Source organism: Streptomyces sp. NPDC055400 (assembly GCF_053644375.1).
In genome coordinates, this window is sequence record NZ_JBSHLM010000003.1 from 1 (window position 1) to 112,212 (window position 112,212).

Sequence of the window (112,212 nt, forward strand, 5' to 3'; positions counted from 1 at the left end):
CTCTCAGGCTTTCCTCCGGGCAGTTTCCCTTCGGTCTTGCGTTTCCGACTCTATCAGACTCTTTCGCGTCCGATTTCCTCGGCGCCTTTCAGGTTCCCACTCCGGCCTTTCGGCCTTTCGCGTTTCCCTTTCCGGCGGTTCCGACTCTATCAGATCCTTTCGGGCCTGATTCCCAGTCAGCGGGGCTTGTCTTCGCGGCTGTTGGGCCGTTCCGACGAGTGAGACTTTAGCGGAGTCCTGCCCCCCGAGCTAATCGGGGGCGTCCTTTCGAACGCGGATTCCTCATTTCGCAAAGGCGCATGAAAACGAAACGTGGCGCATCTCAGAGAGACGCGACATCGATCGTTGAATGGTTCTTGCGGAATGGCCACCCGGGGACCGGTCAGGGACCGGAGCTCACGTCGGGCAACTCGGAGAACACTACGTACGGGGCCCAGGTGTGTCAACTTCACGCCTGTGACGGCTACTCTTGGGCTCGTGACTACGCATGCGCACACCCAGGAGTGGTGGGCCGCCTGACGGCGGCCGGCACAAGCATGTACCCAACGGCCGCCGCCTCGGCGGCCGTTCTTGTATCTCCCTCCTGGAGACCACGGAGCCCGGCAGCCGGGCAGCGGCGGTCCCGACCAGGAGGTGGAGTGATGACGCGAATCTTCAGCGGGGTCAAGCCGACCGGGCATCTGACCCTGGGGAACTATCTGGGCGCCGTACGTCAGTGGGCGGAAGTCGATCAGCACAGAGCTGACGCGCTGTTCAGCGTCGTCGATCTGCACGCGCTGACCGTGGACCACGATCCCGCGCGGGTGCACCGGCTCAGTAAGCAGGCGGCGACGCTGCTTCTTGCCTCGGGGCTCGATCCCGAGGTGTGCACCGTGTTCGTACAGAGTCATGTGGACGAGCACGCCCGGCTGTCGTATCTCCTCGAGTGCGTCGCCACGGACGGCGAGATGCGGCGGATGATCCAGTACAAGGAGAAGTCCGCGCGCGAGCGGGAGCGGGGCGGGAGTGTTCGGCTCTCGCTGCTGACGTACCCCGTGCTGATGGCGGCGGACATCCTCGCCTATCGGGCCGACGAGGTTCCTGTGGGTGATGACCAGACGCAGCACGTCGAGCTCACCCGGGATCTCGCGGTGCGGTTCAACCAGCGGTACGGGCACACGTTCGCGGTGCCGCGGGCCACGCCGCCCGCGGTCGCGGCACGGGTCATGGACCTCCAGGACCCGACTTCCAAGATGGGGAAGTCGCACGACAACGGCGCCGGGATCGTCTATCTCCTCGACGAGCCTGACGTCGTGCGGAAGAAGATCCTGCGGGCGGTGACAGACAGCGGCGCGGAGGTCGAGTACGACCGCGAGGCCAAGCCCGGGGTGTCGAATCTGCTGGAGATTCTGGCCGCTTGTGAGGGTGGGAACCCGGAGAGCCTGAGCGGTGTATATGAGTCGTATGGCGCGCTGAAGAAGGCGACCGCGGAGGCCGTGGTGGAGCTTCTGGTGCCCCTGCAGAAGAGGCACAAGGAACTGGTCGCGGATACCGCGTATGTAGAGGAGGTGTTGCGGCGGGGTGCTGAGCGGGCGAGGGAGATGGCGAAGCCAACCGTGGACGCCGCCTATAGGGCGATCGGACTGCTTCCCGCTGCCTGAGCGTCCCTATATAGGGGCGTCCTAAGGAGGGCCGTTCTTAGGAGGACCGTTCTCAGGAGAAGGTGACGGGCCGCTGGGCGAATGAGGCCCGGTAGGAGCGTGGGCTGGTGGCGAGGCGCGATGCGAAGTGCTGGCGCATCGTGACCTCGCTACCGAAGCCCGCGCGGCGTGCGACTTCGGGCATAGGGAGGTCGGTGCGTTCGAGCAGCTTCTGCGCTGCCGCCATGCGCTGGTCCAGGAGCCAGCGCAGCGGGGTGGTGCCGGTCGCTGCGGTGAAGTGACGGGCGAAGGAGCGCGAGGACATGCCGGCGCGGGCGGCGAGGCCGGCGACGGTGAGCGGTTCGTGGAGGTGCTGGAGTGCGTATGCGCGTACGGAGGTGAGCGCATCGGCGTCGCGGTCGGCCCGTGGCGTGGGGTGCTCGATGAACTGGGCCTGCGTTCCTGTGCGGAAGGGGGCCGTGACCATCGATCGGGCGATGGTGGCGGCGGTCTCCGCGCCGTGGGTCCTGCGGACGAGGTGCAGGCAGAGATCGATGCCGGCGGCTGTGCCTGCGGCGGTCCAGATGTTGTCGTCCTCGATGAAGAGGGCGTCGGGTTCGACGGTGACCAGGGGGTGATGGGCGCGGAGCAGGTCGACGAGGTTCCAGTGGGTGATCGCGCGGCGGCCGTCCAGTAGGCCGGCTTGGGCGAGTGTGAAGGCGCCGCCGCAGAGGGCGGCGATGGTGACGCCGCGGGCGTGGGCGCGGCGCAGGGACTCGAGGACCGGTTCGGGCGCGGGGGTGAGGTGGTCGTCGAGGCCGGGGACGACGAGCAGATCGGTGGCGGGCGCGAGGCGTGTCAGCCAGGTAAGGGTGCGATCGGGGGTGAGGGTGAGTCCGCCTCGCATGGGGACGGGCGTGCGGTCTTCGGCGACGCGGCGCAGGTCGAAGGGAGGGACGCCGCGGTCGGTGCGGTCGGTGCCCCAGACCTCGGTGATGACGGAGACATCGAAGGCCCGGATGCCGGGGAAGGCGAGGAGGGCGATGCGCTGGGTGGGGTGCGGGGGTGAGTGCGGGTCTGCGTGCGACACGGTGGCAGTAAACCATCGATCGCTGTCTTTTGTACCTCTGGGGCGGGCGCGCTCCGGGCGGGAGCATCGTGGGCATGGAGATCGCAGAGAACGCAGCGCTGATCGTGGTGGACGTACAGAAGGGGTTCGAGGAAGAGGAGTTCTGGGGACCGCGGAACAACCGTGGGGCTGACGAGAACATCGCGTCGCTGATCGACACGTGGCAGTCGACAGGGCGGCCGGTCGTCTTCGTGCGGCACGACTCACCGAAGCCGCAGTCACCGTTGCGGCCGGGGCACGCTGGGAACGGCTTCAAGGAGTACGTGGAAGAGCGGCGCGGAAAGGGGGACGGGGCGGAGCTCCTGGTGACGAAGTCCGTGAACTCGGCGTTCTACGGGACGCCGGACCTGGACGCGTGGCTCAGGGCGGCCGGTATCAGGCAGTTCGTGGTGGCCGGGATCCAGACCAACATGTGCGCGGAGACAACGGCGCGGATGGGCGGGAATCTGGGTTACGAGGTGCTGTTCGCGCTGGACGCGACGTACACCTTCGACCTGGAGGGCCCGTTCGGCTGGCACCGCACAGCGGAGGAGCTGGCACAGGCCTCGGCGGTCACACTCCACGGGGGCGGCTTCGCCCGGGTGGTCACGACGACGGAGGTCGTGGCTTGGGCGGGGGCGCTTCGCGTGTGACGGCCGGGCGCGGGCGCCTCGGGCGCCTCGGGCGAGGCGGCAGGCGCCCGCGCCTCGGACGTGACGCGGCAGACGTCGGCTCCTCGGACGTGACCGGGCAGACGCCAGCACCTCGGACGTGACGCCGGCCGGCAGGCGCGGGTGGGGATGTGTTCCGGTGAGGATCGGTGCCGGGTGGCGTGGTGCCGGCGGGGAGCGCCGTCGTATCGGTGCAGGGCGTTGCCGTGACGGTGTGGACCGTCGCCGTGCCCGTGTTATTCGCAGAGCCAGTGGTTCGCCGGGGCGAGGAGAACCGGGCTGGTGCTGCGGGTATCTCCACTGGGGTTGCACCGCTGCCACTTCGTCAGACGGCACCCCAGCGAAGACCGGTCAGCAGTCATGAGTCTCCACCGGGAACCAGATCCCCGGCTTCGAGCTCAGCCGGCGGGTTCTGCCCGCACGCGCGCTCCACACGTCCTCCGGCATCGGCCTCGATCCCGCCGCCGCCCGCACCATTCTCCCGGAGGCGGTCGGCTCACCCGGTGTCCGCGTGCTCCACGCGACGCCCGCACTGTCGCTGCGCGACACGGCGCGGCGCTGCGCGGCGCGACACGGTCGCGTACATGGAGCGGTGTCCGCACGCGGGGACATCCCGTCGGCACGGGAGTCCTCGCCGCCGCGACCGGGGTGCGGACCCTGTGCACACCGCTCGGCGTCGACCCGCCCGTCACCGCGCCGCCTGCTGCGCCTGCCTGCATGCCCACAGCACATGCCCGCAGCACCTGCCCGCCTGCCCGCCTGCCCGCCTGCCCGCCTGCCCGCCTGCCCGCCTGCTGCGCCAGCCTCCCCGCACCTGCCCGCCCGCTGCGCCAGCCCGCTCCTCCGGATTCGGTGAGGTCCATGCCGGCGGGGCCGGAGTTCGAGGTGGGCGAGGTCCGTCCGGTACGACTTCTGGCCGCCGCGCCGAACGTCGTCGACCTGTTCGCCGCGCGGCCGATGACGGGGCACCGACCGGTCCGGCCAGTGCAACTCCGGCGAAACGAAAGCCTCGGCGGCCTCGGCCACCTTGCGGCGCTTCCTAAGGAGCGTTCGAGAACGGAAGCTCGCCAGTTGCCTGCGCAGTGCCGGCGTTCGAGAACGGTCGGCAATCACCTCTGAAGCGCACCTGCCCGAGAACCGTCGGCAATCACCCGCGAAGCGCCCGCGCCCGAGAACCGTCGGCAATCACCCGTGAAGCGCCCGCGTTCGAGAACGGTGGGTAGTTGCCTGTGTAGTGCACTGGGTGAATGGCGTCTTTGAGCCACGCCGTCGGGATGCGCTCGCTCCCGGTCCACGGGGGCGAGCGTCGGGTATCTGGCATGGGGCCAGCCCCTGTGCACGGCTGTCTCGCAGTCCGCTGTCCTGCTGGGCGCCACGGCCGGACGTCTCGTGGCGCAGGAGTGGATGAGGGCAGTCGTTGCCTTCTGGGCTGCATCGTTGCCGCCCCGACAGCCGCGGAGTGTGCGACAGCGAGCCACGCGGGCGGGGCCGCTCGACGAGTTCGTTCAACTACCTGGCACACAGGTCTTTTTAACGATGTAAGTCCTGTGCTGTGATGAGCGCCATCGCTGAGGCCGTCCCAGGAGACAACGATGTCAACTCTGTCTGAAGAGCGCCCCCGCCCCGAGTACCCTCGCCCCGGCTTCGTCCGGGACGACTGGCTCACCCTCAACGGCACCTGGCAGTTCGCCTTCGACCCGGGAGACAGCGGACTCGAGCGCGGCCTGGTCCACGCGGAGCTGTCCGGGCGGATCACTGTCCCCTTCTGCCCGGAGTCGGAGCTGTCGGGCATCGGGGACACCGACTTCCACCGGGCCGTCTGGTACCGCCGCACGGTCCGGATCCCCGAGGACTGGCGGGGCCGGCGTCCCGTCCTGCACTTCGGGGCCGTCGACCACGACGCCACCGTGTGGGTCAACGGGCGTGAAGTGGCTCGCCACAGCGGCGGGTTCACCTCCTTCAGCGCCGACCTCGGCGGGGTCGTGAGCGCGGGCGACGAGGCGGTCGTCGTCGTGCGCGCCAGGGACTCCCGGCAGGGCCCGCAGGCCCGTGGCAAGCAGTCCGACCAGTACGCCAACTACAGCTGCCTCTACACGCGCACGACCGGGATCTGGCAGTCGGTGTGGCTGGAGCCGGTGGCCGACACTCATCTGGGGCGGCCCCGCATCACGCCGGACCTCGCCGCCGGCTGCTTCCACCTCGAACTTCCCCTGTCCGGCAGCCGCGCGGGCCATCGCATCCGGGCGCGGCTCACCGACGAGCAGGGCACCGTGGTCGAGGCTTCGGTCGCGGCCCACCTCGATCTCGCGCCGCGCCTCGTGCTGCCCCTCCCGGAGGATCGGCGCAGGACCTGGTCGCCCGAGGACCCGCACCTGTACGAGATCCACCTCGACGTGGTGAACGGCTCCGGCACCGTGGTCGACAGTGCCCGCTGCACCGCGGGGCTGCGCTCGGTCACCATCGAGGGCAAGCGTGTCCTGCTCAACGGCAAGCCGGTCTTCCAGCGCCTCGTCCTCGACCAGGGCTGGTACCCGGACGGTCTGATGACGGCGCCCGACGACGCCGCGCTGGTCCGTGACATCGAGCTGTCGCTCGCCGCCGGGTTCAACGGGGCCCGCCTGCACCAGAAGGTCTTCGAGGAGCGCTTCCTCCACCACGCGGACCGCCTGGGCTACCTGGTGTGGGGCGAGTTCGGCGACTGGGGCGCGAGCAGCGGCCCGCTGAGCGGCGACAACCAGCAGCAGACCGCAGGCTTCGCCGCCCAGTGGCTGGAGGCCGTCGAGCGGGACTACTCGCACCCCTCGATCATCGGCTGGTGCCCGCTCAACGAGACCCGTCAGCAGCTCCACGACCGGCACACCGCGCTCGACGACGCGACCCGTGCGATGTTCCTCGCCACCAAGGCTGCCGACACCTCGCGCCCGGTGCTCGACGCCTCCGGCTACTCCCACCGCGTGGCCGAGACGGACGTCTACGACTCGCACTGCTACGAGCAGGACCCCGAAGCCTTCCGGGAACTGATGGCGGGGCTCGACAAGAACGCGCCGTTCGTCAATCCGCAGGACGAGCCGGGCGAGACCGCATGGTCGGTGCCGTACCGCGGACAGCCGTATTTCTGCAGCGAGTTCGGCGGGATCTGGTGGAACCCGGAGGAGGCCGCGGCGGCAGGCGGTGAGGACCGGGACGCCTCGTGGGGATACGGGCAGCGGCCCCGGGACGAGGAGGAGTTCCAGCAGCGCTTCGCCGGTCTGACCGGGGTGCTCCTCGACGACCCGGACATGTTCGGCTACTGCTACACCCAGCTCACCGACGTGTTCCAGGAGCAGAACGGCATCTACCGCTTCGACCGCTCCGTCAAGCTCGACGTCGAGCGGGTGCGTGCCGCCCAGCTGCGCCCGGCCTCCGTCGAGTCGGACACCGAGGGGGCGGCGTGATGGCCGTCTCCCGCAGAAACGTGCTGCGCGGCGCCCTGTTCGGATCCGCCGCGGCCGCGACGGCACCGGCGCTGAGCGCGTGCGGCTCGATCGCCACCGCGAGCACCAGCGCCATCCAGTACTGGAACCCGTTCACCGGCGGTGACGGCGGCCTGATGAAGGACATGGTGGCCCGGGTCGAGCGGCGGGTGCCGGGGCTGAAGACCACCACCACGGTCCTCGACTGGGGCGCCTCGTACTACACCAAGCTGGCCATGGCCTCGGCCGGCGGCCGTGCACCGGACGTGGCGATCCTGCACGCGTCGCGGTTCGCGGGTTACGCGCCCGGCGGGCTGCTCGACCCGTGGGACATGGACCTCTTCGAGGAGCTCGGCGTCACACCGCGGACGCTCAACCCGAAGACGTACAGGCGCGGCACGTACCAGGGCGATCAGTACGCGCTGCCGCTCGACACCCACCCCTTCGTCGTCTTCTACGACAAGGAGGTGATGGCCAAGGCCGAACTGGTCGACAGTGACGGGAAGTTGCTGTCCTTCGACGGGCCCGAGGGTTATCTGGACGCGGCCAAGCGGCTGCGGTCCGTCAACAAGGGCGGGCTCGGTCCGGTGTACGGGCACGTCAACGACACCGCCCAGAACTGGCGGATGTTCTGGTCGCTGTTCACACAGACAGGCGGCGAGTTCGACCTGTCCGGCAAGAAGGCCGCCATCGACCGGGACGCCGCCGTGAAGGTCATCACCTTCATGCAGCAGCTGACCGCGCCCCAGTGCCGGACCATGGACCCGGCCACCTCCGTGGGCTCCTTCGCCGGCCGCAAGGCCCCCTTCATCTTCACCGGCGAGTGGGACTCGGCCGCGTTCAGCCAGATCAAGGGGATGGAGCTGGGGGCCGCGCCCTTCCCGCAGATCTACGACAGGCCCGCGTCGTGGGCCGACAGCCACATGTTCGTCCTGCCGCACCAGAAGAACCCCGACCCCGAGCGGCGGCGCACGACGCACCGCCTTGTCGCCGAGCTGTTCAAGGCGAGTTTCACCTGGGCCAAGGCCGGCCACATCCCCGGCTATCTGCCGGTCGTCGAGTCGCGGAAGTACCAGCACCTGGAACCGCAGATCGACTACGCGCCCGCGGCGAATTCGCCGGCCCTCGACCCGCCGGCCTGGTTCATGGGCGCCGGCGCCGATGCCCAGGTGCAGCTGTGCCAGGCCATGCAGACCGCGCTGGTGGGCGCCAACTCCGCAGCGACCGCCGTCGACAAGATGATCACGGCCCTCGACATCTACCTCGGCAAGCCGAATCCCGCCTGACACGCCACGAGAGGACAGCAATGTCATGAGTACATGGCCAACCCGCGGCGCCGGTCCGGCTCGCCGCTCAGTGCTGGGCCGCACGTCCGGGCCCCTGTTCGTCGCCCCGTTCGTGGTGGTCTTCGGGCTCTTCCTCGTGGTGCCGCTCGTCTGGGGCCTGTGGATGAGCTTCACCAACTCCAGCCTCACCGGCCGGGGGGACTCCACGTTCGCCGGGTTCGGCAACTACACCGAGGCCCTCACCGACTCGAAGATGTGGGAGACGATCGGCCACACCGTGCTCTTCACGGTTATGTCCACCGTCCCGCTCGTCGTCTTCGCCCTGGTCATGGCACTTCTCGTGCACGCCGGGCTGCCCGGCCAGTGGCTGTGGCGGCTCTCCTTCTTCGCGCCGTACCTCCTCACCAGTGCCGTGATCTGGCAGGTCGGGCTCCTGCTGTTCCAGACGGACTCCGGCATGCTCAACACCTTCCTCGACGCGATCGGCCTGGACGGCGTCGGCTGGCTGGTGGAGGAGCGCTACGCCATGTGGTCGGTGGTCCTGATCACCGTCTGGTGGACCGTCGGCTTCAACTTCCTGCTGTATCTGGCCGCCCTGCAGTCCGTGCCCGACCAGCTCTACGAAGCCGCCGCGATCGACGGCGCCGGTGCCTGGCGCCGCCTCTGGTCCATCACCATCCCCCAGCTCCACCGGACGACCGCGCTGATCACGGTGTTGCAGGTGCTGGCCTCGCTCAAGGTGTTCGACCAGATCTTCCTGCTCACCAAGGGCGGTCCGGACGGCTCCACCCGGCCGGTCCTCGAGTACATCTTCGACACCGGGTTCACCGGCTACCGGCTCGGCTACGCCGCCGCCATGTCGTACATCTTCTTCGCCCTGCTGCTGATCCTCTCCATCGGGCAGCTCAGGTTCTTCTCGCGCAAGGAGGCGTGACGATGACTGCCGACACCCTGATCCGCCCGGAGGCCCGGCCGGCGCGCGGGGCCGAGAGCCGCGCGCGGGTCCGGCGCAGCACCCGGCCGCAGCAGGTACTGGGCTCGGGGACCGGCGCCAAGGCGGGCGCCTGGGCCGCGCTCGGGCTGATGGCCGTGATGTGGCTGGCGCCCATCGCCTGGGCGCTGGTGACCTCGCTCAAGACGGAACCCGACGCGGCCTCCGTCGGGGACGGCTGGATACCGGAGCACGGCTTCACGGCCGCCGCCTACGGCAAGATATTCAGCCACGGCAAGATCCCCGTGTGGGCGCTGAACAGCTTCTTCGTGGCGGCGATGGTCACGGTGCTGACCGTCGCGGTGTCCGCGCTCGCGGCGTACGGGTTCTCGCGCACGCTCTTCCGGGGCCGGCGGCTGCTGTTCGCCGCGACGATCGCGTCGATCATGGTGCCGCCGCAGATCCTGATCGTGCCGCTGTTCCGCGAGATGCTCTCGCTGAACCTCGTGGACACCTACGCCGGCATGATCCTGCCGCAGGTCGTGGCGCCGCCGATGGTGTACATCCTGAAGAGGTTCTTCGACGCCATCCCGCGTGAGCTGGAGGAGGCGGCCCGGCTCGACGGTGCGAGCAACGCCCGGGTGTTCCTCAGCGTCGTCCTGCCGCTGTCCCGTCCGATCCTGTCCGCCGTGGCGGTCTTCGTCTTCATCGGCGCGTGGAACAACTTCCTGTGGCCGTTCATCAGCACCAGCGACCAGTCCCTGATGACGCTGCCGGTCGGCCTGGCGACGGTCAAGGACTCCTACGGACTGCAGTACGCGCAGCTGGCCGCCTCCGGACTGCTCGCTTCCGTGCCACTCATCCTGGTCTTCATGATCTTCCAGCGCCAGATGGTGAAGTCCGTGGCCACGACGGGGCTCGGCGGTCAGTAGGTGCCGCGACACCCGAACCGCCCGGTGGGACCGGCAGCCTTGCCGGTCCCACCGGGCGGTTCCATGTCCCTGGCCAGGCCCTCAGCCGATCGCCCGGCGCAGCCTGTCCGCGACGTCCGCGCTCTCCTGTGCGGTGGGTGCGAGCACCCCGTTCTCCGTCATGAGGGCGTGATACTGCTGCCGCTCGTAGGGCACGCCCGGCGGCAGTCCGGCTATGTGCCAGTGCAGGTGACTGTTGCCCTGCCCGCTGCCCAGCGACAGCAGGTACGTCCGCTCCGGCGCGAACACCGCCTCCACCGCCAGCGCCACCCTGCGCACCACGAGCATCAGCCTGCTGTACGCCGCCTCGTCCAGGTCCCGGACGACGTGCTCGATGTGCGCCTTCGGCGCGACCAGTACCTTGCCCGGCAGCGTCGGGTATCTGTCCAGGTAGGCCACATGCGCGTCATCCTCGTAGACGGTCTCGTGCCGGTAGTCCGGGTCCCCCGCGAGGTAAGCGCAGATGTAGCAGGGCCCGGTGCGCGTCCGGGCGGCGTACGCGTCGAGGTCCATGGCCTCCCGGTCCATCCGGCTCACCCTTCCTCGGGAAGCCGCGCGGTGATGGCCTGCTCCAGGTCCGTCATCGTGCGGCCGAAGGCGGCCCGAAGGTCCACGTCGTAACGGTGCGCCAGAATCAGCACGGACCACAGGCAGTCGGCCAGTTCGTGTTCGAGTGCCTGCCGCCCGCCGGGCATCTCCCGGGCGCCCTCCTCGGCCATCACCAGCTTGGCGAGGTCGCCGACGTCGCCCATGAAGCCGAGCACGAACTCCTCCCGGGTCCACACCCGCCCTCGTTCGCGCAGGTTCAGCTCGTCGTACAGGTCGTGGATCCGTCGTGCTCGCTGCAGCAGGTCGTCGAGTTCGGCCACAGAGACAGCTCCTGTCCATCGGGGGCTAGTGACGATGCGTGGCGTCCGTGTGGTGGGGGTCCGCGGGGTGTTCGTACCCGGGCATCAGGGTCACCGACTCTGCGTGGCGGCGTTCCAGCCACAGTGTGAAGTGGCGGTCGGCGGCCACTTGGTGGAGTTCGCGCTCGATGGCGGGGCGCTCCGCTTCGTACGGGCCGGGGTGCACGTCACCGTTGCGAACGTAGTAGTCGCGGACGGCGGGCTCCGGTACGGCGATGTCGGCCGTGACCCGGGCGCGTACCGCGGGGGCCACCGGCAGCGACGTCAGGACCGCCGCCGTCACGCCACCCATCCGCAGGGCGTCGGCCAGGCTCAACCCGGCTTTGGCCTGCGGTGGCTGCGGTGGCAGGTTCAGCGCCGCCGCTTCCTCTTCGACGACCGCCTCGTACGTCATGACCTGGACCACCCAGCGGCGCAGGTTGCGCGCGTCCGCGGTGCCGGGGCGGGGCAGGCGGGGCGCCAGGGGGCCGCTTCGGAGTGCGGCCACCCGGGCCTCCACCTCGGCCTCGGTGAAGGTCCGGTCACCGACCCGGGCGGCGATGTGGGGGTGTGTCACGGGACGACCTCGATCTCGACCGCCTCGGTGTAGTGCAGATGGCCCGCGGCGGCCAGTTTGACGACGGCCCACCAGCGGCCGGGCCGGGTGCCGGCGGGGACGGCCACCGGGAAGCTCAGCGTGCGCTCACCCCGCGCCGGGATCTCCGCGCCCGTGTTCCAGTGCGGGAACAGCTCGAAGGTCTGCCAGGGACTGATGAGCTGGGCCTGCACGTGGACGGGAGTACGGGCGTCCGACGTGACGTGTACGTCGAGCGTTCCCGCCTCCCCCCGTGCCAGTCGCAGCGCCGTCGTCCGGAGGGTCGCCGCGGGCTCGGCCGCCGGAGCCTCGCCGATCAGGACGCGGGTCACGTCCTCGAAGGTCTGCCCTTCGTACGTCGTGCGCGCCCGCAGCCAGTACGTTCCCGGTTCCGCCGACGGGGGTGGCGCAACGCGCATCTCGCGGGCGAGGTGACCGCCCGGTTCGAGGTCGTACGGCACCGCTGCCGTGTCCGCCGACCAGCCCTCCGGGAGCAGCAGCTGGACCTCTCCGGCGGTGGACGCTTCCGTGAGGCCGGACGCCACGGTGAGCGTGACCTCGCCCGCGCCGCGCAGCACCGGCGGGTGCAGGTGGACGGCCACCGGCAGGTTCCCGGTCGGGGCCGGGCCGGTGTTGTGCAGCCAGTAGCGGGTGAACACCGGCTGGTCCGGCTCGCGGCCGGGCTCCACCCCTCCGCGCGCCTGCGGGAGCCGGGCGACGACCGTGGCGATGTCCATGCCGCCGAGGTCGACGGTGAGCCCGGCGAGGGGAGCCTGCGGGCGCTCAAGCAGGGTGGCGCGGTGTGCGTCGGTGAGGGGGAGGTCCGTGGCCAGACGGGCCTGGACCGGCCGGCCGGTCGCCTCGTAAAGGCGCATCGTCAACCCCGATACGGGGCCCGGCAGTTCACCCTCCGACAGGGGGTTCCCCGTCGGCTTGAGCGCGCTGAGGACGACCTGGCCCGCCGGTTCCACCGCGAGGAAGGACCGCTTCTCCGGCTGGCCCGCGCGCTCGCCGCGTACCGCGCGCAGCGGGTGGTTGACGTCGTGGGCGCGCGGGACCACGTTCTGCGCGCGCCAGTCGCCCGGTCCGGCCATGAGCGTGTAGTCGAAGGAGTGGGTCCAGTGCTGCTGCTGGAACGTGGAGCCGTCCGGGTGCGTGCGCCGCGGCGGGTCGATCCACACGCCGGACGGCCAGCCGGTGCAGGAGCGCATCAGCGACAGGTGCAGGGCGCCGCCGGAGTCCACCGCGAAGCCGGGAACTCCCTGGTTGACGAGGGCGACCGTGTAGTCGTCGAGCGGCGGTTCGGTGAGCGGGCCGCCGTCCGCGACCTCGATCGTCGCGTCGTCCAGGTCGGCGACCAGGTCGTCCACCGCGCCCTCACCGGCCACGACGAGCACCGGCAGCGCGTGCGCGGCGCGCAGGTCGGCGCCCGGCACCCACACCTTCTCCAGCGGGCTGTCGGCCGGGACCCACAGGCGGGCCCGGCCGGTCGCCGCCAGCTGCGCGGCGAACGCGGCGGCGTACTCCCCCGTCAGCACTTCGGCGGTGAACGGGTTTTCGTCCGGGCCACCGATCGCGATGCGTACGTCGGGGAGGTTGGAGTCCACGGCGAGGTCGCCGTAGCGGGCGCCGGGCGCGGCCGAGCAGGTGCTGGTCACGCCCGCCTGCACCAGGGCGACGGCGAGGTCCTTGGCACCGGCGCCGTCGGGCGTGACGATCTCGGCGATGCCGAGGGCGCGGTCCCCGTCGGGGAGCCGGACGCGTGCGGTGGACGACAGGGCGAACCAGTTGTTCGCCGGGTTGTCGAGGGTCCAGGGATGCTCCGCCGAGTCGACGTCGATCAGGCCGAACCCGCGCCCGATGACGGCGTTCGCGACCTCGCTGACGGGCAGCGCGCCGGGCACGCGCACCGGCCAGCGCAGCCGCAGCAGCCGGTCGGCGCCGTCGAACGCGTCGATGTGCGTGACGCCGTCGAGACGGTCGACGCCGTGCCAGAGGGTGAGGGTCTGCGTGTACCGCACCGGGCCGACCGTGCCGGTCACCGTGATCCGCTCGCCGAGGGCGCTCGTCTCGGTCCGCACGGACGCGGCGGGCGCGGACGCCGAGCCGGTCACGGCCCCGTTCGGCACGAGGTGCCAGGGGCCCTCGTGATAGCGGGGGTGCGCCGGGTACTCCTCGTAGACCAGGAGTTCGTTGCCGACGCGGCCGGTCCGGAGCAGTTCGCGGCCCCCGACGGTCAGCCGGGAGACGCAGCCGCCGCGTCGCGGGTCCACTTCGAGGGCGTGCGTGGAGTTCGCGATGCGGGTCGTGCCGTCGGGCGACGGCGCCCAGTGCGATGCCGTACGGGAGGGGCGGGGGCGGAAGGTGCGGTAGCCGAGCGCCGGGACATCGGCGGCGAGGAAGACCACGTCGGCCTCGGCGCGCGAGCCGTCCCCGTGGTGGCGCGCATGCTCCAGGACGAGCGGCGTGCCGTCCGCCAGCTCCCAGCCGTCAAAGCCGGGTTCGGGGTGGGCGAGGCGGATGCGGACGAGGTCGGTGCGCGGCCACGCCGACGGGTTGAAGACGGTCACCGTGTCCTCGGCGGCGGGGCCGAGCCGGCGCAGCGAGACGTCCAGGACGTCGCGCCCCGTGTCGTACGCCTCCCGCCAGCTGGTGAGCAGGTCGAGGTAGACCTGGTCGGACTCGGAGCCGGTGATCGCGTCGTGGTGCGCGCCGTACGCGAGCTGCCGCCACGCCTTGTCGATGCGGGCGTGCGGGTAGTCCGCGCCCGTCTCGACGGAAGCCAGGGTGGCGAACGTCTCGGCCTCCGTGAGCAGCGACTCGGCGGCGCGCTGCGCCTGCTTGGTGTCGATGAACGACACGTCCTTGCCGGTGTAGACCGGGTTCATGTCCCGGGTCTGCGGCGAGGGTTCGGTCAGCTCGCCGCGTACGGCCGCGAAGAACTCGCTCGGCAGGGCGCACTTCAGGCGCGGCCAGGTGTAGCGGGCGGCGAAGTCCCGGTGGATCTCGGTGACCCAGCGGTTGGGCGGGGTGTAGTCGGTGCCGACGGGGAGGAGCAGGTTGCGGGTCGCGGCGACGTTCTTCATCAGCCGGTACAGCTCCAGGACCGCTTCCTGCGCCTCGGCGAGACTGGTGGCGGAGTCCATCCACCATCCGGCGCTGTAGTGGGCCGGCATGTAGTGGGTGAGGACGCCGCGGCCGCTGGGCGAGAGCCACTCGAACTCGGCGGGGAACTGCATCGCCGACGGGTCGCCCCAGCCGTCCTGCTCCCGGTCGCGGTCGGTGAGCATCGGGCCCCACTGGTGGTGCGGGCCGCGTGCCCACGACGACGAGGTGAGCCCGGCGTCGGCGGCGAGCCCGGGGAACTGCGGATCGTGCCCGAAAACGTCCAGCTGCCAGGCTGTCCGCGGGTCGCCGCCCATGACGCCGCGCTGGAAACCGATGCCGTACACGAGGTTGCGGACGGTCGACTCGGCGGAGGTGAGGTTCGTGTTGGGTTCGTTGTAGGTGCCGCCCATCAGCTCGACGCGGCCCTCGCGCAGGAGGCGGCGCAGATAGGCGCGGTCGCCGGGGTGCGCGTCCCAGTACGGCTTGAGGTAGTCGACCTCGGCCAGCACGAACCGGTAGTCGGGGTCACGGCGCGCGGTCTGCAGGTGCAGCCGCATCAGCTCGAAGCCGGTGTACTGCCAGTCGATACGGAACCGCTGCGCCGTGTCGCCCGCGTCGTCCCAGGTGGTGGTGTACGCGGCCTGCGTGTTCCACCACACCGGGTCGTAGTGGAAGTGCGGCACCATCCACACCGTCCAGCCCGGCTCCGCCACGGTCAGTTCGCCGTGCGCCACCTGATCGCCTGCGGTCACCGTGAGGGGGACGACGGCGCCGGGCGCGGCTTCGCAGCGCACCCCGATCTCCACGGGCTCGCCCGGCTCTCCCGCGGTGGTCTCGCCGTATGCGCCGGGGCCGGTGACGACGACCGGGGCGGGCTCGCTGAGTGCGACGCGGACGACTTGCAGGGGGTTGTCCGCGGGACCGACGAACAGGTCGGTCGGCTCGACACCGATGATGCGCACCGTGCTATCCCTTCACCGATCCGGCCATGTTGAAGGAACCGGAGAGGTACTTGTTGACGAGGACGTAGAGCAGGACGGCCGGCGTGGTGTAGATGACGGAGAACGCCGCCAGCTGCCCGTACGCCACCTGGCCGTACTGAGAGAAGAACGAGTAGATGGTGACCGCGGCCGGCTGCTTCTCCGGGGTGTCGAGCAGCACGAACGGGACGAAGAAGTTGCCCCACTGACCGACGAACACGAAGATCGCGACGACGGCGACGCCCGGCGCCATCAGGGGTGCCACCACGCGGCGCAGTGACTGGACCCAGCCCGCGCCGTCCACCCAGGCGGCCTCCTCCAGGCTGACCGGCACGCCGTCCATGAAGTTCTTCATCATCCAGATGGCGAACGGCAGCGCGCCGGCCGTCAGGAACAGCACCATCGCCGGGACGGAGCCGTACAGCTGGAAGCGGAAGAACATCGCGTAGACCGGCACCATGATCGCTGTCAGCGGCAGGCCCGTCGAGAACAGCAGCGTGAGCATGAAGTGCCGTTTGTAGCGCAGCCGGTAGCGCGAGAGGGGGTAGGCGGCCAGGCCGGAGACGACGACCGTGAGCAGGGCCGTGGACCCGGAGATGATCACGGAGTTGAGCAGCGGCCCGTACACCGTGTCCCAGTTCAGGACGGCCCGGAAGTTGGTGAGCGAGAAGGAGAAGGACGGCTCGGCCGCGGGCGAGGAGCCGGGCTGCACGGAGGAGAGCAGCACCCACACGAACGGGCCGAGGAAGCAGAGCGTGATCAGCGCGATCACGGCGTGCGACGCGGTGCGCGCGCCCCAGCGGGTCATCGGTCCTCCACCTTGATCAGCCGCAGGTACACCAGCGACAGCAGTGCGCCGGACAGAAGCATCACCAGGGCGATGGCGCTGCCGTAGCCGACCTCGAAGTACTTGAACGCCTGCTCGTACATGTACAGCGGAGTGGTCTGGCTCTCCTCGCCGGGGCCGCCGCCGGTCAGCGCGTAGATCAGGCCGAAGCTCGCGAGGGTCTGCAGGGTGGTCAGCATCAGGTTGGAGAGCACGGAGCGCTGGATCAGCGGCAGGGTGACGCTGAAGAAGGTGCGGCCGGTGGACGCGCCGTCGATCTTCGCGGCCTCCATCACGTCACGGGGCACCTCGGACAGGGCCGCCGAGTAGACGAGCATGGAGAACGCGGTGCCCCGCCAGGTGTTGGCGAGGATCACGGCGAGCATCGGCGCGGAGACCAGCCACTCCTGGTGTACGCCGAGCACCGAGTTGAGCGTGCCCTTCTCGTCGAGGAAGGAGAACCAGCAGGCGGCGGCGACGACTTCGGGGACGACCCAGGCAGCGATGACGACGCCGTTCACCACGCCTCTGACGGCCCGGTTCTTGCCGCGGAGCACCAGGGCGATGAGCAGGCCGAGCACGTTCTGGCCGAGCACGGCCGAGAACAGGACGAAGACGAGGGTGCGCATCAGGGAGCCGGTGAACGCGTCGTCGCCGAAGAGCCGGGTGAAGTTGTCCAGGCCGACGAAGTGCGAGTTCACGGAGGCCGACCCGGTGAGGGTCTCGTTGGTGAAGGCGATCCAGACGCTCCACAGGACCGGCCCCACCAGGAAGACCGCGATCAGGACCAGGGCCGGCGCGAGCGGCAGGAGCCACCGCAGCGAGCGGCGGCCCGGCGACGGCGTCTTCGCAGGGGCGCGCGTCGCCGGGGCGGAGGCGGTCAGCGTCATGAGGTCGAGACAACGTTGTCCGCACCGACGATCCGGCTCACTTCCTGGGCGTACCGCTTCGCCGCGTCCGCCGGGGACCTGCTTCCGGTGGTGACCGCCTCCATCGCCTCCTGGATCTGCGCGGAGACCTTCGGGTACTGCTCGTAGGCGGGCCGGTAGTGGGTCACCTTCGCGAGGTCCGTCCAGAACGCGATCGAGGGGTCGCTCTTGAGGTACGCCGGGTCGGACGCCACGTCCTTGCGGACGGCGAGGTCGCCGGAGCCCTCGGAGTACATGGCGGCGTTCTTCTTGTTCAGGGCGACGGTGATGAAGTCGAAGCCCTTCTGCTTGAGCTTGCTGTACGAGCTGACCGCCATGACCCAGCCGCCCGACATGCTCACGGCGCCCGGCGCCTCGCCGCCCTGCGTGGGCATCGGGACCCAGCCCATCGTCCTGGTCCACTCCGGCCACGGGTGCGGTCCGGCCGGCTTCCAGGAGCCGGAGATCCAGCCGCCGTCCAGGCTGATGCCGAGCTTGCCCTCGGGGAACCACTCGAACAGCGCCTTGTCGGCGAGCTTGGCGTTGAGGGCGTCGGCCTTCCTGGGTCCGAGGTCCTCGCGTTGGATCGTGTCGATGAACTTCAGGGAGTCGGTGATGCCCTTGCTCCGCGCCACCCACTTGCCGTGGTCGAAGAGGGTGCCGCCGGGAGTGCCGTACAGGAGCATCTCGAAGCCCTGCATGGTGGCGCCCTCGCCGTGGATCTTCGCGGAGTACATGCAGAACGGGGTGACGCCGCGCACCTTGCGCTTGATGGTGCGGGCCGCGTCGAGGATGTCGTCCCAGGTCTTGGGGGCCCAGTTCTCGGGCAGCCCCGCGGACCTGAAGACGTCCTTGCTGTACCAGAGGCCGCGGTTGTCGGTGGAGACCGGAACGCCGTACGTCTTGCCGTCCAGGCCCCGGGCCGCCTGGCGCAGCGACTTCGGGAACTGCTTCTCCCAGTCGGGCCACTTGGCGAGGTAGGAGTCCAGCGGGGCCAGCTTCTTGGCCGCGACGTCGGCGTTGACCTGGAAGGTGTCGTGGAAGTAGACGTCGGGGGCGGAGCCGGGCGAGCGGTTCAGGAGGGCGAGCTTGGTGTAGTAGTCCTCGCTGCTGCCCTGGACCGGTGTCAGCTTGACGGTGACGCCCTTGTGCGCGGCCTCGTACTCCTTCTTGGCCTCCTTCAGCATCTTCTCCAGGTGCGGCCAGGTCTTCTCCACGCGGTAGAGGACCTCGAGCTCACCCGGCTTGCGGCCGGACCCGCTGCCGCAGCCCGAGACGGCGGCGGTGGCAGCGGCGGCGAGGGAGGCGGCAAGGAGGGTACGTCTGTTCAACTCATGCTCCCGGTGACCGAGTTACAACGATGGAAACCCAAGTGCGGCGCAACGTAGATCAGTTGACGCAAGGCCGTCAACACCTGGGACGTCATTGCCCGGCAGTCGCCGCAAACTTGGTCCACCCCGGCAGAAATCTGCGCGTACCCCATGGACAAGCGGCCTCGACCGGCTTACTTTCGCCGACTGTTTACAACGATGTCAGGCTTTCGAGGAGCAGTGATCGTCGATGGTGTCACGAAGAAATCTCCTGCAGGCGGGCGGCGCGGTCCTGGCAGCCGGAAGTCTCGGGATCTGTCTGCCGCAACAGGCAGGGGCCGCCGAGCGCGGCGCCGCGGCCCGCCTCCTGCCGTCCTTCGGCCGCGCCACCCGGCTCGACGTCGCCGACGTCAGCAAGCTGAACGGCAACGACCAATTGCTGCTGACGACCCTTCAGGGCATCGTCAACCGGCGCGATCCACGGCTCTACTTCACCTTCGACAGCGGCGAGACCGACCTGCGCTGGCTCGCCGGCACCGGCGCGAAGACCACCCACCACGCCGACGCCCTCGACCTGGTCGGCCGCTACCGCGACGAGGTGCGCGGCGCCGTCCTCGTCGACCCCGAGGTGCCCGACTCGGTGAACGTCGCCACCACGCTCGCCGGGCTCCACGGCGCCGTCGCCGCCACCGCCGAACAGGCGAAGACCCACGGCCTGAAGACCGTCACCGACCTGCGCGGCCGCTTCGACGCCGGCGACGTCCTGGCCACCTACCGCTGGCAGCTCGACCACCTCTTCCCGCACTGCAGCCACGCCCTGCTGGCCGGCCTGCCGCCGAGCCGGACCGTCAGCGTGGACGGGGTGAAGTGGCGCGAGGTCGCACGGGAGACCGAGCGGATCCGCGACGTCTCCAACCGCAAGGTCCGCACGCTCGACCTCAGCCCGGAGCTCGGCGGCGACAACGATGTCTACCTCCGGTTCCAGGACTCCTTCGGGGACGACGGCTGGGGCGCCTCGGTCGCCTCGGTCACCGTGAAGGCGGACGGCAGGGACATCGCCTCGTTCACGCCGGGCACCGACGCCGAGAAGCCGTACCTGTTCGACGGCCTCAACTCCTCCGTCGGGGACAGGTCGAACCGGTTCAGCGACGGCGGCGGCTACTTCGTCTACCGCTTCACCGCGCCCGCCGGCGCCAAGGTACTCACGGTCGACGTCGACATGTGGAACCAGTACCTGGTCACCGCCACCACGACCGCGCCCACCCGTGTCGAGCCCTTCCCGTACTTCCGGGACTACGTGGTGGCGAGCCGGGGCATGGTGCTGTGGCTGCCGCCGTCGGGCGACACCGGCAAGCTGCTGGACGAGACGTTCGCCAGGCTCGAGCCGACCACCCCGTACACCGGCTGGTTCTCCAACGACGTGGCCGGCGAGTGGGGCGGCGTCGACCGCGCCTCGCAGCACGGCATCCCGGTCGTGCCCGCCGACTTCTACATGAACGGCACCGTGCACGCCGGCACCCCGGCGAAGATCTCCGACCGGGTACGGCCCAGCCCGAAGGCCGAGCTCCGCAACCGCGTGTACGTGACGCTGACGGTCGGCGAGGGCGACAACATCCAGTACTGCCAGCGCCGGATGCGGGACATCTGGGACGACCCGAAGCGCGGCACCGTCCCCGTCAACTGGACGGTGAGCCCGCTGCTCGCCGACATCGGACCGGCGCTGCTCGCGTACTACCAGAAGACCGCGACCGCCAACGACCTGCTCATCTCCGGCCCGTCCGGGGCCGGTTACACCTACCCCGGGTCCTGGCCCGAGGAGGCTCTGGACGCGTACACGGCGCTCAGCGGCCGCTTCCTGCGCCGCACCGGCATGGATCTGGCCTACGCCTACAATCCCCGCAACACCGCGGGCGACGGCTGGGTCCCGTTCGGCGAGCGGGTCATGGCGTCCTACCGCAAGAACACGCCGGTGCGCGGCGTCATCCAGTCCTGGGAGACGGGCGATCTGCAGGTGAGGCCGGCCGGGATCCCGGTGATCGGCAACTTCTACCCGCAGGGGAAGGGCAAGGAGTTCCGCGACGCGCTGCTCCGGCACATCGAGGGGCGGGACCCGTCGAAGCCGATGTTCATCGCCGCCGCGATCAACGCCTGGGACTGGACCCCGAGCGATATCGCGGACCTCGCCGCACTGCTGGAGGACCCCTTCGAGGTCGTCCGCGGTGACACGTTCTTCTCACTGATGGACCGCGGCGCCGAGTGAGGGCCGCTCTCGCATCGCCGTCCTTCCCACGTCGCCGCCCGCGCAGCACTCGGGCGCGGGCGGCGGTGGAGGGCGCAGGGCAGTGGGTCAGCTGTTGCCGGAGGCCAGTTCTCGGCTGCGGTCCCGGGCGGCTTCCAGGGCGGCGATCATGGCCGCGCGGACTCCGTGGTTCTCGAGTTCGCGGATGGCGTTGATCGTCGTGCCGGCGGGGGAGGTGACGTTTTCGCGGAGCTTGACGGGGTGCTCGCCGCTGTCACGGAGCATCGTCGCGGCGCCGATCGCGGACTGGACGATCAGGTCGTGGGCCTTGTCGCGGGGCAGGCCCAGCAGGATGCCCGCGTCGGTCATGGCCTCGACCAGGTAGAAGAAGTACGCCGGGCCCGAGCCGGACAGGGCCGTGCAGGCGTCCTGCTGGGACTCGGGCACGCGGAGCGTCTTGCCCACGCCACCGAAGATCTCCTCGGCGTGGGCGAGGTGGGCTGCCGTGGCGTGGGAGCCGGCGGAGATGACGGACATGGCCTCGTCGACGAGGGCGGGCGTGTTCGTCATGACGCGCACGACGGGGGTGCCTTCGGGCAGGCGCTCCTCGAAGAAGGTGGTGGGGATGCCCGCCGCGCCGCTGATGACCAGGCGGTCGGCGGGGAGGTGCGGGGCGAGTTCCGTGAGGAGCGTGCCCATGTCCTGGGGCTTGACCGTGAGGATCAGGGTGTCGGCCTGCTTGGCGGCCTCCGCGTTGGTGACGGGGGTGACGCCGTAGCGGGTGCGGAGCTCCTCGGCGCGTTCCGGGCGGCGGGCCGTGACCAGGAGGTTGGCCGGGGCCCAGCCCGCTCGGATCATTCCGCTGAGCAGGGCCTCGCCGATCTTTCCGGTGCCGAGGACTGCGACGTGCTGCTGGGGCATGGAGGCCACCCTTCGGGGCGCGGGGTTCGGTGCGGTTGCGTCCGTCGGGGTCATCCTCGCATCGGCGGCGGTCAGGCCGTACGGCGGCGGAGCGTCGCGGCGCCGAGGGCCAGGACGAGAACGGCACAGCCGGCGACGACGGCCGCGTCGAGGATGAAGCCGGCGGTGAGGTCGGTGTGGCGGAGGACTTCGTTCATGCCGTCGACGGCGTACGACATGGGGAGGACGTTGGAGATCCCTTCGAGGACGGGCTGCATCTTGTCGCGCGAGATGAACAGGCCGCACAGGAGCAGCTGGGGGAAGATCACCGCCGGCATGAACTGGACGGCCTGGAACTCGGAGGCCGCGAAGGCGGAGACGAAGAGGCCGAGGGCGGTGCCGAGCAGGGCGTCGAGGAGGGCGACCAGGAGCAGGAGCCAGGCGGAACCGGTGACGTCGAGACCGAGGCCCCACAGGGCGAGGGCCGTCGCCAGGAGGGACTGGACGACCGCGAGGGCGCCGAAGGCGAGGGCGTAGCCGGCGATGAGGTCGCCCTTGCCCAGGGGCATCGCGAGGAGGCGTTCGAGGGTGCCCGAGGTGCGTTCGCGCAGGGTGGCGATGGACGTGACCAGGAACATCGTGATGAGCGGGAAGATGCCGAGGAGGGAGGCGCCGATGGAGTCGAAGGTGCCGGGGCTGCCGTCGAAGACGTAGCGGAGCAGGAAGAGCATCACGCACGGGACGAGCAGCATCAGGGCGATGGAGCGCGGGTCGTGGCGGAGCTGGCGCAGGACTCGGGCTGCGGTGGCGAGCGTGCGGGCTGCGTTCATCGGGGGCTCCGCTGGAGGGTGTCGGCCTGGTCGACGAGGTGGAGGAAGGCGTCTTCGACGGTGTCGGCGCCGGTGGCGGTCCGCAGGGCGTCGGGGCTGTCGTCGGCGAGGATCTCGCCCTCGCGCATGAGGAGGAGGCGGTGGCAGCGCTCGGCCTCGTCCATCACGTGGGAGGAGACGAGGAGCGTGGCACCGCGCTCGGCGGCGATGGAGTGGAAGAGGTTCCACAGGTCGCGGCGCAGGACGGGGTCGAGGCCGACGGTCGGTTCGTCGAGGACGAGGAGTTCGGGGGTGCCGAGGAGGGCGACGGCGAGGGAGACGCGGCTGAGCTGGCCGCCCGAGAGGTTGCCCGCCAGGGCGTCGGCGTGGGAGGTCAGGTCCACTTCGGCGATGACGCGGGCGACGTCGTCGCGGCGGTGGGAGGCGGCGGCGCGGCCGGGCTGGAGTACTGCCGAGAAGTAGTCCAGGTTCTGGCGGACCGTCAGGTCGGCGTATACGGAGGGGGCTTGGGTGACGTATCCGATGCGGGAGCGGAGTTCCGCGGAGCCCGCCGGGTGGCCGAGGACGGTGAGCGTGCCGGTGACCTTGGCCTGGGTTCCGACGATCGCGCGCATGAGCGTGGACTTGCCGCAGCCCGAGGGGCCGAGGAGACCGGTGATCTGGCCTCGGGGCACGGCGAAGTCCAGGGCGTGCAGGACGGGGCGGGGGCCTCGGACGACGGTGAGGCCGGTGGCGTGTACGGCGGCGTGTGCGGCGGCCGCCGGGGGTTCCGGCGAAGCGGAGGGAGAAGGGGATGGCTCCGGGGAGGATGACCCCTCGGGGATATTCATCATGCGATGAATATCCCTCCGACGAGGCCGGGCCGTCAAGCGTTCTGGGGCGCATTGGCGGCGCCGGCGCTCGGGGGGTCGACCGGAACCGGGACGTCCGCGGACGGGTGACTCCGCGCTTCAGGGGACATCAGGACGTAACCCGGGCCGGGGACGTCGGCACGGTCCTCGCGTTCGCGCTGATCGCGTCCGCGGAGTCCCTGTTCAGCGCGGCGGCCGTGGACCGGCTGCACCGCGGGCCGCGGACGGACTACGACAAGGAGCCGATCGCCCAGGGCGCCGGGAACACGGTGTGCGGGGTGCTCGGTGCGCTGCCCATGACCGCCGTGATCGTGCGGAGCGCTGCCGATGTGCGGGCCGGGGCGCGGACCAAGGCGTCGCGGATCCTGCACGGGGTGTGGCTGCTGCTGTTCGCGGCCGTGCTGCCCGCCGCGCTGGGGCTGATCCCGGTGGCGGCGCTCGCGAGGCTCCTGGTGCACGCGGGCTGCAAGCTGGTGCCGGTACGGGAGTTGGTGCCGCTGTGGCGTGAGCATCGCGGCGAGGCGGTGGTGCTCGCGGTGACGGCGGCGGCCGGTGTCGCGAGGAGTGTGGATCAGGTGCGGACGGCCACCAGGAGTTCGACCACGTAGGTCTCCTCCACCGTGCCGTCCGGGAAGAGATCGCCGAGGCGGGTGCGCTCCTCGGTGAGGAAGGCCTGCGCGTCGCCCTCCTCCAGGACGAGGAACGCCGAGTGGCTGCCGATGTTGGCGAGGTGCGTGTCCAGCGGGACGTTCCGGCTCCACCGCACATGGCGCAGCGTGACCTCGCCCAGGCCCGGCAGGCCCGCAAGGCCCGACAGTTCGATGGCGCGGGCCTCGTCGGGGCGCTGCCTGGCGCCCGTCTCCACGCCCACGTGGCGCGCGATGCGCTCGTGCTGCGCGGCGATCCACGGGACGTCGAGAGCAACGGTGTTCCACCACAGCGCGAGCACGCCGCCCCGGCGCAGGACCCGCGTCGCCTCGGGGGCCGAGCGGGCCGGCTCGGTCCAGTGCCACGACTGGGCGTAGGTGAGGAGGTCGAGGCAGGCGTCGGCGAGCGGGAGGGCGTTGCCGTCGCCCCGCACGATCGGCACGCCGGGCAGCGCCCGGCGGAACTCGGCCGCCATGCCCTCGCCCGGTTCGACGGCGACCACGCGCGCGCCGCGCGCGTGCAGGAGGGCGGTCGAGATGCCGGTGCCCGCGCCTACGTCGGCCACGCGGGCGCCGGCGAGGGGCCGTCCGGCGGCTTCCTCGACGGCGTCGAGGAGGGCGGGCGGGTAGGACGGGCGGTTCGCGGCGTACTGGGCGGCGGCGGTGTTGAACGAGTGGGCGCGCGAGACGGTGGTCATGCCGCCATCCTGTCCTGCGCGGGGGACTCTCGTCAGTACGCGGTGAGCGGCTCGGGCGGTGCCTCGTCGCCCGTCCGTGCGTGGGGGGCTGTGTTCGCGCCTGGGGGGTGTGTCAGCCCTTGCGCTTCTTCCTCGACGGGTTGCCGGTGCGGCGCGTGCTGCGGCGTTCGAACTGTTCGCGGGCGGTCGCGTACTCCTGCCTGCGGAGTTTCTCGCCCGGGGCCTCGGAGAAGCAGCGCAGGCAGTACGCGAGCAGTACGCCGACGAAGCCGATCGACATGAAGCCGCGCAGGGACGCCTGCGCCTCGGGGTCCGGGCGCTTGGAGAAGCCCTCCCACGTGCGGCGGAAGGCGAGGGCGCTGCAGATCGCGAACATCAGGACGACGAGTACGTTCACGAAGGAGCCGACGTCGGCGATGGCCAGGCCCTCGTACGCGAAGCGCAGCACGAAACAGCCGGCCGCCGCGCCGGCGAGCGCGCCCGCGCCGACGGCGGCGCGACGCCAGGCGTAGCCGCCGTCGTGCTCCACCCAGGTCCTGCCGAAGAAACGGATCTCCTCGGGCTGGGGGCCTGCGGGGATGCCGCCGGCTGCTTCCGGGGTCTCGGGGGCGGGGGTGCCGGATTCGTCGCTCACAAGTCGATTATGGCGGGCTCCCTCGGCGGCTTCGGGTTCGGAGGCCTGGCTCGGGTGGGGCCTGAGTGGGGCTTGGGTGGCGCCGGGCGGGTCCTGTGGATTGTCAGACCCCTCCCCTACATTGCCCGCATGACGGATTACGTACTGGTCGCAGGGGCGTGGCTCGGAGCGTGGGCGTGGGACGAGGTGGTGCCGGACCTGCGCGCGGCGGGGCACGGCGCGCACGCCGTGACGCTCACCGGGGTCGCCGACAAGCAGGGCGTTCCGGCGGGGCAGAAGACCCATGTCCAGGACATCGTCGACGAGGTGGAGCGCCTCGGACTGCGCGATGTCGTGCTGGTCGGGCACAGCTACGCGGGCATTCCGGTCGGTCAGGCCGCCGAGCGGATCGGTGACCGGCTGAGGCGCGTGGTGTTCGTCGACTCGAATGTTCCGGCGGACGGGGAGTCCTTCGTGTCCGCGTGGTGGCAGGGGCCGGCGGCTCTGGAGGCCGTACTCGCCGCGAACGGTGGTGACTGGCCGCCGCTGACTGCGCCCGAGTGCGCGGAGCAGGGGCTCGACGACGCGCAGATCGCGCGGTTCGTGAGCGGGGCCACGCCGCACCCGGGGGCGTCCCTGTCGGAGCCGGCCGTGCTGTCCCGCTCGCTGGGCGAGCTGCCGGCGACGTACATCAAGTGCCTGCTCGACGGGCCCGAGCCGAGTGATGACGTGGCCGTGCTTCTGCGCGGCGAGGGCTGGCGGCTGCGGGAGATGGACACGGGGCACTGGCCGATGTTCTCCCGGCCGCGGGAGCTGGCGCGGATCCTTCTTGAGGAAGCGGGGGGTGGGCAGCGGTAGCCACGCCGGTTGAGGGGCGGGAGCCGAAGGCCCCCGCCCGCCATCCGCTACGCGCAGCGCGGGGCCACGTAACCGTCGCTGCCGGTCTTCACATACGCGTCCGACACGTACTGACCATTGGCGATGTTGTCCCAGAGGTTCGTCGTGCCGTATGTGCCGCTGATGCTCTCGCCCGGCTTCTGGCAGTTGATCGGCACGCGGGCGCCGAGCGGCAGGACCTTGACCAGCTGGTAGTGGGTGCCGGGTCCGCTGCGTACCTTCAGGCGGACTCCGGGGGCGACCGGGTAGCGGATGGCGAGCGCGTCGGCGCTCAGCTCCTGTGCCGTGCCCCCGGCCTCCTCCGCCGCGATGCCCTCAACCGTTCCCGCGCCGTCCTCAACAGCCATGCCGCTCTCCCCCGTTGATCACTCTGACGTCTCTGACATCTCTGACATCTCTGAACACGCGTACGTGTCGCGCGACCCGCGCAGGCTAGCAAGCCCTTCCGACATCGCACGCACCATCGACTAGGCTCCGTGCGTCGCGCTTGCGGACACAGACACGGGGGTGGGCGATGTCGCCGCTGCGCAGCACCGGGCCGGGCCCGGAAGCGGAACATCCTGAGTACGCCGGGCAGTACCGTCTTGAGTCATGCCTCGGCGCGGGCGGCATGGGTGTGGTGCACCTGGCGACGTCCGCTTCGGGGCTGCGTCTCGCCATCAAGGTCGTACATGCCGAGTACGCGGCGGATCCCGAGTTCAGGGCTCGTTTCCGGCAAGAGGTGAACGCCGCGCGAAGGGTCAGCGGCGCCTTCACCGCGCCGGTGGTCGACGCCGACCCGAATGCCGGACTGCCGTGGATGGCCACGCTGTTCATCCCCGGCGACACACTCGCCGAGCGGGTGAAGCGGAACGGCGCTCTGGCGTCCGGCGACCTGCGCAGGCTGGGTGCGGGGCTCGCCGAGGCGCTGCGCGACATCCATCGTGCCGGCGTCGTGCACCGCGACCTCAAGCCGAGCAACGTCCTCCTCGCCGCCGACGGTCCGAAAGTCATCGACTTCGGCATCTCCCGCCCGACGGACAGTGATCTGCGGACCGAGACGGGCAAGTTGATCGGCTCGCCGCCGTTCATGGCGCCCGAGCAGTTCCAGCGGCCGCGTGAAGTGGGGCCCGCCGCGGATGTGTTCGCCATGGGCGCCGTGCTGGCCCACGCGGCGACGGGGCGTGGGCCCTTCGACTCGAACAGCCCGTACATCGTCGCCTACCAAGTCGTCCACAACGAGCCGGACCTGGCGGGGGTGCCCGAGGACCTCGCGCCGCTGATCAGGCGTTGCCTCGCGAAGGAACCCGGTCAACGGCCTCTGCCCGCAGAGATCATGGAGGCGCTGCGGCAGCCTTCCCCGGCCGTGACGGGAACCGGGACCGGTGCCGGGGCCGGTGCCGGGGCAGCGGGTTCCGGGGGGGGTGCGTTCATACCCGCCCAGCGGCCCCCGAGCGGGCTGCGGGACGCGGACAGGCAGCCGGACGCGGACGGCGGACGCGAGCGGAACGCCCAGTGGACCCGTCGGATCCGCCGCCAGACCCGGCCCGCGCCCACCTCCACACCCACCGCCCAGGACTCCCCCGCGTCCCGGGCTGACCAGCCCACCCACCCTCGGCCGAGCGAAAGAGCCACGCCGACGTCACCGCGGCACCGTCGCCGCTGGGCGCTGACGGCAGGAGCCGTGCTCGCGCTGGCAGCGGTCGGCGCAGGCATCGCGCTGTACACGGCGGAAGGCGGTGGCGGGACCGACTCCGGCGGAACGGCCGTGCGGCAAGCCGGATCCTTCAAGCCCTGGCACAAGAACCTCGGTGGAGCGGACACCGCCCCGGCGTGCGCCTCCGGGCCGGGCGCCCTCTACTGCGTCAGCGGCGGCGGCAGAACAACGCGGCTCGACCCGCGGAACGGCCACGTCGTGTGGGCCTCCGCCGCGCCCCGCGAGCGGCACCCCTCCGGCACGACCCCGCAGCGGTCCGCTCCGGCCGCGCCCACGCTGTCCGGAGGACTCCTGCACCTGGTCGACGACGGCCGGGTCAGGGCACTGGATCCCCGTACGGGCGAGGAGCGCTGGGACGTCGACGCGTCCGCGTACGAGACCGTGGAGCACGGCGTGGACACGACGCTGCTGATCGGATCGGGCGGTACCGTGCGCGCCCTGAACAGCGCGACCGGCGAGCCGCGGTGGACGAAGCGCGTCGGAGGCCTCGGCACCCGGTGGATCGCCGGACCGCGCGGCGACGGCGACTTCTTCGCCGTGACGGCGTCCGCCGACGGAGGCACCACGTCGGTCAGCGCGATCAGCGCCCGCGGGGGCGCCGTGCGGTGGACCGTCCGGGCAGCCGGCAGCCTCAGCCCCTTCGGCGCATCGGACGGAGCCGTGTATCTGCTGTCCACCGACACGGATCTCCTGGTGGACGCCGTCGTACGGCTCGACACCGGCGACCGGACCACACATCGCTTCCCTCTGACGACGCCCGCGGACCAGGCCGAGGCCACGGAGAGCGGCGGCATCGCCTACGTATACGGAGCCGGCGGCTCACTCGTCGCCGTCGACACCACGGCGACGAGGCCGCGGGACGCGGTCAGCTGGCGCCTGGAGACCTCGGTCAGCCGCCCCTCGCGGCCCGTCGTATCGGACCGGTCGCTCTACCTCACCGCCCCCGACGGCCGCCTCCTCGCCACCGACGCCCGTACCGGCAGGCCCCTGGGCCAGACGCGCCCCCGGCTCGGGAGTGAACCCGGGCGCGTGGTCGGGGAGTTGCCCGCGCCCGTCGTGGGTGAGGGAGGGCGCGTCTACGGGAGCGCGCCGGACGGGAGTGTGTTCGCGTTGGACGGGCGGGAGCCCGGGCGCTGGTGACGTGGGCCGGCACCACTCAGGTCAGGCACGGTCGGTGTACAGGCATGTCGCCGTACAGGCACAAGGACAGCCGCCGTACAGACATGAACCCGCCCGGCAGCGAAATCGCCGCCGGGCGGGCAGACGCACTCACGCCACCGCCTCGTCCGGCGGCAGCCGGTCCTCAGCCCAGCTTCGAGACGTCCCGCACCGCGCCCTTGTCCGCGCTCGTGGCCATCGCGGCGTAGGCGCGCAGCGCCGCCGAGACCTTGCGTTCCCGGGCGACCGGGGCGTAGACGCCGTTCAGGGCCTCGCGGCGGGCGGCCAGCTCCGCATCGGGGACGAGGAGTTCGATCGAGCGGTTCGGGATGTCGATGCGGATGCGGTCGCCGTCCTGGACGAGGGCGATCGTGCCGCCGGACGCCGCCTCGGGCGAGGCGTGACCGATGGACAGGCCCGACGTGCCGCCGGAGAAGCGGCCGTCCGTGACCAGGGCACAGGTCTTGCCGAGGCCGCGGCCCTTGAGGAACGACGTCGGGTAGAGCATCTCCTGCATGCCGGGGCCGCCCTTGGGGCCCTCGTAGCGGATGACCACGACGTCGCCGTGCGTGATCTCCTTCTTGAGGATCTTGTCGACGGCTTCCTCCTGCGACTCGCAGACGACCGCCGGACCCTCGAACGTCCAGATCGACTCGTCGACGCCCGCCGTCTTCACGACGCAGCCGTCGACCGCCAGGTTGCCCCTGAGGACCGCGAGTCCGCCGTCCTTCGAGTACGCGTGCTCGGCGGACCGGATGCAGCCGTTCTCGGCGTCCACGTCGAGCGCCTCCCAGCGCTCCGACTGGGAGAACGCCTCCGCCGAGCGGACGCAGCCGGGGGCCGCGTGCCACATCTCGACGGCCTCAGCGGACGGGGAGCCCGCGCGCACGTCCCACGTCTTCAGCCAGTCGGAGAGCGACGGACTGTGGACGGAGTGCACGTCCTCGTTCAGGAGGCCGGCCCGGTACAGCTCGCCGAGGAGGGCGGGGATGCCGCCGGCGCGGTGCACGTCCTCCATGTAGTACGTGCGGTCCTTCGCCACGTTCGGCGCGACCTTGGCGAGGCACGGCACGCGGCGCGAGACCTCGTTGATGTCGTCCAGGCCGAAGGCGACGCCCGCCTCCTGCGCGGCGGCCAGCAGGTGCAGGATCGTGTTGGTGGAGCCGCCCATGGCGATGTCGAGGGCCATGGCGTTCTGGAAGGCGGCGAAGGTGGCGACGTTACGCGGCAGGACCGACTCGTCGTCCTCCTCGTAGTAGCGGCGCGTGATGTCCATGACGGTGCGGGCCGCGTTCTCGTACAGCGCCTTGCGGGCCGTGTGCGTCGCGAGGACCGAGCCGTTGCCGGGGAGGGAGAGGCCGATGACCTCGGTCAGGCAGTTCATCGAGTTGGCCGTGAACATGCCGGAACAGGAGCCGCAGGTCGGACAGGCGTTCTCCTCGATACGGAGGATGTCCTCGTCCGAGATCTTGTCGTTCACGGCGTCGGAGATCGCGTCGACCAGGTCGAGCGTGCGGACGGTGCCGTCGACCAGGGTGGCGCGGCCGGACTCCATCGGGCCGCCGGAGACGAAGACCGTCGGGATGTTCAGGCGCAGGGCCGCCATCAGCATGCCGGGCGTGATCTTGTCGCAGTTCGAGATGCAGATCAGGGCGTCGGCGCAGTGCGCCTCGACCATGTACTCGACGCTGTCCGCGATCAGGTCGCGGGAGGGGAGCGAGTAGAGCATGCCGCCGTGGCCCATCGCGATGCCGTCGTCGACGGCGATCGTGTTGAACTCGCGTGCGATGCCGCCCGCCGCCGTGATCGCGTCGGAGACGATGCGGCCGACCGGCTGCAGGTGGGTGTGGCCGGGCACGAACTCGGTGAACGAGTTGGCCACGGCGATGATCGGCTTCCGGCCGATGTCCGCACCGGGTACCCCGGAGGCGCGCATAAGGGCGCGCGCGCCCGCCATGTTGCGTCCATGGGTGACTGTGCGGGACCTCAGCTCGGGCATCGTCGCTCGCTCCTTCAAGGGCCCGCATACGGGCCCGTGCGGCAGATATGGCTGCTATCGAGCCTACGCCGCCGATCCAGGATCCGGACGGGGCGTCCGGAATGCGGGACGGGCGTCTCGCTGTATGTCCCGTCCAGCCGGCCGGAGGCCTCGTCACTCCCCCGTCAGATGCCCCTGCACCACCGGTGCCACCCGCTCGATGATCCGCTCCGTGCCGGCCGACGCCAGCGGTTCCATCTTGATCACGTACCGCAGCATCGCGACCCCCACGAGCTGCGCAGCCGCCAGCTCCGCCCTGAGCTCGGCCTCCTCGGGCGGCAGGTCCAGCTGCCGGGCGATCTTCCGCATCAGCTGTACGGCGACCAGGCGCCGGAAGACGGCCGCCGCGGTCTCGTTGTTCACGGCCGAGCGGACGATCGCGAGGAGCGGGGCGCGGGTCGCCGGGTTCTCCCACACGGAGAAGATGAAGCGGGTGAGACGCTCGCCCACCCCGTCCATCGGGCCGTCCTCGATGGCGGACGGCGCGTTCAGCGCGGGAGCGAAGGCCACCTCGACGGACGCCTCGAAGACCTGCTCCTTCGTACCGAAGTAGTGGTGCACGAGCGCCGCGTCCACGCCCGCCGCCTTGGCGATGCCGCGTACCGACGTCTTCTCGTAGCCGCGCTCGGAGAACTCCGCGCGGGCCGCCTCCAGGATGCGGTCGCGGGTCGCGGGGCCGGCCGCCTCCGTCTGCGTGCGGGAGGGCCGCCCTCTGCGGCGTGCGGGAGGGACGTCCGGGTCCGTCATGAGCGGGGGACCCGGACCGACGACGCGAGGTGGAGCCGGGTGAAGGCGAGGGCCTCGGCGAGGTCGGCCTCACGTTCGGCGCTGGACATGGCGCGACGGGTGTTGACCTCGATGACGACGTGCCCGTCGAAGCCGGTCAGGGCGAGGCGCTCCAGGAGCTCGGCACAGGGCTGCGTGCCGCGGCCGGGGACCAGGTGCTCGTCCTTGCTGGAGCCGCCGCCGTCGGCGAGGTGGACGTGGCCGAGGCGGTCGCCCATGCGGTCGATCATCGACATCGCGTCGGTGCGGGCCGTCGCGGTGTGGCTGAGGTCGATCGTGAAGTGCCGGTAGTCGTCCTTGGTGACGTCCCAGTCCGGGGCGTACGCGAGCATCTCGCGGTCACGGTAGCGCCAGGGGTACATGTTCTCGACAGCGAAGCGGACGTCCGTCTCGTCGGCCATGCGCCAGATGCCGTCGACGAAGTCGCGTGCGTACTGGCGCTGCCAGCGGAAGGGCGGGTGGACGACGACCGTGGACGCGCCGAGCTTCTCGGCCGCCGACTTCGCGCGCTGGAGCTTTGTCCACGGGTCGGTGGACCAGACGCGCTGTGTGATCAGCAGACAGGGCGCGTGCACGGCGAGGATCGGGACCTGGTGGTAGTCGGAGAGCCGGCGCAGGGCCTCGATGTCCTGGCTGACGGGGTCGGTCCAGACCATGACCTCGACACCGTCGTAGCCCAGGCGTGCCGCGATCTCGAAGGCCGTCGCCGTCGACTCCGGATAGACCGAGGCCGTCGACAGGGCGACCTTCGCATCCGGGATGCGCACCACTGGTTCTGCCACGGAGACAGAGTACGGGCCCCGGCTGAGCCCCGGGGAGGCGATCGGCGGGCGGACGCTGTGGGGTGCGCCTCAATCCGGCGGCCCCGGCGGGCGGCCCCGGCGGGCGGCCCCGGGCGGTGGCGGGAGCCACCGCGGCCCGGGTGCCCGTGACCGGGCCGCGGCCCGCGGTACGTCCTGTCAGTCCCCCGGCATGTGGTCGAGCCGCCTGAGGATCACGCCCTCCCGGAGCGCCCAGGGGCAGACCTCCAGGGTCTCGACCCCGAACAGGTCCATGGCCCCCTCGGCCACCAGCGCGCCCGCGAGCAGCTGGCCCGCCCGGCCCTCCGACACGCCGGGGAGCTCGGCGCGCTCCGCCTCCGTCATCGCGGCGAGGCGCGGCACCCAGTCCTCCAGGGACTTGCGCTTCAGATCCCGCTGGACGTACAGCCCCTCGGTGGAGCGCGCCGCTCCGGCCAGACGCGCGAGCTGCTTGAACGTCTTGGACGTGGCGACGACGTGATCGGGTTTGCCGAAGCGCGTGAACTCCCCGACCGAGCGCGCGATCTGCGCCCGCACGTGCCGGCGCAGCGCCTTGATGTCCGCGGGGTCCGGCGGGTCGCCCGGCAGCCAGCCCGCCGTCAGGCGCCCCGCCCCGAGCGGCAGCGACACCGCGGCGTCGGGCTCCTCGTCGATGCCGTACGCGATCTCGAGGGAGCCGCCGCCGATGTCCAGGACAAGCAGCTTCCCGGCCGACCAGCCGAACCAGCGGCGGGCCGCGAGGAAGGTGAGCCGGGCCTCCTCCTCGCCGGTGAGGACGCGCAGCTCGACGCCGGTGTCCTTCTTGACCCGGGCGAGGACCTCGTCCGCGTTGCTCGCCTCGCGTACGGCGGAGGTGGCGAAGGGGACGATGTCCTCGACGCCTTTGTCCTCGGCCGCCTCCAGGGCGTCCCGCACGGTGGCGGTCAGCCGGGCCACGCCGTCGGGGCTGATGGCGCCGCGGTCGTCGAGGAGCTGCGCGAGCCGCAGCTCCGCCTTGTGCGAGTGCGCGGGCAGCGGTCGCGCGCCCGGGTGCGCGTCCACCACAAGCAAGTGCACCGTGTTCGAACCCACGTCGAGGACACCGAGTCTCATAAACGGAACGCTACTGCGCCTGGGGCGGACGTCAGTCCCCGAGGGCACCACAGCGCGCTTACCCTGGAACCGTGCCAAAGACGAAAAAGGTCAACGCCGACAAGAGCGACAAGCGCGTCAAGAGCGACAAGGAAGCCAAGTCGGCCACCAAGCCGTCGAAGGCGCCGAAGTCGAAGGAATCAGGAACCAAAGAATCAGGAACTAAGGGGTCACCGCTGAACGAGTCATCGGCGAAGACGGCAACTTCGAAGGGCTCAAAGGGGTCGTCCGCGAAGGGCTCCCCTTCAAAGGGATCGTCTCCTAAGGGCTCGTCTTCCCAGGGCTCGTCGTCCAAGGGCTCGGCGAAAGGTTCCGTCCCGGACGAGAAGGGCCTGGACTTCGCCCGCGCCTGGGTCGAGTTCCCCGACCCCGCGGACGACGAGCAGATCTTCCGCTGCGATCTGACGTGGCTGACCTCGCGCTGGAGCTGCATCTTCGGGAGCGGCTGCCAGGGCATCCAGGCAGGCCGCGCGGACGACGGCTGCTGCACGCTCGGCGCCCACTTCTCCGACGAGGACGACGAGAAGCGCGTGGCCGGCTTCGTGGCGCGGCTCACACCCGACATCTGGCAGCACCACGAGGTCGGTACGCAGACGGGCTGGGTCTCCAAGGACGAGGACGGCGAGCGCCAGACCCGCCCGTACAACGGCTCGTGCATCTTCCAGAACCGTCCCGGTTTCAAGGGCGGCGCGGGCTGCTCGCTGCACATCCTGGCGATCAAGGAGGGCCGCGAGCCCCTGGAGACCAAGCCGGACGTGTGCTGGCAGCTCCCGATCCGCCGGACCTACGAGTGGATCGACCGGCCCGACGACACCCGCGTGCTCCAGGTGTCCATCGGTGAGTACGACCGCCGCGGCTGGGGCCCGGGCGGCCACGACCTGCACTGGTGGTGCACCTCGGCGACGTCGGCCCACGGCGCGGGCGACCCGGTGTACGTCTCCTACCGCCCCGAGCTGACCGAGCTCATGGGCAAGGAGGGCTACGACCGCCTCGCCGAGCTGTGCGAGGAGCGCCTGGCCTCCCAGCTGCCGCTGCTCGCACCGCATCCGGCGGATCCGGCCACCGCTTCCTAGGGCCTGTCCCCTCCGCCCTAGCCGCCGCTCGGGCTCGCGCCGCCGCCGCTCGGCGGCGGTGACGAGTCCGTGGGGGCCGACGGGCTCGGTGACGGCTCGGACGGCGTGGGGCTCTGGTCGGACGGAGTGGGGTCCGGGTCGGACGGGCCGGGGTCCGACGGCGTGGGGTCGGACGGCGTGGGGTCCGAAGGGCCGGGGCCCGGGTTGCCCGTGTGCGACGGGTCGGGGCCCGGGTCCGAGGTGCCGGGCTGCGAGGGGCCCGAACGCCCGTGTCCCTCTATGGAGATGACGGCCCCGGAGGGGTCGATGCCGATGCGCGCCCACCAGTGACCGGCGGGCTCCCGGTCGTGATCGACGTACACCCGGATCGTGAACGACTCGCCGGGCCGCAGCGTTCCCGACGTGCTCGTCAGATAGAGCCAGCCCGCTCCGGTGTGCGCGGACCAGTGGACCGGTGAACTCCCGGACGCCGTCAGCGTGATGAGGGTCGCGGAGCCGCTCGGCTGCGCCTCCACGGTGAGCCGGCCCGGGCCCGAGCGCGAGGGCCCGCCGGGGCTGATGACCTCCACGGAGACGTCCGGGGAGCGGCTGCCCGCGGTGAAACGGGGGTCGGGGGTCGTGCGCGCGTTGCCCGCGTTCTCGTACGCGCCGTCCGCGCGGTTGCCGTCGAGCCCGCCCGGGTCGCCGGCCTCGCTCGCGCTGATCGAGCGCCCGTCCTGTCCCTCGCCCGTCTGCGGCGCTCCCCGGTACGCCGCCCACAGCGCCAGCACCGGAGCGGCCACGACGGTGGCGACGACCGTCGTCGTGACGGCACGCGCGCGTAGCCGGTCGCGGCGGGCGGCGTGGTCCTTGGGGTCCATCGGGAAGCCGCGCCGGTCGAAGCGGGGTGCCGCGCCGCGCTGGGAGCGGTTGCCATGGGCCATCGCCCGGTGCAGGGCCGCGCGGGGGGCCGTCGCCAGGGGCAGGGCGGCCGGGGTGACCGTGGTGCCGGGCCAGGCGCCGGGAGTGGCACGCTCGGCGGTGCGGCGGCAGCGGGGGCAGTCGTCGACGTGCCGGACCAGCTCGCGGCGCAGGGCGGAGCTCAGCAGCAGCTGGTTGTCCCCGGTGAGGCGGGCGACGCTCGGGCAGGTGCCCGTCTCCACTACGGCCAGCGCGGCGCGGGTGCGTTCCACCTCACAGGCGGCGGAGGCGAGCAGCTCGCGGGTGAGCGCCGGGTCCGTGCCCAGCGCGGCGGCGACCTCTCGGGGCGACAGCTGGTGACGTACGGCCAGCTCCAGCGCCTCGCGCTGCTCGGGCGTCGTGCCGGCCGCCTCCGGCCAGGCCAGGAGCGCCAGCTCTCGACGGCGCTGCGCCTGGATCTCTTCGGAGGGGGTCTCTTTGGCGGGCGGGGGTTCGGGGCGGGGCCTGCCCGATGCGTGCGTCCCCTGTCTGCGGCGCTTCGCCTCCGCGAGCGCCCGCAGGCACGACCAGCGCGCGAGCGCGTACAGCCACGCCTTGCGGTCGCTCTCGGATTCGGGGCCGCGGGAGCCGCGGCGTTCGGCGAGCGCGAGGGCGTCGCCCAGCGCCGCGAGGGCGTCGTCGTGATCGCACAGGACGGACAGGCAGTACGTGAACAGGCCGTCCAGATAAGGCTCGTAGCGCGATGTCGGGCGCTGGGGTACGGTCCGCGGCGCAGGTCGCCCGCGCCCGTCGCGGTGCGCCCGGTGTGCGCCGGTGGTCTGCGTGGGGGTTTCCGGCCTGCTGGTCATCACCCGTGCGACCGTAGGCGGATGGTGCCGCACCCTTCCTCCCCCTTGGGGACATTTAATCCGTACGGGTGAAACGATCCCTCAAAAGGGGACGGGAATACCAAATTCCGTACGTGGGAACATGTGCTCGGCGCATTTATGTGCGCCGGGGCGCACGGGCGCACACCCGGCGCGGGGCCTCCCGCGAGGGGGCGGATGGTGATCGGCGGTGGCCGGCGCCGGGCTGTCAGTGGTCTCGGTTACGGTTCGGTGCATGGCTGCCCGTACGAAATCCGGCAAGGACCGGCCGTCCTACCGCTGCACCGAGTGCGGCTGGCAGACGGCGAAATGGCTGGGTCGCTGCGGCGAGTGCCAGGCGTGGGGGACGGTCGAGGAGTACGGCGCGCCCGCCGTGCGGACGACCGCGCCCGGCCGGGTCACGACGTCCGCCGTCCCGATCGGCCAGGTCGACGGGCGGCAGGCCACCGCCCGCTCCACCGGCGTGCCCGAGCTCGACCGGGTCCTCGGCGGAGGCCTCGTCCCCGGCGCCGTCGTGCTGCTCGCCGGTGAGCCCGGCGTCGGCAAGTCCACCCTCCTGCTCGACGTCGCCGCCAAGGCCGCCAGCGACGAGCACCGCACGCTGTACGTCACCGGCGAGGAGTCGGCCAGCCAGGTCCGGATGCGCGCCGACCGCATCAAGGCGATCGACGACCATCTGTATCTCGCCGCCGAGACAGACCTGTCCGCGGTCCTCGGCCACTTGGACGTCGTCAAGCCCAGCCTCCTGATCATGGACTCCGTGCAGACCGTCGCCTCCCCCGAGATCGACGGCGCCCCCGGCGGCATGGCCCAGGTCCGCGAGGTCGCCGGCGCCCTGATCCGCGCCTCCAAGGAGCGCGGCATGGCCACCCTCCTCGTGGGCCACGTCACCAAGGACGGCGCCATCGCCGGACCCCGCCTCCTGGAACACCTCGTGGACGTCGTCCTCTCCTTCGAAGGCGACCGGCACGCGCGCCTTCGCCTCGTCCGCGGCGTGAAGAACCGGTACGGGACGACCGACGAGGTCGGCTGCTTCGAGCTCCACGACGAGGGCATCACGGGACTCGCCGACCCCAGCGGGCTGTTCCTCACCCGCCGCGACGAGCCCGTTCCCGGGACGTGTCTCACCGTCACCCTGGAGGGGCGGCGGCCTCTCGTCGCCGAGGTCCAGGCCCTCACCGTCGACTCCCAGATCCCGTCCCCCCGGCGTACGACGTCCGGCTTGGAGACCTCCCGCGTCTCGATGATGCTCGCCGTGCTCGAGCAGCGCGGGCGGATCAGCGCCCTGGGAAAGCGGGACATCTACTCCGCGACCGTCGGCGGCGTGAAGCTCTCCGAGCCCGCCGCGGACCTCGCCATCGCGCTCGCCCTCGCCAGCGCCGCCAGCGACACCCCGCTCCCCAAGAACCTCGTCGCGATCGGTGAAGTGGGCCTCGCGGGCGAGGTCAGACGGGTGACCGGCGTGCAGCGCCGGCTCGCCGAGGCGCACCGGCTCGGCTTCACCCACGCCCTCGTGCCGAGCGATCCCGGCAAGGTCCCTGCCGGTATGAAGGTCACCGAAGTCGCCGACATGGGGGACGCTCTGCGCGTGCTGCCCAGGAGCCGTCGCCGAGAGGCCCCACGGGAGACGGAGGAGCGCCGGTAGACTTTGCCCTGGTCTCGCCCGTGCGTACGAACCCTGGGCATTCAAGATCTGCAAGTTCCGCAGGATCTGCGACATCTGTGACATCTGCGATGTCTGCGACAGATGTCTGCAATATCTGTGACATCTGCGACCGGAGGAGTGCAGTGGCAGCCAACGACCGGGCAGCAGCTCCCGGCAAGTCCGGCGGGAGCTCCGGTGCCGATGGGCTGATGCGCGCCTCACTGAGCGCCGTCGCGCCCGGTACGGCGCTGCGTGACGGCCTCGAGCGAATCCTCCGCGGCAACACCGGCGGACTCATCGTTCTCGGCTGGGACAAGACCGTCGAGTCGATGTGTACCGGCGGGTTCATCCTGGACGTCGAGTTCACCGCGACGCGCCTGCGCGAGCTGTGCAAGCTCGACGGCGGCATCGTCATCGACAAGGACATCACCAAGATCCTGCGGGCGGGCGTCCAGCTGGTGCCCGACCCCACGATCCCCACGGAGGAGACGGGTACGCGGCACCGCACGGCGGACCGCGTGAGCAAGCAGGTCAGTTTCCCTGTGGTCTCCGTGTCGCAGTCGATGCGGCTCATCGCCCTTTACGTGGACGGGCAGCGGCGCGTCCTCGAGGACTCGGCGGCGATTCTCTCCCGGGCGAATCAGGCGCTGGCGACTCTCGAGCGGTACAAGCTCCGCTTGGACGAGGTGGCCGGGACGCTCTCCGCGCTCGAGATCGAGGATCTCGTCACCGTGCGCGATGTGACCGCGGTGGCGCAGCGGCTGGAGATGGTGCGGCGCATCGCCACCGAGATCGCCGAGTACGTGGTGGAGCTCGGGACGGACGGGCGACTGCTCGCCCTTCAGCTCGACGAGCTGATCGCCGGCGTCGAGCCCGAGCGGGAGCTCGTCATTCGGGACTATGTGCCGGAGCCCACTGCCAAGCGGTCCCGGACCGTTGATGAGGCGCTGTTCGAGCTCGATGCGCTGTCGCATGCCGAGCTTCTTGAACTGTCCACTGTGGCACGCGCGTTGGGGTACACCGGGTCCCCGGAGACCCTCGACTCGGCCATTTCGCCTCGCGGGTTCCGGCTGCTGGCGAAGGTGCCCCGGCTGCCTGGGGCGATCATTGACCGGCTTGTCGAGCACTTCGGCGGGTTGCAGAAGCTGCTCGCCGCCAGCGTCGATGATCTGCAGACTGTGGACGGCGTCGGGGAGGCTCGCGCCCGGAGCGTGCGGGAAGGGCTCTCGCGGTTGGCTGAGTCTTCGATCCTGGAGCGGTACGTCTAGGCTGCCGCCGGGTTGGGGTGTGGGGTCCTCGCCGTGTTCTTCGGGTGGGGGGCCTGTCGCCGTCTTCAGGTGCGGGTGCGGGGCCTGTCGCCGTCTTCAGGTGGGGGCGCATCGCCGTCTTCAGGTGGGGGCGCATCGCCGTCTTCAGGTGGGGGCGCATCGCCGTCTTCAGGTGGGGGCGCATCGCCGTCTTCGGGTGCGGGGCCGCGCCGGGATGTACGTGCTCGCTGTTCTACGGGGCCTCGTCACCCAGCTGATTACCTGCGCGTGGTGCTGGTGGCTCCGCGCGCACATCCCGCCACGGCCCCTCCCGTTTCGTACGCGGCCGCCCGCCGGTGGGCCGTTCGTCGGTCCTGCCGTTTCGTACAGGGCTGATCGCCGGTGGGCCGTTCGTCGGCCCCTCTGTCTCGTACGCGGCCGCCCGCCGGTGGGCCGTTCGTCGGCCCCTCTGTCTCGTACAGGGCTGATCGCCGGTGGGGCGTTCGTCGGTCCTGCCGTTTCTTACGCGGCTGATCGCCGGTGGGGCGTTCGTTTCCTTCTGACTCGTCCGCGGCCGATCGGTGGTGGGGCCCGTCAGGCGGATTTGTCTGTTAGTCCTTGGCCAGTACGAAAGATGCCTGGGCCCTGGGGAGTTGGGCTGCCTTTGCCTCTACCAGGTAGGTTCCCGGCGTTGCCGGGCCTGCGGTCGGGGTTGCGCACTGGGGGGCGCTTGCCTTGCGGTCCCATTCGATCGTGTGCGTGATGTGGGCGCCTGCCGGTACGCGTAGCAGGAGGCTGCCGGAGCCCTGGGGGCAGTCGCCGGAGGACCAGATCTCGTCGTCGCTGGATGCCTGAGTGATCGTCAGGATCGCGTTCTTCGGGCCGAGATCGATCTTGCAGTCCTTCGCCGTCGTGTTCTTGGCCGTCAGCTCGAACCTCGGCTTGTCTCCGGGCGCGTACGAGTTGTGGACGCTGCGCAGCGTCAGGGTCACGCCGCCTGTCGTGCAGTCGGGGAGGCTCGAGCCCGCGGGGAGTCGGTCGCCCGCGCCTGTGCCGCCCTTCGCGTCGTCATCGGATCCCGCCCCTGAGCCGGCCGTGTCCGAGCCTGAGCCGTCACCGTTGTCGCCGTCCGAGGAACCGCCGTCACCACCACCGCCGCCGCCCGACTCGTCGCGGCCGCCCGGGTGTTCGCTGATCGCGGGTCCGGACCCGGAGGGGCCGGGCGTGATGGAAGAGGGCGCGGCGCTCTTGCCGTTCGAACCACCGGCGCTGTTCCTGCCGCCTCCGCCACCGGAGTTGACGGCCCACACGATCAGCAGCGCGAGCAGCGCCACCATGGACAGCAGAACGGCCCTCCGTCGCCAGTAGATGGTGGAGGGAAGCGGCCCGATCGGATTGCGCAGAGATCCCACGGCGCAAACTGTACGAGAGATCCGTCCGTTCTCCCGCCCCCACCCGCCGCCTCGGCCCGCGAGTTTTGCGGATCATAGTCCCGGGCGGCCGTTCCGGCGCGGGGACAACCCCTGTCTTTCGTCAGGTACAGGACGAGACCATCGCCGGATGTGACCCTTCCCTACCGTCCGTGACATGGGAATCTTCGACTCCGGCCTCCATCGCGACATCACCGGCTTCGCCCACGGCACCGCGTCGTGGTACCGGCACCCGATCAGCCAGGGGAAGACCACGCCGAACGCGGCGCGCCCATGAGGACCAGCCACTCCGCCGCCGGCCGCTCGTTCGGGCCGAGGCGCTCCGTGGTGACTACGGGGACGGCCAGGGCCGCCCTGGAGAGGGCCTGTACTGCGGGCTGGTGGTCTCACGTCTTCCGCAGGTACAAGCGGTGGGCGTCAAGCGCGCGAGGGTGAGCCAACCCGTTTGCGTCGCAGGGTGTCCGCGCCGTCCCCGCTCCCCGTGGCAGGATCGTCCTGCCATGACTGCGCCCACGAACACCAGCACCGAGTCCCTGCACGCCCCCGTCATCGACTGGTTCGCGAAGAATGCCCGCGACCTGCCGTGGCGCCGCCCCGACGCGGGTCCCTGGGGTGTGATGGTCAGCGAGTTCATGCTCCAGCAGACGCCGGTGAGCCGCGTCCTTCCCGTGTACGAGCAGTGGCTCGCGCGGTGGCCGCGCCCCGCCGATCTGGCCAAGGAGGCGCCCGGCGAGGCCGTGCGCGCCTGGGGCAGACTCGGCTATCCCCGCCGCGCCCTGCGGCTGCACGGCGCGGCCGTCGCCATAACGGAGCGGCACAACGGCGACGTACCCACCGCTCACGCCCAGCTCCTCGCGCTGCCGGGCATCGGTGAGTACACGGCCGCCGCCGTGGCCTCCTTCGCGTACGGGCAGCGGCACGCCGTCCTGGACACGAACGTGCGGCGTGTGTTCGCGCGCGCCGTGAGCGGTGTGCAGTACCCGCCGAACGCCACGACCGCGGCCGAACGCAAGCTCGCCCGCGCCCTGTTGCCCGAGCAGGAGTCGACGGCCTCGCGCTGGGCCGCGGCCTCCATGGAGCTCGGCGCCCTCATCTGCACGGCGAAGAACGAGAGTTGCCACCGCTGTCCCATCGCCGCCCAGTGCGCCTGGCGGCTCGCCGGCAAGCCCGACCACGTCGGTCCGCCCCGGCGCGGGCAGACGTACGCGGGCACGGACCGGCAGGTGCGCGGGAAGCTGCTCGCCGTGCTGCGGGAGGCCGTCTCGCCCGTTCCCCAGGCGGCGTTGGACCGCGTGTGGGACGAGCCGGTGCAGCGGGCGCGCGCCCTCGACGGGCTCGTGGCGGACGGGCTCGTGGAGCCGATGCCGGACGGGCTGTACCGGCTGCCGCTGAGCTGACGGGCGTACGGGTTTACCCACGCCTTACGTCTGTTACACAACCGACGGACAGCCGTGCGCCCGCCGCATGCTGAAGCGGACAACCCCGTGACAACGCCTCCGTAGCTTCTCCCGTGTACCGATCACCTACAGGTGACGGACAGGGAAAGCGCGAACGGTTCGCGAACGGGAGGCGGTTGGCATGGCGCACGGCGAGGTGCTCGAGTTCGAGGAGTACGTCCGCACTCGGCAGGACGCCCTGCTGCGCAGCGCCCGGCGCCTCGTGCCGGACCCCGTCGACGCCCAGGACCTGCTGCAGACCGCGCTGGTGCGGACGTTCGGCCGCTGGGACGGCATAGCCGACAAGCGTCTCGCCGACGCCTATCTGCGCCGCGTCATGATCAATACGCGTACGGAGTGGTGGCGCGCCCGCAAGCTCGAAGAGGTGCCCACCGAGCAGCTGCCCGACGCGAGCATCGACGACTCGACCGAGCAGCACGCCGACCGCGCGCTCCTCATGGACATCATGAAGGTGCTGGCTCCCAAGCAGCGCAGTGTCGTGGTGCTGCGACACTGGGAGCAGATGTCCACAGAGGAGACGGCCGCCGCACTCGGCATGTCGGCCGGAACCGTGAAGAGCACGCTGCACCGGGCGCTGGCCCGGCTCCGCGAGGAGCTGGAGAGCCGGGACCGCCACGAGTCCGGCCACCGCGCGCTCGAACGGGAGGAGACGGAGCGTTGCGCGGCCTAGGCATACGTGCCGCCCGGGTCCTGAAGGCGGGGAGTACGGCGGTGGCCGCGCTCGCCGCCGTCGGCCTTTTCCTCGGCGCCCTCACGGCCTGCTCGGCCGGCGGCACCGGCGCCCGTGACGAGGGGCCCGCCCGCTCGGACCCGGGGGCCTCCGCCGCCCCGAAGGCCGCGTCGTCCTCCCCGGCCTCCCCCGCGCCCAAGCAGGTGAACGCGGTCCGGCTCGTCAAGGACGACCCCTCGGTGAGCACGGAGGTCAAGCGCGACCTCAAGCCCTGCGTGGGGCACGAGTACCCGGTCGACGTGTCGTACGGGAACCTGACGGGGAACACGTCGAACGACGTCGTGGTCAACGTCATGACCTGCTCGGACGCCGTCAGCATCGGCAGCTACGTGTACCGGGACACCGGCGGGAAGTACGAGAACGTCTTCAAGGCCGAGGAACCTCCGGTGTACGCGGAGATAGACCGGGGCGACCTCGTCGTCACCAAGCAGGTGTACGAGAAGGGCGACTCGGTGGCGTATCCCTCGGGTGAGGACGTCCTGACGTACCGCTGGACCACCGGCCGGTTCGTCGAGCAGGCCAGGACGCACAACGACTACAGCAACGCGGTGAACGGGGACACGCCGGAGCCGTCCGCCGACTGAGCGGCCGGACCGGGCCGCCCCGGCCCTTCGGATGACGGACACTTTCATCATGCGGACGACGTAACAGGAGCAGCGGATTCGGATGGCAGAGCACACCCACGTCCTCTTCGTCGAGGACGACGACGTCATCCGCGAGGCCACCCAGCTCGCCCTGGAGCGGGACGGCTTCGTGGTCACGGCCATGCCCGACGGCCTCGCGGGCCTCGAGGCGTTCCGCGCCGACCGGCCCGACATCGCACTGCTCGACGTGATGGTGCCGGGCCTGGACGGCGTGAGCCTGTGCCGCCGCATCCGTGACGAGTCCACCGTCCCCGTGATCATGCTGTCGGCGCGGGCCGACTCGATCGACGTGGTGCTCGGCCTGGAGGCGGGTGCGGACGACTACGTGACCAAGCCGTTCGACGGGGCCGTCCTCGTGGCGCGGATCCGGGCCGTCCTGCGGCGCTTCGGGCATGCGAGCGGGTCGGCGTCCGGTGCGGCGCCGGCCGTCCCCGACGCCTCCGGCGGGAACGGCGGAGTGCTGCAGTTCGGCGATCTGGAGATCGACACCGAGGGCATGGAGGTCCGCAAGGACGGGGCCACGGTCGCGCTGACGCCGACGGAGATGCGGCTGCTCCTGGAGTTCTCGTCCGCGCCCGGCACGGTCCTCTCCCGCGACAAGCTACTGGAGCGCGTGTGGGACTACGGCTGGGGCGGGGACACCCGCGTCGTCGACGTCCATGTGCAGCGGCTGCGCACGAAGATCGGCCAGGACCGGATCGAGACGGTCCGCGGCTTCGGCTACAAGCTCAAGGCCTGACGGGCCGTGCCGGGGCGGGGTGTCGGGAGAACCGTCGACTCGGCCGGGTCCATGGGCCGGCCGGGTCATTCACGGTCTGACGAGGAACGGGATCGGGATGTGAGGGGGGCCGCCGCGACCGTGCGCGCCCGGCTCGGGCGGCCGCTGCGGCTGCCGCTGAGACGGCTGCGCCCGGCGCTGCACACCGGGGTGCGCTGGAAGATCAGCGTCGCCATCGCCCTGGTGGGAGCGCTCGTCGCCCTCGCCCTGAGCCTGGTCGTGCACAACGCGGCCCGCGTCTCGATGCTGGACAACGCGCGCGACGTGCAGGACGAACGCATCCAGTTCGTGGCGCGCCAGTACGAGGCCACCGGGCGCGGCCTCCCCGTCGGCTTCAAGGTCGACGACCCGGGCATACCCCCTGACCTGCGGAAGAGGGCGATGGCCGGCCGGCGCGCCACCTTCGTCTCCGAACAGGCCGGCGGCGTACCGGACATCTGGGCCGCGGTCCCGCTGGGCGACGGACGCCTGCTGTCCGTGCACACCCGCTTCACCGACCGCAGCGCCACCGTCATGAAGGACCTCGACCAGGCCCTGGTCATCGGCTCGATCTCGGTGGTCTTCGGCGGCTGCGCCCTCGGAGTGCTGATCGGCGGACAGGTGTCACGGCGCCTGCGCAAGGCGGCGCTCGCGGCCCGGGAGGTCGCACTGGGGCGGACCGACGTACGGGTCGGGGACGCCATCGGCGGCGTCGTACGCGACGAGACCGACGATCTCGCACAGGCCGTCGACGCGATGGCCGACGCCCTGAAGCAGCGTCTCGAGGCCGAGCGCCGGGTCACCGCGGACATCGCGCACGAGCTGCGTACGCCGGTGACCGGGCTGCTCACCGCAGCCGAGCTGCTGCCGCCCGGACGCCCGAGCGAGCTGGTCAAGGACCGGGCCCAGGCGATGCGCACGCTCGTCGAGGACGTGCTCGAAGTGGCGCGTCTGGACAGCGCGGCCGAGCGGGCCGAGCTCCAGGACCTGCTGCTGGGCGAGTTCGTGACGCGGCGGGTCGGCGCGCGCCACGCGGACGTACGGGTGAGCGTGGTGCACGAGTCGGAGGTCACCACCGACCCGCGCCGCCTCGAACGCATCCTCTTCAACCTCCTCGCCAACGCCGCGAAGCACGGCAAGCCGCCGGTCGAGGTCAGCGTCGAGGGCCGGGTGGTGCGCGTGCGCGATCACGGACCCGGGTTCCCGGAGGAGCTGCTCGACGAGGGGCCGAGCCGCTTCCGTACGGGCGCGGCGGACCGCGCGGGCCACGGGCACGGTCTCGGCCTGACGATCGCAGCGGGCCAGGCGCGCGTGCTCGGCGCCCGCCTCACGTTCCGCAACGTGCGCCCGCCGGGCGCTCCGTCAAAGACTCCGGCCGAGGGCGCGGTCGCCGTGCTGTGGCTGCCGGAGCACGCGCCGACGAACACGGGAAGCTTCCCGATGCTGCGGCTGCCGGACTGAGGGCGGCTCCGAACGGGAGGCCCCGGCCGTGACCGCCGGACGCCCCCTAGCTGGTGGCCCACTCCTTGTCGAGGTCGAGCCCTTCGTTCCGCTGCGTGAACGAGAACCAGTTGCCGGAGTCGTCGCGGAAGATCGCCTCGGTCCCGTACGGGCGCTCCTGCGGCTCCTGGAGGAACTGGACCCCGCGCTCCTTGAGCTTCGCGTAGTCCCCGTGGATGTCGTCCGTGACCAGGACGCCGGCCCCGAGGATGCCCTTGGAGACCAGCTTCTTCACGGCCTCGGCCGACTCGGGGTCCATCGCGGGCGCCCCGGGCACCATCAGCGTCAGCTCGACGTCCGGCTGGTCCTTGGCGCCCACGGTCAGCCAGCGCATACCGCCCTCGCCCATGGTCATGTCCGTACGCACCTCGAGCCCCAGCTTCTCGGTGTAGAACTCCTTGGCCCGGTCCTGGTCGAGAACCCAGACGGTGGAAATGGCGAGTCCCTTGATCATGATGCGCTCCGCGTTGTTCGGGCCACGTGCCGGGGAGTCCGGCCGTGCCCTGTCACCGTAGGCAGTCGCCCCCCGCCCCCGCTTCTCCAGAATTGCGCTCCTCGCCGGCCCCCGGACCCGTACCACCGGAAGGTCCCCGGCCGGGGAAGCCGCCGGCCCACAACATCGCGTAACACCCGGGGATGAGCGCCGCCCCGCGCCCCACATGCTTCGCCCGGTACTCGCTCGGCGTCAGGCCCGTCTGTCTCTTGAACCGGGACGAGAACGTGCCGAGGCTGCTGAATCCCACCAAGCGGCAGATCTCCGTGACCGACAGGTCCGCCGTTCTCAGCATCTCCTCCGCGCGCTCGATCCGGCGGCGCGTCAGATACTGCCCGGGCGTCTCCCCGTACGCCTCCTTGAAGCACCGCACGAAGTGGTAGCGCGAATAGCCGGCATGCGCCGCCACCGCGTCCAGGTCGAGATCCGCCTCGGCCCAGTCGCGGTCCATCGCGTCCTTGGCGAGCCGCAGCTGCCGCAATTTCTCCACGCCATCGATGCTGGCACGCCCCACTGACAACGGCCCCGCTCCCGCCGGCCACGGCACGGCTAAGGCCCCCGGTGCACATGGCGCACCGGGGGCCTTCATCAAGCCGAGGAGGATCGGGACGACCCGCTCAGACGGTCTCGGAGACCGTCCTGCCGTCCGCCGCGGCGTCCCCAGCCGCGACCCCCTCGACCGGCTTCGCGTCGGCCGTGGCGGTACCGGTCCCAGCTGTACCGCTCGCAGCCGCGGCGGCCGTAGCCGTACCGGCCTTGGCCATGTCGACCGGCTGCGCGTCCGCAGGACCCGCGGCCTCGGGAGAGCCCGGCGCCGCCTTGGCGGGGCCCGCTCCCCGCAGCGGCACCTCCTTCACGAAGACCGCCGCGATCAGCGCCACGACCGCGATGATCGAGCCGAGCAGGAACGCCGAGTGCGTACCGGCCGACACCGCGTGCTGGTAGGCGTCACGCGCCACGGCCGGCAGCTTGGCCAGGCCCTCGGCGGTCAGCTGCGTGGACTCCTGCGTGACCTTGCCGCCCAGCGCCCCGGCCCGCTCGGCCATCACGTCCTGGACGCGGTTGTTGAAGAGCGCGCCCATGATCGCGACACCGAAGGAGGAGCCGAGCGTACGGAACAGGGTCGTGGAGGACGAGGCGACGCCCATGTCCTTCATCTCGACGCTGTTCTGCGCGACCAGCATCGTGATCTGCATCAGGCAGCCCATGCCCGCGCCGAGCACGGCCATGTAGAGGCCGGACGTGAACCGCGTGGTGTCCGTGTCCATCTGTGCGAGCAGGAAGAGTCCGGCCACCATCAGGACGCTGCCGACCAGCGGGAAGACCTTGTACTTGCCGGTGCTGGTGGTGACCCGGCCCGCGACCAGCGAGACGACCATCATCGAGAGCAGCATCGGCAGGAGCAGCAGGCCGGAGTTGGTCGCGTTCGCGCCCTGCACCGTCTGCTGGTACAGCGGCAGGAAGAGCACGGCGCCGAACATCACGAAGCCGGTGACGAAGCCGATGAGGGACATGACCGTGAAGTTGCGGCTGCGGAAGATGTGCAGCGGCATGATCGGCTCTGCCGCCTTCGTCTGGACGAAGAGGAAGCCGACGAGCGCGGCGACACCGATCGCGGCGAGCTCCATGATCACGGCGGAGCCCCAGGCGTACTGCGAGCCGCCCCAGGTCGTCACGAGCACGATCGAGGTGATGCCGACGGTGAGCAGCGCGGCGCCGAGGTAGTCGATCTTCCCCTTCGACCGCTTCTTCGGCAGGTGCAGGACCGCGGTGACCATGGCGAGGGCGACAAGGCCGAGCGGCAGGTTGATGTAGAAGGACCAGCGCCAGCCCCAGTTGTCGGTGATCGCGCCGCCGACGAGCGGTCCGCCGATCATGGCGAGCGCCATGACTCCGGCCATCATGCCCTGGTACTTGCCGCGCTCCCGCGGCGGAATCAGGTCACCGATGATGGCCATGACGCCGACCATCAGGCCACCGGCGCCGAGACCCTGGATCGCGCGGAACGCGATGAGCTGGTTCATGTCCTGGGCCATGCCGCTGAGCCCGGAGCCGATCAGGAAGATCACGATCGAGGTCAGGAAGGCGCCCTTCCTGCCGTACATGTCGCCGACCTTGCCCCAGATGGGGGTCGAGGCGGCGGTCGCGAGCGTGTACGCGGTCACGACCCACGAGAGGTGTTCGAGGCCGCCCAGGTCGGCGACGATCGTGGGCATCGCGGTGCCGACGATCATGTTGTCGAGCATCGCGAGCAGCATCGCGATCATCAATGCCATCAGGACGACGCGCACGCTGCGCGGCTGCCGCTCCTTGGTGGCCGCCGCGCCGCCCCCGCCGGTGTCCACCGCCACTGTTCCGGTCTCCGCCATGATCCCCACTCCCCGGTTACTTACCTGCCGATACTTACTTGCCGCCCGGCAAGTTGACTACACTGAGGGAAGATAGAGCGCTAACTAGCCGGGCGTCAAGTAAGTTTTCTCGGGTTTTCGCCAAGTCCCGCCACCAGCACGAAGGAGCAGCCACAGATGGGCAGCAGCAAGCAGCGCCGCGGGAACACGCGGCAGCGCATCCAGGACGTGGCGCTGGAACTGTTCGCCGAACAGGGCTACGAGAAGACCTCGCTGCGCGAGATCGCCGAGCACCTCGACGTCACCAAGGCAGCGCTCTACTACCACTTCAAGACCAAGGAAGACATCGTCGTCAGCCTCTTCGAGGACCTGACGCGGCCCATCGACGAGCTGATCGAGTGGGGCCGGGAGCAGCCCGGCACCCTGGAGACCAAGCAGGAGCTCATCGAGCGCTACAGCCTGGCGCTGCATGGGGCGGGGCCGCTGTTCCGCTTCATGCAGGAGAACCAGGCGACCATGCGCGAACTGAGCATCGGCGAGCTGTTCAAGGACCGCATGAAGGCGCTCCTCGACCAGCTCCTGCCGGAGGACGCCACCCTGACCGAGCGGGTCCGCTGCTTCAGCGCGATCTTCTCGATGCACGCGGGCCTGTTCGTCCTCAAGGACGTCGAAGGCGACCCCGAGGAAAAGCGCAAGGCCATCCTCGAGGTCGCCACCGATCTCATCACCCAGGCGCAGCGGGGCGCCTGAGTTCTGTCATGCAGTTGTGCTCTTCGTGCAGGTGAGCTCGTTTACGCAGATGAGCTCGCTGGTGCAGGTCAGACGCTGACGCCGACCGAGCGCAGGAAGTTGACCGGGTTGATCGCGGAACCGTAGTTCGGGGTCGTGCGGATCTCGAAGTGCAGGTGCGGGCCGCTGGAGTTACCGGTGTTGCCGGAGAGCGCGATGTGCTGACCGGTGGAGACCGTCTGGCCTATGCGCACGTCGATGCGGGACAGGTGCGCGTACTGCGAGTACGTGCCGTTGCCGTGCTTGATCACGATGGCGTTGCCGTACGCCGGGCCGTCGCCGCCGCCGTTGGGGCCGGCCTTGACGACGGTGCCGCCGTGGGCGGCCATGACGTTCGTGCCGATCGGCACGGCGAAGTCCTGGCCGGAGTGCTTGTGCGACCACATGTTGCCGCCGAGGCCGAAGCCCGCGGACAGCTTGTAGTTCTTGACCGGGTCCATCCAGCCGGCGGCCTTCTTCGCGGCGGCCTTCTTGACCGTCGCGGCGTGCTGCTTCGCCTGGTCGGCGGCCTTGGCCTGGGCCTTGGCCTGCGCCTCGACGGAAGCCGCGGCGACGCCGGGCAGCGCGACGCTTCCCTGAGTGCTTTCGGCGGCGACCGCGGCCCCGGCCCCCAGCAGCGCCGTGGCTCCCATGGCGACGGTCACGACGGCCGCCCGAGTACGGAGCAGGGACGAGCCGGAAGAAAGAGTCATGGTGCGCTTCGACATTCGGGGATTACCTCCGCGTTGATGACAGGGACAGACCGGCACTCGTTGGTGACGTGCCGGGCTGGCTGTTCATTGGTAACCCGGGACCCCATCTCGACTCAAAGGCCTCATCTACTACCCAAAGCCGTACCAAAAGGTCAGGACTTCAACCTCTTGACAGCCCTCGAAGACTCCCTGCGATCTGTCGGCTTTATGCCCTGATTCCCTGGTTTAGGGCCACTTCACGCCCTTACGCCTTGGGCCTCGCCGCCTCCACGCCCTATCGATCCAAGAAACGGACATTTCGGTATAACCCATCGATGCCGTAACAACCCCCCACCCCCGCAACACATCCACTATTGCGTCTAGTACCGGACAAAACGCCTGTGCGCCATGTCACCGGGGGGCAAGATCCAAAGACCCGCGAATGTGACGCGGGCTACGCTGAAGCGCCTGATTTCACGGCCTTCGGGGGGAGCGCAGATGGATCCCGCAGTCCTCGGCACGCGTCTGGCGTCGAGCGTGCTCTCGCCTCTGGTGAAGCAGCTCCTCACCCGCGACGGCCCCGGCGCGGGCCTGGTGGACAAGCCCGTACGCCTCTCGGGCCTCGTCACCTTCCGCGGCGAGAAGCGGACCCTCGGGGAGAAGGAGGTCGGGCACCTGGCCGCCCGCCTGGTGCGGGAGGCCGTGCAGCCCCCGGGCGAGCCCCCGTTCCCCGCGGACGAGCAGGAGGCGGTCACGGCCGCCCTCGCCCGCAGGCTCCTCGCCCTCGGCGACCTGGACATGGACGACCTCCAGGCGGTCCGCCTCGGCCACCGGCAGCTGGCCCGCACCCTGCGCGACTCGGCCCCCGCGCCTGGCCTCACCGCCGACGCCGCCTACTTCCTCGACTCGGTCACCGAGTGGGCCTGCCTGCACATCCTGCACTTCTTCACCCAGCGCTCCACGTTCGTGGCCCGCACGCTGGTCGAGCAGAGCCGCGCCCAGTCCGAGCTGATCGCCAAGGTGGACGCGCTGATCACGCGCACCTCACCGCGTGACGCGCAGGACACGGCCTTCGAGGCCCGCTACCGCGCCCACCTCGCGCAGCGCCACAACCGCGTCACCATCTTCGGCCTCGACCTGCGCGACTCCCCCGATGTCTGGCCCCTCGACGCCGCCTACCTGAGCCTCGAAGCCATCCGCGAGGCCGGCCCCGAGGACGCGCACGGCGAGCCTCAGGGAGCGACGACGGTCCAGGTCAGGGCCGAGGACGCGTTCGACGGCCACGACCGGGTCCTGCTGCGCGGTGAGGCGGGCTCCGGCAAGACGACCCTCATCCAGTGGCTGGCGATCACCACCACGGGCCGTATCCCCTACGTGCTGCCGCTGCGCACCCTGATCCGCGCCGCGGGGCTCCCCGCTCCGGCCGCGTTCCTCGCCTCGGCCGACTGCCCGCACACCCCGCCGGAGGGCTGGGCCGAGCGCGTCCTGACGGCGGGGCGCGGCCTCGTGATGGTCGACGGCCTGGACGAGGTCCCCTCGGCCGAGCGGCCCCGCGTGCGCGACTGGCTGCTCGGCCTCGTCCGCGCCTTCCCCGGCAACCGCTGGCTGCTCACCGCCCGCCCCACGGCCGTACGATCCGCCTGGCTGGCCGGGGACGGGTTCGCCGAGCTGTCCCTCGCCCCCATGGGCCGCCGGACGGTCGACGCGTTCGTACGCCGCTGGCACGCGGCCGCCGACGCGGCCGAGCACGAGGAACCGCTCCTGGACGCTCTGCGCGCCAAGCCGGACCTGTCGCTCCTGGCGACCAATCCGCTCATGTGCGGCATGATCTGCGCCCTCCACCGCGCGCGCCGCGGTTATCTGCCGCCGCGCCGCAAGGCCCTGTACGACGCCGCGCTCCAGATGATCCTCACCGAGCGCGACCGCCAGCGCGGCATGGGCGGCCTCGACGGCATCGAGCTCGACACCGAGGACCAGACCGAACTCCTCCAGCGCCTCGCCTACGCACTCGTGCTCGCGGGCCGCACCGAGATGGACGAGGCCACCGCGCTCACGCTGCTCGAACGCGCCCTGCCCTCAGTCCCCGACGCCGCGCGCCAGGGCGACGCCCCCACGATCCTGCGCCACCTCCTGCTGCGCAGCGGCGTCCTGCGCAGCCCCGCCCCGCAGGTGGTCGACTTCGCGCACCGGACGTTCCTCGACCACCTCGGCGCGCGCTACGCGGTCGAGGAGGGCCACCTCGACGTCCTGCTCGGCCACGCCGGGGACACCCAGTGGGAGGACGTCGTGCGCATGGCGGTGGCCCACGCCCGCACCCGCGAGCGGACGACGCTGCTGCGCGGCCTGCTGGCCGCGGACAGCCCGCGGGTCACCCTGCTCGCCCTGGCGAGCCTCCAGGACGCCTCCTCGGTGGAGCAGGAGGTCCTCGAAGAGGTACGGGAACGGGCCGCCGCCCTCATCCCGCCCCGGACACCTCAGGAGGCCGAACAGCTCGCGCAAGCGGGCCCGTTCGTGCTCGAACTCCTCCCTGGCCCTCAGGGCCTGACGGACCATGAGGCCCACGCGGTGGTGACCACGGCCTCCCGCCTGGGCCACGAGGGTTCGCTACCGGTCCTGAAGCGCTTCCGCTCGCACACGTCACTCGACGTACGACGCCAACTCGTCGGCACCTGGCGGAGGTTCGACGCCCAGGAGTACGCGGACGAGGTGCTCGCGCATGTGGGCCGGGAAGGGCTCGACCTGACCGTCACGAGCGCGGAGCAGGTAAGGGCGCTGTGGACCATGCCGTCGTGGCGTCGGATCGACCTCAGCGGGGAGCATCCGCTCGACGCGTTCATGGGAGCACTGGATCCCGGCACCCAGAACCTGACCCTCCGCGGCAACCCCCACATACGGGACCTGCGAGCCCTGCACGCGCTGCCGTCGCTCGGCTTCCTGTCCCTGATGCACTGCCCCGAGGTCCGCGACCTGGCGCCCCTCGCCGAGATGCGCCTACGGCATCTGTCGGTGATCGGCCTGCCCGCACTGCCGGCCCTCACCGGCCTGTCCCGGGTGACCGGCCTTACCTCGCTCAGCGTCATCCAGCCGGTCCCCGGCGACTCGCTCGCCGCGTACCTGCCGGTCGGCGCACCGCTCGACCAGCTCATCCTCGGCCAAGGCGCCACGGAGACCACCGGGCTCACGGGCCTGGACGCCTTCCCCGAGCTGACCTGGCTGAACCTGTCCAGCGACGCGGCCGTGCCCGGCCCCCGCGACTGGGAACAGCTCGCCCGGCACCCCGCACTCACCCGCCTTTCCCTGGGCGGCCGGCTCCTGCCCCCACACGGCCCGACCACCGCGCTTCCGGGGATCCGCGTCCTCACCCTCCACCTGGAGGCGGGAACCGAGGAACACGTCTCCCGCTTCGCCCCCGCCGTCCCGTACGCGCACGACGTGCGCCTCTACTTCGCCGAGGACGCGGCACCGGCCTCGGACGACGTATACGCCGGCCTCTTCCCGCAGGCCGGCGTCACCGTCCACCGGTGGGGCCGCTGACCGGGAGCGCGACGAAGGGGCTGTCCCAGGACCGAAGTCCCGGGGCAGCCCCTTCGTCTCAGCGCGTCCCCGAAGGGTTACGCCTCCTTGCTCAGATTCGGCCCGGCTCCGCCGGCCGCCTGCTCGATCGGCGGGACGTCCGGCAGCGTGGACTTCTCCTCGCCGCGGAAGGTGAACGTCTTGGCGTCACCCTCGCCCTCCGTGTCGACGACCACGATGTGGCCCGGACGCAGCTCGCCGAAGAGGATCTTCTCGGAGAGCGAGTCCTCGACCTCGCGCTGGATCGTGCGACGCAGCGGACGCGCGCCGAGCACGGGGTCGTAACCCTTCTTGGCCAGGAGCTCCTTCGCGGACTGGCTGAGCTCGATGCCCATGTCCCGGTCCTTGAGGCGCTCGTCGACCTTGCCGATCATCAGGTCGACGATCTGGAGGATGTCGTCCTGGGTCAGCTGCGGGAAGACGACGACGTCGTCCACACGGTTGAGGAACTCGGGGCGGAAGTGCTGCTTGAGCTCGTCCGAGACCTTGTTCTTCATGCGCTCGTAGTTGGACTTCGTGTCGCCCTGGGCCGCGAAGCCGAGGTTGAAGCCCTTCGAGATGTCCCGCGTGCCGAGGTTGGTCGTCATGATGATGACCGTGTTCTTGAAGTCCACGACCCGGCCCTGGGAGTCGGTCAGGCGACCGTCCTCCAGGATCTGGAGCAGCGAGTTGAAGATGTCCGGGTGGGCCTTCTCGACCTCGTCGAAGAGAACCACCGAGAACGGCTTGCGCCGCACCTTCTCCGTCAGCTGGCCGCCCTCTTCGTAGCCCACGTAACCGGGGGGCGAACCGAAGAGACGCGAGACCGTGTGCTTCTCACTGAACTCCGACATGTCGAGGGAGATCAGCGCGTCCTCGTCACCGAAGAGGAACTCGGCGAGCGCCTTGGACAGCTCGGTCTTACCGACACCGGACGGGCCCGCGAAGATGAACGAGCCACCGGGGCGCTTCGGGTCCTTCAGACCGGCACGCGTACGGCGGATCGCCTTCGAGAGCGCCTTGACGGCGTCCTTCTGGCCGATGACGCGCTTGTGGAGCTCGTCCTCCATGCGCAGCAGACGCGAGGACTCCTCCTCGGTCAGCTTGAAGACGGGAATGCCGGTCGCGGTCGCGAGGACCTCGGCGATCAGATCGCCGTCGACCTCGGCGACGACGTCCATGTCGCCGGCCTTCCACTCCTTCTCGCGCTTGGCCTTCCCCGCGAGCAGCTGCTTCTCCTTGTCGCGGAGCGAAGCTGCCTTCTCGAAGTCCTGGGAGTCGATGGCCGACTCCTTGTCGCGGCGCACGCCCGCGATCTTCTCGTCGAACTCGCGGAGGTCCGGCGGCGCGGTCATCCGGCGGATGCGCATCCGGGAACCGGCCTCGTCGATCAGGTCGATCGCCTTGTCCGGCAGGAAGCGGTCCGAGATGTACCGGTCGGCGAGCGTCGCCGCCTGGACGAGGGCCTCGTCCGTGATGGAGACGCGGTGGTGGGCCTCGTAGCGGTCGCGCAGACCCTTGAGGATCTCGATCGTGTGCGGCAGCGACGGCTCCGCGACCTGGATGGGCTGGAAGCGGCGCTCGAGAGCGGCGTCCTTCTCCAGGTGCTTGCGGTACTCGTCGAGGGTGGTCGCGCCGATGGTCTGCAGTTCACCACGGGCCAGCATCGGCTTCAGGATCGAAGCGGCGTCGATGGCGCCCTCGGCGGCACCCGCACCGACCAGCGTGTGCAGCTCGTCGATGAACAGGATGATGTCGCCGCGGGTGCGGATCTCCTTGAGGACCTTCTTCAGGCGCTCCTCGAAGTCACCGCGGTAGCGGGAACCGGCGACCAGCGCGCCCAGGTCGAGGGTGTAGAGGTGCTTGTCCTTGAGGGTCTCGGGCACCTCGCCCTTGACGATGGCCTGTGCGAGGCCCTCGACGACGGCGGTCTTGCCGACGCCGGGCTCGCCGATGAGGACCGGGTTGTTCTTCGTGCGGCGGGACAGCACCTGCATGACCCGCTCGATCTCCTTCTCGCGCCCGATCACCGGGTCGAGCTTGGATTCGCGGGCAGCCTGGGTGAGGTTGCGGCCGAACTGGTCGAGGACCAGGGACGTGGAGGGCGTGCCCTCGGCAGGACCGCCGGCGGTGGCGGTCTCCTTGCCCTGGTAGCCGGAGAGCAGCTGGATGACCTGCTGCCGCACCCGGTTGAGATCGGCGCCCAGCTTGACCAGGACCTGGGCGGCGACGCCCTCGCCCTCGCGGATCAGGCCGAGCAGGATGTGCTCCGTGCCGATGTAGTTGTGGCCCAGCTGAAGGGCCTCGCGGAGCGACAGCTCCAGGACCTTCTTGGCACGGGGGGTGAAGGGGATGTGCCCGGACGGGGCCTGCTGGCCCTGGCCGATGATCTCCTCCACCTGCTGGCGGACCGCCTCGAGCGAAATCCCGAGGCTCTCCAGGGCCTTAGCGGCGACACCCTCACCCTCATGGATCAGGCCCAGGAGGATGTGCTCGGTGCCGATGTAGTTGTGGTTGAGCATCCGGGCTTCTTCCTGAGCCAGGACGACAACCCGCCGCGCGCGGTCGGTGAACCTCTCGAACATCGTTAATCGCTCCTCAGAGCGGTCAGGCAGTAAGGGGACGCTCCCCTCCCTGTCCTTCCGCAGCTTAGTCCCGCAAGCGGGGACCGCTCATTCCAACTGCCGACACCCGGACCCCATCTCGGAGGTTCTCCTGCCCCGAACGCCGACAACTGCTCCAACACCGATGGTGCGAGACGATGTTCCCGCAGGCCAGGCAGTTACCCCCACCATCAGTACGCCGATGGCGAACGCAAGACGACCCGAACCCACGTGTCGCCCCTCCTCACTAGGGATGTCTTACCCGCTAGCAGTGACAGTCCATGCGGCGCGCCCCGGTTCCCTCCGCTACGGGCGAACACCCTTGCGCCGCTGAATAGCTCCGCGCGCCCCCATTCGGGAAACTCTGCGCACTCACCTGACAACGCTGCGTAACTCATGAGGGTTCCCGGCGGTTGCTCCGGACATGGTCTCCATCGTGCCCACCGTGCCCCTGCCCCGTCGGCCGCTCGACGCGGGCGACCCGGTGCGGGAGTGGTACGAGAACGCGCTCGGCTGGGCCACCGCGCCGGGCCCCGAGGGCCTTCAGCTGCTGACGGGGCTGCGCTTCGACGTACTGGAGCTGCCCGCGGAGGCGGGACGTGCCGTGCTGCGGCGGCTGGACCCCGGGGGGCCGGTGGCCCTGCAGGGGGAGACGATGCGCCTGCTCGTGGCCGCGGGCAGCGCGGAGGAGCTGCCGGGGCTGCTCGACTGGCTGGAGTGGGGGGCGCTGTCCCTCGATCTCACCGTGGCCGGCGCCGGCGGGCGGATCGACGCGCCCGCGCCCCCGGGAGTGCCGGACCCGCAGGAGGCCGCGGTCTGGGTGCGGCCCCCCGAGCCCGGATGCGACGTCGAGCCGACGCTTCCGGCCCTGACGGCGCTTTCGGCCGTAGGGGGCGGTGGGGGCGCCCCCGGTCTCGTACGGCTGGTGGAAACGGCGGCGACTCAGTGCCACCGGATCCGGCTGCGGCGTGCCTGCGCTCAGCCGTTGGCCTTCTCGTAGGCCTCACGGATGGACGCGGGGACACGGCCGCGGTCGTTGACCTCGTAACCGTTCTCCTTGGCCCAGGCACGGATCTGCGCCGTGTCCTGGCTGCCGCCTGCCACCGCGGCGCGCGCCTTGCCGCGTCCGCCGGCGGAACGGCCTCCGGTGCGACGGCCACCCTTGAGGTACGGCTCAAGAAGTCCACGGAGCTTGTCCGCGTTGGCGGTGGTGAGGTCGATCTCGTAAGTCTTGCCGTCCAACGCGAACGTCACGGTCTCGTCCGCCTCGCCACCGTCGAGGTCGTCGACAAGAAGGACCTGAACCTTCTGTGCCACCGGATTTCCTTTCATCGATATCTGTAGGGCCGGACTCCACGACCTCAGTCGTTGATTCGCCGTCCCCTTGTTATATGCAGTACGCAGTACGTCGGAAAGCAAACCGCTTTTGCTGGAAAAACACAAACCCCTGGGAGAGATCCAGGAGAGATCAAGCGCCCCGAGAAGCCCGGAAAGATGCGCGTTTCGGACATAGGGCACCTGGGCAGGCAGCTGCTCAGTAATACCGGGGGGCGATCACAGATGCAGAAGCATCCGGCTGTTGCCCAAGGTGTTCGGTTTCACTCGTTCGAGACCGAGGAACTCCGCGACGCCCTCGTCATAGGAACGCAAGAGCTCGCTGTAGACATCGGTGTCGATGGTATCGACGGGCGCCTCTCCGATCTCCACGAAGCCGTGGTTCGCGAAGAACTCCACTTCGAAGGTGAGACAGAAAACCCGGCGAACACCGATCCAGCGCGCGGTCTGAAGCAACTTCTGGAGCAGCTGATGACCCACGCCCGCGCCCCTGACCACCGGATTCACGGCGAGGGTGCGGACTTCCGCGAGGTCTTCCCACATGACATGCAGAGCGCCGCAGCCGACGACCTCCGCGTTGTCGTCCCGTTCCGCGACCCAGAACTCCTGGATGTCCTCGTAAAGCGTCACGGTGGCTTTGTCGAGCAGGATCCCCTCGCGGCTGTACGCGTCGAGGAGTCGGCGCACGGACGGCACATCGGCCGTCCTCGCCCTGCGCACGGTGACTGCTTTTGCGGTGACTTCGGGGAGCTGTGCTGGCATGAGCGGACGCTATCGCCCGGCGTCCGGGTCCGGTTCCTCGGGTCCTTCAGTGCCTTCGGGTCCTTGAGGCCCCTCCGGCCCTTCAGATGCCTGGGGCCCTTCGGGGCCTTCAGATGCTTCGGGCTCTTGAGTCGTGAGGGTCTGCGCCTGAGGTCCCTGCACCATGCGCACGGCATCGCTCAGTGCTTGGCGTTGTTCCGGCGACATCATGCCGAAGAAGGCGACGAGAGCCGCCGCCGGGTTGTCACTCTGGGACCACGCGTCGTTCATCAGCGCGGCGGAGTAGGCGGCGCGAGTGGAGACGGCCTCATATCGATAGGCCCGGCCTTCCGCTTCGCGGCGCACCCAGCCCTTCTGGTGGAGATTGTCCAAAACGGTCATGACCGTGGTGTAGGCGATGGACCGGTCCTGCTGGAGGTCTTCCAGGACTTCGCGAACCGTCACGGGGCGGTTCCACTTCCACACCCGTGTCATCACTGCGTCTTCGAGTTCTCCCAATGGGCGCGGCACGAGCAGCACACTAGTGGCAGAAGTCGGGAATAGGGCGCCGGACGTGGCAAACGGCGCCCAATAACGACAAAAAGGGCGCCCGGTGGGGCGCCCTTCTCAGATGTCGCTCGGCTGCGGGCCGGCCTGGCGGGCCGCCTCGGCGCGGGCGATCGCCGCGTCGACGGCCGCGTCTTCCTTGGCCTTCTTGTCGCCGCCCTGCGACTTCACGATCGTCACGATGAGACCGACGAAGAAGACGGCCATCACTACGGGGGGCACGAGCGCGGAGACGTAGTCCATGCCCCCAGAGTAGCTATCCGACGGCGAGCTCCTGCGGCGGGGCCGCGGGGGGAGCGGGGCGGCGCTTGGGCGGGAAGACCTCGGCCGGGGTGGGCATGGGGCGCGGTGGGGCCGGGGGGTTCGCCGGGGGCCTGGGGTCGGATGCCGGCTTCCCGGCGGCGGCGAGACCCCCGGGCAGGGCATGCAGCCGGGTGCGGGAGGCCGGTACGCGGGGCTGCACCACGCGCACTTCCCCGCGCACGGACGCCCGGCCCTCGAGCCTGGCCCGCACGTCGCGCTCGGTGATCGTGCGGCAGCGTTCGAGGAGGGTGGCGGCGGAGGGGCTGTCGCGCAGGGCGCGCAGGGCGGCGAGGTCGTCGGCGCCGGGCTGGTAGCCCGCCGCGAGCGACTCGTCGAGCAGCTTCAGGTAGCCGGTGGCGGTGCCGGGCAGGGCGGCCCGGTAGCGGGCGAGGTCGGCCAGCAGGAAGGCGCGGATACGGGCGCCTTCGTCGGCTGCCTCGTCGACCGACTCGGCGAGCCGGAGGCAGTCCTGGATGTCCTCGGCGGAGACAGGACTCGGGTGAAGGGCAAGGGCAAGGGCGCGTCGGAGCACACGCAGCTCTTCAGCGCCGAACGCCATGCCGCCGCGGTTTCCGTAGGGCGTGGGCATGGACCGACGATACGCAGTACAACGGACAAAATCCGCTTAACCGCCAATTTGCGGCGTGGCTCCGGGTGCGGTCAGCCGCCCCTGGGCACCCAGGTCACTCGGCCCGGCGCCGCGACATGGCGAACACGATCGCGCCCACGCCGAGCGCCGCGGCAGCGGCCGCCGCCAGCCACGGCAGGAACCCGGCACCCGTCGCCGCCATAGACCCGGACGTGCCCGAGGTCCCCGAGCCGCCCGACGTCACGGAGACCGTGGCGGAAGCGGAGGGCGAGGGGGTCGCGGCGCCACCCGAGGCCGACGGGGACGGCGACGGGGAGGAGGACGCCTCACCGACAGTGATCGCCGCCTCGTCGTTCGACTGGTCCGGGTCGTTCAGGACGATCCCGTCCCCGGGGCGCACGGTGACCGTGCCACGGGCGGCGCCGGCGGCGAGGTCCTTCTCGTAACTGACCTGGAAGCGGTACATCTGGCCGTCTCCGCTCTCCTCGGAGACGGTGTCCGGGCAGAGATAGCGGCGGTGGCCCGGCTCGAAGGGTGAGGTCTTGCCGCCGGTGTACGTGTAGCAGTCGCCGCTCGCCTGGTCGTCGGGCTCCTCGTCGACGCGCACGCTCTTGGCGACGACCCCCTTGGGGAGCGTCACCTCGGCGTAGGCCACGGGCTTGCTGTCGGGGTGGGCGACCACGGCGGGGCCCGCGTTGCGCAGGCCGAAGGCGAGCGGGTGGGTGGAGCCCTTCTTGCCGGGGACGAGGACGGCGCCGACCGCCAGGAAGTCCGCGGCGTTGTCGGCGTCATACGTCACGCGGCGGGTGTCGGCGAAGTCCGTGCCCGTGGCGGGGGTCAGGGTGAGCGCGGCGCCCTTGCCGGGGGTGCCGCCGGTGTCCGTACCGGAGGAGGCCGGGACGGCCTCGGCGGTGATGTCGGTCCAGGTGTGGAAGGCGTCCTTGCCCAGGGACCCTTCGAGCGGGTTGGAGAATCCAACCGTTTCACCCGGGGCGATCGCCGTCTTGAACACGCAGGTCACGTCGGCGTCGTCCCTGCCGAAGTCGCCCGGCAGGTACAGGCAGTTGGTGTGCTTCCCCGCGAACGTGACGCCCGGGCTGCCGGTGAGGCGGACGGTGATCTGTTCCGTGGGCAGGTTGCCGGTGTTGCGCAGGACCACGGGGTAGCCGACGGACTGGCCTGGTGTCAGGCCGGACCTGGCGGGCAGCGCGGCGACCTGGATCTTCGGGGAGCCGACGACGACCTTGGAGGTCTCGGTGTCGGGGGTGGCCTTGTCCGCGGTGACCTCGTAGCGCAGCGTTCCGGTGTCGCCGGGCTTCGTGCCGGCGACCGCGCTGAGCGTGAAGGGCTCGAACGGGCCGTGCAGATTGCCGTTGTCCAGGCACGTGACGACGGCGCCGACCCCCGTGCACTGGTCGTTCTTGGCCTTGATCGTGGCGATGCCCTCGAGGCCGCTCGCGTCGATCACCAGCTTGGCGTTCTCCGGCAGCGGGAGCCCCTCCACGCCGTCGTCGGCGAAGCTGTAGCTCACATCGGGGGCGATGGACGTACCCGACGCCGGGACGGCTATCTGTACGGGCGCCGTGATGACGGCGTAGGACTGTGTGGGAGGCGTGGGGTCCGCGGCCCAGGCCGTGGCACCGGTGAGACCGACCCCGGTCAGCGCGATCGCCGCCGTCGCAGCCGCCAACTCTCTGCCCTTACGCCACATTTCGCCCCACGTCCATCGCATGCCGACTCGTGCCCCGTCTCTGCGGAGACGAGCGAAGCGTACGAACGGTTGCGCCCTTCGCGCACGCCTTGTCGAAAGTCCGTACGCGAAGGGGCAGTTGGGGCGCCGCCGAAAGAGCGCGCCGCCGAAAGGGGCGTCAGGAGCGGGAGATGTTCCGCTCGTAGACCAGGCGCAGGCCGATCAGGGTGAGCCACGGCTCGTGCTCGTCGATCACCGCGGCCTCACCGAGCACCATGGGCGCAAGGCCCCCGGTGGCGATGACCGTCACGTCGTCCGGGTCGTCGGCGAGTTCACGCGCCATGCGGGTCACGACGCCGTCGACCTGGCCCGCGAAGCCGTACAGGATGCCGGACTGCATGGCTTCGACGGTGTTCTTGCCGATGACGCTGCGCGGGCGGGCGATCTCGATCTTGCGGAGCTGGGCGCCCTTGACGCCCAGGGCCTCCACGGAGATCTCGATGCCGGGGGCGATGACGCCGCCGGCGTACTCCCCGCGCGCGGAGACCGCGTCGAAGGTGGTCGCCGTGCCGAAGTCGACGACGATGGCGGGCCCCCCGTAGAGCTCGACCGCCGCCACCGCGTTGATGATGCGGTCGGCGCCGACCTCCTTGGGGTTGTCCATGAGGATCGGGACGCCGGTCTTGATGCCGGGTTCGACCAGGACGGCGGGGACGTCGCCGTAGTAGCGGCGGGTGACCTCGCGCAGTTCGTGCAGGACCGAGGGGACGGTCGAACAGATGGCGATGCCGTCGATGCCGTCGCCGAGCTCGTCGCCGAGCAGCGGGTGCATGCCCATCAGGCCCTGGAGAAGCACGGCGAGTTCGTCGGCCGTGCGGCGGGCGTCGGTGGAGATGCGCCAGTGCTCGACGATCTCCTCCCCGTCGAACAGGCCGAGGACCGTGTGCGTGTTGCCTACGTCGATGGTGAGCAGCATGGCGCTACTCCGCCGCGCGCAGGTCGAGGCCGATGTCCAGGATCGGCGACGAGTGGGTCAGGGCGCCCACGGCGAGGAAGTCGACGCCCGTCGCGGCGTACTCGCGCGCGTTCGCCAGGGTCAGCCGGCCCGAGGACTCCAGGAGGGCGCGGCCGGCGACGACCGCGACGGCCTCCTGGGTCTCGGCCGGCGTGAAGTTGTCCAGGAGGATCAGGTCGGCGCCCGCCTCCACGACCTCGCGCAGCTGGTCCAGGGTGTCGACCTCGACCTCGACGGCGAGGCCCGGGAAGGACTCCCGTACGGCCTTGAAGGCCTGTGCGACGCCGCCGGCGGCGACCACGTGGTTGTCCTTGACCAGGGCCGCGTCCGAGAGCGACATGCGGTGGTTGACGCCGCCGCCCGTGCGGACGGCGAACTTCTCCAGGGAGCGCAGGCCGGGCGTCGTCTTGCGGGTGTCACGGACCTTCGCCGTCGTCCCCTCCAGCGCGTCCGCCCACGCGCGCGTGGCGGTCGCGATGCCGGACAGGCGGCACAGGATGTTGAGGGCGCTGCGCTCGGCGGTCAGCAGGTCGCGGGTGAGGGTGGTGACGCTGAGGAGCTTCTGCCCGGCGGTGATCCGGTCGCCGTCCTCCACGTGCCGCTCGACCTCGAACTCGTCGGTGCAGACCACGGAGAGCACGGCCTCTGCGACACGCAGGCCCGCCACGACGCCGTCCTCACGGGCGGTGAAGTCGGCGGTGGCGACGGCGTCCTCGGGGATGGTGGCGACCGTGGTGACGTCCACGCCGCCGGAAGCCATGTCGAGGTCTTCGGCGATGGCCATGTGCGCGATGTCCTCGACCTCCACGGGGTCGAGCCCCGCGTCGGCCAGGAGCTGGGCGAGGGCGGGGTCGAGGCCGCACTCCATCATGTCGGCGTCGGCTCCGCCGCAGCCGCAGCCGTCGCCGCAGCCGCCGCTCTCGGCGAGGGGGAGGTCGGGGGTACTCACGTCTCTCACTGCTCCTGCTGGTGTGTACGGCGCTCGGGGCGGGTCGGGGGGAATTCTGCGGTGGGCGTGGTGTGCGCGGCCAGCGTCCGGTCGGGATTCAGCCGTACGACGATGTGGCGGCGCCATTGTGCGTCGTCGCGCTCGGCGTGGTCCTCCCGCCAGTGGCAGCCGCGGGTCTCCTCGCGGCGGCGGGCCGCGGCGACGAGGACGCGGGCGACGCACAGGAGGTTGGTGGCCTCCCAGGTGTCGACGCCGGGCTCCGCGGTCTTGCCGTTCTCCGCGAGGGCGCCCGCCGCCTCGGCGTGGATGCGGCCGAGTCCCGCGGCGGCTTCGGCGAGGGAGTCGGCGGAGCGCAGCACGCCCGCGCCCTGCGTCATGACGCGCTGGATGGCGAACCGTGCCTCGGGCGGCATCAGGGGGTGGGTCGGGGTCTCCGGGTGCGGGACGGGCGCGGGCACGCGCGCGTGGAGGCCGTTTTCCCGGTGGCTCGCGGCGATGTCGTCCGCGATGCGCTCGGCGTAGACCAGGCCCTCCAGGAGGGAGTTGGAAGCGAGCCGGTTCGCGCCGTGGACGCCGGTGCAGGCGACCTCTCCGCACGCGTACAGGCCGGGGACCGTCGTGCGGCCCAGGAGGTCCGTGCGGACGCCTCCGGAGGCGTAGTGGGCGGCGGGGGCCACGGGGATGGGCTCGGTGACCGGGTCGATGCCGTGGGAGCGGCAGGCGGCGAGGATCGTGGGGAACCGGTTCTCCCACATCTCGGCGCCGAAGTGCCGGGCGTCCAGGTACATGTGCTCGGCGCCCTGCTCCTGCATGCGGCGCGTGATGCCCTTGGCGACGATGTCGCGCGGGGCGAGCTCGGCCAGTTCGTGCTGGCCGGCCATGAAGCGCACCCCGTCGGCGTCGACGAGGTGGGCGCCCTCTCCCCGTACGGCCTCGGAGACCAGCGGCTGCTGGCCCTCCGCGTCCGCGCCGAGGAAGAGCACCGTCGGGTGGAACTGCACGAACTCCAGGTCGGAGACCTCGGCGCCCGCGCGCAGGGCGAGCGCGACGCCGTCGCCGGTGGAGACGTGCGGGTTCGTGGTCGCCGAGAAGACCTGGCCCATGCCGCCGGTGGCGAGGACCACGGCGGGCGCGAGCGCGGCGCCCACACCGTCGTGCTGGCCCTCTCCCATGACGTGCAGGGAGACGCCCGCCGTGCGGCCGTCGTCGTCCGTGAGGAGATCGAGGACCAGGGCGTTCTCGACGGTCCTGATGCCCCGCGCGCGTACCGCCTCGACGAGGGCGCGGGAGATCTCGGCGCCGGTGGCGTCGCCGCCCGCGTGCGCGATGCGGCGGCGGTGGTGGCCGCCCTCACGGGTGAGCGCGATGTCGCCGTCCGCCGACTCGTCGAAGTGGGCGCCGGTCGCGATGAGGCGGCGTACGGCGTCGGGGCCCTCCGTGACGAGGGTGCGGACAGCCTCCTCGTCGCACAGGCCCACGCCCGCGACGAGCGTGTCGTCGAGGTGCTGCTCGGGGGTGTCGCCCTCGCCGAGTGCCGCCGCGATGCCGCCCTGCGCCCAGCGCGTGGAGCCGTCGTCGAGGCGGGCCTTGGTGACGACGACGGTCCGCAGTCCTGCCGCCTGGCAGCGCAGGGCCGCGGTGAGACCGGCGACGCCGGATCCGACGACCACGACGTCGGCGGAGACGGACCAGCCGGGCGCGGGCGCGTGCAGGCGTATGCCGGTCGCCGTGCCGGTGACTGTGGTCCCTGTGGCACTCATACGGGAGCTCCGAAGGTCAAGGGGATGTTGTCGATCAGCCGCGTCGAGCCGACCCTGGCGGCGACGGCGAGCACGGCCTCTCCGATGTGGCCGCGCTGCACGTCCGTGAAGTCGGCCGGGTCGACGAGAGCGAGGTAGTCGAGCGTGAGCGGCGGCCGGACGCGGGCGGCCTCGTCGAGGACCTGGCGGGCCGCGGCGCGGACGGCTTCGGGGCCGCCGGGCGAGGCCTTCGCGACGGCGTGCGCGTCGGCGGCGGCACGGGCCTCGCCTATCGCGTTCAGGGCGTCGGCACGCGCGTGCGTGGAGGGCGCTTCGTGGGCACGCGCGCGCAGGGCCTCCTGGGCGGCGTGCCGGTCGCGGCCGGCGAAGAGCGCCTGGGAGAGGGCGAGCGCGGTGCGCCGCTCCTCGGCGGAGAGGTAGCGGTTGCGGCTGGAGAGGGCCAGGCCGTCGTGCTCGCGCACGGTGGGCACGCCGACGATCTCGACGGCGAAGTTCAGGTCGCGCACCATGCGGCGGATCAGAGCGAGCTGCTGGGCGTCCTTCTGCCCGAACAGCGCGATGTCGGCCGCGGTCAGGTGGAGCAGCTTGGCGACGACGGTGAGCATGCCGTCGAAGTGGCCGGGCCGCGAGGCGCCTTCGAGGCGCTCCCCCATGGGGCCCGCGGTGACGCGGACCTGGGGCTCGCCGCCGGGGTAGACCTCGTCCACGGAGGGCGCGAACACGACGTCGGCGCCCGCCTGTTCGGCGATCTTGACGTCGGAGTCGAGGGTGCGCGGATAGCGGTCGAGGTCCTCGCCCGCGCCGAACTGGAGCGGGTTCACGAAGACCGTCGTCACCACTTCGCCGTCGGCGCCGGCGATCGAGCGCGCCGTGCGGATCAGTTCGGCGTGGCCGTCGTGCAGGGCGCCCATGGTCATGACGACGGCGCGGCGGCCCGCACGCGCGCGCGTGCGGAGCTCATCGGCGGTGTGCAGCACGGTGGTCATCGCTGGTCTCCCTCGGCGCCGTCGGCCAGAACCCCCAGGAGGTCCTCGGCGAGTTCGGGCTTGAGCAGGCCGTGCGCGAGGGCACGGTCGGCGGTGGCGCGGGCCATCGCCAGATACCCGGCGACGGTCTGGGGCGCGTGCTTGCGCAGCTCGGTGACATGGGCGGCGACCGTGCCCGCGTCCCCGCGCGCGACGGGCCCGGTGAGCGCGGCGTCGCCGGACCTGAGGGCGTTGTCGAGGGCCGCGCCGAGCAGCGGGCCGAGCATCCGGTCGGGGGCCTCGACGCCCGCGGCCCGCAGCAGTTCCATGGACTCGGCGACCAGCGTGACCAGGTGGTTCGCGCCGAGGGCGAGCGCCGCGTGGTACAGCGGGCGCGACTCCTCACGGATCCACTCGGGCTCGCCGCCCATCTCGATGACGAGCGCCTCCGCTGCGAGCCGCAGCTCCTCGGGCGCGGTCACGCCGAAGGAGCAGCCGGCCAGCCGCTGTACATCTACGGGGGTGCCGGTGAACGTCATCGCGGGGTGCAGCGCGAGCGGCAGGGCGCCGGCCCGCAGTGCGGGATCGAGCAGCTTGGTGCCGTAGCGCCCCGAGGTGTGCACGATCAGCTGTCCCGGGCGCACGGAACCGGTCTCGACGAGCCCTTCCACGAGGCCGGGCAGCGCGTCGTCGGGCACCGTGAGGAGCACGAGTTCGGCCCGCACGAGGACCTCGGCGGGCGTCACGACGGGGACATCGGGCAGCATGAGGGCGGCCCGGCGCACGGATCCCTCGGATACCGCGGAGACGGCGACCGGGCGGTGTCCCGCCAGGGCCAGAGAGGCCGCGAGGGCGGGGCCGACACGGCCCGCGCCGACCACTCCGACGGTCAGCCGGGCGGGGCGGTCCCTGGGGTCGGTGGGTTCGGGTCGAGGAGGTGCGTTCACAGGACGACGGCCTTCCGTTCCAGTCCGCTCGGGGTACCGGACGATTTCTCGTCATGTTAACGCGATCTGCTCCGCCGGCTCCGGTCCGTCCACAGGCTGTGGGCAACCGCACGCGCGTACGACATGATCGGTGGATGACGGAGAGCGAAGAGCGGGAGAACACCGCAGAGGACGACGCGACGAAGGCGCGGGCCCGCCGCGCCGCGGCTGTGCGGGGCGCGGAGCGGATCCTGGGCGTGCACGGCCTCGACGCCACCATCGGTGAGCGCCTGACGGCCCTCACGGAGGCCGCGTGGTCGGTCGCCGACCCGGGCCAGACCAGCGATCTGTACGGCGACGGCATCGTCGCCGACCTGGAGGAACGCGTCGCGGGGCTCCTCGGCACGGAGGCGGCGGCCTACTTCCCCACCGGCACGATGGCGCAGCAGGTCGCGCTGCGCTGCTGGGCGGGCCGTACGGGCAACCCGACCGTCGCCCTGCACCCGATGGCACACCCGGAGCGGCACGAGCGCGGTGCCTTCGGCGCCGTGAGCGGCCTGCGGACCGTCCACCCGACGAGCGAGCCGCGGCTGCCGAGCGCCGACGAGGTGCGCGACTTCGCCGAGCCCTTCGGCGCGCTGATGCTCGAACTGCCGCTCCGGGACGCCGGTTATGTCCTGCCCACCTGGGACGAGCTGGTCGCCGTCACCGAGGCGGCCAGGGAACGGGACGCCGTCGTGCACTTCGACGGAGCACGCCTGTGGGAGTGCACCACCCACTTCGGGCGCTCCCTGGCCGAGATCGCCGATCTCGCCGACAGCGTGTACGTGTCGTTCTACAAGACCCTCGGCGGCCTCAGCGGAGCGGCGCTCGCCGGGCCCCGGTCGTTCGTCGAAGAGGCGAAGACCTGGCGCCACCGCTACGGCGGCCAGCTCTTCCAGCAGTTCCCCGCGGTGCTCTCGGCCCTGGTCGGCCTGGAGCGGGAGCTGCCGCGCGTGCCCGACTACGTGGCCCACGCGCGCGTGGTCGCCGAGGCGCTGCGCGCAGGGTTCGCCGAGGCCGGGGTGCCGTGGGTGCGGGTGCACCCCGAGGTACCGCACACGCACGAGTTCCAGGTCTGGCTGCCGTACGCCTCGAAACGGCTCGACGAGGCGTCGGTGACGCAGGCCGAACAGACCCGGACGTCGCTGTTCCGGCGCTGGTGGGAGCAGGGTCCTCCGGGTCTTTCGGTCACCGAGGTCACGGTCTCCGCCCGCGGGCTCGAATGGACCGCCGACGACGTCCGCGCGGCCGTCGCGGACTTCGTGGCACGGATCCCCCCGGAGACCGCCGACGGGGACGCCTGAGCGGCGCCGCCCTGCCTGCGTCCGTCAGAGGCCGGCCGGGTCAGCAGCCCGCCGCGCGGCGCTGCGGGTGGATCAGGCGGGCCAGGGCCGCCCGGATCCGGCCGCGCGCCGGGCGGCCGGCGACGACCGCGCTGAAGCGGCGGTAGTCGCGCAGCTCGCGGATGGCGCTCCAGTCGTGGACGCCCGGCGCCGGCGGGGCGGGCTCCCCGTGCAGGGAGGCGCGGTAGACATCCAGTGCGTACTGCTGATTGACGCTCATGACGTACCCCTCGCTGGTCTTCTCATTGTCACGCCATGACCAGAAATGCGGCTGTTCAGAGAGCTTTATTTGTTTTGCAGGGCTTTATTGGCGCTGCTTGACATTCATTGCTCTTTGCCGCTTCGGTCCGGCCTGAAGAAGACTCCGCCCGGCGGCCCCGCCCGGTCACGTCGATTGACGGGAGACGTCAATCGAGAACGGGTTGTCAGACCCTGCGTGCACCATGGGGTCATGAGCGTGAGCATCGACATCAGCGGGCTGGCCCCGGAGCGGATCAGCGTCGTGCCCTCGCCCCTGTCCGAGCTGGGCATGGCGCTGCACGCGCTGGCCGAGCCCGCGCACCACCCGGGGCTCCAGGGCTGGACGACGGCGGTGTCCGCGCGCCTCGACCCCGGCCTCGCGGACCGGCTGTGCGAGGCGGACTTCCTGTGGCGGACGACGTTCTCGGACGTGTTCGCGCCGTTCGCCGGGATCCCGGGCCGGGCCGCCCTGCCCGGCGCCACCCTCGCCGAGGAGCTCGACCTCCTCGACAAACTGACCGACCGTCAGTTCGTCGACGCGGCACTGGAGTTCACCTGCCAGAACAGCTACGCGCTGCGCGAGGCCAACCCCCTGGACGACCCGGACATGCACCGCCGCGCCCTGGACCTCGCGGCCACGCGCGGCCTGCCCCAGGTCCAGTTCACCCAGCGGCTCCTGGACGACCCGCCCGCGGTGCGCGCCTGGTTCCGAAGGCTCGTGGAGGACTGCGAGGAGGCGTTCTTCGCGGACATCTGGGCCCGCATCCACCACCAGCTGGCCGCCGACGCGCGGCACAAGACCGAGCTCCTGAGGCGCAAGGGCCTGGCCGAGGCGCTGACGGCGGTGTCGTCGGTCGTCACGCTCGACGAGCCGGCGAACCTGATCACGGTCGACAAGATCACCGTGGGCCGTACGACCACGGAGGACGGCGGCCTCGTTCTCGTGCCGACCAGCCTCGGCTGGCCGCACCTCATGGTGCTGCACCGCTTCGGATGGCAGCCCGCGATCACGTATCCCGTCGGCTCGCCCGGCCTCACCACACCGGCCACCGTCGAGCAGCTCACGCGCCGGATGACGGCCCTCGCGCACCCCGTACGCATGCGCCTGTGCCGCCACCTCGCCCGCGGCGCGTACACGACGAGCGAGCTCTCCGACGCGCACGGGATGACGGCGCCGGAGATATCCCGGCACCTGACCGTGCTCAAGAAGGCGGGCCTGATCACCACGCGCCGCCGGGGCCGCTACGTCCAGCACCAGCTGGACCTGACGGCTGTCGCGCGCCTCGGCAGCGACTTCATCGAGGGCGTCCTGCGCTGACCGCTCGGGACGGTCAGGCAGCTCCTCCGCCGCCGGCCCGTACGAGCCCCGTCTCGTAGGCGAGTACGACGACCTGCACGCGGTCGCGCAGGTTCAGCTTGGTGAGGATGCGGCCCACGTGCGTCTTCACCGTCGCCTCCGACAGGACGAGCCGGGCGGCGATCTCGCCGTTCGACAGGCCCTGCGCGACGAGGATCATCACCTCGCGCTCGCGCTCGGTCAGCCGGCCGAGCTCGGCGAGCTGCGGCTCCTTCCCGGAGCTGGGCAGCATCGGCGCGAAGCGGTCGAGCAGCCGCCGCGTCGTCGACGGCGCGACCACCGCGTCGCCGCTGTGCACGGCCCGGATCGCGGCGAGCAGCTCGCCGGGCGGCACGTCCTTGAGCATGAACCCCGACGCTCCGGCCTTCAGCCCCGAGAACGCGTACTCGTCGAGGTCGAACGTCGTCAGGATGAGCACCTTCGGCGGGTTCTCCTCCCGGCAGATCCGCCGCGTCGTCTCCACGCCGTCCAGCTTCGGCATGCGGACGTCCATCAGGACCACGTCGACCGCCGTGCCGCGCAGCACCTCCAGGGCCTCGACCCCGTCGCCCGCCTCGGCGACGACCTCCATGTCCGGCTGGGCGGCGAGCACCATCCGGAAACCGGTGCGCAGCAGAACCTGGTCGTCGACGAGCATCACGCGGATCGCCATGAAGGGGGCCCTTTCGGTACGTGTACGAGGTCGGGTTCGATACGTGTGCGGCGTCAGTGGGCGGGCTTGAGCGGCAGCAGCGCGCTGATCCGGAATCCGCCGCCGGGGCGCGGTCCCGCGTCGAGCGTCCCGCCGACCATACCGACGCGCTCCCGCATGCCGATGAGCCCGTGCCCGCGGCCGTCGGCGCCCCCGTCCTCGTACAGCTCGTGCGGGGCGCCCTTGCCGTCGTCCTCGACGAGCAGACCGAGGCCGTCGTCGAAGTAGACGAGGCGGACGCTCGCGCCCGCGTTCTCGCCGCCGTGCTTACGGGTGTTGGTGAGCGCCTCCTGCACGATGCGGTACGCGGTCAGCTCCACGCCGCTGGGCAGCGGGCGCGGGGTGCCCTCGACCTTGAAGTCGACGGGCAGGCCCGCGGTGCGCACCTGCTCTATCAGCTCGTCGAGCTGCTCGACGTCGGGCTGCGGCACGTACTCGCCGCTCTCCTGGTGCTCACCGGTGCGCAGCACTCCGAGGAGGCGCCGCATCTCGGCGAGCGCCTGCCGGCCGGTCCCGGAGATCGTCTCCAGGGCCTTCCTGGCCTGCTCCGGAGCGGTGTCCATCACGTACGCGGCGCCGTCCGCCTGCACCACCATCACCGACACGTTGTGCGCGACGACGTCGTGCAGTTCGCGTGCGATCCGGGCCCGCTCGGCGGCGACCGCGACCTTCGACTGGGCCTCGCGCTCCGTCTCCAGACGGGCGGCACGCTCCTCCAGCTGCGCCAGGTAGGCGCGGCGCGTGCGGACGGAGTCACCGAGCACCCAGGCGAGGGCGAACGGCACCATCTGGAAGACCGTGATCAGCACGTTGCCCGCGCTGCTCGTCTCGTGCATCGGCCAGCGCAGCTGCGAGAGCGGCGCCGCGCACAGGCCTCCGACAAGCGCGAATCTGGACGCCCAGCGCGGGCTCTCCGCCGCCACGGTGTAGATGATCACCAGCATGGCGAAGTCGGCCGGCTGCACGCGGACGTTCGCGACGAGCTGGAAGACGCCCACGACGGCGATGAGGATCAGCATCCGCTCGGGAACACGCCTGCGCAGGGCGACGGCCAGGCTCAGCGCCAGGACGACGGGGATGCCCAGGAGGCGGGCGTCGCCCTGCATGTCCTGCTGCCCCGCGACCAGACTCATGCCGGAGACCCCGAGGAGAACGACGGCCCAGAAGCTGTCGACCCACGTCGGGTGCCGGCGGAAGAAGTCGTAGAGGCGCTGCACGTAACCCAGCGTAAAGAAGCGTGCAGTGTGCAGGGGTCAACCGGAGGTTCGATCCGAGTGCCACCGGCGTACTCCCCAAGGTGGAGGCCGCCCCCTTCTCCGCACCTAGCCTTTCCCTGTGACGAACGAGCTGTGGAGTGCGGGGCGTGGGTGGCGCGAGGCGACGGAGGAGGCGCTGTACGGGCCCTGCGGCTTCTATCGCAGGCCCGAGGGGCCCGCGGGGCATTTCCGCACGTCGGTGCATGCGTCGCCGTTGTTCGCCGGGGCCGTCGCGCGGCTTCTGTGCCGGGTGGACGAGGCGCTCGGGGCCCCGCCGGAGCTGGCCTTCGTCGACATGGGCGCGGGCCGCGGCGAGCTGGTGACGGGCGTCCTGGGGGCGCTGCCCGCCGACGTGGCGGCCCGCACGCGCGCGTACGCGGTGGAACGGGCGGAGCGTCCCGCCGGCCTCGACCACCGCATCGAGTGGTGCGCACGCCCCCCGAAGGGGGTCACCGGACTCCTCTTCGCGAACGAGTGGCTCGACAACGTCCCCCTGGACGTCGTCGGGACAGACGCCTGCGGAGAGCCGCGCCACGTCCTCGTACTCCAGGACGGGACCGAGGAGCTCGGGGAGCCCGTGATGGACGGTCCGGAGGCGGACTGGCTGGCCCGGTGGTGGCCGCTCACCGGTGAACCGGGGCTCCGCGCGGAGATCGGCCTCCCAAGGGACACCGCCTGGGCCGAGGCCGCGGGGACGCTGGAGCGCGGCGTGGCGGTCGCCGTCGACTACGCGCACTCCCGGGATGCCCGGCCGCCCTTCGGGACGCTCACGGGCTTCCGTGAGGGCCGTGAGACCCCGCCGGTGCCGGACGGCTCGTGCGACATCACGGCCCATGTGGCGCTCGACGCGTGCGCGTTCCCGGGCGCCCTGCTCCTCACGCAGCGCGCGGCCCTGCGCGCCCTCGGGGTGAGCGGCGGCCGTCCGCCGCTGTCGCTCGCTTCCAGCGATCCGGCGGCCTACGTGCGGGCCCTCTCCGGAGCCGGCGAGGCCGCCGAGCTGACCGCTGCGGGCGGGCTCGGCGACTTCGGCTGGCTGGTGCAGCCGGTGGGCGTACGCGCGCGGGACCTGCTACTTGTCGATGTCGCCGACGACGAAGAACAGTGACCCGAGGATCGCCACCATGTCCGAGACGAGCGTGCCGGGCAGCAGCTCGGTGAGCGCCTGGATGTTGTTGTACGAGGCGGACCGCAGCTTGAGCCGGTACGGCGTCTTCTCGCCCTTGCTGACCAGGTAGTAGCCGTTGATCCCGAGCGGGTTCTCGGTCCACGCGTACGTGTGGCCCTCGGGCGCCTTGAGTACCTTCGGGAGGCGCTGGTTGACGGGGCCGGGCGGCAGCTCGGCGAGCCGGTCCAGGCAGGCGTCGGCGAGGTCCAGGGCGTTGTGGGTCTGCTCCAGCAGGACCTCGAAGCGGGCCAGGCAGTCGCCCTCGCCGCGCGTGACGACCTTCAGGGTGTCCTGGAGCTCCCCGTACGCGAGGTACGGCTCGTCGCGGCGCAGGTCGAAGTCGACTCCGGAGGCTCGGGCGATCGGACCGCTCACTCCGTAGGAGTGCACCGCCTCCGGGGACAGCACGCCCACGTCGCGCGTGCGGCCGCGGAAGATCTCGTTGCCGAGGACCAGGTCGTCGTACACGTCCATGCGCGAGCGGACCGAGGCGACCGCCGCGCGTGCGCGGGTGGTCCAGCCGGCCGGGACGTCCTCCTTGAGGCCGCCGACGCGGTTGAACATGTAGTGCATGCGGCCGCCGGACATCTCCTCCATGACGCTCTGGAGTTCCTCGCGCTCCCGGAAGGCATAGAACACCGGGGTGATTCCGCCCAGTTCGAGCGGGTACGAACCAAGGAACATCAGATGGTTGAGGACCCGGTTCAGCTCCGCGAGCAGGGTGCGCAGCCACACCGCGCGCTCAGGGACCTCCATGCCGAGCATCCGCTCGACGGCGAGGACGACCCCGAGTTCGCTCGAGAAGGCGGAGAGCCAGTCGTGGCGGTTGGCCAGCATCACGATCTGCCGGTAGTCGCGGGCCTCGAAGAGCTTCTCCGCGCCGCGGTGCATGTAGCCGATGACCGGCTCGGCCTGCTGGATGCGCTCGCCGTCGAGGACGAGGCGCAGGCGCAGCACCCCGTGCGTGGACGGGTGCTGCGGGCCGATGTTGAGCACCATGTCGGTGGTCTCGGCGGCGCCGCCGATGCCGACCGTCGTCTCCGTCGTGGGCGTCATGGGAACAGTGTCTCGTACGTAGGGTGGGTGCATGGAAACGGGGACTGAGGGGACGGCGGCTCCGAGGGCGGGATCCGGGGCGGAGCCGGTGTGGACCGGGCTTCCCAGGGGACTGCTGAAGGTGCGCAGGCTGCTGCTCGTGCTGTGGCTGGTGCCGCTGACGGTGGCGGTGGGGGTGCTGCTCGGGGCGTTCGCCGGCGGCGTATGGGCGGCGTTCGCGCTGCTGCCGCTCGCCGGGCTGCTGTGGGGATGGCCGATGCTCGGGCGCAACTGGCGTTCGTGGCGCTACGCCGAGCGCGCCGACGACCTGCTGATCAGCCGGGGCGTCCTGTGGCGTGAGGAAACGATCGTGCCGTACGGGCGCATGCAGCTCGTCGAGGTCACGTCCGGGCCGCTCGAGCGGAAGTTCGGGCTCGCGAGCCTTCAGCTGCACACGGCGGCCGCGGCGACCGACGCCACGATCCCCGGCCTGACGCCCGCCGAGGCCGAGCGCCTGCGCGACCGGCTCACCGAACTCGGCGAGGCCCGATCGGCGGGGCTGTGACGGCCCCGGACGTCCACGAGGGCGTACGGGACCGGGCCGCGACCGCCGAGGCGCCGGAGCGGCGCCTGCACCCGGTCACCCCGCTGCGCCGCGCCTGGGCGCCCGTCGCGATCGTCCTCGGCTGGGCGGTCCACGACCTGAACGAGGCGCAGCGCCGGCTCGCCCAGCTCACCTCGACCACTCTCCTCGTCGGCCTCGCCGTACTGATCCCGGCCGCCGCCCTCTACGGGTTCCTGACCTGGTGGTTCACACACTTCTCCGTCACGGACACCGAACTGCGCATCCGTACGGGCCTGTTGTTCCGCCGCACCGCCCACATCCGGCTCGACCGGATCCAGGCCGTGGACGTCACCCAGCCGCTGCTCGCCCGCTTCGTGGGCGTCGCCAAGCTCAAACTGGACGTCGTCGGCACGGACAAGAAGGACGAACTCGCCTATCTCGGCGAGCGGGAGGCCCGCGAACTGCGCGCCGAACTGCTCGCCCGCGCCGCCGGGTTCGCGCCCGAGACCGTGCGGGACGTCGGCGAGGCACCGGCCGAGCAGATCCTGCACGTGCCGCCCCGCATGCTCGCCGTCGCGCTCCTGCTCACCGGCGGTCCCTGGGCGATGCTGCTCGCCGCGTTCGTCGTGCCAGCGCTGCTGTGGTTCGCCACCCACAACCCGTGGACGGTGCTCGCGGTGGCCATCCCGCTCGTGGGCGGCGCCGGCACGAACAGCGTGGGCCGCTTCATCAAGGAGTACGACTGGACGGTGGGCGAGTCGCCGGACGGCCTGCGCATCGACCACGGTCTCCTCGACCGCGACCACGAGACGGTGCCGCCCGGGCGGGTGCAGACCGTTCGGATCGTGGAGCCGCTGCTGTGGCGGCGGCGCGGCTGGGTGCGCGTGGAACTGGCCGTGGCCGGCTCGTCGAACTCCGTGCTCGTGCCGGTCGCGCCGCGCGAGGTCGCCCAGGGCGTGGTGGAGCGGGTGCTTCCGGGGGTGACGGTGCCCGGTGCGGAGGCGTTCACCCGGCCGCCGAAGCGCTCGGCGTGGTGCATGCCCGTGTGGTGGCGGGGCAACGGGCTCGCGACGACCGACGCCGTGTTCGCGACCCGGCACGGCCTTGTGCGGCGGCGGCTCGCGCTGGTGCCCCACGCGAAGGTGCAGAGTGTACGGCTCACACAAGGGCCCTGGGAGCGGTTCCGGGGCGTGGCCGACGTCCATGTGGACACGGGCGCCGACAAGACGGTGACGGCCCGGCTGCGGGATGCCGGGGAGGCGGCGGAACTCCTGCGCGCCCAGGCCGACCGCTCACGGACGGGACGGAAGGTGGCACGGCCGGACCGCTGGATGGCTTCGTGAGGGCGACGGCATGACGACGGGGCGGGCCCCGGTGTGTGACACACCGGGGCCCGCCCCATTTACGTCGTACGTGCTGCCGTCCCCGCCGCCGGAAACCACGTCCCGGCCGCCGGGACTTACGCCCGCATCGCCGATCGCAGCTCCGCCACGTCGATCTGTTCCGTCTCGTCGTGCGCGGTCAGGTCGATGACCTGGCTGACGCCCTCGCCCGTGGTCGTGGCGTCGGCCTGCTTGAACTCGGCCTCCGTGTCCGCCTTGTGGAGCGCGAGCGCCTCCTCGCCGACGACGTCCGCGAGGTCCGTGTTCTGCACGGCCTCCAGGGCCGCGGGCGCCACGCCCTTCGTACCGAAGAAGTCGAATCCGCCCTCGACCAGGGGCCGCCGCACCGCCGCGGGCGGCACGACCGCCGCCGCGGCCGGGACGGTGAAGTGACCGGAGACGCCGGACGGCAGGGCGGCCACGTGCTCGTGCTCCTGTGCGCGGGCCGCCTCGGGCTTCCCCTGCGGCTCACCGCCCTCGGGTGCCCCGGCCTTCGGGCCTGCGCCCCGCGGAGGGTTCGCGGCGCGGGCCATGTGGTCCAGTGCGGCGTTGGCCCGCAGATAGAGCACCGGGGACGTCACCGGCGCGCCGGCCGACGTGGCGCGCTGCGCCGGGACCAGCTCGGCGCCGGGTGCCGGGGAGACGGCCGCGGGCAGCGCACGCGCCGGGGCCGAGGCCTCTATCGCGAGCTGCCTGCGGCCTTCCAGGGCGGTGGCCCGCTCCGTCTCCGCGGTCGCGTAGCGCCGCAGCAGAGCCGCGTGCTCGTTGCGCAGGGCCGCCAGCTCCGTGCGCTTGGCGCGCAGCTTCGCCTCCATCTTGAAGCGCAGCTCACGCGACTCCTCGAGGTCGGTCTCGAGTTCGGCGACCCGCTCGTCGTGGTGCCACTCGTCGCTCGCCCGCGACCGGTTCAGATCGGCGACGCGCTTGCCCGCGAGCCGGTCCCAGCGGCGCATGACGACCGCGCCCACCACGGCGGCGCAGGCGGCGGCACCGGCCAGGCCGCGCAGCACGAAGGGCTCCGCGGTCAGCCAGGCGCCGGCCGCGCAGACGAGCGGGACGCCTGCGATCGCCGAGGGGGGAAGCAGCCTGTGCAGGGGTGGGGAATGGCGGTGACGTCCACGTGGCATGGCCAGAAACTTACCGCGCGTAGGCGAATCGTGGTGCCCCGGCAGCCAAAATCCCGTCGTCTTCTGTCCCGCCACTCCCCTTCACCCCTGAACTCGGCGCCTTTGCCGATCAGCTCCTCCGCGGACCGTTCAGTTCTTCAGAAGGCCCTTCGACTGGAGATACTCCTTGGCCACATCGGCTTCCTTCTGGCGTTCCGCGTCGACCTTCCGGTTGAGATCGACGAGATCGGCGGTCGTCAGCGTCTTGGTCAGCTTCCCGAGTGCGGCGGCTATCTCCTTGTCGCCCGCGTCCTTGGTGTTCACGACCGGAACGATGTTGTCCGCGTTCTGGAGCTTCTTGTCGTCCTCCAGGAGCACCAGGCCGAAGTTCTTCAGCGTGGCGTCCGTGGTGGTCGTCAGGACCAGCTGGTCCTCACCGTTCTTGACGGCCTGCTTGGCCTGCGTGGTGCCGACTCCCTTGGGGTCGATCCCGCTGACCTTGATGCCGTACGTCTTCTCGAGACCCGGGGCGCAGAAGGGCCGCTTCTCGCATTCGTCACCGGCCGCGATCTTGACCTTCTGGCCGGACTTGCCGAGGTCCGAAAGGGTCTTGAGGCTGTGCTGCTTCGCGTAATCCGCGCTCACCGCGAAGGCGTTCTGGTCGACGGCCTCTCCGGCGTCGAGCACGGTCAGTCCCTCGGGTCCGGCGAGTCCGCGCAGTGCGGTGACCGTCGCATCAAGATCACTTGAGGCGACGGGCTTGGCGTCCGCGCCGTTCTTCTTGAGATTGAGGAATTCCGCGAGCGTCGCCGCGTATTCGGGGACGACGTCGATCGCGCCCTTGGCGAGCTGCGGCTCGTAGATCTCGCGGTTCTCGACGGTCTTGACCGAGGCGGAGTATCCGGCGTCGGCGAGAACCTGCTTGTAGAGCTCCGCCATCACCTTCGACTCGGTGAACCCGGCGGCGCCGACGACGACCGTGCCCTTCTTGCCGCTTCCGGCCGAGCCCGAGCCGGCCTTGTCGCTCTTGCCGCCCTCCAGGCTGTCCCCGCCGCACGCGGTGAGCCCGGTGGTGAGCGCACCGACGGCGACCGCCGCCACGGCGATCCGTCGCGTTCTGCTGTTCATGGTTGTCCACCCAATCGAAAGCCGGAATGATCGAAAAGCCGTAACGAGATATCAAGTTGGCGTCCCGCCCGCCGGGGCGCCCGTCGGGGTTCAGCCCGCCGCGCCGCACCCGCCGGGATTCAGCCCGCCGCGCCGGAGCGGCCCTTCATCGGATTCAGCACCCGCCCCGCACCGGCCAGGACACCCTCCACGAGCAGTGCGAGCAACGCCACCAAGACCGCGCCGGCGACCACCTGAGGGGTGTCCTGGAGGTTGAACCCGGCCGTGATGATCCGCCCGAGCCCGCCCTTGCCCGCCATCGCGGCGAGCGTCGCCGTGGCGATCACCTGCACCGCCGCCAGCCGGATCCCGGTCATGACCATCGGGTACGCCAGCGGGAGCTCGACGCGCCGGAACACCTGCCCCCCGCTCATCCCCATCCCCCGCGCCGCCTCCACGACGGCCCGGTCGACGTCACGCATCCCGATGTAGGCGTTGGTCAGCAGCGGCGGCACCGCGAAGAGCACGAGCGCGATGAACGTCGGCAGGTCCCCGTGCCGGCCCAGCGGCGTCAGCGTGAGCAGGACGAGCACCGCGAGCGTGGGCACCGCGCGGCCCGCGTTCGAGATGTTGACCGCGAGTCCGCCGCCCTTGCCGATGTGCCCGAGCCACAGCGCGAGCGGCAGCGCGATCAGGCAGGACACGGCGAGGGTGACGCCGCTGAAGTACAGATGCTCGGCCAGGCGGTGCCACACCCCCTTGTCGCCCTGCCAGTTGGACCCCGTCGTCAGCCAGTCGTAGGCCCCCGATATCGCACTCATGCCGCCTGCGCCGCCTTCTTCGTACGTCGCTCCGGATCGCCGGAGCCGCCACCCTCCCGGTCCGGACTGCCGGAGCGGTCCGTGCGTCTGCGTATGCGGGACGCGCCGGACGCGACGCGGGTCCAGGGGGTCAGCCACCGCTGGAGGCCGAGCAGCAGCAGATCGGCGCCCATGGCGAGGAGCACGCACAGCACGGACGCCGTGAGCACCTGGGCCTTGAAGTCGCTGTCGAGACCGTCCATGATCAGCGTGCCCAGGCCGCCGTAGTCGACGATCGCGCCGACCGTCGTCAGCGCGACCGTGGAGACCGTGGCGATCCGCACGCCCGCGAGTATCGCGGGCAGCGCCAGCGGCAGTTCGACCTCCCACAGCAGCCGGACCGGCCCGTACCCCATGCCCCGGGCCGCTTCTGACGCCTCGTCCGGCACGGCCTGGAGGCCCGCCAGGAAGTTCCGCACCAGGATCGTCAGCGTGTAGAGGACGAGTCCGGTGATCACGAGCGAGGCGGAGAGCCCGAACAGCGGGAGCAGCAGCGAGAACATGGCCAGCGACGGGATCGTGTAGAGCACCGTCGTCAGCCCGAGCACCGGGCCCGCGAAGGCGCGCCGGCGCCGGGCGAGGAGGGCCAGCGGGAAGGCGATCAGTACGCCGATCACGACGGAAGCGGCCGTGATGCCGATGTGCTGGACGACCGCGTCGACCAGCTCCTGCCTGCGGGTGCGCAGGTATTCCCCGCACACCCACTCATTGGCCACCATGCAATTGGGACTGCTCACCCGCCCCACCTCCCCCGAATCCCCGTACATATGTCTTGAAACCGCTCGCGCGAGCGCCTGATTCCGACTGCCGACGACCCTAGCCCCCGCCACTGACAATCGCCGAGACCCCGCTTCACGACGCAACATTGCCTTCACACAGCGGCCGCCCACAGGCGGCGGCTGCCCGGCACAATGGGGACCCATGATCCGGTTCGAGCACGTCACCAAGCGCTACGCCGACGGGACAACGGCCGTCGACGACCTGTCCTTCGAGGTGAACGAGGGGGAACTCGTCACGCTCGTCGGCCCGTCGGGCTGCGGCAAGACCACCACGATGAAGATGGTCAACCGGCTCATCGAACCGAGCGAAGGCCGGATACTTCTCGACGGCGACGACATATCCGGCATCGACCCGGTCCAACTCCGGCGCCGCATCGGCTATGTGATCCAGCAGGTCGGCCTCTTCCCGCACAAGACGGTCCTCGACAACACGGCGACCGTCCCGCACCTCCTCGGCGTCAAGCGCGCCAAGGCCCGCGAGCGCGCCGCCGAACTCCTCGACCTCGTCGGCCTCGACCCGCGCACCTTCGGCGACCGCTACCCCGACCAGCTCTCCGGCGGTCAGCGCCAACGCGTCGGTGTGGCGAGGGCGCTGGCGGCGGATCCGCCCGTACTCCTGATGGACGAGCCGTTCGGCGCGGTCGACCCCGTCGTGCGCGAACACCTGCAGAACGAGTTCCTGCGCCTCCAGCAGGCCGTGCGCAAGACGGTCCTGTTCGTCACGCACGACATCGAGGAGGCCGTCCGGCTCGGCGACCGGATCGCCGTGTACGGGCAGGGCCGGATCGAGCAGTTCGACACCCCGTCGACCGTCCTGGGCGCGCCCGCGAACGAGTACGTGGCCGACTTCGTCGGCGCGGACCGCGGCCTCAAGCGCCTGTCCGTCACGCCCATCGAGGAGAGCGACCTGGAGCAGCCGCCGGTCGTGCATCTCGACGACCCGCTGCCGGCGAAGCTCGACGCCCCCTGGGCGGTGGTCCTCGACGGCGACAACAACCTGCACGGCTGGATCTCCGCGGAGCACGCGCGCGTACAGAGCGGCACGGTCCGCGAGCACGCCCGCCGCATGGAGGCGTGGCTGCCCGTCGGCGCCTCCCTCAAGCAGGCGTTCGCCACGATGCTCCAGCACGACGCGGGCTGGATCGCCGTCATCGACGAGCACAGCGAGGGGCGCTTCCTCGGCGTCCTCACTCCGGCGCGGCTGCACGAGGCGCTGCGCCGCTCCACGGCGGCCGACGCCCGGGACATCCCGCGCGCGGAGGTCGAACTGGAGACGGTGACGGGGGCCTGAGGCCGCGTGAGCCCCGCAGCGTGAGGCCCCGATGCCGTCGGCGCCCCTACGCCGTGATGCGCGCGCTCAGCCACACCAGCGTGGCCGGGATCTCGCGGCGCCAGGTGTTGAAGTTGTGGCCGCCGCTGTCCAGGACGATCGACGAGATCCCGGTGGGCGGCTTCACCTCGCGGATGAACCTCATCGTGTTCCCGTAGTTGCTCTCGCCGTGCTTGCTCGTGGTGACCAGCAACGACGTGGCGGGCGGCTTCCCGTGTCGCAGGGTCCACATCAGGTCGGCGTGCCGCTCCAGCGCCTCGTCGCCGTGGAACAGGTCGCCCGTGGTGGGATCGGTCGGCGACTTGTAGTACGCGGACAGGCCCGCCCCCGCGCCGTAGACACGGGGATGGTGCACGGCGAGCTTCAGGGCGCAGTAGCCGCCCGTGGAGTCGCCCACGATGCCCCAGCCGCCCGGCCGCTCGGTGACCCTGTAGTGCGCCGAGATGATCTTGGGCAGGTCCCGGGCGAAGAACGTCTCCGTCTGCGGGCCGTTCGGCACGTCCACGCACTCCGTGTCCCGCGGAGGCGCCACGGTCGGGCGCATCATCACCAGGATCATCGGCCGCATGGCGCCCGCCTTGGCCTGCTCGTGGGCGGTGGTCGGGTAGTGCAGTCCCTTGATGAGCGCCTCGGCGGTGCCGGGGTAGCCGGTCAGGACGACCGAGGCGGGGAACGTACGGGTCCGGTGGCGGCCCTTGAAGTATTCGGGCGGCAGATAGACGTACGCGGAGGTGGCGATGTGCGAGCGCTTCCCGACGATGTCGACCTTCTGGATCTGGCCGCCGACTCTGGGCCGTGAGCCGCCCGGCACGTTCACGACCCGCGTGCCGAGCACCTGCAGTGGCCCCCGGGTGCCGACCGTTCCGAGGTCGGCCACCACGCCCTGGCCCTGCTCCCGCCCGAGGAGGTCGTCCCACGAGGCGTAGAACCCGAACGCCTGGTTGACGGCCAGTCCGGCCGAGAGGAACAGCGCGAGCTGCGTCGCGAACAGCAGGCCCACCCGCCCGGCGACGGATCCCCAGGTGCGGCGCGCCAGGCGTGGCCACAGCCAGACCGTCCCGGCGAAGAGGAGCGCGGCCAGAAAGACCGTAAGCGCAAGGACCTTGCTGCTCGTGAGACCCATCGTGCTGTACCCGCCTGCGCTTTCTGGCTTACTGAACCTTTTCCGCCGGTTTACCTGGCCGAGTGAACCCGCCTCCCACAAGTCCCGTCCTAGAGGGCGCAATGTGACCGGATGCCGGAAATGACGCCGGCTTCGAGCCCTCTCGCGGAACCACGGGATGCGATGCCTGTCAGGATAGATGCCGATATGTCGGTCGAGGTTCCGGGCAGGACGCGGCAACTTCGCCGGATACTGCGCGGCCCCCGGCCCGAGGCCGTCCCCGTCCTGATCGCCCGTGCCTGCGTCGTCGTCGGACTCCTCGACATCGCGGCGGGCGTCTTCCCGCGGTTCCGGCACAGCCGCATGCACGCGCTGGCCGAGGTCCTGCCCGGCGCCCTCGGCCCGTTCGCGGCCGCGCTCGCCATCAGTACGGGTGTCCTGCTGCTCCTCCTCGCCCACGGGCTGCGCCGCCACAAGCGGCGGGCCTGGCGCGCGGCCGTGGTGCTCCTGCCGCTCGGCGCGCTCGCGCAGTTCGCGTACCGGCACTCCCTGTTCGGTGTGCTGATCCCGCTCGTGCTCCTCACGCTGCTGCTGCGCCACCGGAATGAGTTCGCGGCGCTGCCCGACCCGCGCAGCCGCTGGCGGGCGCTCGCGAACTTCGTGCTCATGGGCGCCGGTTCCATCGTCATCGGCCTCGTCATCGTCAGCGCCCACCCCAGGAAGCTGGTGGGCGACCCGAGCCTGTCCGACCGTCTGGAACACGTCCTGTACGGCCTGTTCGGCATGGACGGACCCGTCGACTACGCGGGCCGCACCTCCTGGACCGTGGCGTGCTCGCTCGGCGCGCTCGGCCTGCTCACCGCGCTGACGACCGTCTATCTGGCGTTCCGCCCCGAACACCCGGCCGCACGCCTCACCGAGGACGACGAGGCACGGCTGCGCACCCTCCTGGACAAGCACGGCGCCCGCGACTCCCTCGGCCATTTCGCGCTCCGCCGCGACAAGGGGGTCGTCTTCTCGCCCAGTGGCAAGGCGGCCGTCTGCTACCGCGTCGTGTCGGGCGTGATGCTCGCAAGCGGCGACCCCGTCGGGGACGTGGAGGCGTGGCCCGGAGCCATCGAACGGTTCATGGACGAGGCCAAGGCCCACTCATGGACCCCCGCCGTCATGGGCTGCTCCGAGACGGGCGGCGAGGTCTGGACCCGCGAGACCGGCCTCGACGCACTCGAACTGGGCGACGAGGCGGTGGTGGACACCGCGGATTTCTCCCTGGCCGGGCGTGCGATGCGCAACGTACGCCAGATGGTCAAGAGGATCGAGCGCAATGGCTACGAGACCCGGGTACGGCGCATCCGTGACCTCGGCGACGGGGAACTGGAGCGGATCCGCCGCGCCGCCGACGACTGGCGCGGCACCGACACCGAACGCGGCTTCTCCATGGCGCTCGGCCGCATCGGCGACGCGGCGGACGGCGACTGCCTGGTCGCCACGGCCCACAAGGCCGACGACCAGGCCGGCCCGCACGGCGACCTGAAGGCCGTACTCCACTTCGTTCCCTGGGGCACCGACGGCGTCTCCCTGGACCTGATGCGCCGCGACCGCGCCGCCGACCCCGGCATGAACGAACTCCTCATCGTGGCCGCCCTCCAGGCCGCCCCGAAGCTCGGCATCACACGGATCTCGCTGAACTTCGCGATGTTCCGCGCGGCCCTCGCGCGCGGCGACAAGATCGGCGCGGGCCCAGTCCTGCGGGCCTGGCGTGGACTGCTGGTCTTCCTGTCCCGCTGGTTCCAGATCGAGTCTCTGTACCGGTTCAACGCGAAGTTCCGGCCGCGCTGGGAACCCCGCTTCGTGGTCTACCGCTCCTCGCGCGACCTGCCCCGGATCGGCTTCGCCGCCATGCAGGCGGAGGGCTTCGTGAACCTGGCCATGCCGCGCCTCCTGCGACGGCGCAGGGCCGTGCCCCGGCCCTGCGCCCACGACACCTGGCACGACAGCTCGCACGACGGAGGGCCGGCGCGGGGTGCGGGCCGCCTGAGGCCCGCCCGCGATCCGGCCGTGGCACGGCCACCGGGCCGCCGGGCCTAGGCTTGAAGACATGAGCACGTCGCAGGGCCGTCGCGGCCACGTCACAGGCCTTCCCGAATGGGACCGCTGCGCGGTCATGGGAGTCGTCAATGTGACGCCCGATTCCTTCTCCGACGGCGGCCGCTGGTTCGACACGACGGCCGCCGTGAAACACGGCCTCGACCTGGTCGCACAGGGCGCCGACCTGATCGACGTCGGCGGTGAGTCGACCCGCCCCGGCGCCACCCGCGTCGACGAGGACGAGGAGCTCAAGCGTGTCATCCCCGTCGTGCGGGGCCTGTCCTCCGAAGGCGTCGCCGTGTCCGTGGACACGATGCGCGCCTCGGTGGCCGAGCGCTCCCTGGCGGCCGGCGCCTCTCTCGTCAACGACGTCAGCGGCGGCCTCGCCGACCCGGCGATGATCCCCGCCGTCGCCGCGGCGGGCGCCCCCTTCGTCGTCATGCACTGGCGCGGCTTCCTGGAGGGAGGCAACGTCAAGGGCACGTACGAGGACGTCGTCTGCGAAGTCGTCGCCGAGCTCCACGCGCGCGTGGAGGCCGTCATAGAGGGCGGCATCGCCCCCGAGCGCGTCGTCGTCGACCCGGGCCTCGGCTTCTCCAAGGAGGCCTCCCACGATCTGAAGCTCCTGGCCCACCTGAAGGAGCTGCGCGCGCTCGGCCACCCCCTGCTGGTCGCCGCGTCCCGCAAGCGGTTCCTCGGCCATGTCCTGGCCGGCGAGCAGGGCGCCCCGCCCCCGGCGCGCGAGCGCGACGCCGCCACGGCCGCCGTCTCCGCCATCGCGGCCCACCAGGGCGCCTGGGCCGTCCGCGTCCACGAGGTCCGCGCGACGGCCGACGCGGTCCGTGTCGCCCGCGCCGTAGAGGGAGCCCAGTGACCCCACCGAGGGAGCCCGAAGAGCCGCGCGGTGCGGCAGCCCGGCGCACCGACGCGGAGGCCGTGGACAGCGCCAACCGCGCCTTCTACGAGGCTCTGGAGCGAGCCGACTTCGAACTGCTGACGGCGCTCTGGCTCGCCCCCGAGGACGTCTCGTACAGCGAGGAGTCCGACGAGGCCGAGGACACGTCCATCAGCTGCGTGCACCCCGGCTGGCCCGTGCTCACCGGCCGCGGCGAGGTTCTGCGCTCGTACGCGCTGATCATGGCGAACACCGAGTACATCCAGTTCTTCCTCACGGATGTGCACATCAGCATCGTCGCCGACACCGCACTGATCACCTGCACCGAGAACATCCTCAGCGGCGGCCCGGCCCCCGCGGAGGGCGACGAGCTCGGCCCGCTCGTGGGCCAGCGCGTCGTCGCCACGAATGTGTTCCGTCGCACACGTGACGGCTGGAAACTGTGGTCGCACCACGCGTCGCCCGTACTCGCCGAGTCCGAGTCCGAGCGCGACGACGGCGAAGAAAGCGACGAGACACCCTCCTGAGTGCCTCCTGACGGGGTAGGCGGATCGTCCACGTGGGCCCCACGGGATTGCCGGACCGCGCTGGTGGGTAGGGGCGGCTACCAGCGGTGGGCCGCTCTGTCCATAGCCCCCGCGGGCGAGCGCTGTCGGTGCCCGCAGGTAGATTCGATCGAGGCTGGTGTGCCGACCGCACTCGGTACGAACCCGCCGCTACCGACGATTGCAGGAGTGATTCGCGTGGATCGTGTCGCGCTGCGCGGCCTCAAGGCCCGCGGGCACCATGGCGTCTTCCCCAAGGAGCGCGAGGAAGGCCAGACCTTCATCGTGGACCTGGTGCTCGGACTGGACACACGCGCGGCCGCGGCCGACGACGACCTGGCGAAGACCGTGCACTACGGCATCGTGGCGGAGGAGGTCGTGGCCGTCGTCGAAGGCGATCCGGTCGATCTCATCGAGACGCTCGCCGAGCGCATCGCCGGGACGTGCCTCAAGCACGAAGGAGTCCTGGAGGTCGAGGTCTGCGTCCACAAGCCGGACGCCCCGATCACCGTCCCCTTCGACGATGTGACCGTCACCATCACCCGGAGCCGAGTATGACTGCATCTTTCACCGAGGGCCCCAGCGACCCGACCGTACAGCCGGTGCCCGCCTCCGTGGTGGAACAGGTGGACGCGGCCGACACCACACTCTCCAACCCCAAAAACGCGGTGATCGCCCTCGGCTCGAATCTGGGGAACCGCCTCGAGACGATCCAGGGCGCCATCGACGCCCTGGAGGACACCCCCGGCGTCCGCGTCAAGGCCGTCTCGCCCGTCTACGAGACCGAGCCGTGGGGCGTCGAGCCGGGCAGCCAGCCCGCGTACTTCAACGCGGTGATCGTGCTCCGCACGACCCTGCCCCCGTCCTCCCTCCTGGAACGGGCGCACGCCGTCGAGGAGGCCTTCCACCGCGTCCGTGACGAGCGCTGGGGCGCCCGCACGATCGACGTCGACATCGTCACGTACGCCGACGTCGTCTCCGACGACCCGGTCCTCACGCTCCCCCACCCCCGCGCGCACCAGCGGGCCTTCGTCCTCGCCCCCTGGTTCGACGTGGAGCCCGAGGCGCAGCTGCCGGGCCACGGACCCGTGGCCGACCTCCTCGCCGCGGTCACCCGCGAAGGCGTCGCGCCGCGCGCCGACCTGGAACTCCAGCTGCCCGAATAGTCGTTAGGGTCATGCGGGCACACGAAGACAGCGCGGGGACTGAGGGGCGACCACCGGAATGAAGCAACTGCGCATCAGGACACTGGCCGGCCTCTTCGTGGTCGCCGGTGTACTGAGCTGGGCGGGCGCCCGCCTGTGGGACTCGATCGGCACGCTGCCGCGGGTCCCGCTGGCGGCGCCGATCGTCCTCGCCGTGATCGCCGTCATCCTGCTGGCGACCGCGCTCTCGATCCGGGCCCGGCTGCGCGCCCAGCGCGAGCGGAGCCCCGGCGCCAAGGGAGTCGACCCGCTGATGGCGGCCCGCGCCCTCGTCTTCGGCCAGGCCAGCGCGCTGGTGGCCGCGCTCGTCGCGGGGATGTACGGCGGCACGGGCGCGTTCCTGCTCGAACACCTCGATGTCCCGGCCCGCCGCGACCAGGCCATCTACGCCGGCTTCTCGGTCCTCACCGGCATCGCCGTGATAGCGGCCGCCCTCTTCCTGGAGCGCGTCTGCAAGCTCCCGGAGGACGACGACGAGGACCACGGCGGGGCCGCACCGGCGGCCTGACCAGGCCGGGGGCCGGCCGCGCGCCTGCCGGGGCTCAGCGCGCGATGATGAGGCTCATCGCCTCGTTGCGCGTCGCCGGGTCGCGCAGCTGGCCGCGCACCGCGGACGTGATGGTCTTCGCGCCCTGCTTGCGCACCCCGCGCATCGTCATGCACATGTGCTCGCACTCGACGACCACGATCACGCCGCGCGGCTCCAGGATCTCCATCAGGGAGTCGGCGATCTGCGTGGTCAGACGCTCCTGCACCTGCGGGCGCCGGGCGTAGACGTCCACGAGGCGGGCCAGCTTCGACAGGCCGGTGATCTTGCCGTCGGTCGACGGGATGTAGCCGACGTGGGCGACGCCGATGAACGGCACCAGATGGTGCTCACAGCTGCTCTGGACCTCGATGTCCTTCACCAGGACCATCTCGTCGTGACCGAGGTCGAACGTCGTCGTCAGAACGTCCTCGGGCTTCTGCCACAGGCCCCCGAATATCTCCTTGTACGCCCGCGCCACCCGCGCCGGCGTCTGCTTGAGGCCCTCGCGGTCCGGGTCCTCCCCGACCGCGATGAGCAGCTCGCGCACGGCGTTCTCGGCCCGCTTCTCGTCGAACTCGCCGATCGGACCCTCGCCGTCCAGCGTCACCGGGTCGGTCATCTGTGCCTCTTCCTTGAACAAAGAACCGCGTCCCCCACACCGTAAGGCGTGGGGGACGCGGTTATCCATTCCGGGGTGATCAGGCCTCGGGGCTGTCCGTAGGAGCGATGTCCAGCCCGGACTCGACGCCCGTTGCCGCGCCGTTCGAACCGTTCGTCAGTGACAGCTCCCTGGGGGAGAGCACCGGCGGGCGGGTCGACGGAGTGCGGCGGGAGGAGCCGGTCCACGCGGGGCGGGCCGGGCGCTTCACGATCGGAGCGAAGATCTCGGCGATCTGCTCCTTGTTCAGCGTCTCCTTCTCCAGGAGCGCGAGGACCAGGTTGTCGAGAACGTCACGGTTCTCGACGAGGATCTCCCAGGCCTCGTTGTGCGCGGTCTCGATGAGCTTCTTGACCTCTTCGTCGACGAGCGCGGCGACCTCTTCCGAGTAGTCGCGCTGGTGCGCCATCTCCCGGCCGAGGAACGGCTCGGTGTTGTCGCCGCCGAACTTGATCGCGCCGAGCCGCTCGGTCATGCCGTACTGCGTGACCATGGCCCGCGCGGTCGCGGTCGCCTTCTCGATGTCGTTCGCCGCGCCCGTGGTCGGGTCGTGGAAGACCAGCTCCTCGGCCGCGCGCCCGCCCAGCATGTACGCGAGCTGGTCGAGCATCTCGTTACGCGTGGTGGAGTACTTGTCCTCGTCGGGCAGGACCATCGTGTAACCGAGGGCCCGTCCACGGGACAGGATCGTGATCTTGTGCACCGGGTCGGAGTTGGGCGAAGCCGCCGCGACCAGGGCGTGTCCGCCCTCGTGGTACGCGGTGATCTTCTTCTCCTTGTCGGACATGATCCGGGTCCGCTTCTGCGGGCCCGCCACCACGCGGTCGATCGCCTCGTCCAGCATCGAGTTGTCGACGAGCTTGAGGTCGCTGCGCGCCGTCAGGAGCGCCGCTTCGTTCAGCACGTTCGCCAGGTCGGCGCCGGTGAAGCCCGGGGTACGCCGGGCGACGGCGGACAGATCGACATCGGGTGCGACCGGCTTGCCCTTCTGGTGAACCTTGAGGATCTCCAGACGGCCCTGCATGTCCGGGCGGTCGACCGCGATCTGCCGGTCGAAACGTCCCGGGCGCAGCAGCGCCGGGTCGAGGATGTCGGGCCGGTTCGTGGCGGCGATCAGGATGACGCCGCCCTTCACGTCGAAGCCGTCCATCTCGACGAGCAGCTGGTTGAGCGTCTGCTCGCGCTCGTCGTGACCGCCGCCGAGACCCGCACCGCGGTGCCGGCCGACGGCGTCGATCTCGTCGACGAAGACGATCGCCGGGGCGTTCGCCTTGGCCTGCTCGAACAGGTCACGGACTCGGGAGGCACCGACACCGACGAACATCTCGACGAAGTCGGAACCCGAGATCGAGTAGAAGGGGACCCCCGCCTCACCGGCGACGGCGCGCGCGAGCAGCGTCTTACCGGTTCCGGGCGGGCCGTAGAGCAGCACACCCTTGGGGATCTTGGCGCCGACGGCCTGGAACTTCGCCGGCTCCTGGAGGAACTCCTTGATCTCGTGGAGCTCCTCGACGGCCTCGTCCGAGCCCGCCACATCGGCGAACGTCGTCTTCGGGGTGTCCTTGGTGATGAGCTTCGCCTTGGACTTCCCGAACTGCATGACTCGGGAGCCGCCGCCCTGCATCTGATTCATCAGGAACAGGAAGACGACGACGATCAGGACAAAGGGGAGCAGGGAGAGCAGGATCCCCACGAAGGCGTTCTGCTTCGTCGGGGCGACGGTGTACCCGTCGGGGATCTGCTTGTCCTCGAACTTGGCCTGCAGATCCTTGGCCACCTCGACGCCCTGGTCGCCGATGTAGCTCGCCTGGATCTTGCTGCTGCCCTGGATCTTCTGGTCGTTCTTGAGCTCGACCTTGATGTTGTTTTCGTCGCCGGTGGTCAGCTTGGCCGACTGCACCTTGTTATCGCTGATGGCCTGAATGACCTGGCCGGTGTCCACTGTCTTGTAGCCACCGGACGAACCGACGACCTGCATCAACACGACCACGGCAAGGACGGCCAGCACGATCCACATGACCGGCCCACGGAAGTATCGCTTCACGTCCATCCATACGGAGCGATGACGCCCCGTCCCTCCTGCCATAGTGAGTTTGATAAAGGCTGTTTTGAAGACTGTTCTTCGGACGGTACCCCAGCATTGTCACCCGAAGCCGCAGGGGACGACTGGGAATCTCGCCCATGCATGCTTCAACGGCGGGAAACCCGCAGGGGTTCCCGACCGTCTCACATCGCTTCGGCGACGGTTCAGCCGCCGTAGACGTGCGGAGCCAGAGTGCCGACGAACGGCAGGTTCCGGTACTTCTCCGCGTAGTCCAGGCCGTACCCGACGACGAACTCGTTCGGGATATCGAACCCGGTCCACTTCACGTCGATAGCCACCTTCGCCGCCTCCGGCTTGCGCAGCAGCGTGCAGACCTCGAGGCTCGCGGGCTCGCGGGTGCCGAGGTTGGTGAGCAGCCACGACAGCGTCAGGCCGGAGTCGATGATGTCCTCGACGATCAGGACGTGCCTGCCCTTGATGTCGGTGTCGAGGTCCTTGAGGATCCGCACGACGCCGGACGACTGGGTGCCCGCGCCGTACGAGGACACCGCCATCCAGTCCATCGTGACGGGGGTGGACAGCGCACGCGCCAGGTCCGCCATGACCATCACGGCGCCCTTGAGGACACCGACGATCAGCAGGTCCTTGCCCGCGTATTCCGCATCGATCTTCGCGGCCAGCTCAACCAGCTTCGCGTCGATCTCTTCCTTGGTGATGAGCACCGACTGAAGGTCGGTACCCATGTCTTTCGCGTCCACCCGCATCACTTTCGGTCGTCCCACCGGCCGCTCAAGGACTCTCGTCCCGCGTCAGCCTTGCCGGATGACCAGTCTGCCACCCTGCCGCTGAGCCACGACCTTGCCGGGGAGGTTGATCTCCCCCTGGCCGCGCCATCCGGTGATCAGACGGTCGACCTCTTCGATGTGCCGGGCGAACAGAGCGCCCGCCGGAGCACCGGCCTCGATGGCCGCGCGGCGCAGTACACGGCGGCGTACGGCGGGCGGCAGCGCGTAGAGCTTGGCGCACTCCAGGAGCCCTGCGGGGTCCCGCACCATCGCTTCGGCCTGCGCGGCCCACGTGTCCAGGGCGTCGGCGTCGTCCCGGGACAACTGGGCCGTACGGGCGAGCGCCTCGACGACACCCTTGCCGAGCGCCTTCTCCAGGGCGGGCAGCCCCTCGTGGCGCAGCCGGGAGCGCGTGTACGCCGGATCGGTGTTGTGGGGGTCGTCCCAGACGGGCAGCGACTGGGCCATGCACGCCTTGCGGGCGGTCTGGCGGTCGAGGCGGAGGAAGGGCCTGCGGTAACGGCCGTCGACCCCCGAGGTCGCGGCCATTCCCGACAGGGAGCGGATACCGGAGCCGCGGGCGAGGCCGAGCAGGACCGTCTCTGCCTGGTCGTCGCGGGTGTGGCCGAGCAGGATCGCGGCGGCGCCGTGGCGGTCCGCGGCGGCGTCGAGCGCGCGGTATCTGGCGTCCCTCGCCGCGGCTTCGGGTCCGCCGTCGCGGCCGACGTGCACGGTCGCGGACTCGACGGGGTCGAGGCGCAGGGCGGTGAGCCGCGCGACGACTTCGGCGGCGCGGAGATCGGAGCCGGGCTGCAGACCGTGGTCGACGGTCACGCCACCGGCTCGGATGCCGAGCTTGGGGGCCTCGAAGGCGAGGGCGGAGGCGAGCGCCATGGAGTCGGCACCGCCGGAGCAGGCGACCAGCACCAGGGGCGGGGTGCGCGGGGCCTCTGGCGCCGACCGGGGGGCGCTGTGATCATTGAGTACGTCGTGGAGTACGCGGCGGACCGCCAGGCGTATCGCCGCGACCGCAGGATGGGGACCCATGTCCGGTTCCCTTCATGAAGTTTTCGGTGGGGGTGTGGCTCGGACCAGTCACTCAACAGCGACTCGTCGATATCAGTCACTCAGAGTGTGTCGATGGTGACAGAGCCGAGCCGTTCCCCGAGCATTGCACGCCTACGCACGGCCCACGGTCCCTCGGATGGGTGATTACGGGGGCGTTCTCCTGCCGTTGGCCGTATTTGTTTCACGACCCTGCCTTACGGTGCACCCTCGGACTTGCGGTGCACCCGCGCGACCCATTCCGCCGGTTTGGCGATCTCCGCCTTGGTGGGGAGCGTGTTCGGCGATGTCCATACGCGATTGAATCCGTCCATACCCACCTCGTTCACCACGGTCCTGACGAACCGCTCGCCGTCGCGGTACTGGCGCAGCTTCGCGTCGAGGCCCAGGAGCTTGCGCAGCGCCAGGTCCAGGCGGGACGCGCCCTTCTGGCGGCGCTCCTTGAACTTCTCCCTGATCTCGCCCACCGACGGCACCACCGCGGGCCCGACCCCGTCCATCACGAAGTCCGCGTGCCCTTCGAGCAGTGACATCACGGCCGTGAGCCGGGTGAGGATCTCGCGCTGGGCCGGGGACTGCACGAGCTCGACCAGGGAACGGCCCCCGTCGTCGCCCTCGCCCTGCTCGCCCTCGGGGCGCGCGCCCGCCAGGGACTGGGCGGCCTCCCGGATGCGCTCCAGGAACGTCATGGGGTCGACATCGGTCTCGGCGAGGAATGACTGGATCTCGCCCTCGAGGTGGTCGCGCAGCCAGGGCACGGCCGTGAACTGCGTGCGGTGCGTCTCCTCGTGCAGGCACACCCAGAGCCTGAAGTCGTGCGGGCTCACATCGAGTTCGCGCTCCACGTGCACGATGTTCGGCGCGACGAGGAGCAGTCTTCCGCCGCCGTTCGGCGCGGCCGGCAGGTCCCGGGTGGCGGGGGCGAAGGTCTCGTACTGCCCGAGGACACGGGAGGACAGGAACGAGAGCAGCATCCCGAGCTCGACGCCCGTGACCTTGCCACCGACGGCGCCGAGGACCGCTCCGCCGGGACCGGAACCGCGCCGCTCCTCCATCTTGTCCAGGAGGGGCTTGAGGAGTTCCCTGAACCCCGCCACGTTCGCCCGGACCCAGCCGGGGCGGTCGACGACGAGGACGGGCGTGTCGTGCACCTCCTCGGTGGCCATCCGCGTGAACCCGCGGACATGCTCCTCGGAGGCCTTGGCGTGGCGGCGCAGCTCCGCGACGATCGCCCGCGCCTCGTCCCGGCTCACCTCCGGGCCCGGCCGCACCAGTCGGGTCGCGGTCGCCACCGCGAGATTCCAGTCGACCATCCCAGAAGCGTCACCGATGCTCGTCATGCGTCAACCGTACGTGCTCGGGTCCTGGTGCACAGGGGCTTGGCCCCGGACGGCGCCCGGGTTGTGCCCCCTAGGGGACGGCGGCCGGGACGGGTCAGCGGCAGCCGCAGTTCGCGACCGTCGACGCGAGCCGGTCCAGGGCCGCCTGGGCCTGTCCCGGGTTCACCGTGCCGTCCGTCATGAACGCGAAGACCAGAAGCCGCCCGTCCGCGTCGACGACCGTGCCGGCCAGCGTGTTCACCCCGGTCAGCGTGCCGGTCTTGGCCCGTACGAGGCCGATGCCCGCCGCGTCGGCCTCGTCGGTGTACCGCTTGCTCAGCGTGCCGGTGAAGCCGGCGACCGGCAGCCCGGTGAGGACGGGACGCAGCCCCGGCCGCTCGCGTTCGACGGCGTGCGCGAGGACCTGGGTGAGCAGGTCGGCGGAGACCTTGTCGGCGCGGTCGAGACCGCTGCCGTCCGCGAAGTGGCTTCCGGAGAGCGGGAGTCGGAGCTTGGCCAGCTCCTTGCGGATCCCCTTGCCCCCGCCCTCGAAGCTGGCGGCCCCGTCCGTGGCGAGGGCCACCTGGCGGGCCAGGGCCTCCGCGATGTCGTTGTCACTGTGCGTCAGCATGCGCTCGACCAGGGCCGATACGGGCGGCGACGACACCTTGGCCAGCTTCTCGGCGTCGCCCGAGGCGCGGCGGGGGCCCGGCTGGCCCTTCGTCCTGATGCCGCGGTCGTGCAGCAGATCCGCGAACTTCCGCGCGGCGGCCGCGGCGGGGTCGGACTCGCGGGGAGCCGGACCGCTCGACGAGTCGTCCGTGCGCGCCTCGTCGGCCATGAGGGCGCTGACCGGCGCGATGTTCTCGTTCGGCCCGATGGGGTGCAGGAGCGGCCCCGAGTAGAGCGAGGTGTCGTAGGAGAGGGTGATCTCGTCCGTGTCCCGGCCCTTGAGCTCCTTGGCGGTGGCGTCGGCGAGCGCGCGCAGGCTCGCGTTCGGTCCGGCGTCCTTGCGGGCGGTGAGCGTGGGGTCGCCGCCGCCGACGAGGACGACCTCGTGCGAGTCGGGCTCGATGACGGTCTTCGTGTCGATGCGGTGGTCGGACCCCGGCATCGACAGGGCGGCGACGGCCGTGGCGAGCTTCGTGGTCGAGGCGGGAGTCAGTGCGTCGCCGGAGCTCTTGCCGTACAGCCGCTGACCGGTGGCCGCGTCGACGACGGCCGCGGTGCGCCGCTTGCCGAGGGCCGGGTCGTTCAGGAGCGGGTCGAGCACGTCGGCGAGCGCGCCCTTCGCGGGGCTGGGGACCGAGCCGCCCGGCGCCGCGAGCACCGCACGGGCGCTCGGGGCCGCGTCCGGCTCCTCGGAGCGCCCGCCGCGGCCGTCGCGGCCGTGATCTGCGCCACCCCCGGCCTCCTGGGAGGCAGCCCGGCGCGCCTCCGCCGTACGCTGACCGCTGGAGTCCCACGGACCGGCCGAGGCCACCGCCACGGCCGAGAGCGCCAGGCCCAGGGTGGCAGCGCCCGCCGTGAGCTGCCAGGTCTTGACCTTCGTGAGCACCTTCACTGCCTGTGAAACTGCCTGCGAAGCCTTGAGCTCGGGCACCACGGACCAGCCCCTTTCGCGATCACACACCTGCGTGAGGGACACTTAATCACCAGTCGTATGTGTTGATCATGGAGGAGCCACCGGTGGAGTTCGACGTCACGATCGAGATTCCGAAGGGTTCGCGGAACAAGTACGAGGTGGACCACGAGACCGGTCGGATCCGCCTGGACCGTCGACTCTTCACCTCGACCAGTTACCCGGCCGACTACGGATTCGTCGAGAACACGCTCGGTGAGGACGGGGACCCGCTGGACGCGCTGGTCATCCTGGAGGAGCCGACCTTCCCCGGCTGCCTCATCAAGTGCCGCGCCATCGGCATGTTCCGTATGACGGACGAGGCCGGCGGCGACGACAAGCTGCTGTGCGTCCCTGCCTCGGACCCCCGCGTGGAGCACCTGCGGGACATCCACCACGTGTCCGAGTTCGACCGTCTGGAGATCCAGCACTTCTTCGAGGTCTACAAGGACCTGGAGCCCGGCAAGTCCGTCGAGGGCGCCGACTGGGTCGGCCGCACCGAGGCCGAGGCCGAGATCGAGCGGTCCTACAAGCGCTTCAAGGACGAGGGCGGCCACTGACCTCCCCCGCCACGCACGGGCCGTCCGACTCCCTCGGGGGTGGGGCGGCCCGTGCGCGTATCTGTGCTCATACTGAGGCGTACGGGAGGTGCGCAAGCGTCATACGAAGGGCGAGTTGGTGACGGAGCGGGAGCCGGAGGCGGCCGAAGACCGCAAACCGCAGTCGGACGAGGCACGCAGCGCCTTCACCCCGCCGCAGGGAGTGGTGCCGCAGACCCCGGTGCCCGAGCAGGACGAGTCGCAGACGACGTCCGAGTTCGCGCTCCCGGACGGGTTCAGCACCCCGGCCGCCGCGCCCGCCGACACCAGCGGTTCGGCCTTCACTCCCCCGCAGACCTACAGCTCCCGGCACGCGCCCCCCGCGTTCACCCCCGCGCAGGGCATCCCCATGGTCAAACTGACCAAGGAGGCGCCCTGGCAGGACCGGATGCGCACGATGCTGCGCATGCCGGTCGCCGAGCGCCCGGCGGCCGAGCCCGTGCAGAAGCACGACGACGAGGGGCCGGCCGTCCCGCGCGTCCTCGACCTGACCCTGCGCATCGGCGAGCTGCTCCTCGCGGGCGGTGAGGGCGCCGAGGACGTGGAGGCGGCGATGTTCGCCGTGTGCCGCTCCTACGGCCTCGACCGCTGCGAGCCGACGGTGACGTTCACGCTGTTGTCGATCTCGTACCAGCCGTCCCTGGTCGACGACCCGGTGACCTCCTCGCGCACCGTGCGGCGGCGCGGCACCGACTACACGCGCCTCGCGGCCGTGTTCCAGCTGGTGTACGACATCAGCGACGAAGAGGTCGACGTCTCCCTGGAGGAGGCTTACCGGCGTCTCGCCGAGATCCGCCGCAACCGCCACCCCTACCCCGGCTGGGTGCTGTCCGCGGCGACCGGGCTCCTGGCGGGCGGCGCCTCGATCCTCGTCGGCGGTGACCTGATCGTCTTCGTCGCGGCGGCGCTCGGCGCGATCCTCGGCGACCGGCTGGCCTGGCTGTGCGCCGGGCGCGGGCTGCCGGAGTTCTACCAGTTCACCGTCGCCGCGATGCCGCCCGCCGCCATAGGGATCCTGCTGACCCTCGCGCACAACCTCGTGGACGTACGCGCCTCCGCGGTGATCACCGGTGGGCTGTTCGCGCTGCTGCCGGGGCGGGCCCTCGTGGCGGGCGTGCAGGACGGCCTGACCGGCTACTACATCACCGCGGCCGCGCGCCTGCTCGAAGTCATGTACTTCTTCGTCGGCATCGTCATCGGCGTCCTGGTCGTGCTCTATCTCGGCGTGCAGCTGCACGCGCAGCTGAACCCGGAGGCGGCCCTCCAGGTCCTCGACCGCCCCTACTGGCAGATCGCGGCCTCGATGGCGCTCTCGCTCGCCTTCGCCGTCCTGCTCCAGCAGGAACGCTCCACCGTGCTCGCGGTGACGCTGAACGGCGGTGTGGCGTGGGTCGTGTACGGGGCCATGCACGTCGTCGGCGGGATCTCGCCGGTCGCCTCCACGGCGGCGGCGGCCGGGCTCGTCGGCCTGTTCGGGCAGCTCTTCTCGCGTTACCGGTTCGCGTCCGCGCTGCCGTACGTCACGGCGGCGATCGGGCCGCTGCTGCCGGGTTCCGCCACATACTTCGGGCTGCTGGCCATCGCGCAGAACGACGTGGACGCGGGCCTGGTGTCGCTCACGAAGGCGGCGGCTCTCGCCATGGCCATCGCGATCGGGGTGAACCTCGGGTCCGAGATCGCGCGGCTGTTCCTGCGCTCGCCCGGCGCGGAAGGGCGCCGGGCGGCGAAGCGGACCCGAGGCTTCTAGGGCCTGGAAGGCGCCCTCGCGCTCTAGCGCTTCGCGTGGCGGCCGCGCTGGCCCGGCGCCGGCGTCTGCGTCTGGGGCGTCGCCGCCGCGGCCTTCTTCGACTTGCTGCGCGCCCGCAGGAACTCGATCGCGATGGGGACCACCGAGATCAGGACGATCAGGATCAGGATCGCCTCGATGTTCTTGTGGACGAACTCGATGTTGCCCAGCCAGGAGCCGAGGAGCGTGACGCCCGCGCCCCAGAGCACGCCGCCGATGATGTTGAACGTGATGAACGAGCGGTACTTCATGCCGCTGACGCCCGCGATGATCGGCGTGAACGTGCGCACGATGGGCACGAAGCGCGCCAGGACCAGGGACTTCGGGCCGTACTTCTCGAAGAACTCGTGGGCCTTGACCACGTTCTCCTGCTTGAAGAGGCGGGAGTCCGGGCGGTTGAACAGCGAGGGGCCGACCTTCTTGCCGAAGAGGTAACCCGCCTGGTCACCGAGGATCGCGGCGACGCAGATCAGGCCGACGGCGCCCCACAGGGGGAAGTCCAGCGTGCCGGCGGTGATCAGCAGGCCGCACGTGAACAGCAGGGAGTCGCCCGGCAGGAAGAAGCCGATGAGCAGGCCGGACTCCGCGAACACGATCAGGAGCAGGCCCCAGATGCCGAACGTGTTGAGAAGGTGGTCCGGGTCCAGCCAGCTTGGTCCGAGAGCAAGCGTCGTCACGGTTCCGGACTCCTGAGGGGTGGTGAAGCAAGGGCAATGGCGGTGCAAAGTTATCAACGCCGGATGACGGCACCAGGTTCCAGCCGCCCTCTCAGGATGCACGGTGCGTCAACTGTGGCAAACCTGTGTCTATGGGTATCGAAGACTACGGCGGCGGCCAGAATCCGCAGACGGATGTGCTCGTCGTCACCACGAACGACGTGCCCGGCTACCGGGTGGAGAAGGTGATCGGCGAGGTCTTCGGCCTCACGGTCCGCTCCCGGCACCTCGGCAGCCAGATCGGCGCCGGCCTCAAATCGATGATCGGCGGCGAGCTGAAGGGCCTCACCAAGACGCTGGTGCAGACCCGTAACCAGGCGATGGAGCGGCTCGTCGAGCAGGCCCGCTCCCGCGGCGCCAACGGGGTGCTGATGTTCCGCTTCGACGTCACGGAGGCGGCGGACGTGGGCACCGAGGTGTGCGCGTACGGCACGGCCGTGGTCCTGGCCCGGGAGTGACCCCGGGCCAGGCGCCTGTCAGGCGTGGCGGGCGGCGTTGGCGAGGATCGCGCCGCGCAGGTGCTCGGCGAGGCCCGGCCGCATGGACTCGTAGAACTCCTTGAAGCGTTCGTCGGCCACGTACATCTCGCCGAGCCCGCAGTGGATCTCGAAGCCGCACTCGTAGAACCACTTGGTGATGTGCTGCCGGTGTTCCTCGGCCATGTCCATGGCCCGCTCACCGGTCGGGGGCTCGCCGGCCGCCATCAGGGAGGCGTAGCGCTCGCCCCAGTCCGCGACCTCGGCCTGCATCCGCTTCCAGTCGTCCTTGGTGTAGCGGGCGGCGCGGCGCTGCGACTCGGCGTACGAGTCCGTGCCGCCCCAGCGCTCCCGCGCCTCGTCGGCGTACTGTTCCGGATCCTTGTCCCCGAAGACCTCGAACTTCTCCTCGGGCGTGAGGTTGATGCCCATCTTGCGTGCCTCCATGGCGTGTTCCACGGCCTCGGCCATCTTCTGGAGCTCGCTGATCCGGGCGGTCAGCAGTTCGTGCTGGCGGCGCAGATGCGCGCGCGGGTCCGCGTCCGGGTCGTCGAGAAGGGCCGCGACCTCGTCGAGGGGGAAGCCGAGCTCCCGGTAGAACAGGATCTGCTGCAGCCGGTCCAGGTCGGCGTCGCTGTAGCGCCGGTGGCCGGCGTGGCTGCGCCCGACCGGCGCGAGCAGACCGATCTCGTCGTAGTGGTGCAGCGTGCGCACGGTGACGCCGGCGAACCCGGCGACCTGCCCCACGGAGTAGCTCACGGCTCCCGCCCCCTTCCTGTCGTTGTCGGTACGGGTCGTCGTTGCGGTACGGGCCCCAGCGTGCGGCCTCACGTCACGTGAGGTGCAAGCGGGAATTCTCCGGGTGTTGTGCCGCTTTCGTCCGCTTATGGTGTGCCGGTGAGCACCGACGCGCAGGCCGAGCCCCAGGAGACCACTCCGGCACGGACGTTGCTGCCGCTGGTCGTCCCCGCGCTCGCCGTGGGCCTCGTGTGCAGCCTGCTGTTCCTCGGCGTGAGCGAGCTCGCCGAGCAGCTCCAGCACGTGCTGTGGGAGGACCTGCCCGACGCGCTCGGCATCGGCGGGTACTCCTCCGCCTGGATGATCGTCATGCTGACCGCGACCGGCGTCCTCGTAGGCCTCGTCGTGTGGAAGGCGCCCGGTCACGCGGGACCCGACCCGGCCACCGTCGGGCTCGAGAGCGGCCCGCTGCCGCCCTACGTGCTGCCCGGGCTGCTCGTCGCGACCGCGCTGATGCTGGCCGGCGGGCCCAGCCTCGGCCCGGAGAACCCGATCATCGCGGCCAACGTCGGCCTCGCGTTCTGGCTCGGCTCGAAGGCCCTGCCCGCCCTGCCCGCCGTCCTTTGGGGCACCCTGGCCGAGGCGGCCACGCTCGGCGCGCTGTTCGGCACACCCGTCGCCGCCGCCCTCGTCATCTCCGAGGCCCTCGCGGGCAAGCCGATGAAGGGCTCGCTGTGGGACGCCCTGTTCGCGCCGCTCACCGCGGCGGCCACCGGCGCGCTGACCACGACCCTCGTCGGACATCCCAGCTTCGACCTCGGCCTGCCCGCCTTCCCCCGGCCGGGCGTGGGCGACCTCCTCTCCGTCCTGGTGGTCGCCTCCACGGCCGCGGTCCTCGGCATGGCGGCCGTCTACGCCTTCCCTTACACACACGCCGCGTTCGGACGCCTCAAGCACCCCATGCTGATGCTGCCCGTCGGCGGGCTCGTGCTCGGGCTGCTCGGCGCGCTCGGCGGCCATCTCACGCTCTTCAAGGGCCTCAACGAGGTCGCCGAGCTGGCCAAGGACCCCGAGGGCCGGTCGGCCGGGCAGTTCGCCCTGATGACGGTGGTGAAGCTGGCGGCCCTGCTGATCGCCGCCTCCTGCGGATTCCGCGGCGGCCGGATCTTCCCCGCGGTCTTCATCGGGACGGCCTTCGGCCTCCTCGCCCACGCGCTCGTGCCGGGCGTGCACCCCGCCGTCGGCGTCGCGGCGGGCGTCCTCGGCATCCTGCTCGCCATCACACGGCAGGGCTGGGTCAGCCTGTTCGTCGCGGCCGTCCTCGTCGCGTCCCCGCCGATCCTCGTCCTGCTGTGCATCGCCTCGCTGCCGGCCTGGCTCCTGGTCACCGGACGCCCCCAGATGCAGCTCCACGACGACGGCACGGCCATCCGCTGAGAGCGGCCGCCCCTGCCCGTCCGCCGGTCCGTCCGTCGCCGGGCGGTACGCCCCACTCCTCCGTATCCTCACGATGAGGCCACGACCGCGTATCGAGGGAGCCCGCGACCATGCCGCTGCACCACGGTCCCCACCATCACGACGAGAGCCCGATGGCCGTCAACCCCTTCTACGGCGAGGCCAATCCGGTCGGCGGCATGACCGACGCCCCGCCCAAGCACCGGCTGCCCGACAACCCCATGCCACCCTCCACGGCCTACCAGCTGGTCCACGACGAGCTGATGCTCGACGGCAACGCACGGCTCAACCTCGCCACGTTCGTCACCACATGGATGGAACCGCAGGCCGGCGTCCTGATGGGCGAGTGCCGCGACAAGAACATGATCGACAAGGACGAGTACCCGCGCACCGCGGAGCTGGAGCGGCGCTGCGTGTCGATGCTCGCCCACCTGTGGAACGCGCCCGACGCGGACGGCGCCGTCGGCTGTTCGACCACCGGGTCGAGCGAGGCGTGCATGCTCGCCGGGATGGCCCTCAAGCGCCGCTGGACGAAGCGCAACGCCGACCGCTACCCGTCCAGGCAGGCCCGCCCGAACCTCGTCATGGGCATCAACGTCCAGGTCTGCTGGGAGAAGTTCTGCAACTTCTGGGAGGTCGAGGCGCGCCAGGTCCCCATGGACGGCGACCGTTTCCACCTCGACCCGCAGGCCGCCGCCGAGCTGTGCGACGAGAACACCATCGGTGTCGTCGGCATCCTCGGCTCGACGTTCGACGGCTCGTACGAGCCGATCGAGGAGCTGTGCGCCGCCCTCGACACCCTCCAGGAGAAGACCGGCCTCGACATCCCCGTCCACGTCGACGGCGCCTCCGGCGGCATGATCGCGCCCTTCATCGACCCCGAACTGGTCTGGGACTTCCGCCTGCCGCGGGTGTCGTCCATCAACACGTCGGGCCACAAGTACGGCCTCGTCTACCCGGGCGTCGGCTGGGCCCTGTGGCGTACGGCGGACGACCTGCCGGAGGATCTGGTCTTCCGGGTCAATTACCTGGGCGGCGACATGCCGACCTTCGCCCTGAACTTCTCCCGGCCCGGCGCCCAGGTCGTCGCGCAGTACTACACGTTCCTGCGCCTGGGCCGCGAGGGCTACCGCGCCGTGCAGCAGTCGACGCGGGACGTCGCCCGGGGCCTCGCCGAACGCATCGAGGCCCTCGGCGACTTCCAGCTCATCACGCGCGGCGACCAACTGCCCGTCGTCACCTTCACGACAGCACCCGACGTGAAGGCGTACGACGTCTTCGACGTGTCGCGCCGCCTGCGCGAGTCCGGCTGGCTCGTCCCCGCGTACACCTTCCCCGCGCACCGCCAGGACCTGGCGGTGCTGCGGCTGGTGTGCCGCAACGGCTTCACGGCCGACCTGGCGGCGCTCTTCCTAGCCGACCTCGGGCGGCTGCTGCCCGAACTGCGGCAGCAGTCCCACCCGTTGACCCGCGACAAGGACGCGGCGACCAGCTTCCACCACTGACACTGCTTACGGGCCACTGCTTACGGGCCACTGCTTACGGGCCACTGCTTACGGGCCGCCACTGCTCATGGGCCTCTACTTACTGAGGGCCGCGAACTTCCGTACCGCCAGCGGGAAGAACACCGCGAGCAGCGCGAGCGGCCACAGCACCGCCGCCCACAGGTGCCCCGGCTCCCCGCCGGGCCCGCCGAACAGGTCCCGTACGGCAGTCGCCGTGTGCGACATCGGGTTCCACTCGACGGCCGTGCCCAGCCAGCCGGGCATCGAGCCGGGCTCGGCGAGCGCGTTCGACAGGAATCCGACCGGCCAGACGAGGATCTGCACGGCCTGCATCAGCTCCGGCTTCCCCGCCACCATCGCCAGGTGGATGCCGATCCACAGCATCGCGAACCGGAAGAGGAGCAGCAGGCCGAGCGCGCCCAGGAACGTCCCGGCCGAGCCGTGCGGGCGCCAGCCGATCGCGTAACCGACGCCGGTCATCACGACAAGCGCGGCGGCCGACTGGAGCATGTCGGCGGCCGAACGGCCCACCAGCACCGCGCCGTTGACCATCGGCATCGACCTGAACCGGTCGATCACCCCCTTGTTCAGATCCTGCGTCACCGCCAGCATCGTCGCCTCGAGCCCGAACGCCATGGTCAGCGCGAGCATGCCCGGCACCAGGTAGTCGACGTACTCGCCCTCGACTCCCTTGCCGCCGCCGATCAGGAAGCCGAACATCAGCAGCAGCATCACCGGGAAGACCAGCCCGACCACGATCTGCGTGGGCTGCCGCGCCCAGTGCGCCAGCTCGCGCCGCGTCATGGTCCACGAATCGGCGACGGCCCATCTCGTCGGCGTACTCATGCCGTCACCTCCGGCCGGTCCGACACGGGTCCGCGTGCCGCCGCGCCCTTGTGTCCCGGCTGTCCTGGCTGTCCTGGCTGTCCTGGCTGTCCTGGCTGTCCTGGCTGACCCAGCCGTCCCGATCCCGTCAGATGCAGGAACACCTCGTCCAGGGTCGGTCTGCGCACCGCGATGTCCTCCGCCTCCACACCCGCGCCCTGGAGCGCCCGCACGACCTCCGTGAGCGCGGCCATCCGGTCGGCGACGGGCGCGCTGACCAGCCGGCGGTCCGCGTCGACCGTGGCACCGTCCGGCAACAGCCTTGCCACTACGTCCAGTTGGGAACCCTCCCGCACGACGACGTCGATCCGGTCACCGCCGAGCCGGGCCTTGAGCTCGTCGGCGGTGCCCGCGGCGACGACCCGGCCCCGGTCCACGACCGACACGCGGTCGGCGAGCTGGTCGGCCTCCTCCAGATACTGCGTCGTCAGCAGCACCGTCGTACCGCCCCCGACCAGCGAGCGCACCGCGCCCCACACCTCGGCGCGCCCGCGCGGATCGAGGCCCGTCGTCGGCTCGTCCAGGAAGAGCACCTCCGGGTCCGTGACGAGCGAGGCGGCCAGGTCCAGGCGGCGCCGCATGCCGCCGCTGTACTGCCTGACCGCCTTGCCCCCGGTGCCGGCGAGCCCGAAGCGCTCTAGGAGTTCGCCGGCCCGCACCCGCGCGCGCCGGGCGCCCAGATGGTGGAGGCGTCCGAACATCTCCAGGTTCTGCCACCCGCCGAGCTCCTCGTCCACCGCCGCGTGCTGGCCGAGGAGCCCGATGCGGCGGCGCACCTCGCCCGCCTGCCGCCGCACGTCGTGACCCGCCACCTCGACCCGGCCCTCGTCGGCCCGCAGCAGCGTCGTCATGGTGCGGACGGCCGTCGTCTTGCCCGCGCCGTTCGGCCCGAGCAGCCCGTGCACGGTGCCGCGGGCGACCGTGAGGTCGAACCCGTCCAGCGCCCATTTGTCCCCGTACCTCTTCCGTGCGCCCTCGACGATGATCGCGTCGGTCATCCGGCTCCTCCCACCGAGAATCTCGGTACTCAAATTTGACTACGACGAGAAAGGTAACTCCGCCTCCATCGTTAGTCAAACTTGATTAATGAGGAATGGACGATGTCTGGTGATGACATGGGCGGCGATGGCTAACGAGGGTCCTCGGGGTGCGCCTCGCCCGTGGCGTAGGGGTTCTCCTGTCCCTCGGCGAGCACCCCGACAAAGGGCTCGCCCTCGCCCGCGAACGTGTACGCGCCGCCCTCGATCCGGCCGATCAGGCCCCGCGTCCACTCCGCGCCCGCGTCGGCCGAGTGCACCCAGAAATTCATAATCTCGCCGATGTGCCCGAGCCGTCCGGGCCCGTCCTCGGGCGTGTAGTACTCGGTGACCGCGCGCCGCCACTCCTCGATGCCGTCCACGCGCCGCCGCAGCAACTCCACCGCCTCCCGGCGCGGCAGATCGACGATGAAGCCGAGCGCGGCCGAGAGGATGTCCGGCTTCTGGTCGTACGTCACGAGCGCCTCACGCAGCAGCGCGTGGAACTCCTCGGTGCCCTTGTCCGTGATCTCGTACTCGGTACGCGGCGGGCCGCCGGCCGTGGACGGCGCGATCTCGTGCGCGACGAGGAATCCCTGCTTCGCCATCTGCTTGAGCGCGTGATAGATCGACCCGGGCTTGGCGTTCGACCACTCGTGCGCGCCCCAGTACTCGAGGTCGTTGCGCACCTGGTAACCGTGCGCGCGGCCGTGCTGGCGTACGGCCCCGAGGACCAGGAGACGGATCGCTGACATGGGCCCCAGCGTAGGACGTCACTCCTGAACCATCGCGGCCAGCTCGTACGCCGTCTTGCCGTCGAGGGACTCGCGGATGATGTCCGCGTGCCCCGCGTGCCGGGCCGCCTCCCGGATCAGATGGAGCAGCATCCACCGCACGGACGCCTCCCCCTCGTGCGGGGACCAGTCATGGCGGGGCAGCGGAAACGTGTCGTCGAGGCTCGGCACCGCCCGGATGAACTCCTCGGTGGCCAGCGCCACCTTGTCCCAGTAGGCGAGCGCCGACTCGACACTCTCGTCGCCCACGAGCCGGAAGCTGTCGGCCCAGTTCGCCTCGGTGCGCTGCATGTCGGGCGCGACCTGCCGGGCCCGCGCCACCCAGCCCTGCTCGGTCTCGGCGACGTGCTTGACCAGCCCGGACAGTGACAGCGCGCTGGCGCTCGGGGTCGTCGCGGCCTGCTCGTCACTCAGCCCGAGCACGGTCCGGCGGATGGCGCCGCGCTGCTCGGCGAGGCAGATCAGGAGGGTGCCGCGCTCGTCGCCGCGGACCTCCGCGTTCCCGTGAGTCGCCATCGTGGGCCGCCTTCCGTCGGTTTCGCTGCCTGTACTGACGAAGGTAGAGGGGCTTGCGGTCAGTTCCCGTCCTCAAGTGGCACTGCACGGACCCCGAACCCGGGACCAGGAACCCGGGACCCGGACCCGGACCCGGCAACGTATCGCGTAGGAATTTCCCTACGTTTGACGCGTAGGGAAATCCCTACCTATAGTCCGGGCATGAGCAGCCACGCGAACATCACGCACGCCTCCTTCATCACACTCCCCGTCTCCGACCAGGACCGCGCGCTGCGGTTCTACGTCGACGTACTCGGCTTTGACGTCATCGTCGACCGCGAGATGCCGCCGGGTCGCTGGCTCCAGGTCGCACCGCGCGGGGCACAGACAGTCTTCACGCTGTCCGGCCCGGGCATGGGGGATTTCACGCCCGGTTCGACGCGGGGGATCATGTTGGTGACGACCGACGTCGACGCCGACTGCGCGCGGCTCACCGCCGCCGGAGCCGAGGTCACCGGCCCCGACGACGTGCCGTGGGGGCGCATGGCCGCCTTCAGCGACCCGGACGGCAACTCACTGATGCTCATCACGGAGAAGGAAGGCTTCTGACGCCGATGGCGACGACGAGCGCGACCGACACCGCCGGCCAGGACCGGCTGTTCGCCGCGCTCGCCAACGGGACACGCCGCGAGGTGCTCCGCCTCCTCAGGGACGAGGGCCCACAGCCCGTCCAGGCCCTGGCCGACCACTTCGCGATGCGCCGCCCGAGCCTCTCGGAACACCTCAAGGTGCTCCGGGAGGCCGGCCTCGTATCGGAGGAACGAGCGGGACGGCAGCGCATATACCGGCTCGAGGCCACCCCCCTGGCCGAAGTGCAGGACTGGCTCCATCCGTACGAGCGGTTCTGGCGCGGCCGCCTGAAGGGGCTCGCCGAACTCCTCGAGCGCATACCCGACGATGACGGGTCATGAGCCTCACGAGCATCACCGTCGACCAGTTCCTCCCGCACCCACCCGCCAAGGTCTGGCGCGCCCTGACTGAACCCGAACTGATCGCCCAGTGGCTGATGCCGGGCAGCGAGGACTTCCGCCTCGAGGTGGGCCACCGGTACGTGATGACAACCGTGCCGCGACCCAACACCGGCTTCTCCGGCACCCTCGACGTCGAGGTCCTCGCGTACGAGGACCAGCGGATGCTCAGCGTCCGGTGGCAGGACCGGGATCCGGCCAATTCTGCGGACTGGACCATTACGTGGAACCTGGAGCCAGAAGGCCGTGGCACGCGTCTCTTCCTAGTGCACGACGGATTCGATCCGGACGATCCGGCACAGATGATGGCGCGGAAGATCATGGACGGGGGCTGGCGTTCGCATGTCATGCGGGCGCTGGGGCAGACGCTCGAAGAGCTGTAACCGTGGGAACACCCCCCGTGCACGTGCATCTGCCCATGCATCGGCATGTGAACGCAGCTATGATCCAGGACAGTTGACCACTACACCTGACTCGCTGGCCACATGAGCCTCATAGGCCACAGCACGACCGGGGAGCGACCTGTGCACCACGTGTACAACGGCATGGCGGCCACGGAGCTTCACGGTGTGGTCTGGCAGAAGAGCAGGCACAGCAACTCGCAGGGCTCCTGCGTGGAGTTCGCGAAATTGCCGGGGGGCCGAGTGGCGATGCGCAACTCGAACTTCCCGGAGGGCCCGGCACTCGTCTACACGCCCGCCGAGATCGAGGCGATGCTGCTGGGCGTCAAGGACGGGGAGTTCGACCATCTGATAGCCGACGGGTGACCAGTAATAGGTGAGCGACGGCCGGGGACCGAGGACCGGGGACAGCTAGCAGCTGCCGGCTGACGGTGACAGGTAACAGCTGACGGATATCAACTGACAGATGACAGCTGACAGATAACGTCAAATGTCAGCCGTCGGATGACAGTGGTCAGTTGCCAGTAACCAGGCACCAGTAACCAGTCGTCAGCTACCAGCAACCAGCGGCCAGTTGCTCAACCGCCCGCCCTCACAGCCGGAACAGCGCCCACACCACTTTCCCGTTCAGCGTGCCGGCCAGCGGGTGCCAGCCCCAGCTGTCGCTGAATGAGTCGACGAGGAACAGGCCGCGGCCCGATTCGGCGTTGAAGTCGTCGTCCGTCTCGCGGGCGACGGGGCTCTCGTCGCTGGGGTCGCGCACCGCGCACACCAGGCGCGAGGTCCAGCGCATCAGGTGCAGCCGCACCGGCGGGTCCTGTGTGCGCGGGGTGTCCGAGGGCAGCCCGTGCCGCAGGGCATTGGTGACGAGTTCGGAGACGACGAGACAGACGTCGTCGAATCTCTCCGCCACGTCCCAGCCGTCGAGCGTCCCGCGCGTGAACTTACGAGCGCTGCCCACCGCTTCGTACCGTGCGGGAAGTGCGCAGGAGGCGGAGCTGGAGACGCCTGAAGGGTCGAGTGGCGGAAGCCCCTGCCTTAACGGCTCGAGCATGGCCGGTCCATTCGTCCCCATGCGAGGCACTCCCGGGATTCGCGGTACATAGCGATTGGAGCGGTGGTGCGTGGGCCATCGTTCCGAATGCGTACAGCAGATGCAAGGGCAGATGCACGTGCACGCGCCCGGCCTGTCCCCCCACGTACCACTTGTTGCTCTTTTCTTCCCGCGACTTCTTGTGGAGACCTTTCGCAACCTTTCCGTTTCTGTAACCGAACGAGTACGGGCCGGAGCGTTTTAGTGGCAGACTTCGGCTTCTGAAGCGATGGGGAGGGCGGAGCGACGTGAGTGCGGGAGAGTCGAGCGGCTCAGTGGTGCGACGCATCCTGCTGGGTTCGCAACTGAGGCGCCTGCGCGAGTCGCGCGGCATCACCCGGGAAGCGGCCGGCTACTCGATCCGCGCATCCGAATCGAAGATCAGCCGCATGGAGTTGGGACGGGTGAGCTTCAAGGCCAGGGACGTCGAGGACCTGCTGACCCTGTACGGCGTCGCCGATGAGGCCGAGCGCGGCGCGCTCCTCTCCCTCGTCAAGGAGGCCAACGTCGCGGGCTGGTGGCACACGTACTCGGACGTCCTGCCCGGCTGGTTCCCCACCTATGTCGGCCTGGAGGGCGCCGCGTCGCTCATCCGCGCCTACGAGGTGCAGTTCGTGCACGGGCTGCTTCAGACCGAGGGGTACGCGCACGCGGTCGTCGCCCGGGGCATGAAGGACGCGCCGAAGGCGGACATCGACCGGCGTGTGGCGCTGCGCCTCGAGCGGCAGAAGCTCCTCGTCTCCGAGCACGCCCCCGAGTTCCACGTGGTGCTCGACGAGGCGGCGCTGCAACGCCCGTACGGCGGGCCGAAGGTGATGCAGGGTCAGCTCCGGCATCTGATCGACATCTCCGAGCGGCCCAACGTCACGCTCCAGGTCATGCCGTTCGGATTCGGCGGCCACTCGGGTGAGACCGGCGCCTTCGCGATGCTCAGCTTCCCGGAGTCCGACCTCTCCGACATCGTCTACATGGAGCAGCTCACCAGCGCGCTCTACCTCGACAAGCGCGAGGACGTCACGCAGTACGCGCGGTCGATGAAGCAGCTCCAGTCGGAGTGCCCGACGCCGGAGGAGAGCGTCGACATCATCCGGGGACTGCTGACCAAGAGCGGCTGACCGGGACGGGTTGACCAGGACTGGTTGACCAGGACGGGTTGACCGGTACCGGTTGAGCGGGACTGGCCGAGAAGCACCGCTTCTGTCGCGTCTTGCGATCGATGGCGATCGGGCTGGCGTGCTAACCAGGCCACAACTCGACTGGTACAGACGTAAGATGACGAGCCATTAGGTGTCTGCCGGCAGCAGCAAGGGATCTCATGTCCTACTTCACCGAACTGGCCCAGCAATACATCGACGGTTCATGGCGTCCCGGCCGCGGGGCGTGGGACATCATCGACTTCAACCCGTACAACGGTGAGAAGCTGGCCTCCATCACCGTGGCGTCGGCCGAAGAGGTCGACGAGGCCTACCGCGCGGCCGAGCGGGCGCAGAAGAGCTGGGCCGACACCAACGCGTACACGCGCCGCCTCGTCTTCGAGCGGGCGCTGCGCCTGGTCGAGGAGCGCGAGGACGAGATATCCGAGGCGATCGTCGACGAGCTCGGCGGTACGCGGCTCAAGGCCGGGTTCGAGCTGCATCTCGCCAAGGAGTTCCTGCGCGAGTCGATCCAGCTGGCGCTGCGCCCCCAGGGGCGGGTCATCCCGTCGCCCGTCGACGGCAAGCAGAACCGGCTCTACCGCGTTCCCGTCGGGGTCGTGGGCGTCATCAGCCCCTTCAACTTCCCGTTCCTGCTGTCGCTGAAGTCGGTCGCGCCCGCGCTGGCCCTCGGCAACGGCGTGGTGCTCAAGCCGCACCAGAACACCCCGGTCTGCGGTGGCTCCCTGGTCGCGAAGATCTTCGAGGACGCGGGCCTGCCGGCCGGTCTGCTCAACGTCGTCATCACCGACATCGCCGAGATAGGCGACGCGTTCCTCACCCACCCCGTGCCGAAGGTCATCTCCTTCACCGGCTCCGACGCGGTGGGCCAGCACGTCGCGACGGTGTGCGCCTCCCAGTTCAAGCACGCCGTCCTGGAGCTGGGCGGCAACAGCGCGCTGACCGTGCTCGACGACGCGGACATCGACTACGCGGTCGACGCGGCGGTCTTCAGCCGGTACGTGCACCAGGGCCAGGTCTGCATGGCCGCCAACCGGATCCTGGTCGACCGCAAGGTGGAGAAGGAGTTCACCGAGAAGTTCGTCGCCAAGGTCGGGTCCCTCAAGGTGGGCGACCCGCGCGACCCGTCGACCGTCATCGGACCGGTCATCAACTCCACGCAGGCAGAGGCCGTTTCGGGCGTCGTCGACCAGGCACTCGCGGAGGGCGCGACCGCGCTGCTGCACGGCAAGGCCGTCGGCAATCTGGTCGAGCCGAGCGTCCTGACGGGCCTGCCGGCCGACTCCCCGGTGCTGCGGCAGGAGATCTTCGGGCCGGTCGCGCTCCTCATCCCGTTCGACGGGGACGAGGAGGCGGTGGCGGTCGCGAACGACACCCCGTACGGGCTGAGCGGGGCCGTCCATACGCGGGACGTGGAGCGGGGCGTCGCGTTCGCGCGGCGCATCGACACCGGGATGTTCCACGTCAACGACGGGACGGTGCACGACGAGCCGCTCGTCGCGTTCGGCGGCGAGAAGCGGTCCGGGCTCGGCCGGCTGAACGGCGAGGCGACGGTCGAGGCGTTCACCACCCAGAAGTGGATCTCCGTGCAGCACGGCCGGAGCCAGTTCCCCTTCTGAGCCCCGGCCGGGGTCAGCGTGTTCCGTAAGGCAGCAGCGCCATCTCGCGCGCGTTCTTGACCGCCGCGGTGAGCCGGCGCTGCTGCTGCGGCGAGACGCGGGTGACGCGACGGCTGCGGATCTTGCCGCGGTCGGAGATGAACTTCCGCAGCAGCTCCGTGTCCTTGTAGTCGATGTACGTGATCCTGGCCTGCTCGAGGATGTTGGGGCGGGACTTGGCCGGCTTGCGGTCAGGCCTGCGGTCAGGCCTGCGGTCAGGCCTGCGGTCAGTCTTGCGGTCGGGGTTGCGCGGGGACATTCAGACCTCCAGGAGCGTGTCGAAGGCGCGGGGCAGGCCCTTCCAGGACTCGCGGCCCGCGCCGTACTCGGCGTCGGTGAGCAGGCAGGACTCGAGGATCTCGGTAAGGCCGTCGCGGTCGAGTCCGGGTGACGTGAAGACGAGGTGCTGGCAGCAGTCGCCGTGCTGCGGGTGCCAGTCCAGAGCCGCGGCCGCGCGGCGGACCGGCGGGACCATGTCCCAGGCGGCGTCCGGCAGGGACACCAGCCAGGGCCCCGCGCTCTCGACGCACAGCGCGCCGCCCGCCGCGTCCCAGTGCAGGAGCGTGTCGGGGCGGTCGGCGAGCCAGAACCGACCGCGGCTGCGGGCCGCCGCGCAGGTCAGATCCTCAAGGGCCGCGTAGAGCCGCTCCGGGTGGAACGGCCGGTTGCGGTGCCAGACGAGCGTGGAGACACCCGCCTCGTCGGCGTCCGCGGGCAGCAGCGCGCACGCCGGATGCTGGGCCGCCGCTGCCGCCTCCACGTCGAATCCGCCGAGCGCGGCATCCGCCAAGCCGCCGTGGCCGATCGGGACTTGGCGG

General features: G+C 70.8%; 101 protein-coding genes and 3 pseudogenes (1 of these 104 only partly in view). 44 read left to right on the plus strand and 60 right to left on the minus strand.

Annotation, left to right across the window (positions count from 1 at the left end; genetic code table 11):
- Positions 1 to 641 precede the first annotated feature (641 nt).
- Positions 642 to 1,640, plus strand: a complete 999-nt coding sequence (gene trpS / locus ACWIGU_RS08095; RefSeq protein WP_454398657.1) for a tryptophan--tRNA ligase — start codon at positions 642 to 644, stop codon at positions 1,638 to 1,640.
- 52 nt (positions 1,641 to 1,692) lie between these two features.
- On the opposite strand, the gene ACWIGU_RS08100 is transcribed toward trpS, so the two are convergent.
- The gene (locus tag ACWIGU_RS08100; RefSeq protein WP_454398659.1) at positions 1,693 to 2,709 is read right to left on the minus strand and encodes a GlxA family transcriptional regulator; all 1,017 of its coding nucleotides are present in this window, start codon (positions 2,707 to 2,709) and stop codon (positions 1,693 to 1,695) included.
- 74 nt (positions 2,710 to 2,783) lie between these two features.
- Here ACWIGU_RS08100 and ACWIGU_RS08105 point away from each other — a divergent pair, with 74 nt between their 5' ends.
- The 5 genes from ACWIGU_RS08105 (at position 2,784) to ACWIGU_RS08125 (ending at position 9,999) form a co-directional block, all read left to right on the plus strand.
- Positions 2,784 to 3,380 (plus strand): cysteine hydrolase family protein, encoded by a 597-nt coding sequence (locus ACWIGU_RS08105; RefSeq protein WP_454398661.1) that lies wholly within the window; start codon positions 2,784 to 2,786, stop codon positions 3,378 to 3,380.
- 1,610 nt (positions 3,381 to 4,990) lie between these two features.
- Entirely contained in the window at positions 4,991 to 6,832 is a 1,842-nt protein-coding gene (locus tag ACWIGU_RS08110; RefSeq protein ID WP_454398662.1) for a glycoside hydrolase family 2 protein, read from the plus strand.
- Positions 6,832 to 8,136 (plus strand): extracellular solute-binding protein, encoded by a 1,305-nt coding sequence (locus ACWIGU_RS08115; RefSeq protein ID WP_454398664.1) that lies wholly within the window; start codon positions 6,832 to 6,834, stop codon positions 8,134 to 8,136. Before ACWIGU_RS08110 ends, ACWIGU_RS08115 begins: the two co-directional genes overlap by 1 nt.
- Before the next feature lie 25 nt (positions 8,137 to 8,161).
- Positions 8,162 to 9,070, plus strand: coding sequence for a carbohydrate ABC transporter permease (locus ACWIGU_RS08120; protein ID WP_454398666.1), 909 nt, complete (start codon positions 8,162 to 8,164; stop codon positions 9,068 to 9,070).
- A gap of 2 nt (positions 9,071 to 9,072) precedes the next feature.
- A complete protein-coding gene (locus ACWIGU_RS08125; protein ID WP_454398668.1) occupies positions 9,073 to 9,999 on the plus strand; it encodes a carbohydrate ABC transporter permease in 927 nt (308 codons plus the stop codon).
- An 81-nt stretch (positions 10,000 to 10,080) separates the two neighbouring features.
- Here the strand turns inward: ACWIGU_RS08125 and ACWIGU_RS08130 are convergent, their stop codons facing one another.
- Genes ACWIGU_RS08130 through ACWIGU_RS08160 form a run of 7 tightly spaced genes read right to left on the minus strand, consistent with a single transcriptional unit; the run spans position 10,081 to position 18,673 of the window.
- On the minus strand, positions 10,081 to 10,566 hold the full coding sequence (locus tag ACWIGU_RS08130; protein ID WP_454398670.1) for an HIT family protein: 486 nt from the start codon (positions 10,564 to 10,566) through the stop codon (positions 10,081 to 10,083).
- Between the two features lie 5 nt (positions 10,567 to 10,571).
- Positions 10,572 to 10,907, minus strand: a complete 336-nt coding sequence (locus ACWIGU_RS08135; protein WP_454398672.1) for a nucleotide pyrophosphohydrolase — start codon at positions 10,905 to 10,907, stop codon at positions 10,572 to 10,574.
- A gap of 25 nt (positions 10,908 to 10,932) precedes the next feature.
- Positions 10,933 to 11,502: a DUF7158 domain-containing protein gene (locus ACWIGU_RS08140; RefSeq protein WP_454398674.1), complete on the minus strand. Its 570-nt coding sequence runs from the start codon at positions 11,500 to 11,502 to the stop codon at positions 10,933 to 10,935.
- Complete coding sequence (locus tag ACWIGU_RS08145) at positions 11,499 to 15,590, minus strand: glycoside hydrolase family 38 N-terminal domain-containing protein (protein WP_454398676.1); 4,092 nt, start codon at positions 15,588 to 15,590, stop codon at positions 11,499 to 11,501. The genes ACWIGU_RS08140 and ACWIGU_RS08145 overlap by 4 nt, the downstream gene beginning before the upstream one ends.
- A 4-nt stretch (positions 15,591 to 15,594) precedes the next feature.
- The gene (locus ACWIGU_RS08150) at positions 15,595 to 16,416 is read right to left on the minus strand and encodes a carbohydrate ABC transporter permease (RefSeq protein ID WP_454398680.1); all 822 of its coding nucleotides are present in this window, start codon (positions 16,414 to 16,416) and stop codon (positions 15,595 to 15,597) included.
- A complete protein-coding gene (locus tag ACWIGU_RS08155) occupies positions 16,413 to 17,324 on the minus strand; it encodes a carbohydrate ABC transporter permease (RefSeq protein WP_454398682.1) in 912 nt (303 codons plus the stop codon). The genes ACWIGU_RS08150 and ACWIGU_RS08155 overlap by 4 nt, the downstream gene beginning before the upstream one ends.
- Entirely contained in the window at positions 17,321 to 18,673 is a 1,353-nt protein-coding gene (locus ACWIGU_RS08160; protein ID WP_454398684.1) for an extracellular solute-binding protein, read from the minus strand. The genes ACWIGU_RS08155 and ACWIGU_RS08160 overlap by 4 nt, the downstream gene beginning before the upstream one ends.
- 229 nt (positions 18,674 to 18,902) lie before the next feature.
- Between ACWIGU_RS08160 and ACWIGU_RS08165 the strand changes: the two genes are divergently transcribed.
- Entirely contained in the window at positions 18,903 to 20,912 is a 2,010-nt protein-coding gene (locus tag ACWIGU_RS08165) for a GxGYxYP domain-containing protein (protein ID WP_454398686.1), read from the plus strand.
- Positions 20,913 to 20,999: 87 nt separating this feature from the next.
- Here ACWIGU_RS08165 and proC read toward each other — a convergent pair whose 3' ends face one another.
- The 3 genes from proC to ACWIGU_RS08180 form a co-directional block, all read right to left on the minus strand.
- Complete coding sequence (gene proC / locus ACWIGU_RS08170; RefSeq protein ID WP_454398688.1) at positions 21,000 to 21,812, minus strand: pyrroline-5-carboxylate reductase; 813 nt, start codon at positions 21,810 to 21,812, stop codon at positions 21,000 to 21,002.
- Between the two features lie 71 nt (positions 21,813 to 21,883).
- Positions 21,884 to 22,621, minus strand: coding sequence for an ABC transporter permease (locus ACWIGU_RS08175; protein WP_454398690.1), 738 nt, complete (start codon positions 22,619 to 22,621; stop codon positions 21,884 to 21,886).
- Positions 22,618 to 23,454 (minus strand): ABC transporter ATP-binding protein, encoded by an 837-nt coding sequence (locus tag ACWIGU_RS08180; protein ID WP_454398692.1) that lies wholly within the window; start codon positions 23,452 to 23,454, stop codon positions 22,618 to 22,620. The genes ACWIGU_RS08175 and ACWIGU_RS08180 overlap by 4 nt, the downstream gene beginning before the upstream one ends.
- 146 nt (positions 23,455 to 23,600) lie before the next feature.
- Between ACWIGU_RS08180 and ACWIGU_RS08185 the strand changes: the two are divergent.
- Positions 23,601 to 24,041 (plus strand): annotated as a pseudogene (locus ACWIGU_RS08185) (SulP family inorganic anion transporter); the annotation flags it as partial.
- Between the two features lie 2 nt (positions 24,042 to 24,043).
- Here ACWIGU_RS08185 and ACWIGU_RS08190 read toward each other — a convergent pair.
- Together ACWIGU_RS08190 and ACWIGU_RS08195 are read right to left on the minus strand one after the other, a co-directional pair.
- Positions 24,044 to 24,817, minus strand: a complete 774-nt coding sequence (locus ACWIGU_RS08190) for a class I SAM-dependent methyltransferase (RefSeq protein WP_454398694.1) — start codon at positions 24,815 to 24,817, stop codon at positions 24,044 to 24,046.
- Positions 24,818 to 24,929: 112 nt separating this feature from the next.
- A complete protein-coding gene (locus ACWIGU_RS08195) occupies positions 24,930 to 25,451 on the minus strand; it encodes an EamA/RhaT family transporter (RefSeq protein ID WP_454398696.1) in 522 nt (173 codons plus the stop codon).
- A gap of 129 nt (positions 25,452 to 25,580) precedes the next feature.
- Here ACWIGU_RS08195 and ACWIGU_RS08200 point away from each other — a divergent pair, with 129 nt between their 5' ends.
- Positions 25,581 to 26,288, plus strand: a complete 708-nt coding sequence (locus ACWIGU_RS08200) for an alpha/beta fold hydrolase (protein WP_454398698.1) — start codon at positions 25,581 to 25,583, stop codon at positions 26,286 to 26,288.
- A 47-nt stretch (positions 26,289 to 26,335) separates the two neighbouring features.
- On the opposite strand, the gene ACWIGU_RS08205 is transcribed toward ACWIGU_RS08200, so the two are convergent.
- Positions 26,336 to 26,674 carry a peptidase gene (locus ACWIGU_RS08205; RefSeq protein WP_454398700.1) on the minus strand — a complete coding sequence of 113 codons (339 nt, stop codon included), beginning with the start codon at positions 26,672 to 26,674 and terminating at the stop codon, positions 26,336 to 26,338.
- Between the two features lie 167 nt (positions 26,675 to 26,841).
- Here ACWIGU_RS08205 and ACWIGU_RS08210 point away from each other — a divergent pair, with 167 nt between their 5' ends.
- Positions 26,842 to 29,163: a protein kinase domain-containing protein gene (locus tag ACWIGU_RS08210; RefSeq protein ID WP_454398702.1), complete on the plus strand. Its 2,322-nt coding sequence runs from the start codon at positions 26,842 to 26,844 to the stop codon at positions 29,161 to 29,163.
- Positions 29,164 to 29,326: 163 nt separating this feature from the next.
- On the opposite strand, the gene ilvD is transcribed toward ACWIGU_RS08210, so the two are convergent.
- The 4 genes from ilvD to ACWIGU_RS08230 form a co-directional block, all read right to left on the minus strand.
- Positions 29,327 to 31,180 (minus strand): dihydroxy-acid dehydratase, encoded by a 1,854-nt coding sequence (gene ilvD / locus ACWIGU_RS08215; RefSeq protein ID WP_454398704.1) that lies wholly within the window; start codon positions 31,178 to 31,180, stop codon positions 29,327 to 29,329.
- A gap of 153 nt (positions 31,181 to 31,333) precedes the next feature.
- The gene (locus tag ACWIGU_RS08220) at positions 31,334 to 31,966 is read right to left on the minus strand and encodes a TetR/AcrR family transcriptional regulator (protein WP_454398706.1); all 633 of its coding nucleotides are present in this window, start codon (positions 31,964 to 31,966) and stop codon (positions 31,334 to 31,336) included.
- Positions 31,963 to 32,787 (minus strand): sugar phosphate isomerase/epimerase family protein, encoded by an 825-nt coding sequence (locus ACWIGU_RS08225; RefSeq protein WP_454398708.1) that lies wholly within the window; start codon positions 32,785 to 32,787, stop codon positions 31,963 to 31,965. Before ACWIGU_RS08225 ends, ACWIGU_RS08220 begins: the two co-directional genes overlap by 4 nt.
- Positions 32,788 to 32,964: 177 nt before the next feature.
- Positions 32,965 to 33,897, minus strand: coding sequence for a Ppx/GppA phosphatase family protein (locus ACWIGU_RS08230; protein ID WP_454398710.1), 933 nt, complete (start codon positions 33,895 to 33,897; stop codon positions 32,965 to 32,967).
- 71 nt (positions 33,898 to 33,968) lie between these two features.
- Here ACWIGU_RS08230 and ACWIGU_RS08235 point away from each other — a divergent pair, with 71 nt between their 5' ends.
- On the plus strand, positions 33,969 to 35,009 hold the full coding sequence (locus ACWIGU_RS08235; RefSeq protein WP_454398712.1) for a hypothetical protein: 1,041 nt from the start codon (positions 33,969 to 33,971) through the stop codon (positions 35,007 to 35,009).
- A gap of 17 nt (positions 35,010 to 35,026) precedes the next feature.
- Here ACWIGU_RS08235 and ACWIGU_RS08240 read toward each other — a convergent pair whose 3' ends face one another.
- The gene (locus ACWIGU_RS08240; protein ID WP_454398714.1) at positions 35,027 to 36,757 is read right to left on the minus strand and encodes a BACON domain-containing protein; all 1,731 of its coding nucleotides are present in this window, start codon (positions 36,755 to 36,757) and stop codon (positions 35,027 to 35,029) included.
- Positions 36,758 to 37,010: 253 nt separating this feature from the next.
- On the opposite strand from ACWIGU_RS08240, the gene radA reads away from it, so the two are divergent.
- Together radA and disA are read left to right on the plus strand one after the other, a co-directional pair.
- Positions 37,011 to 38,420, plus strand: coding sequence for a DNA repair protein RadA (radA, locus tag ACWIGU_RS08245; RefSeq protein WP_454398716.1), 1,410 nt, complete (start codon positions 37,011 to 37,013; stop codon positions 38,418 to 38,420).
- Positions 38,421 to 38,563: 143 nt separating this feature from the next.
- Entirely contained in the window at positions 38,564 to 39,688 is a 1,125-nt protein-coding gene (gene disA, locus ACWIGU_RS08250; protein WP_454398718.1) for a DNA integrity scanning diadenylate cyclase DisA, read from the plus strand.
- Between the two features lie 590 nt (positions 39,689 to 40,278).
- Here disA and ACWIGU_RS08255 read toward each other — a convergent pair.
- Positions 40,279 to 41,079 (minus strand): hypothetical protein, encoded by an 801-nt coding sequence (locus ACWIGU_RS08255; RefSeq protein ID WP_454398720.1) that lies wholly within the window; start codon positions 41,077 to 41,079, stop codon positions 40,279 to 40,281.
- A 518-nt stretch (positions 41,080 to 41,597) separates the two neighbouring features.
- Between ACWIGU_RS08255 and ACWIGU_RS08260 the strand changes: the two genes are divergently transcribed.
- The 5 genes from ACWIGU_RS08260 (at position 41,598) to cseC (ending at position 46,146) form a co-directional block, all read left to right on the plus strand.
- The gene (locus tag ACWIGU_RS08260) at positions 41,598 to 42,494 is read left to right on the plus strand and encodes an A/G-specific adenine glycosylase (protein WP_454398722.1); all 897 of its coding nucleotides are present in this window, start codon (positions 41,598 to 41,600) and stop codon (positions 42,492 to 42,494) included.
- 181 nt (positions 42,495 to 42,675) lie between these two features.
- Complete coding sequence (locus ACWIGU_RS08265) at positions 42,676 to 43,224, plus strand: SigE family RNA polymerase sigma factor (protein ID WP_356286745.1); 549 nt, start codon at positions 42,676 to 42,678, stop codon at positions 43,222 to 43,224.
- Positions 43,212 to 43,868: a hypothetical protein gene (locus tag ACWIGU_RS08270; protein WP_454398724.1), complete on the plus strand. Its 657-nt coding sequence runs from the start codon at positions 43,212 to 43,214 to the stop codon at positions 43,866 to 43,868. The genes ACWIGU_RS08265 and ACWIGU_RS08270 overlap by 13 nt, the downstream gene beginning before the upstream one ends.
- Before the next feature lie 82 nt (positions 43,869 to 43,950).
- Positions 43,951 to 44,667, plus strand: a complete 717-nt coding sequence (cseB, locus tag ACWIGU_RS08275) for a two-component system response regulator CseB (protein WP_454398726.1) — start codon at positions 43,951 to 43,953, stop codon at positions 44,665 to 44,667.
- Positions 44,668 to 44,718: 51 nt separating this feature from the next.
- Positions 44,719 to 46,146: a two-component system sensor histidine kinase CseC gene (cseC, locus tag ACWIGU_RS08280; protein WP_454398728.1), complete on the plus strand. Its 1,428-nt coding sequence runs from the start codon at positions 44,719 to 44,721 to the stop codon at positions 46,144 to 46,146.
- A 46-nt stretch (positions 46,147 to 46,192) separates the two neighbouring features.
- On the opposite strand, the gene ACWIGU_RS08285 is transcribed toward cseC, so the two are convergent.
- The 3 genes from ACWIGU_RS08285 to ACWIGU_RS08295 form a co-directional block, all read right to left on the minus strand.
- Positions 46,193 to 46,639 carry a VOC family protein gene (locus tag ACWIGU_RS08285; RefSeq protein ID WP_383095773.1) on the minus strand — a complete coding sequence of 149 codons (447 nt, stop codon included), beginning with the start codon at positions 46,637 to 46,639 and terminating at the stop codon, positions 46,193 to 46,195.
- Between the two features lie 52 nt (positions 46,640 to 46,691).
- Positions 46,692 to 47,129 carry a helix-turn-helix transcriptional regulator gene (locus ACWIGU_RS08290; RefSeq protein ID WP_454399639.1) on the minus strand — a complete coding sequence of 146 codons (438 nt, stop codon included), beginning with the start codon at positions 47,127 to 47,129 and terminating at the stop codon, positions 46,692 to 46,694.
- A 166-nt stretch (positions 47,130 to 47,295) separates the two neighbouring features.
- Positions 47,296 to 49,047, minus strand: a complete 1,752-nt coding sequence (locus ACWIGU_RS08295) for an MDR family MFS transporter (protein WP_454398730.1) — start codon at positions 49,045 to 49,047, stop codon at positions 47,296 to 47,298.
- A 156-nt stretch (positions 49,048 to 49,203) separates the two neighbouring features.
- On the opposite strand from ACWIGU_RS08295, the gene ACWIGU_RS08300 reads away from it, so the two are divergent.
- Complete coding sequence (locus tag ACWIGU_RS08300) at positions 49,204 to 49,776, plus strand: TetR/AcrR family transcriptional regulator (RefSeq protein ID WP_356286761.1); 573 nt, start codon at positions 49,204 to 49,206, stop codon at positions 49,774 to 49,776.
- 68 nt (positions 49,777 to 49,844) lie between these two features.
- On the opposite strand, the gene ACWIGU_RS08305 is transcribed toward ACWIGU_RS08300, so the two are convergent.
- Positions 49,845 to 50,522, minus strand: a complete 678-nt coding sequence (locus ACWIGU_RS08305) for a M23 family metallopeptidase (protein ID WP_454398732.1) — start codon at positions 50,520 to 50,522, stop codon at positions 49,845 to 49,847.
- Positions 50,523 to 50,984: 462 nt separating this feature from the next.
- Between ACWIGU_RS08305 and ACWIGU_RS08310 the strand changes: the two genes are divergently transcribed.
- Complete coding sequence (locus tag ACWIGU_RS08310) at positions 50,985 to 54,020, plus strand: NACHT domain-containing protein (protein ID WP_454398734.1); 3,036 nt, start codon at positions 50,985 to 50,987, stop codon at positions 54,018 to 54,020.
- 77 nt (positions 54,021 to 54,097) lie between these two features.
- Here the strand turns inward: ACWIGU_RS08310 and ACWIGU_RS08315 are convergent, their stop codons facing one another.
- Complete coding sequence (locus tag ACWIGU_RS08315) at positions 54,098 to 56,623, minus strand: ATP-dependent Clp protease ATP-binding subunit (RefSeq protein ID WP_356286770.1); 2,526 nt, start codon at positions 56,621 to 56,623, stop codon at positions 54,098 to 54,100.
- A gap of 442 nt (positions 56,624 to 57,065) precedes the next feature.
- Between ACWIGU_RS08315 and ACWIGU_RS08320 the strand changes: the two genes are divergently transcribed.
- Complete coding sequence (locus ACWIGU_RS08320) at positions 57,066 to 57,641, plus strand: SCO3374 family protein (protein ID WP_454398737.1); 576 nt, start codon at positions 57,066 to 57,068, stop codon at positions 57,639 to 57,641.
- On the opposite strand, the gene ACWIGU_RS08325 is transcribed toward ACWIGU_RS08320, so the two are convergent.
- The 11 genes from ACWIGU_RS08325 to ACWIGU_RS08375 form a co-directional block, all read right to left on the minus strand.
- The gene (locus ACWIGU_RS08325; RefSeq protein WP_100597736.1) at positions 57,620 to 57,958 is read right to left on the minus strand and encodes a histone-like nucleoid-structuring protein Lsr2; all 339 of its coding nucleotides are present in this window, start codon (positions 57,956 to 57,958) and stop codon (positions 57,620 to 57,622) included. The genes ACWIGU_RS08320 and ACWIGU_RS08325 overlap by 22 nt on opposite strands.
- Positions 57,959 to 58,195: 237 nt before the next feature.
- Entirely contained in the window at positions 58,196 to 58,738 is a 543-nt protein-coding gene (locus tag ACWIGU_RS08330; protein WP_326711808.1) for an amino-acid N-acetyltransferase, read from the minus strand.
- 9 nt (positions 58,739 to 58,747) lie between these two features.
- The gene (locus ACWIGU_RS08335) at positions 58,748 to 59,212 is read right to left on the minus strand and encodes a BlaI/MecI/CopY family transcriptional regulator (RefSeq protein ID WP_454399641.1); all 465 of its coding nucleotides are present in this window, start codon (positions 59,210 to 59,212) and stop codon (positions 58,748 to 58,750) included.
- A gap of 132 nt (positions 59,213 to 59,344) precedes the next feature.
- Positions 59,345 to 59,527, minus strand: a complete 183-nt coding sequence (locus ACWIGU_RS08340; protein WP_356286779.1) for a hypothetical protein — start codon at positions 59,525 to 59,527, stop codon at positions 59,345 to 59,347.
- Positions 59,528 to 59,540: 13 nt separating this feature from the next.
- Positions 59,541 to 60,176 (minus strand): hypothetical protein, encoded by a 636-nt coding sequence (locus ACWIGU_RS08345; protein ID WP_454398740.1) that lies wholly within the window; start codon positions 60,174 to 60,176, stop codon positions 59,541 to 59,543.
- A gap of 94 nt (positions 60,177 to 60,270) precedes the next feature.
- Complete coding sequence (locus ACWIGU_RS08350; RefSeq protein ID WP_454398742.1) at positions 60,271 to 61,866, minus strand: hypothetical protein; 1,596 nt, start codon at positions 61,864 to 61,866, stop codon at positions 60,271 to 60,273.
- Positions 61,867 to 62,044: 178 nt separating this feature from the next.
- A complete protein-coding gene (locus ACWIGU_RS08355) occupies positions 62,045 to 62,842 on the minus strand; it encodes a type III pantothenate kinase (protein WP_375986166.1) in 798 nt (265 codons plus the stop codon).
- Positions 62,843 to 62,846: 4 nt separating this feature from the next.
- The gene (nadC, locus tag ACWIGU_RS08360; protein ID WP_454398744.1) at positions 62,847 to 63,830 is read right to left on the minus strand and encodes a carboxylating nicotinate-nucleotide diphosphorylase; all 984 of its coding nucleotides are present in this window, start codon (positions 63,828 to 63,830) and stop codon (positions 62,847 to 62,849) included.
- A 5-nt stretch (positions 63,831 to 63,835) separates the two neighbouring features.
- Positions 63,836 to 65,590, minus strand: coding sequence for an L-aspartate oxidase (locus tag ACWIGU_RS08365; RefSeq protein ID WP_454398746.1), 1,755 nt, complete (start codon positions 65,588 to 65,590; stop codon positions 63,836 to 63,838).
- A complete protein-coding gene (gene panC, locus ACWIGU_RS08370; RefSeq protein WP_454398747.1) occupies positions 65,587 to 66,576 on the minus strand; it encodes a pantoate--beta-alanine ligase in 990 nt (329 codons plus the stop codon). Before panC ends, ACWIGU_RS08365 begins: the two co-directional genes overlap by 4 nt.
- A complete protein-coding gene (locus ACWIGU_RS08375) occupies positions 66,573 to 67,502 on the minus strand; it encodes a Rossmann-like and DUF2520 domain-containing protein (protein ID WP_454398749.1) in 930 nt (309 codons plus the stop codon). The genes panC and ACWIGU_RS08375 overlap by 4 nt, the downstream gene beginning before the upstream one ends.
- Positions 67,503 to 67,636: 134 nt before the next feature.
- On the opposite strand from ACWIGU_RS08375, the gene ACWIGU_RS08380 reads away from it, so the two are divergent.
- Positions 67,637 to 68,827, plus strand: coding sequence for a threonine aldolase family protein (locus tag ACWIGU_RS08380; protein ID WP_454398751.1), 1,191 nt, complete (start codon positions 67,637 to 67,639; stop codon positions 68,825 to 68,827).
- Positions 68,828 to 68,867: 40 nt separating this feature from the next.
- Here the strand turns inward: ACWIGU_RS08380 and ACWIGU_RS08385 are convergent, their stop codons facing one another.
- On the minus strand, positions 68,868 to 69,086 hold the full coding sequence (locus ACWIGU_RS08385; RefSeq protein WP_454398753.1) for a hypothetical protein: 219 nt from the start codon (positions 69,084 to 69,086) through the stop codon (positions 68,868 to 68,870).
- Positions 69,087 to 69,317: 231 nt separating this feature from the next.
- On the opposite strand from ACWIGU_RS08385, the gene ACWIGU_RS08390 reads away from it, so the two are divergent.
- Positions 69,318 to 70,424 (plus strand): DUF5937 family protein, encoded by a 1,107-nt coding sequence (locus ACWIGU_RS08390; RefSeq protein ID WP_356286809.1) that lies wholly within the window; start codon positions 69,318 to 69,320, stop codon positions 70,422 to 70,424.
- 13 nt (positions 70,425 to 70,437) lie between these two features.
- Here the strand turns inward: ACWIGU_RS08390 and ACWIGU_RS08395 are convergent, their stop codons facing one another.
- Together ACWIGU_RS08395 and ACWIGU_RS08400 are read right to left on the minus strand one after the other, a co-directional pair.
- A complete protein-coding gene (locus ACWIGU_RS08395) occupies positions 70,438 to 71,115 on the minus strand; it encodes a response regulator (RefSeq protein WP_454398755.1) in 678 nt (225 codons plus the stop codon).
- 53 nt (positions 71,116 to 71,168) lie between these two features.
- Positions 71,169 to 72,371, minus strand: coding sequence for a sensor histidine kinase (locus ACWIGU_RS08400; RefSeq protein ID WP_454398757.1), 1,203 nt, complete (start codon positions 72,369 to 72,371; stop codon positions 71,169 to 71,171).
- 118 nt (positions 72,372 to 72,489) lie between these two features.
- On the opposite strand from ACWIGU_RS08400, the gene ACWIGU_RS08405 reads away from it, so the two are divergent.
- Entirely contained in the window at positions 72,490 to 73,515 is a 1,026-nt protein-coding gene (locus ACWIGU_RS08405; protein WP_454398759.1) for an SAM-dependent methyltransferase, read from the plus strand.
- Here ACWIGU_RS08405 and ACWIGU_RS08410 read toward each other — a convergent pair.
- Complete coding sequence (locus tag ACWIGU_RS08410; protein ID WP_454398761.1) at positions 73,480 to 74,631, minus strand: NADH-quinone oxidoreductase subunit D; 1,152 nt, start codon at positions 74,629 to 74,631, stop codon at positions 73,480 to 73,482. The genes ACWIGU_RS08405 and ACWIGU_RS08410 overlap by 36 nt on opposite strands.
- A 31-nt stretch (positions 74,632 to 74,662) precedes the next feature.
- On the opposite strand from ACWIGU_RS08410, the gene ACWIGU_RS08415 reads away from it, so the two are divergent.
- On the plus strand, positions 74,663 to 75,175 hold the full coding sequence (locus ACWIGU_RS08415; protein WP_454398763.1) for a PH domain-containing protein: 513 nt from the start codon (positions 74,663 to 74,665) through the stop codon (positions 75,173 to 75,175).
- Positions 75,172 to 76,518 (plus strand): PH domain-containing protein, encoded by a 1,347-nt coding sequence (locus tag ACWIGU_RS08420; protein WP_454398765.1) that lies wholly within the window; start codon positions 75,172 to 75,174, stop codon positions 76,516 to 76,518. The genes ACWIGU_RS08415 and ACWIGU_RS08420 overlap by 4 nt, the downstream gene beginning before the upstream one ends.
- Positions 76,519 to 76,634: 116 nt before the next feature.
- On the opposite strand, the gene ACWIGU_RS08425 is transcribed toward ACWIGU_RS08420, so the two are convergent.
- The 4 genes from ACWIGU_RS08425 to ACWIGU_RS08440 form a co-directional block, all read right to left on the minus strand.
- On the minus strand, positions 76,635 to 77,684 hold the full coding sequence (locus ACWIGU_RS08425; RefSeq protein ID WP_454398767.1) for a hypothetical protein: 1,050 nt from the start codon (positions 77,682 to 77,684) through the stop codon (positions 76,635 to 76,637).
- Positions 77,685 to 77,813: 129 nt separating this feature from the next.
- On the minus strand, positions 77,814 to 78,791 hold the full coding sequence (locus ACWIGU_RS08430; RefSeq protein WP_454398769.1) for an ABC transporter substrate-binding protein: 978 nt from the start codon (positions 78,789 to 78,791) through the stop codon (positions 77,814 to 77,816).
- Between the two features lie 119 nt (positions 78,792 to 78,910).
- A complete protein-coding gene (locus tag ACWIGU_RS08435) occupies positions 78,911 to 79,591 on the minus strand; it encodes an ABC transporter permease (protein WP_454398771.1) in 681 nt (226 codons plus the stop codon).
- A complete protein-coding gene (locus ACWIGU_RS08440; RefSeq protein ID WP_454398773.1) occupies positions 79,588 to 80,367 on the minus strand; it encodes an ABC transporter permease in 780 nt (259 codons plus the stop codon). The genes ACWIGU_RS08435 and ACWIGU_RS08440 overlap by 4 nt, the downstream gene beginning before the upstream one ends.
- Before the next feature lie 184 nt (positions 80,368 to 80,551).
- Here ACWIGU_RS08440 and ACWIGU_RS08445 point away from each other — a divergent pair, with 184 nt between their 5' ends.
- Positions 80,552 to 81,700, plus strand: a complete 1,149-nt coding sequence (locus ACWIGU_RS08445) for an ABC transporter ATP-binding protein (protein ID WP_356286840.1) — start codon at positions 80,552 to 80,554, stop codon at positions 81,698 to 81,700.
- Between the two features lie 46 nt (positions 81,701 to 81,746).
- Here ACWIGU_RS08445 and ACWIGU_RS08450 read toward each other — a convergent pair whose 3' ends face one another.
- Positions 81,747 to 82,862, minus strand: coding sequence for an alpha/beta hydrolase (locus ACWIGU_RS08450; RefSeq protein ID WP_454398775.1), 1,116 nt, complete (start codon positions 82,860 to 82,862; stop codon positions 81,747 to 81,749).
- 186 nt (positions 82,863 to 83,048) lie between these two features.
- Here ACWIGU_RS08450 and ACWIGU_RS08455 point away from each other — a divergent pair.
- The 6 genes and pseudogenes from ACWIGU_RS08455 to ACWIGU_RS08480 form a co-directional block, all read left to right on the plus strand.
- A pseudogene (locus ACWIGU_RS08455) lies at positions 83,049 to 84,821 on the plus strand (phosphatidylglycerol lysyltransferase domain-containing protein); the annotation flags it as partial.
- Positions 84,822 to 84,939: 118 nt separating this feature from the next.
- Positions 84,940 to 85,803, plus strand: a complete 864-nt coding sequence (gene folP / locus ACWIGU_RS08460) for a dihydropteroate synthase (RefSeq protein ID WP_454398777.1) — start codon at positions 84,940 to 84,942, stop codon at positions 85,801 to 85,803.
- Positions 85,800 to 86,351: a nuclear transport factor 2 family protein gene (locus ACWIGU_RS08465; protein WP_454398779.1), complete on the plus strand. Its 552-nt coding sequence runs from the start codon at positions 85,800 to 85,802 to the stop codon at positions 86,349 to 86,351. The genes folP and ACWIGU_RS08465 overlap by 4 nt, the downstream gene beginning before the upstream one ends.
- Before the next feature lie 216 nt (positions 86,352 to 86,567).
- Positions 86,568 to 86,927 (plus strand): dihydroneopterin aldolase, encoded by a 360-nt coding sequence (gene folB / locus ACWIGU_RS08470; RefSeq protein WP_116511517.1) that lies wholly within the window; start codon positions 86,568 to 86,570, stop codon positions 86,925 to 86,927.
- Positions 86,924 to 87,535: a 2-amino-4-hydroxy-6-hydroxymethyldihydropteridine diphosphokinase gene (gene folK, locus ACWIGU_RS08475; RefSeq protein WP_454398782.1), complete on the plus strand. Its 612-nt coding sequence runs from the start codon at positions 86,924 to 86,926 to the stop codon at positions 87,533 to 87,535. The genes folB and folK overlap by 4 nt, the downstream gene beginning before the upstream one ends.
- 58 nt (positions 87,536 to 87,593) lie before the next feature.
- A complete protein-coding gene (locus ACWIGU_RS08480; RefSeq protein ID WP_454398784.1) occupies positions 87,594 to 88,082 on the plus strand; it encodes a DUF3180 domain-containing protein in 489 nt (162 codons plus the stop codon).
- A 34-nt stretch (positions 88,083 to 88,116) separates the two neighbouring features.
- Here ACWIGU_RS08480 and folE read toward each other — a convergent pair whose 3' ends face one another.
- From folE to dacB, 6 genes are all read right to left on the minus strand, one after another.
- Positions 88,117 to 88,722 carry a GTP cyclohydrolase I FolE gene (folE, locus tag ACWIGU_RS08485; protein WP_453778700.1) on the minus strand — a complete coding sequence of 202 codons (606 nt, stop codon included), beginning with the start codon at positions 88,720 to 88,722 and terminating at the stop codon, positions 88,117 to 88,119.
- Between the two features lie 79 nt (positions 88,723 to 88,801).
- Complete coding sequence (gene ftsH, locus ACWIGU_RS08490) at positions 88,802 to 90,811, minus strand: ATP-dependent zinc metalloprotease FtsH (protein ID WP_454398787.1); 2,010 nt, start codon at positions 90,809 to 90,811, stop codon at positions 88,802 to 88,804.
- A 197-nt stretch (positions 90,812 to 91,008) separates the two neighbouring features.
- The gene (gene hpt, locus ACWIGU_RS08495; protein ID WP_356286922.1) at positions 91,009 to 91,569 is read right to left on the minus strand and encodes a hypoxanthine phosphoribosyltransferase; all 561 of its coding nucleotides are present in this window, start codon (positions 91,567 to 91,569) and stop codon (positions 91,009 to 91,011) included.
- 45 nt (positions 91,570 to 91,614) lie between these two features.
- The gene (gene tilS, locus ACWIGU_RS08500) at positions 91,615 to 92,637 is read right to left on the minus strand and encodes a tRNA lysidine(34) synthetase TilS (protein ID WP_454398789.1); all 1,023 of its coding nucleotides are present in this window, start codon (positions 92,635 to 92,637) and stop codon (positions 91,615 to 91,617) included.
- A gap of 215 nt (positions 92,638 to 92,852) precedes the next feature.
- A complete protein-coding gene (locus tag ACWIGU_RS08505) occupies positions 92,853 to 93,995 on the minus strand; it encodes a zinc-dependent metalloprotease (RefSeq protein WP_454398791.1) in 1,143 nt (380 codons plus the stop codon).
- A 94-nt stretch (positions 93,996 to 94,089) separates the two neighbouring features.
- Positions 94,090 to 95,577, minus strand: coding sequence for a D-alanyl-D-alanine carboxypeptidase/D-alanyl-D-alanine endopeptidase (gene dacB / locus ACWIGU_RS08510; RefSeq protein WP_454399643.1), 1,488 nt, complete (start codon positions 95,575 to 95,577; stop codon positions 94,090 to 94,092).
- Positions 95,578 to 95,663: 86 nt separating this feature from the next.
- On the opposite strand from dacB, the gene ACWIGU_RS08515 reads away from it, so the two are divergent.
- Together ACWIGU_RS08515 and ACWIGU_RS08520 are read left to right on the plus strand one after the other, a co-directional pair.
- Entirely contained in the window at positions 95,664 to 96,155 is a 492-nt protein-coding gene (locus tag ACWIGU_RS08515; protein WP_100597700.1) for an inorganic diphosphatase, read from the plus strand.
- Positions 96,156 to 96,243: 88 nt separating this feature from the next.
- A complete protein-coding gene (locus ACWIGU_RS08520) occupies positions 96,244 to 97,941 on the plus strand; it encodes a threonine/serine exporter family protein (protein WP_454398793.1) in 1,698 nt (565 codons plus the stop codon).
- Positions 97,942 to 97,994: 53 nt separating this feature from the next.
- Here ACWIGU_RS08520 and ACWIGU_RS08525 read toward each other — a convergent pair.
- A pseudogene (locus tag ACWIGU_RS08525) lies at positions 97,995 to 98,657 on the minus strand (DedA family protein); the annotation flags it as partial.
- 131 nt (positions 98,658 to 98,788) lie between these two features.
- Between ACWIGU_RS08525 and ACWIGU_RS08530 the strand changes: the two are divergent.
- Positions 98,789 to 99,154, plus strand: coding sequence for a YbjQ family protein (locus ACWIGU_RS08530; RefSeq protein WP_356286878.1), 366 nt, complete (start codon positions 98,789 to 98,791; stop codon positions 99,152 to 99,154).
- Between the two features lie 18 nt (positions 99,155 to 99,172).
- Here the strand turns inward: ACWIGU_RS08530 and ACWIGU_RS08535 are convergent, their stop codons facing one another.
- Positions 99,173 to 99,931 carry a MerR family transcriptional regulator gene (locus ACWIGU_RS08535; RefSeq protein WP_454398795.1) on the minus strand — a complete coding sequence of 253 codons (759 nt, stop codon included), beginning with the start codon at positions 99,929 to 99,931 and terminating at the stop codon, positions 99,173 to 99,175.
- A gap of 138 nt (positions 99,932 to 100,069) precedes the next feature.
- On the opposite strand from ACWIGU_RS08535, the gene ACWIGU_RS08540 reads away from it, so the two are divergent.
- The gene (locus ACWIGU_RS08540; protein WP_454398797.1) at positions 100,070 to 101,347 is read left to right on the plus strand and encodes an ion channel protein; all 1,278 of its coding nucleotides are present in this window, start codon (positions 100,070 to 100,072) and stop codon (positions 101,345 to 101,347) included.
- A 110-nt stretch (positions 101,348 to 101,457) separates the two neighbouring features.
- Positions 101,458 to 102,870, plus strand: a complete 1,413-nt coding sequence (locus tag ACWIGU_RS08545; protein ID WP_454398798.1) for a glutamate decarboxylase — start codon at positions 101,458 to 101,460, stop codon at positions 102,868 to 102,870.
- Positions 102,871 to 102,945: 75 nt separating this feature from the next.
- Here ACWIGU_RS08545 and ACWIGU_RS08550 read toward each other — a convergent pair whose 3' ends face one another.
- The 4 genes from ACWIGU_RS08550 to ACWIGU_RS08565 form a co-directional block, all read right to left on the minus strand.
- Positions 102,946 to 103,716, minus strand: a complete 771-nt coding sequence (locus tag ACWIGU_RS08550; protein ID WP_454398800.1) for an ABC transporter permease — start codon at positions 103,714 to 103,716, stop codon at positions 102,946 to 102,948.
- Positions 103,713 to 104,753 carry an ATP-binding cassette domain-containing protein gene (locus tag ACWIGU_RS08555; protein ID WP_454398802.1) on the minus strand — a complete coding sequence of 347 codons (1,041 nt, stop codon included), beginning with the start codon at positions 104,751 to 104,753 and terminating at the stop codon, positions 103,713 to 103,715. The genes ACWIGU_RS08550 and ACWIGU_RS08555 overlap by 4 nt, the downstream gene beginning before the upstream one ends.
- Positions 104,754 to 104,884: 131 nt before the next feature.
- On the minus strand, positions 104,885 to 105,526 hold the full coding sequence (locus ACWIGU_RS08560; RefSeq protein WP_454398804.1) for a PadR family transcriptional regulator: 642 nt from the start codon (positions 105,524 to 105,526) through the stop codon (positions 104,885 to 104,887).
- Between the two features lie 18 nt (positions 105,527 to 105,544).
- Positions 105,545 to 106,081 (minus strand): DinB family protein, encoded by a 537-nt coding sequence (locus tag ACWIGU_RS08565; RefSeq protein ID WP_454398806.1) that lies wholly within the window; start codon positions 106,079 to 106,081, stop codon positions 105,545 to 105,547.
- 201 nt (positions 106,082 to 106,282) lie between these two features.
- Between ACWIGU_RS08565 and ACWIGU_RS08570 the strand changes: the two genes are divergently transcribed.
- From ACWIGU_RS08570 to ACWIGU_RS08585, 4 genes are all read left to right on the plus strand, one after another.
- Positions 106,283 to 106,669, plus strand: a complete 387-nt coding sequence (locus ACWIGU_RS08570; protein ID WP_454398808.1) for a VOC family protein — start codon at positions 106,283 to 106,285, stop codon at positions 106,667 to 106,669.
- Positions 106,670 to 106,674: 5 nt separating this feature from the next.
- Positions 106,675 to 107,031 carry an ArsR/SmtB family transcription factor gene (locus ACWIGU_RS08575; RefSeq protein ID WP_454398810.1) on the plus strand — a complete coding sequence of 119 codons (357 nt, stop codon included), beginning with the start codon at positions 106,675 to 106,677 and terminating at the stop codon, positions 107,029 to 107,031.
- A complete protein-coding gene (locus ACWIGU_RS08580) occupies positions 107,028 to 107,471 on the plus strand; it encodes an SRPBCC family protein (protein WP_454398812.1) in 444 nt (147 codons plus the stop codon). Before ACWIGU_RS08575 ends, ACWIGU_RS08580 begins: the two co-directional genes overlap by 4 nt.
- A gap of 141 nt (positions 107,472 to 107,612) precedes the next feature.
- Positions 107,613 to 107,855 (plus strand): DUF397 domain-containing protein, encoded by a 243-nt coding sequence (locus tag ACWIGU_RS08585; protein ID WP_100597687.1) that lies wholly within the window; start codon positions 107,613 to 107,615, stop codon positions 107,853 to 107,855.
- 226 nt (positions 107,856 to 108,081) lie between these two features.
- Here the strand turns inward: ACWIGU_RS08585 and ACWIGU_RS08590 are convergent, their stop codons facing one another.
- Positions 108,082 to 108,564, minus strand: coding sequence for an ATP-binding protein (locus ACWIGU_RS08590; protein WP_454398814.1), 483 nt, complete (start codon positions 108,562 to 108,564; stop codon positions 108,082 to 108,084).
- 266 nt (positions 108,565 to 108,830) lie between these two features.
- On the opposite strand from ACWIGU_RS08590, the gene ACWIGU_RS08595 reads away from it, so the two are divergent.
- Positions 108,831 to 109,697 carry a helix-turn-helix domain-containing protein gene (locus ACWIGU_RS08595; protein WP_454398816.1) on the plus strand — a complete coding sequence of 289 codons (867 nt, stop codon included), beginning with the start codon at positions 108,831 to 108,833 and terminating at the stop codon, positions 109,695 to 109,697.
- Positions 109,698 to 109,897: 200 nt separating this feature from the next.
- Entirely contained in the window at positions 109,898 to 111,355 is a 1,458-nt protein-coding gene (locus ACWIGU_RS08600; RefSeq protein WP_454398818.1) for an aldehyde dehydrogenase family protein, read from the plus strand.
- Between the two features lie 13 nt (positions 111,356 to 111,368).
- Here the strand turns inward: ACWIGU_RS08600 and rpsR are convergent, their stop codons facing one another.
- Together rpsR and ACWIGU_RS08610 are read right to left on the minus strand one after the other, a co-directional pair.
- Entirely contained in the window at positions 111,369 to 111,653 is a 285-nt protein-coding gene (gene rpsR, locus ACWIGU_RS08605; protein WP_454398820.1) for a 30S ribosomal protein S18, read from the minus strand.
- Positions 111,654 to 112,212 carry the end of a CobW family GTP-binding protein gene (locus ACWIGU_RS08610; protein ID WP_454398822.1) on the minus strand. 581 nt of this gene lie beyond the right edge of the window, so 559 of the gene's 1,140 nt are visible here — the last part of the coding sequence; its start codon lies off the right edge, out of view; it ends in the stop codon at positions 111,654 to 111,656.

Excerpts from the sequence above, each read along its gene's own strand:
- hpt (WP_356286922.1), bottom strand. The coding sequence starts at position 91,569 with ATGCGGGTGGACGCGAAAGACATGGGTACCGACCTTCAGTCGGTGCTC.
- ACWIGU_RS08380 (WP_454398751.1), top strand. The coding sequence starts at position 67,637 with ATGACGGAGAGCGAAGAGCGGGAGAACACCGCAGAGGACGACGCGACG.
- ACWIGU_RS08430 (WP_454398769.1), bottom strand. The coding sequence starts at position 78,791 with ATGAACAGCAGAACGCGACGGATCGCCGTGGCGGCGGTCGCCGTCGGT.
- ACWIGU_RS08200 (WP_454398698.1), top strand. The coding sequence starts at position 25,581 with ATGACGGATTACGTACTGGTCGCAGGGGCGTGGCTCGGAGCGTGGGCG.
- ACWIGU_RS08410 (WP_454398761.1), bottom strand. The coding sequence starts at position 74,631 with ATGACGCCCACGACGGAGACGACGGTCGGCATCGGCGGCGCCGCCGAG.
- folK (WP_454398782.1), top strand. The coding sequence starts at position 86,924 with ATGACTGCATCTTTCACCGAGGGCCCCAGCGACCCGACCGTACAGCCG.
- ACWIGU_RS08565 (WP_454398806.1), bottom strand. The coding sequence starts at position 106,081 with ATGGCGACTCACGGGAACGCGGAGGTCCGCGGCGACGAGCGCGGCACC.
- ACWIGU_RS08260 (WP_454398722.1), top strand. The coding sequence starts at position 41,598 with ATGACTGCGCCCACGAACACCAGCACCGAGTCCCTGCACGCCCCCGTC.
- ACWIGU_RS08340 (WP_356286779.1), bottom strand. The coding sequence starts at position 59,527 with ATGGACTACGTCTCCGCGCTCGTGCCCCCCGTAGTGATGGCCGTCTTC.
- ACWIGU_RS08390 (WP_356286809.1), top strand. The coding sequence starts at position 69,318 with ATGAGCGTGAGCATCGACATCAGCGGGCTGGCCCCGGAGCGGATCAGC.
- ACWIGU_RS08310 (WP_454398734.1), top strand. The coding sequence starts at position 50,985 with ATGGATCCCGCAGTCCTCGGCACGCGTCTGGCGTCGAGCGTGCTCTCG.
- ACWIGU_RS08150 (WP_454398680.1), bottom strand. The coding sequence starts at position 16,416 with ATGACCCGCTGGGGCGCGCGCACCGCGTCGCACGCCGTGATCGCGCTG.
- ftsH (WP_454398787.1), bottom strand. The coding sequence starts at position 90,811 with ATGGACGTGAAGCGATACTTCCGTGGGCCGGTCATGTGGATCGTGCTG.
- ACWIGU_RS08220 (WP_454398706.1), bottom strand. The coding sequence starts at position 31,966 with ATGACGGACCCGGACGTCCCTCCCGCACGCCGCAGAGGGCGGCCCTCC.
- ACWIGU_RS08125 (WP_454398668.1), top strand. The coding sequence starts at position 9,073 with ATGACTGCCGACACCCTGATCCGCCCGGAGGCCCGGCCGGCGCGCGGG.
- ACWIGU_RS08285 (WP_383095773.1), bottom strand. The coding sequence starts at position 46,639 with ATGATCAAGGGACTCGCCATTTCCACCGTCTGGGTTCTCGACCAGGAC.
- folP (WP_454398777.1), top strand. The coding sequence starts at position 84,940 with ATGAGCACGTCGCAGGGCCGTCGCGGCCACGTCACAGGCCTTCCCGAA.
- ACWIGU_RS08265 (WP_356286745.1), top strand. The coding sequence starts at position 42,676 with ATGGCGCACGGCGAGGTGCTCGAGTTCGAGGAGTACGTCCGCACTCGG.
- radA (WP_454398716.1), top strand. The coding sequence starts at position 37,011 with ATGGCTGCCCGTACGAAATCCGGCAAGGACCGGCCGTCCTACCGCTGC.
- ACWIGU_RS08205 (WP_454398700.1), bottom strand. The coding sequence starts at position 26,674 with ATGGCTGTTGAGGACGGCGCGGGAACGGTTGAGGGCATCGCGGCGGAG.
- ACWIGU_RS08445 (WP_356286840.1), top strand. The coding sequence starts at position 80,552 with ATGATCCGGTTCGAGCACGTCACCAAGCGCTACGCCGACGGGACAACG.
- ACWIGU_RS08355 (WP_375986166.1), bottom strand. The coding sequence starts at position 62,842 with ATGCTGCTCACCATCGACGTAGGCAACACGCACACGGTCCTCGGCCTG.
- ACWIGU_RS08130 (WP_454398670.1), bottom strand. The coding sequence starts at position 10,566 with ATGGACCGGGAGGCCATGGACCTCGACGCGTACGCCGCCCGGACGCGC.
- ACWIGU_RS08385 (WP_454398753.1), bottom strand. The coding sequence starts at position 69,086 with ATGAGCGTCAATCAGCAGTACGCACTGGATGTCTACCGCGCCTCCCTG.
- folE (WP_453778700.1), bottom strand. The coding sequence starts at position 88,722 with ATGACCGACCCGGTGACGCTGGACGGCGAGGGTCCGATCGGCGAGTTC.
- ACWIGU_RS08580 (WP_454398812.1), top strand. The coding sequence starts at position 107,028 with ATGAGCCTCACGAGCATCACCGTCGACCAGTTCCTCCCGCACCCACCC.
- ACWIGU_RS08295 (WP_454398730.1), bottom strand. The coding sequence starts at position 49,047 with ATGGCGGAGACCGGAACAGTGGCGGTGGACACCGGCGGGGGCGGCGCG.
- ACWIGU_RS08550 (WP_454398800.1), bottom strand. The coding sequence starts at position 103,716 with ATGAGTACGCCGACGAGATGGGCCGTCGCCGATTCGTGGACCATGACG.
- rpsR (WP_454398820.1), bottom strand. The coding sequence starts at position 111,653 with ATGTCCCCGCGCAACCCCGACCGCAAGACTGACCGCAGGCCTGACCGC.
- ACWIGU_RS08115 (WP_454398664.1), top strand. The coding sequence starts at position 6,832 with ATGGCCGTCTCCCGCAGAAACGTGCTGCGCGGCGCCCTGTTCGGATCC.
- cseB (WP_454398726.1), top strand. The coding sequence starts at position 43,951 with ATGGCAGAGCACACCCACGTCCTCTTCGTCGAGGACGACGACGTCATC.
- ACWIGU_RS08180 (WP_454398692.1), bottom strand. The coding sequence starts at position 23,454 with ATGATGAATATCCCCGAGGGGTCATCCTCCCCGGAGCCATCCCCTTCT.
- ACWIGU_RS08575 (WP_454398810.1), top strand. The coding sequence starts at position 106,675 with ATGGCGACGACGAGCGCGACCGACACCGCCGGCCAGGACCGGCTGTTC.
- ACWIGU_RS08425 (WP_454398767.1), bottom strand. The coding sequence starts at position 77,684 with ATGCCACGTGGACGTCACCGCCATTCCCCACCCCTGCACAGGCTGCTT.
- ACWIGU_RS08320 (WP_454398737.1), top strand. The coding sequence starts at position 57,066 with ATGGTCTCCATCGTGCCCACCGTGCCCCTGCCCCGTCGGCCGCTCGAC.
- ACWIGU_RS08395 (WP_454398755.1), bottom strand. The coding sequence starts at position 71,115 with ATGGCGATCCGCGTGATGCTCGTCGACGACCAGGTTCTGCTGCGCACC.
- ACWIGU_RS08415 (WP_454398763.1), top strand. The coding sequence starts at position 74,663 with ATGGAAACGGGGACTGAGGGGACGGCGGCTCCGAGGGCGGGATCCGGG.
- ACWIGU_RS08570 (WP_454398808.1), top strand. The coding sequence starts at position 106,283 with ATGAGCAGCCACGCGAACATCACGCACGCCTCCTTCATCACACTCCCC.
- ACWIGU_RS08315 (WP_356286770.1), bottom strand. The coding sequence starts at position 56,623 with ATGTTCGAGAGGTTCACCGACCGCGCGCGGCGGGTTGTCGTCCTGGCT.
- ACWIGU_RS08210 (WP_454398702.1), top strand. The coding sequence starts at position 26,842 with ATGTCGCCGCTGCGCAGCACCGGGCCGGGCCCGGAAGCGGAACATCCT.
- ACWIGU_RS08110 (WP_454398662.1), top strand. The coding sequence starts at position 4,991 with ATGTCAACTCTGTCTGAAGAGCGCCCCCGCCCCGAGTACCCTCGCCCC.
- proC (WP_454398688.1), bottom strand. The coding sequence starts at position 21,812 with ATGCCCCAGCAGCACGTCGCAGTCCTCGGCACCGGAAAGATCGGCGAG.
- ACWIGU_RS08505 (WP_454398791.1), bottom strand. The coding sequence starts at position 93,995 with ATGACGAGCATCGGTGACGCTTCTGGGATGGTCGACTGGAATCTCGCG.
- ACWIGU_RS08175 (WP_454398690.1), bottom strand. The coding sequence starts at position 22,621 with ATGAACGCAGCCCGCACGCTCGCCACCGCAGCCCGAGTCCTGCGCCAG.
- ACWIGU_RS08330 (WP_326711808.1), bottom strand. The coding sequence starts at position 58,738 with ATGCCAGCACAGCTCCCCGAAGTCACCGCAAAAGCAGTCACCGTGCGC.
- ACWIGU_RS08480 (WP_454398784.1), top strand. The coding sequence starts at position 87,594 with ATGAAGCAACTGCGCATCAGGACACTGGCCGGCCTCTTCGTGGTCGCC.
- ACWIGU_RS08555 (WP_454398802.1), bottom strand. The coding sequence starts at position 104,753 with ATGACCGACGCGATCATCGTCGAGGGCGCACGGAAGAGGTACGGGGAC.
- tilS (WP_454398789.1), bottom strand. The coding sequence starts at position 92,637 with ATGGGTCCCCATCCTGCGGTCGCGGCGATACGCCTGGCGGTCCGCCGC.
- ACWIGU_RS08365 (WP_454398746.1), bottom strand. The coding sequence starts at position 65,590 with ATGAGTGCCACAGGGACCACAGTCACCGGCACGGCGACCGGCATACGC.
- ACWIGU_RS08165 (WP_454398686.1), top strand. The coding sequence starts at position 18,903 with ATGGTGTCACGAAGAAATCTCCTGCAGGCGGGCGGCGCGGTCCTGGCA.
- ACWIGU_RS08190 (WP_454398694.1), bottom strand. The coding sequence starts at position 24,817 with ATGACCACCGTCTCGCGCGCCCACTCGTTCAACACCGCCGCCGCCCAG.
- ACWIGU_RS08450 (WP_454398775.1), bottom strand. The coding sequence starts at position 82,862 with ATGGGTCTCACGAGCAGCAAGGTCCTTGCGCTTACGGTCTTTCTGGCC.
- ACWIGU_RS08230 (WP_454398710.1), bottom strand. The coding sequence starts at position 33,897 with ATGAGACTCGGTGTCCTCGACGTGGGTTCGAACACGGTGCACTTGCTT.
- ACWIGU_RS08530 (WP_356286878.1), top strand. The coding sequence starts at position 98,789 with ATGGGTATCGAAGACTACGGCGGCGGCCAGAATCCGCAGACGGATGTG.
- ilvD (WP_454398704.1), bottom strand. The coding sequence starts at position 31,180 with ATGCCCGAGCTGAGGTCCCGCACAGTCACCCATGGACGCAACATGGCG.
- ACWIGU_RS08300 (WP_356286761.1), top strand. The coding sequence starts at position 49,204 with ATGGGCAGCAGCAAGCAGCGCCGCGGGAACACGCGGCAGCGCATCCAG.
- cseC (WP_454398728.1), top strand. The coding sequence starts at position 44,719 with ATGGGCCGGCCGGGTCATTCACGGTCTGACGAGGAACGGGATCGGGAT.
- ACWIGU_RS08560 (WP_454398804.1), bottom strand. The coding sequence starts at position 105,526 with ATGTCAGCGATCCGTCTCCTGGTCCTCGGGGCCGTACGCCAGCACGGC.
- ACWIGU_RS08155 (WP_454398682.1), bottom strand. The coding sequence starts at position 17,324 with ATGACGCTGACCGCCTCCGCCCCGGCGACGCGCGCCCCTGCGAAGACG.
- ACWIGU_RS08590 (WP_454398814.1), bottom strand. The coding sequence starts at position 108,564 with ATGGGGACGAATGGACCGGCCATGCTCGAGCCGTTAAGGCAGGGGCTT.
- ACWIGU_RS08240 (WP_454398714.1), bottom strand. The coding sequence starts at position 36,757 with ATGACCAGCAGGCCGGAAACCCCCACGCAGACCACCGGCGCACACCGG.
- ACWIGU_RS08335 (WP_454399641.1), bottom strand. The coding sequence starts at position 59,212 with ATGACACGGGTGTGGAAGTGGAACCGCCCCGTGACGGTTCGCGAAGTC.
- ACWIGU_RS08120 (WP_454398666.1), top strand. The coding sequence starts at position 8,162 with ATGAGTACATGGCCAACCCGCGGCGCCGGTCCGGCTCGCCGCTCAGTG.
- ACWIGU_RS08345 (WP_454398740.1), bottom strand. The coding sequence starts at position 60,176 with ATGCCCACGCCCTACGGAAACCGCGGCGGCATGGCGTTCGGCGCTGAA.
- ACWIGU_RS08545 (WP_454398798.1), top strand. The coding sequence starts at position 101,458 with ATGCCGCTGCACCACGGTCCCCACCATCACGACGAGAGCCCGATGGCC.
- ACWIGU_RS08305 (WP_454398732.1), bottom strand. The coding sequence starts at position 50,522 with ATGTCGAAGCGCACCATGACTCTTTCTTCCGGCTCGTCCCTGCTCCGT.
- ACWIGU_RS08435 (WP_454398771.1), bottom strand. The coding sequence starts at position 79,591 with ATGAGTGCGATATCGGGGGCCTACGACTGGCTGACGACGGGGTCCAAC.
- ACWIGU_RS08290 (WP_454399639.1), bottom strand. The coding sequence starts at position 47,129 with ATGGACCGCGACTGGGCCGAGGCGGATCTCGACCTGGACGCGGTGGCG.
- ACWIGU_RS08105 (WP_454398661.1), top strand. The coding sequence starts at position 2,784 with ATGGAGATCGCAGAGAACGCAGCGCTGATCGTGGTGGACGTACAGAAG.
- ACWIGU_RS08600 (WP_454398818.1), top strand. The coding sequence starts at position 109,898 with ATGTCCTACTTCACCGAACTGGCCCAGCAATACATCGACGGTTCATGG.
- panC (WP_454398747.1), bottom strand. The coding sequence starts at position 66,576 with ATGACCACCGTGCTGCACACCGCCGATGAGCTCCGCACGCGCGCGCGT.
- trpS (WP_454398657.1), top strand. The coding sequence starts at position 642 with ATGACGCGAATCTTCAGCGGGGTCAAGCCGACCGGGCATCTGACCCTG.